107 protein-coding genes, 1 tRNA gene, 1 other RNA gene and 1 pseudogene (1 of these 110 only partly in view) are annotated in these 113,360 nt (G+C 66.9%); 56 read left to right on the top strand and 54 right to left on the bottom strand.

Annotation, left to right across the window (positions count from 1 at the left end; all coding sequences use genetic code 11):
* The 4 genes from OHA40_RS17505 to OHA40_RS17490 all read right to left on the bottom strand — a co-directional run.
* Positions 1-96, bottom strand: the beginning of a protein-coding gene (locus OHA40_RS17505) for a hypothetical protein (RefSeq protein WP_330228014.1). Its footprint begins 471 nt before the window's first position; only the first 96 of its 567 coding nucleotides appear in the window; the start codon lies at positions 94-96; the stop codon falls past the left edge of the window.
* 159 nt (positions 97-255) lie between these two features.
* Positions 256-462 (bottom strand): DUF397 domain-containing protein, encoded by a 207-nt coding sequence (locus OHA40_RS17500; RefSeq protein ID WP_330228013.1) that lies wholly within the window; start codon positions 460-462, stop codon positions 256-258.
* Between the two features lie 48 nt (positions 463-510).
* Entirely contained in the window at positions 511-717 is a 207-nt protein-coding gene (locus tag OHA40_RS17495; protein ID WP_330228012.1) for a DUF397 domain-containing protein, read from the bottom strand.
* Positions 707-1,852 carry a helix-turn-helix domain-containing protein gene (locus tag OHA40_RS17490; RefSeq protein ID WP_330228011.1) on the bottom strand — a complete coding sequence of 382 codons (1,146 nt, stop codon included), beginning with the start codon at positions 1,850-1,852 and terminating at the stop codon, positions 707-709. Before OHA40_RS17490 ends, OHA40_RS17495 begins: the two co-directional genes overlap by 11 nt.
* 500 nt (positions 1,853-2,352) lie before the next feature.
* On the opposite strand from OHA40_RS17490, the gene OHA40_RS17485 reads away from it, so the two are divergent.
* From OHA40_RS17485 to OHA40_RS17465, 5 genes are all read left to right on the top strand, one after another.
* Positions 2,353-2,631, top strand: a complete 279-nt coding sequence (locus OHA40_RS17485) for a hypothetical protein (RefSeq protein ID WP_330228010.1) — start codon at positions 2,353-2,355, stop codon at positions 2,629-2,631.
* Between the two features lie 305 nt (positions 2,632-2,936).
* On the top strand, positions 2,937-3,566 hold the full coding sequence (locus tag OHA40_RS17480; RefSeq protein WP_330228009.1) for a DUF3558 domain-containing protein: 630 nt from the start codon (positions 2,937-2,939) through the stop codon (positions 3,564-3,566).
* A 51-nt stretch (positions 3,567-3,617) separates the two neighbouring features.
* Positions 3,618-4,022, top strand: a complete 405-nt coding sequence (locus OHA40_RS17475) for a hypothetical protein (RefSeq protein ID WP_330228008.1) — start codon at positions 3,618-3,620, stop codon at positions 4,020-4,022.
* Positions 4,022-5,356: a hypothetical protein gene (locus OHA40_RS17470; RefSeq protein ID WP_330228007.1), complete on the top strand. Its 1,335-nt coding sequence runs from the start codon at positions 4,022-4,024 to the stop codon at positions 5,354-5,356. Before OHA40_RS17475 ends, OHA40_RS17470 begins: the two co-directional genes overlap by 1 nt.
* Positions 5,353-6,117: an ESX secretion-associated protein EspG gene (locus tag OHA40_RS17465; protein ID WP_330228006.1), complete on the top strand. Its 765-nt coding sequence runs from the start codon at positions 5,353-5,355 to the stop codon at positions 6,115-6,117. The genes OHA40_RS17470 and OHA40_RS17465 overlap by 4 nt, the downstream gene beginning before the upstream one ends.
* A gap of 77 nt (positions 6,118-6,194) precedes the next feature.
* Here the strand turns inward: OHA40_RS17465 and OHA40_RS17460 are convergent, their stop codons facing one another.
* Positions 6,195-6,620: a hypothetical protein gene (locus OHA40_RS17460; RefSeq protein ID WP_330228005.1), complete on the bottom strand. Its 426-nt coding sequence runs from the start codon at positions 6,618-6,620 to the stop codon at positions 6,195-6,197.
* 235 nt (positions 6,621-6,855) lie between these two features.
* Here OHA40_RS17460 and OHA40_RS17455 point away from each other — a divergent pair, with 235 nt between their 5' ends.
* The 3 genes from OHA40_RS17455 (at position 6,856) to OHA40_RS17445 (ending at position 9,886) form a co-directional block, all read left to right on the top strand.
* A complete protein-coding gene (locus OHA40_RS17455) occupies positions 6,856-8,097 on the top strand; it encodes an APC family permease (protein WP_330228004.1) in 1,242 nt (413 codons plus the stop codon).
* Between the two features lie 103 nt (positions 8,098-8,200).
* The gene (locus OHA40_RS17450) at positions 8,201-9,550 is read left to right on the top strand and encodes a serine hydrolase domain-containing protein (protein WP_330228003.1); all 1,350 of its coding nucleotides are present in this window, start codon (positions 8,201-8,203) and stop codon (positions 9,548-9,550) included.
* Between the two features lie 105 nt (positions 9,551-9,655).
* Positions 9,656-9,886: a hypothetical protein gene (locus OHA40_RS17445; RefSeq protein WP_330228002.1), complete on the top strand. Its 231-nt coding sequence runs from the start codon at positions 9,656-9,658 to the stop codon at positions 9,884-9,886.
* On the opposite strand, the gene OHA40_RS17440 is transcribed toward OHA40_RS17445, so the two are convergent.
* The 4 genes and pseudogenes from OHA40_RS17440 to OHA40_RS17425 all read right to left on the bottom strand — a co-directional run.
* Positions 9,883-10,800 (bottom strand): aminotransferase class IV, encoded by a 918-nt coding sequence (locus OHA40_RS17440; protein WP_330228001.1) that lies wholly within the window; start codon positions 10,798-10,800, stop codon positions 9,883-9,885. The two genes, OHA40_RS17445 and OHA40_RS17440, sit on opposite strands and share 4 nt — an antisense overlap.
* 157 nt (positions 10,801-10,957) lie before the next feature.
* On the bottom strand, positions 10,958-11,215 hold the full coding sequence (locus OHA40_RS17435) for a Txe/YoeB family addiction module toxin (protein ID WP_330228000.1): 258 nt from the start codon (positions 11,213-11,215) through the stop codon (positions 10,958-10,960).
* Positions 11,212-11,460 (bottom strand): type II toxin-antitoxin system Phd/YefM family antitoxin, encoded by a 249-nt coding sequence (locus tag OHA40_RS17430; protein ID WP_330227999.1) that lies wholly within the window; start codon positions 11,458-11,460, stop codon positions 11,212-11,214. Before OHA40_RS17430 ends, OHA40_RS17435 begins: the two co-directional genes overlap by 4 nt.
* A gap of 145 nt (positions 11,461-11,605) precedes the next feature.
* A pseudogene (locus OHA40_RS17425) lies at positions 11,606-12,037 on the bottom strand (aspartate-semialdehyde dehydrogenase); the annotation flags it as partial.
* A 19-nt stretch (positions 12,038-12,056) separates the two neighbouring features.
* Here OHA40_RS17425 and OHA40_RS17420 point away from each other — a divergent pair.
* Together OHA40_RS17420 and OHA40_RS17415 are read left to right on the top strand one after the other, a co-directional pair.
* The gene (locus OHA40_RS17420; RefSeq protein ID WP_330227998.1) at positions 12,057-13,100 is read left to right on the top strand and encodes a type IV toxin-antitoxin system AbiEi family antitoxin; all 1,044 of its coding nucleotides are present in this window, start codon (positions 12,057-12,059) and stop codon (positions 13,098-13,100) included.
* Positions 13,101-13,199: 99 nt separating this feature from the next.
* Entirely contained in the window at positions 13,200-13,799 is a 600-nt protein-coding gene (locus OHA40_RS17415) for a nucleotidyl transferase AbiEii/AbiGii toxin family protein (RefSeq protein ID WP_330234232.1), read from the top strand.
* 141 nt (positions 13,800-13,940) lie between these two features.
* On the opposite strand, the gene OHA40_RS17410 is transcribed toward OHA40_RS17415, so the two are convergent.
* Positions 13,941-14,975 carry an aspartate-semialdehyde dehydrogenase gene (locus OHA40_RS17410; protein ID WP_330227997.1) on the bottom strand — a complete coding sequence of 345 codons (1,035 nt, stop codon included), beginning with the start codon at positions 14,973-14,975 and terminating at the stop codon, positions 13,941-13,943.
* A 3-nt stretch (positions 14,976-14,978) separates the two neighbouring features.
* Positions 14,979-16,244, bottom strand: coding sequence for an aspartate kinase (locus OHA40_RS17405; protein WP_330227996.1), 1,266 nt, complete (start codon positions 16,242-16,244; stop codon positions 14,979-14,981).
* Positions 16,245-16,408: 164 nt separating this feature from the next.
* Between OHA40_RS17405 and OHA40_RS17400 the strand changes: the two genes are divergently transcribed.
* Entirely contained in the window at positions 16,409-16,822 is a 414-nt protein-coding gene (locus OHA40_RS17400; RefSeq protein ID WP_330227995.1) for a secondary thiamine-phosphate synthase enzyme YjbQ, read from the top strand.
* A gap of 40 nt (positions 16,823-16,862) precedes the next feature.
* On the opposite strand, the gene OHA40_RS17395 is transcribed toward OHA40_RS17400, so the two are convergent.
* Positions 16,863-17,438, bottom strand: a complete 576-nt coding sequence (locus OHA40_RS17395; RefSeq protein WP_330234231.1) for a dihydrofolate reductase family protein — start codon at positions 17,436-17,438, stop codon at positions 16,863-16,865.
* A gap of 74 nt (positions 17,439-17,512) precedes the next feature.
* On the opposite strand from OHA40_RS17395, the gene OHA40_RS17390 reads away from it, so the two are divergent.
* Complete coding sequence (locus tag OHA40_RS17390) at positions 17,513-18,106, top strand: TetR/AcrR family transcriptional regulator (protein WP_330227994.1); 594 nt, start codon at positions 17,513-17,515, stop codon at positions 18,104-18,106.
* A 48-nt stretch (positions 18,107-18,154) separates the two neighbouring features.
* A complete protein-coding gene (locus OHA40_RS17385) occupies positions 18,155-18,346 on the top strand; it encodes a DUF1918 domain-containing protein (RefSeq protein WP_330227993.1) in 192 nt (63 codons plus the stop codon).
* Positions 18,347-18,428: 82 nt separating this feature from the next.
* Here the strand turns inward: OHA40_RS17385 and OHA40_RS17380 are convergent, their stop codons facing one another.
* Positions 18,429-18,770 (bottom strand): spore germination protein GerW family protein, encoded by a 342-nt coding sequence (locus OHA40_RS17380; protein ID WP_330227992.1) that lies wholly within the window; start codon positions 18,768-18,770, stop codon positions 18,429-18,431.
* Positions 18,771-19,031: 261 nt separating this feature from the next.
* Between OHA40_RS17380 and OHA40_RS17375 the strand changes: the two genes are divergently transcribed.
* Together OHA40_RS17375 and OHA40_RS17370 are read left to right on the top strand one after the other, a co-directional pair.
* Positions 19,032-19,490, top strand: a complete 459-nt coding sequence (locus OHA40_RS17375) for an SRPBCC family protein (RefSeq protein WP_330227991.1) — start codon at positions 19,032-19,034, stop codon at positions 19,488-19,490.
* Between the two features lie 103 nt (positions 19,491-19,593).
* Positions 19,594-20,805 (top strand): low temperature requirement protein A, encoded by a 1,212-nt coding sequence (locus tag OHA40_RS17370; protein WP_330227990.1) that lies wholly within the window; start codon positions 19,594-19,596, stop codon positions 20,803-20,805.
* Here OHA40_RS17370 and OHA40_RS17365 read toward each other — a convergent pair.
* The 5 genes from OHA40_RS17365 to OHA40_RS17350 form a co-directional block, all read right to left on the bottom strand.
* Positions 20,783-21,556: an ion transporter gene (locus OHA40_RS17365; protein ID WP_442944059.1), complete on the bottom strand. Its 774-nt coding sequence runs from the start codon at positions 21,554-21,556 to the stop codon at positions 20,783-20,785. The two genes, OHA40_RS17370 and OHA40_RS17365, sit on opposite strands and share 23 nt — an antisense overlap.
* Positions 21,557-21,781: 225 nt before the next feature.
* Positions 21,782-23,398: a GMC oxidoreductase gene (locus OHA40_RS17360; RefSeq protein WP_330227988.1), complete on the bottom strand. Its 1,617-nt coding sequence runs from the start codon at positions 23,396-23,398 to the stop codon at positions 21,782-21,784.
* 76 nt (positions 23,399-23,474) lie between these two features.
* Entirely contained in the window at positions 23,475-25,085 is a 1,611-nt protein-coding gene (locus OHA40_RS17355; protein ID WP_330234230.1) for an alpha/beta hydrolase, read from the bottom strand.
* A gap of 90 nt (positions 25,086-25,175) precedes the next feature.
* The gene (locus tag OHA40_RS34740; RefSeq protein ID WP_442943740.1) at positions 25,176-25,274 is read right to left on the bottom strand and encodes a DUF1272 domain-containing protein; all 99 of its coding nucleotides are present in this window, start codon (positions 25,272-25,274) and stop codon (positions 25,176-25,178) included.
* A gap of 299 nt (positions 25,275-25,573) precedes the next feature.
* A complete protein-coding gene (locus tag OHA40_RS17350) occupies positions 25,574-26,341 on the bottom strand; it encodes a sulfite exporter TauE/SafE family protein (protein WP_330227987.1) in 768 nt (255 codons plus the stop codon).
* A 268-nt stretch (positions 26,342-26,609) separates the two neighbouring features.
* On the opposite strand from OHA40_RS17350, the gene leuA reads away from it, so the two are divergent.
* Both leuA and OHA40_RS17340 read left to right on the top strand, forming a co-directional pair.
* A complete protein-coding gene (gene leuA / locus OHA40_RS17345) occupies positions 26,610-28,403 on the top strand; it encodes a 2-isopropylmalate synthase (RefSeq protein ID WP_330227986.1) in 1,794 nt (597 codons plus the stop codon).
* A 333-nt stretch (positions 28,404-28,736) separates the two neighbouring features.
* Entirely contained in the window at positions 28,737-30,344 is a 1,608-nt protein-coding gene (locus OHA40_RS17340; protein ID WP_330227985.1) for a MinD/ParA family ATP-binding protein, read from the top strand.
* 120 nt (positions 30,345-30,464) lie between these two features.
* On the opposite strand, the gene OHA40_RS17335 is transcribed toward OHA40_RS17340, so the two are convergent.
* On the bottom strand, positions 30,465-31,379 hold the full coding sequence (locus tag OHA40_RS17335) for a LysR family transcriptional regulator (protein WP_330234229.1): 915 nt from the start codon (positions 31,377-31,379) through the stop codon (positions 30,465-30,467).
* Positions 31,380-31,490: 111 nt separating this feature from the next.
* Here OHA40_RS17335 and OHA40_RS17330 point away from each other — a divergent pair, with 111 nt between their 5' ends.
* The 5 genes from OHA40_RS17330 to OHA40_RS17310 all read left to right on the top strand — a co-directional run bounded on the left by OHA40_RS17330 (position 31,491) and on the right by OHA40_RS17310 (position 37,119).
* Positions 31,491-32,438, top strand: a complete 948-nt coding sequence (locus OHA40_RS17330) for an EamA family transporter (protein WP_330227984.1) — start codon at positions 31,491-31,493, stop codon at positions 32,436-32,438.
* A gap of 126 nt (positions 32,439-32,564) precedes the next feature.
* Positions 32,565-34,340 carry a hydroxysqualene dehydroxylase gene (locus OHA40_RS17325; RefSeq protein WP_330227983.1) on the top strand — a complete coding sequence of 592 codons (1,776 nt, stop codon included), beginning with the start codon at positions 32,565-32,567 and terminating at the stop codon, positions 34,338-34,340.
* A 79-nt stretch (positions 34,341-34,419) separates the two neighbouring features.
* Complete coding sequence (locus tag OHA40_RS17320; RefSeq protein WP_330227982.1) at positions 34,420-35,061, top strand: pyridoxamine 5'-phosphate oxidase family protein; 642 nt, start codon at positions 34,420-34,422, stop codon at positions 35,059-35,061.
* 65 nt (positions 35,062-35,126) lie between these two features.
* A complete protein-coding gene (locus OHA40_RS17315) occupies positions 35,127-36,365 on the top strand; it encodes a MurT ligase domain-containing protein (RefSeq protein WP_330227981.1) in 1,239 nt (412 codons plus the stop codon).
* A gap of 43 nt (positions 36,366-36,408) precedes the next feature.
* The gene (locus OHA40_RS17310; RefSeq protein WP_330227980.1) at positions 36,409-37,119 is read left to right on the top strand and encodes a type 1 glutamine amidotransferase; all 711 of its coding nucleotides are present in this window, start codon (positions 36,409-36,411) and stop codon (positions 37,117-37,119) included.
* A 226-nt stretch (positions 37,120-37,345) separates the two neighbouring features.
* Here OHA40_RS17310 and OHA40_RS17305 read toward each other — a convergent pair whose 3' ends face one another.
* The 3 genes from OHA40_RS17305 to OHA40_RS17295 all read right to left on the bottom strand — a co-directional run bounded on the left by OHA40_RS17305 (position 37,346) and on the right by OHA40_RS17295 (position 41,581).
* Positions 37,346-37,885: a hypothetical protein gene (locus OHA40_RS17305; protein ID WP_330227979.1), complete on the bottom strand. Its 540-nt coding sequence runs from the start codon at positions 37,883-37,885 to the stop codon at positions 37,346-37,348.
* Positions 37,886-38,093: 208 nt separating this feature from the next.
* Positions 38,094-39,017, bottom strand: a complete 924-nt coding sequence (locus OHA40_RS17300) for a transglutaminase family protein (RefSeq protein WP_330227978.1) — start codon at positions 39,015-39,017, stop codon at positions 38,094-38,096.
* Positions 39,014-41,581, bottom strand: a complete 2,568-nt coding sequence (locus OHA40_RS17295) for a circularly permuted type 2 ATP-grasp protein (RefSeq protein ID WP_442944058.1) — start codon at positions 41,579-41,581, stop codon at positions 39,014-39,016. The genes OHA40_RS17300 and OHA40_RS17295 overlap by 4 nt, the downstream gene beginning before the upstream one ends.
* 569 nt (positions 41,582-42,150) lie before the next feature.
* On the opposite strand from OHA40_RS17295, the gene OHA40_RS17285 reads away from it, so the two are divergent.
* Entirely contained in the window at positions 42,151-42,795 is a 645-nt protein-coding gene (locus OHA40_RS17285) for a hypothetical protein (RefSeq protein ID WP_330227975.1), read from the top strand.
* A gap of 60 nt (positions 42,796-42,855) precedes the next feature.
* On the opposite strand, the gene OHA40_RS17280 is transcribed toward OHA40_RS17285, so the two are convergent.
* From OHA40_RS17280 to OHA40_RS17270, 3 genes are all read right to left on the bottom strand, one after another.
* The gene (locus tag OHA40_RS17280; protein ID WP_330227974.1) at positions 42,856-43,473 is read right to left on the bottom strand and encodes a LysE family translocator; all 618 of its coding nucleotides are present in this window, start codon (positions 43,471-43,473) and stop codon (positions 42,856-42,858) included.
* 106 nt (positions 43,474-43,579) lie between these two features.
* Positions 43,580-44,188, bottom strand: a complete 609-nt coding sequence (gene recR / locus OHA40_RS17275) for a recombination mediator RecR (protein WP_330227973.1) — start codon at positions 44,186-44,188, stop codon at positions 43,580-43,582.
* A 13-nt stretch (positions 44,189-44,201) separates the two neighbouring features.
* Positions 44,202-44,534, bottom strand: coding sequence for a YbaB/EbfC family nucleoid-associated protein (locus tag OHA40_RS17270; protein WP_330227972.1), 333 nt, complete (start codon positions 44,532-44,534; stop codon positions 44,202-44,204).
* 193 nt (positions 44,535-44,727) lie between these two features.
* Between OHA40_RS17270 and OHA40_RS17265 the strand changes: the two genes are divergently transcribed.
* The 3 genes from OHA40_RS17265 (at position 44,728) to OHA40_RS17255 (ending at position 46,689) form a co-directional block, all read left to right on the top strand.
* Entirely contained in the window at positions 44,728-45,396 is a 669-nt protein-coding gene (locus tag OHA40_RS17265) for a hypothetical protein (protein ID WP_330227971.1), read from the top strand.
* A 115-nt stretch (positions 45,397-45,511) separates the two neighbouring features.
* On the top strand, positions 45,512-46,324 hold the full coding sequence (locus OHA40_RS17260; protein ID WP_330227970.1) for a MerR family transcriptional regulator: 813 nt from the start codon (positions 45,512-45,514) through the stop codon (positions 46,322-46,324).
* Positions 46,325-46,338: 14 nt separating this feature from the next.
* A complete protein-coding gene (locus OHA40_RS17255; protein WP_330227969.1) occupies positions 46,339-46,689 on the top strand; it encodes a VOC family protein in 351 nt (116 codons plus the stop codon).
* Positions 46,690-46,751: 62 nt separating this feature from the next.
* Here OHA40_RS17255 and OHA40_RS17250 read toward each other — a convergent pair whose 3' ends face one another.
* Positions 46,752-47,186, bottom strand: coding sequence for an SRPBCC family protein (locus OHA40_RS17250; RefSeq protein ID WP_330227968.1), 435 nt, complete (start codon positions 47,184-47,186; stop codon positions 46,752-46,754).
* Positions 47,187-47,392: 206 nt separating this feature from the next.
* Here OHA40_RS17250 and OHA40_RS17245 point away from each other — a divergent pair, with 206 nt between their 5' ends.
* On the top strand, positions 47,393-48,835 hold the full coding sequence (locus OHA40_RS17245) for an FAD-binding oxidoreductase (RefSeq protein ID WP_330234228.1): 1,443 nt from the start codon (positions 47,393-47,395) through the stop codon (positions 48,833-48,835).
* The gene (locus OHA40_RS17240) at positions 48,832-50,148 is read left to right on the top strand and encodes a class I SAM-dependent methyltransferase (protein WP_330227967.1); all 1,317 of its coding nucleotides are present in this window, start codon (positions 48,832-48,834) and stop codon (positions 50,146-50,148) included. Before OHA40_RS17245 ends, OHA40_RS17240 begins: the two co-directional genes overlap by 4 nt.
* Before the next feature lie 10 nt (positions 50,149-50,158).
* Here OHA40_RS17240 and OHA40_RS17235 read toward each other — a convergent pair whose 3' ends face one another.
* The 6 genes from OHA40_RS17235 to OHA40_RS17210 all read right to left on the bottom strand — a co-directional run bounded on the left by OHA40_RS17235 (position 50,159) and on the right by OHA40_RS17210 (position 62,000).
* On the bottom strand, positions 50,159-53,743 hold the full coding sequence (locus OHA40_RS17235; RefSeq protein ID WP_330227966.1) for a protein kinase domain-containing protein: 3,585 nt from the start codon (positions 53,741-53,743) through the stop codon (positions 50,159-50,161).
* A gap of 15 nt (positions 53,744-53,758) precedes the next feature.
* On the bottom strand, positions 53,759-54,007 hold the full coding sequence (locus OHA40_RS17230; RefSeq protein ID WP_330227965.1) for a hypothetical protein: 249 nt from the start codon (positions 54,005-54,007) through the stop codon (positions 53,759-53,761).
* Between the two features lie 333 nt (positions 54,008-54,340).
* Positions 54,341-55,438 carry an esterase-like activity of phytase family protein gene (locus OHA40_RS17225; RefSeq protein ID WP_330227964.1) on the bottom strand — a complete coding sequence of 366 codons (1,098 nt, stop codon included), beginning with the start codon at positions 55,436-55,438 and terminating at the stop codon, positions 54,341-54,343.
* 114 nt (positions 55,439-55,552) lie between these two features.
* Positions 55,553-57,703, bottom strand: coding sequence for a 3-hydroxyacyl-CoA dehydrogenase NAD-binding domain-containing protein (locus OHA40_RS17220; RefSeq protein WP_330227963.1), 2,151 nt, complete (start codon positions 57,701-57,703; stop codon positions 55,553-55,555).
* Between the two features lie 114 nt (positions 57,704-57,817).
* Complete coding sequence (locus OHA40_RS17215; protein WP_330227962.1) at positions 57,818-59,032, bottom strand: acetyl-CoA C-acetyltransferase; 1,215 nt, start codon at positions 59,030-59,032, stop codon at positions 57,818-57,820.
* Between the two features lie 292 nt (positions 59,033-59,324).
* Entirely contained in the window at positions 59,325-62,000 is a 2,676-nt protein-coding gene (locus tag OHA40_RS17210) for a DNA polymerase III subunit gamma and tau (RefSeq protein ID WP_330227961.1), read from the bottom strand.
* Between the two features lie 443 nt (positions 62,001-62,443).
* Between OHA40_RS17210 and OHA40_RS17205 the strand changes: the two genes are divergently transcribed.
* From OHA40_RS17205 to OHA40_RS17195, 3 genes are all read left to right on the top strand, one after another.
* Positions 62,444-63,265, top strand: a complete 822-nt coding sequence (locus tag OHA40_RS17205) for a hypothetical protein (protein ID WP_330227960.1) — start codon at positions 62,444-62,446, stop codon at positions 63,263-63,265.
* Positions 63,266-63,398: 133 nt separating this feature from the next.
* Entirely contained in the window at positions 63,399-65,591 is a 2,193-nt protein-coding gene (locus OHA40_RS17200) for an MMPL family transporter (protein ID WP_330227959.1), read from the top strand.
* A complete protein-coding gene (locus tag OHA40_RS17195; RefSeq protein ID WP_330227958.1) occupies positions 65,588-66,295 on the top strand; it encodes a TetR/AcrR family transcriptional regulator in 708 nt (235 codons plus the stop codon). Before OHA40_RS17200 ends, OHA40_RS17195 begins: the two co-directional genes overlap by 4 nt.
* A 33-nt stretch (positions 66,296-66,328) precedes the next feature.
* Here the strand turns inward: OHA40_RS17195 and OHA40_RS17190 are convergent, their stop codons facing one another.
* On the bottom strand, positions 66,329-67,249 hold the full coding sequence (locus OHA40_RS17190; RefSeq protein ID WP_330227957.1) for a neutral zinc metallopeptidase: 921 nt from the start codon (positions 67,247-67,249) through the stop codon (positions 66,329-66,331).
* 289 nt (positions 67,250-67,538) lie between these two features.
* Here OHA40_RS17190 and OHA40_RS17185 point away from each other — a divergent pair, with 289 nt between their 5' ends.
* Positions 67,539-69,170, top strand: a complete 1,632-nt coding sequence (locus OHA40_RS17185; RefSeq protein WP_330227956.1) for a DUF2207 family protein — start codon at positions 67,539-67,541, stop codon at positions 69,168-69,170.
* A gap of 63 nt (positions 69,171-69,233) precedes the next feature.
* Here OHA40_RS17185 and OHA40_RS17180 read toward each other — a convergent pair whose 3' ends face one another.
* The 3 genes from OHA40_RS17180 to OHA40_RS17170 form a co-directional block, all read right to left on the bottom strand.
* Positions 69,234-70,508, bottom strand: coding sequence for an ROK family transcriptional regulator (locus tag OHA40_RS17180; RefSeq protein WP_330227955.1), 1,275 nt, complete (start codon positions 70,506-70,508; stop codon positions 69,234-69,236).
* Positions 70,509-70,850: 342 nt separating this feature from the next.
* Entirely contained in the window at positions 70,851-71,564 is a 714-nt protein-coding gene (locus OHA40_RS17175) for a hypothetical protein (RefSeq protein WP_330227954.1), read from the bottom strand.
* A 125-nt stretch (positions 71,565-71,689) separates the two neighbouring features.
* Positions 71,690-72,265 carry an HhH-GPD-type base excision DNA repair protein gene (locus tag OHA40_RS17170; RefSeq protein WP_330227953.1) on the bottom strand — a complete coding sequence of 192 codons (576 nt, stop codon included), beginning with the start codon at positions 72,263-72,265 and terminating at the stop codon, positions 71,690-71,692.
* A 276-nt stretch (positions 72,266-72,541) separates the two neighbouring features.
* Here OHA40_RS17170 and OHA40_RS17165 point away from each other — a divergent pair, with 276 nt between their 5' ends.
* Positions 72,542-73,348 (top strand): methyltransferase domain-containing protein, encoded by an 807-nt coding sequence (locus OHA40_RS17165; protein ID WP_330234227.1) that lies wholly within the window; start codon positions 72,542-72,544, stop codon positions 73,346-73,348.
* A 9-nt stretch (positions 73,349-73,357) separates the two neighbouring features.
* The gene (locus OHA40_RS17160) at positions 73,358-73,798 is read left to right on the top strand and encodes an SRPBCC family protein (protein WP_330227952.1); all 441 of its coding nucleotides are present in this window, start codon (positions 73,358-73,360) and stop codon (positions 73,796-73,798) included.
* Between the two features lie 389 nt (positions 73,799-74,187).
* On the opposite strand, the gene OHA40_RS17155 is transcribed toward OHA40_RS17160, so the two are convergent.
* Together OHA40_RS17155 and ffs are read right to left on the bottom strand one after the other, a co-directional pair.
* Entirely contained in the window at positions 74,188-75,477 is a 1,290-nt protein-coding gene (locus OHA40_RS17155) for an aminotransferase class I/II-fold pyridoxal phosphate-dependent enzyme (RefSeq protein WP_330227951.1), read from the bottom strand.
* A 181-nt stretch (positions 75,478-75,658) separates the two neighbouring features.
* An RNA gene (ffs, locus tag OHA40_RS17150) (signal recognition particle sRNA small type) lies at positions 75,659-75,753 on the bottom strand.
* Positions 75,754-75,880: 127 nt separating this feature from the next.
* Here ffs and OHA40_RS17145 point away from each other — a divergent pair.
* From OHA40_RS17145 to OHA40_RS17125, 5 genes are all read left to right on the top strand, one after another.
* A tRNA-Ser gene (locus OHA40_RS17145) sits at positions 75,881-75,965 on the top strand.
* Between the two features lie 419 nt (positions 75,966-76,384).
* Complete coding sequence (locus OHA40_RS17140) at positions 76,385-77,170, top strand: phytanoyl-CoA dioxygenase family protein (RefSeq protein WP_330227950.1); 786 nt, start codon at positions 76,385-76,387, stop codon at positions 77,168-77,170.
* A gap of 120 nt (positions 77,171-77,290) precedes the next feature.
* Complete coding sequence (locus OHA40_RS17135) at positions 77,291-78,553, top strand: epoxide hydrolase family protein (RefSeq protein WP_330227949.1); 1,263 nt, start codon at positions 77,291-77,293, stop codon at positions 78,551-78,553.
* A gap of 1 nt (position 78,554) precedes the next feature.
* Positions 78,555-79,682: a winged helix DNA-binding domain-containing protein gene (locus OHA40_RS17130; protein WP_330227948.1), complete on the top strand. Its 1,128-nt coding sequence runs from the start codon at positions 78,555-78,557 to the stop codon at positions 79,680-79,682.
* 274 nt (positions 79,683-79,956) lie between these two features.
* Positions 79,957-81,525 carry an MFS transporter gene (locus OHA40_RS17125; protein ID WP_330234226.1) on the top strand — a complete coding sequence of 523 codons (1,569 nt, stop codon included), beginning with the start codon at positions 79,957-79,959 and terminating at the stop codon, positions 81,523-81,525.
* A gap of 306 nt (positions 81,526-81,831) precedes the next feature.
* On the opposite strand, the gene OHA40_RS17120 is transcribed toward OHA40_RS17125, so the two are convergent.
* Together OHA40_RS17120 and OHA40_RS17115 are read right to left on the bottom strand one after the other, a co-directional pair.
* Complete coding sequence (locus OHA40_RS17120) at positions 81,832-82,167, bottom strand: hypothetical protein (RefSeq protein ID WP_330227947.1); 336 nt, start codon at positions 82,165-82,167, stop codon at positions 81,832-81,834.
* 411 nt (positions 82,168-82,578) lie between these two features.
* The gene (locus tag OHA40_RS17115; RefSeq protein WP_330227946.1) at positions 82,579-82,914 is read right to left on the bottom strand and encodes a hypothetical protein; all 336 of its coding nucleotides are present in this window, start codon (positions 82,912-82,914) and stop codon (positions 82,579-82,581) included.
* A gap of 104 nt (positions 82,915-83,018) precedes the next feature.
* Between OHA40_RS17115 and OHA40_RS17110 the strand changes: the two genes are divergently transcribed.
* Entirely contained in the window at positions 83,019-83,441 is a 423-nt protein-coding gene (locus OHA40_RS17110) for a hypothetical protein (protein ID WP_330227945.1), read from the top strand.
* Here OHA40_RS17110 and OHA40_RS17105 read toward each other — a convergent pair.
* Positions 83,417-83,596, bottom strand: a complete 180-nt coding sequence (locus tag OHA40_RS17105; RefSeq protein WP_330227944.1) for a hypothetical protein — start codon at positions 83,594-83,596, stop codon at positions 83,417-83,419. The genes OHA40_RS17110 and OHA40_RS17105 overlap by 25 nt on opposite strands.
* Before the next feature lie 414 nt (positions 83,597-84,010).
* On the opposite strand from OHA40_RS17105, the gene OHA40_RS17100 reads away from it, so the two are divergent.
* Both OHA40_RS17100 and OHA40_RS17095 read left to right on the top strand, forming a co-directional pair.
* Positions 84,011-85,228: a hypothetical protein gene (locus tag OHA40_RS17100; protein WP_330227943.1), complete on the top strand. Its 1,218-nt coding sequence runs from the start codon at positions 84,011-84,013 to the stop codon at positions 85,226-85,228.
* Between the two features lie 13 nt (positions 85,229-85,241).
* Positions 85,242-85,718 (top strand): hypothetical protein, encoded by a 477-nt coding sequence (locus tag OHA40_RS17095; protein WP_330227942.1) that lies wholly within the window; start codon positions 85,242-85,244, stop codon positions 85,716-85,718.
* A 216-nt stretch (positions 85,719-85,934) separates the two neighbouring features.
* Here OHA40_RS17095 and OHA40_RS17090 read toward each other — a convergent pair whose 3' ends face one another.
* Entirely contained in the window at positions 85,935-86,327 is a 393-nt protein-coding gene (locus OHA40_RS17090; protein WP_330227941.1) for a MerR family transcriptional regulator, read from the bottom strand.
* A 58-nt stretch (positions 86,328-86,385) separates the two neighbouring features.
* Here OHA40_RS17090 and OHA40_RS17085 point away from each other — a divergent pair, with 58 nt between their 5' ends.
* On the top strand, positions 86,386-87,963 hold the full coding sequence (locus tag OHA40_RS17085; RefSeq protein ID WP_330227940.1) for an MFS transporter: 1,578 nt from the start codon (positions 86,386-86,388) through the stop codon (positions 87,961-87,963).
* Between the two features lie 21 nt (positions 87,964-87,984).
* Here OHA40_RS17085 and OHA40_RS17080 read toward each other — a convergent pair whose 3' ends face one another.
* Positions 87,985-88,668, bottom strand: coding sequence for a TetR/AcrR family transcriptional regulator (locus OHA40_RS17080; protein ID WP_330234010.1), 684 nt, complete (start codon positions 88,666-88,668; stop codon positions 87,985-87,987).
* A gap of 26 nt (positions 88,669-88,694) precedes the next feature.
* Between OHA40_RS17080 and OHA40_RS17075 the strand changes: the two genes are divergently transcribed.
* Both OHA40_RS17075 and OHA40_RS17070 read left to right on the top strand, forming a co-directional pair.
* Positions 88,695-89,585 carry an alpha/beta hydrolase gene (locus tag OHA40_RS17075; RefSeq protein ID WP_330234009.1) on the top strand — a complete coding sequence of 297 codons (891 nt, stop codon included), beginning with the start codon at positions 88,695-88,697 and terminating at the stop codon, positions 89,583-89,585.
* Between the two features lie 84 nt (positions 89,586-89,669).
* Entirely contained in the window at positions 89,670-90,308 is a 639-nt protein-coding gene (locus OHA40_RS17070) for a hypothetical protein (protein WP_330234008.1), read from the top strand.
* 69 nt (positions 90,309-90,377) lie between these two features.
* Here OHA40_RS17070 and OHA40_RS17065 read toward each other — a convergent pair whose 3' ends face one another.
* Positions 90,378-92,021 carry a wax ester/triacylglycerol synthase domain-containing protein gene (locus OHA40_RS17065; RefSeq protein ID WP_330234225.1) on the bottom strand — a complete coding sequence of 548 codons (1,644 nt, stop codon included), beginning with the start codon at positions 92,019-92,021 and terminating at the stop codon, positions 90,378-90,380.
* 177 nt (positions 92,022-92,198) lie between these two features.
* Between OHA40_RS17065 and qcrB the strand changes: the two genes are divergently transcribed.
* Positions 92,199-93,839: a cytochrome bc1 complex cytochrome b subunit gene (gene qcrB / locus OHA40_RS17060; protein ID WP_330234007.1), complete on the top strand. Its 1,641-nt coding sequence runs from the start codon at positions 92,199-92,201 to the stop codon at positions 93,837-93,839.
* A gap of 108 nt (positions 93,840-93,947) precedes the next feature.
* On the opposite strand, the gene OHA40_RS17055 is transcribed toward qcrB, so the two are convergent.
* Positions 93,948-94,091: a DUF397 domain-containing protein gene (locus tag OHA40_RS17055; protein WP_442944057.1), complete on the bottom strand. Its 144-nt coding sequence runs from the start codon at positions 94,089-94,091 to the stop codon at positions 93,948-93,950.
* 489 nt (positions 94,092-94,580) lie between these two features.
* On the opposite strand from OHA40_RS17055, the gene OHA40_RS17050 reads away from it, so the two are divergent.
* From OHA40_RS17050 to OHA40_RS17040, 3 genes are read left to right on the top strand one after another with little or no spacing between them, the layout of a single operon-like run.
* Positions 94,581-95,063: a DUF309 domain-containing protein gene (locus OHA40_RS17050; RefSeq protein WP_330234005.1), complete on the top strand. Its 483-nt coding sequence runs from the start codon at positions 94,581-94,583 to the stop codon at positions 95,061-95,063.
* A gap of 56 nt (positions 95,064-95,119) precedes the next feature.
* Entirely contained in the window at positions 95,120-96,037 is a 918-nt protein-coding gene (gene gluQRS / locus OHA40_RS17045; protein ID WP_330234004.1) for a tRNA glutamyl-Q(34) synthetase GluQRS, read from the top strand.
* A gap of 46 nt (positions 96,038-96,083) precedes the next feature.
* Entirely contained in the window at positions 96,084-96,764 is a 681-nt protein-coding gene (locus tag OHA40_RS17040; RefSeq protein ID WP_330234003.1) for an RDD family protein, read from the top strand.
* Positions 96,765-96,839: 75 nt separating this feature from the next.
* Here OHA40_RS17040 and OHA40_RS17035 read toward each other — a convergent pair whose 3' ends face one another.
* Entirely contained in the window at positions 96,840-97,361 is a 522-nt protein-coding gene (locus OHA40_RS17035; protein ID WP_330234002.1) for a DUF4190 domain-containing protein, read from the bottom strand.
* A gap of 32 nt (positions 97,362-97,393) precedes the next feature.
* Between OHA40_RS17035 and OHA40_RS17030 the strand changes: the two genes are divergently transcribed.
* Positions 97,394-98,170: a queuosine precursor transporter gene (locus OHA40_RS17030; protein ID WP_330234224.1), complete on the top strand. Its 777-nt coding sequence runs from the start codon at positions 97,394-97,396 to the stop codon at positions 98,168-98,170.
* A gap of 734 nt (positions 98,171-98,904) precedes the next feature.
* Here OHA40_RS17030 and tgt read toward each other — a convergent pair.
* The 5 genes from tgt to OHA40_RS17005 all read right to left on the bottom strand — a co-directional run bounded on the left by tgt (position 98,905) and on the right by OHA40_RS17005 (position 105,425).
* On the bottom strand, positions 98,905-100,143 hold the full coding sequence (gene tgt, locus OHA40_RS17025) for a tRNA guanosine(34) transglycosylase Tgt (RefSeq protein ID WP_330234001.1): 1,239 nt from the start codon (positions 100,141-100,143) through the stop codon (positions 98,905-98,907).
* Between the two features lie 505 nt (positions 100,144-100,648).
* On the bottom strand, positions 100,649-102,553 hold the full coding sequence (locus OHA40_RS17020; RefSeq protein WP_330234000.1) for an ABC transporter ATP-binding protein: 1,905 nt from the start codon (positions 102,551-102,553) through the stop codon (positions 100,649-100,651).
* A complete protein-coding gene (locus OHA40_RS17015; RefSeq protein ID WP_330233999.1) occupies positions 102,550-104,283 on the bottom strand; it encodes an ABC transporter ATP-binding protein in 1,734 nt (577 codons plus the stop codon). The genes OHA40_RS17020 and OHA40_RS17015 overlap by 4 nt, the downstream gene beginning before the upstream one ends.
* 79 nt (positions 104,284-104,362) lie before the next feature.
* Entirely contained in the window at positions 104,363-104,866 is a 504-nt protein-coding gene (locus OHA40_RS17010) for an RrF2 family transcriptional regulator (protein ID WP_330233998.1), read from the bottom strand.
* Between the two features lie 37 nt (positions 104,867-104,903).
* Positions 104,904-105,425, bottom strand: coding sequence for a TetR/AcrR family transcriptional regulator (locus OHA40_RS17005; RefSeq protein ID WP_330233997.1), 522 nt, complete (start codon positions 105,423-105,425; stop codon positions 104,904-104,906).
* Positions 105,426-105,700: 275 nt separating this feature from the next.
* On the opposite strand from OHA40_RS17005, the gene OHA40_RS17000 reads away from it, so the two are divergent.
* The gene (locus OHA40_RS17000; protein ID WP_330233996.1) at positions 105,701-107,995 is read left to right on the top strand and encodes an MMPL family transporter; all 2,295 of its coding nucleotides are present in this window, start codon (positions 105,701-105,703) and stop codon (positions 107,993-107,995) included.
* Positions 107,996-108,161: 166 nt separating this feature from the next.
* Here the strand turns inward: OHA40_RS17000 and OHA40_RS16995 are convergent, their stop codons facing one another.
* The gene (locus OHA40_RS16995; protein ID WP_330233995.1) at positions 108,162-108,410 is read right to left on the bottom strand and encodes a hypothetical protein; all 249 of its coding nucleotides are present in this window, start codon (positions 108,408-108,410) and stop codon (positions 108,162-108,164) included.
* A gap of 272 nt (positions 108,411-108,682) precedes the next feature.
* Entirely contained in the window at positions 108,683-108,883 is a 201-nt protein-coding gene (locus tag OHA40_RS16990) for a hypothetical protein (protein WP_330233994.1), read from the bottom strand.
* 168 nt (positions 108,884-109,051) lie between these two features.
* On the opposite strand from OHA40_RS16990, the gene OHA40_RS16985 reads away from it, so the two are divergent.
* The 5 genes from OHA40_RS16985 to OHA40_RS16965 all read left to right on the top strand — a co-directional run bounded on the left by OHA40_RS16985 (position 109,052) and on the right by OHA40_RS16965 (position 112,882).
* On the top strand, positions 109,052-109,339 hold the full coding sequence (locus OHA40_RS16985) for a DUF6191 domain-containing protein (protein WP_330233993.1): 288 nt from the start codon (positions 109,052-109,054) through the stop codon (positions 109,337-109,339).
* A gap of 190 nt (positions 109,340-109,529) precedes the next feature.
* Positions 109,530-109,841 (top strand): hypothetical protein, encoded by a 312-nt coding sequence (locus tag OHA40_RS16980; protein WP_330233992.1) that lies wholly within the window; start codon positions 109,530-109,532, stop codon positions 109,839-109,841.
* 1 nt (position 109,842) lies between these two features.
* Positions 109,843-110,460, top strand: a complete 618-nt coding sequence (locus OHA40_RS16975) for a carboxymuconolactone decarboxylase family protein (RefSeq protein WP_330233991.1) — start codon at positions 109,843-109,845, stop codon at positions 110,458-110,460.
* Between the two features lie 55 nt (positions 110,461-110,515).
* Complete coding sequence (locus OHA40_RS16970) at positions 110,516-111,919, top strand: amidohydrolase family protein (protein WP_330233990.1); 1,404 nt, start codon at positions 110,516-110,518, stop codon at positions 111,917-111,919.
* Positions 111,920-111,928: 9 nt separating this feature from the next.
* Positions 111,929-112,882 (top strand): antibiotic biosynthesis monooxygenase, encoded by a 954-nt coding sequence (locus OHA40_RS16965; RefSeq protein ID WP_330233989.1) that lies wholly within the window; start codon positions 111,929-111,931, stop codon positions 112,880-112,882.
* A 9-nt stretch (positions 112,883-112,891) separates the two neighbouring features.
* On the opposite strand, the gene OHA40_RS16960 is transcribed toward OHA40_RS16965, so the two are convergent.
* Complete coding sequence (locus OHA40_RS16960; protein ID WP_330233988.1) at positions 112,892-113,347, bottom strand: deaminase; 456 nt, start codon at positions 113,345-113,347, stop codon at positions 112,892-112,894.
* Positions 113,348-113,360 lie beyond the last annotated feature (13 nt).

Below are 113,360 nucleotides of genomic sequence, written 5' to 3'. Positions count from 1 at the left end.
GTGTTCGGCGCTGGCAGTGGCAGGCACAACCAAAGCCGCACCGGCGCATATGAATACGGTGACCGCAGAGCGCAAGAGTCCATGCTTGATACCCATACGCATGGATGCTAACGCCGGTCGAGCACCATCCGGCAGGTAATCGGGAATACCTCGCCGCTGGCGAAGTCACTGACGACGACCGGACCAATGTCTGGTCTGCGTATCGAAAGGTCCTGCCCTCGAAACCGCTGAGGGCAGGACCGTCTCGGCATGTTGCTACGTGCGGTTGAACTCACCGTCGATGACGCCTGCCGTGAAGGCATCCCACTCGCCGGGGGTGAACACCAAGTCCAGGCCGGTGGGGTTCTTGGAGTCGCGGACGCCGATCATGCCCGCGTCGAGAAACGCGACCTCCACGCACTGGGAACCGCTCTCGCTGTGCTTGCTCTTGAACCACGTCGGCTTTGCTACGTCAACGTCCACGTTCCATCTCCCGTGTTGCAATGAAGGAGGGCCTTTTTCGACTTCGTGCTACCTTCGGTCGAACTCGCCGCCGATCACGCCCGCAGTGAACGCGTCCCACTCACCAGGCGCGAAGACAAGAGCCGGGCCGCTGGGGTTCTTCGAGTCACGGACCCCGATCAAGTCTTCATCGAGGAACGCGACCTCGACGCACTCCTTTGTGGCATCGCTCCGGCTGCTCTTGAACCAGTTCGCCTTGGATAGGTCAACGTTCACGCTCAAACTCCCTCGCTACCTGCCGCAGCAGATTCCTGCTGCTCACGACGTCCAGCGCAGCTTGCTGGATTGCCTCATTCGCTTGATCGTACCGACGAACGTCTTGTTCCTTCTCCAAGTACATGTCTCCGACGAAGCTCGGGACGTACACGACCCTTGGCTCAGCTTCGCCGCCTTTCGAATCGTTACCGAAGCCGAGGATGATGAACGGCCCGGTGAGCTTGCCGCCCGGCACTCCGGCGGAGAACGGGAGTACCCGGATGGTGATGTTCGGCTTCGTGCTCAGGTCGGCAAGGTGTCGACACTGTGCTGCCATGACCCTGTTGTTGCCGATAACCCGACGCAGAACGGTTTCGTGCAGCACGATGTCGATAGTTGCGGGCCGCGCTTTCCGAGTGATGAGCACCTGCCGCTGCATTCGCATCCGGACTCGGCGTTCGTGGTCGTCGTCTGTCTCATCCGGCACGCCCATCCGGATGACGGCACGGGCATACTCGGCTGTCTGGAGCAGTCCAGGAACGAGTTCGACCTGGTACGAGGTCAGACTTCTCGCTGCTGCTTCGAGTCCCACGTACACGTCGAAGTTTTCCGGGATCAGATCGCCGAACTCATGGAACCACGACTTGACCTTGGCCTGCTTCGCCAAGCCGATGAGAGCGGCGGTCATGATCTCGTCAGCTCCGTAGATGCGGCACAGCGCCTCGACATCGTGGACACGGACCCGGTCGGCGGTGCCTTTCTCCAGCCGTTGGAGAGTGCTCGACCCTCGCTCGATCAGCTCGGCGGCTTCGGCGATCGTCATGCCGGACTGAAGCCTGAGTTCTCGCAGGTATCGACCGAGTTGCCGTCGGGCGACAGTGGATTCGATCTCGGACATCGCGGGCGCTCCATCTGGGTGTGAACCGGGCGAATTCTGAACTGCGGGTTGGCCGTGCTCTGGGCAAGTCTGCGGCAAGGCATGGGTCTTCCGCTGGGCTATTGGGCTTCTTTCTTTGAATCTCCCAGAATCCGTTGCCCATTGGCCGTATGCGCTGTCTCCTGACTGCAGGTTCGGCCCGAGCGCGTTGGTTCTGCCCAGGCTCTTGAGCTCAGCATTTACCAACGGCCGCAGGACGATCGGGCGAACTTGCCTCACCCACTCGACACAATCAGGGGCTTAACCGTTGGACCACATACCTTTTGGGGATACACCCGCGACTCGGTGTCACTTCTATCGACGGGTGTGCGACCTGCCCGCCGTGATCGACCCACCACAGCTGGGTCGCATCATCATGCCCGCCACACACGTGTGGGCCTTGATGATGCCCGCACATCTGGGCCAGGCCGTCAAGCTCGAAATGCAATGTCGGGCGGCGGAGCTCGGAGCGGTCCTCGCCCATCCCCGCTCTGCCAGGTGGACCTATCTAATCCGTCCGGACTTGCCGGATGAGGTCAGCCTCTTCGCAGAGCTGTTCCGCCTCAATGTCTCTGTCGTACGTGAAGGAGGCACCATCGCGCTTCCTTCGCCTGCAGATCAAGGCGCGTCGTTCAGGCGGTGGGTTGAGCCACCGCGTTGCCTATACCGTCCATCGGGTTTGGTCGTACTCGCGGCGATCCGGGCATGCGCCGGGCCAGGGCAGGGACGGGCGGTGGCGCATGCGTGACTGCGAGTGTGGGCCGTGGGTCATGTGGTCGCATTGCGGCTTCGGCAAATTCGATCCACTCACCAACACGCTGACCGAGGTCGCCTGCCCGTCGCGACACTGCGCGATCTGGGTTCCACTCGTTGACGGAAAGCTCGCCGCACACGAGCGAACCGATGGCGGACACTGCCCGTGGACCGGCGTCCGCGTGGAAGACGACCGCGCAGACCTGCTCCCCCTGCCGGACCGGATCATCGACTCCGAGGCAGTGCGATGGAGCGAGGAGCAGTGACCGCCGCGAACGCCTCTCCACTCCCTGAGGAACCAGACGTACACCTCAGCGTCTTCCTACACGGCGCCCGATTCGATTTCGCCGCCTGCCTCACGGCCGCACTCCTGTTCATCCAAGACCATCAGGCTCGCCACCACGCCGACGCAGTAGCCGTAATCGCAGGCGACACAACAGGTCTACCGCGCCTTCCGTGCGAAAGACTCTTCCTCCAGCCCTGACCCTCAGCACTCTCGCAAGGCTCGCGCACCTGCTCAGGTCCTGACCTATGCGGAATCAAGCAGGTGTGCGGCGAATGCCGGGGCGCGATGCCGAATCAGATGGAACCAAGGCGGGGCTCGCCGCGTCCTATAGTTGTGACGGGGAAATCCGACGCCGACGCTGGGAGAGCTATGCGCACCGCTGACGTCCTATGCACTGTGCTCGGTGGTGCCGCTGTATTGGCGCTCGCTACTGGCTGCGGGACGGTCACGGACGGCACCGCGACTACGACCAGCGCGGCGGCAGATAGCCCTCATATTTTCAACCCCTGTACACAACTCAGCGACGACGTATTACGCGCAAACAGGGTCGACCCCGCAACAAAGAGCGTGACGACAGATCCCGCAGAGGGTCCGTCGTCATGGCGAATCTGCAAGTGGTCTTCGATCGAGCTCCCGTACTTCCTGTCGGTAGCGTCTTCCAGCCACACAGTGCAGGAGACCCGAGCCAATGAGAGAGAAACCGGCTTTCGGGACGTAATGATCGGCCCGCGAACTGGGCTGATCCATCAGGACAAGATTGACACCCGAGGTGAGGTCTGTCGAGTAGCGATACCTGCGGCGCAGGGCATGTTCGTGATCAGTGCGGCCTGGCGCGCGTCCCAACCGATCACTCGTGACCGATGCGAACTTGCGGTCCAGCACGCGAAGGATCTTGAACCACACTTACCGAAGTGACCCACTGCGGGCTCGACGAGCACGGCTTCAGATCTGTGCGGGGAGAACAACATGGCGGACAACATGCAGAGTGAGTTGCAACGCTGGCAGCAACTCAAACAGCAGGCGGTAAGCGGCGAATTCAGGATGGAAGAGGGGATCGGTGATGCCCTGCGGCTTCGCTGCCAGACGTTGGTCGCGGCGCTCGAAGACATGAAGGAAGGCGCGCAGGCCCTCGCCTACCTCGCAGGTTACGGCGATCTCCCCTCCGCAAAGATCATCCAGTCGAAATTCGAGAAGAAGGCTGCTGGTGGCGACTCGCACGATCCCAACGACTCGGCCGTCGCCCGCCTGCAACAGCACATCGAGGTCGTCCAACTGATGCACGACACCTACGCCGCCGCGATCGGCAAGCTCGAGTCCACCGATGAGGCGGCGGGCAGCCGGATGAACACGCTGACACAGGAAGTGCGCTGATGGTCAACCCGCTCGACGTCGCCAAGGGCGTCATCAATGTCGTCGCCGGTCCCGGGGCGGGTATCGTCGTAGATGCGCACACCCAGTCGAATCAAAACAACGACCGGGATTCCAATCTCCGCAACGACGCCGATGATTACTGGAGATCCGATCGGCAGATCATCGAGAACGAGTGGGGCAAGCTCGATCCGCAGTACCATCAGCCGGCGCCGAACAAGGTCCTCTCGCCGGAGGCATTCGAAACTTGGTCGCACGAACAGATTTGGATCGCGCTGAACGGCCATGGCGTGACCAAGGGCGTCGAGCAGGGCGATATCAACGCGGGTGCCGACGGTTGGCGGCGACTCACCGAGCAAGCCACGAACGCGATCAACGCTTTCCGCGCGGGCGTCGACTACGACATCGAAACAATGTGGACCGGTAGAGCCGCCAACGCCGCGATGGAGGCCACCCGCACCTACTCGGACGAGTTCGAGAAGTTGACTGTCAGCTTCCAGATGGTCGCGAACGGCATCGACCTCATGCAGGGCTACCTCGATCAGGCCAAGCGCTCGGTCGCGCCGCCGGAGAATGTGAACACCCTCGGCGAGTTCATGGGCCATGTACCGGGCAACGGCGTGCTGAAGCTGTCGAAGCATCGCGCGAATGAGGCTGAGGCGCATGCCCAGGACGTGATGAGCACGATCTACCAGCCGGGTGTCTTGAAGGTCGACGGGCGAACGCCGCTGCTGCCGGAGGCGTACAACCCGGTCAGCAAGTCCGGCGAGCAGCCCAGCTACCCGTCCGGCCCAGTTCCTGATGGCAATCCCACGTCGAGCTATCCGTCCGGTGCCGATCCGGAGGGAGTCGATCCCACCGCCCAACAGCCCGGGGACCCCGACAGCACCACTGCGCAGAACACCAACGACCAGAACGCGAACCAGCCCGACACGAATCCGGCCAACACCAGCGCGCCGCAGACCGTTCCCCAGAGCTTCCTGGAGGACCCGGTCGGCCGCCCGAACACACCGAGCCCCGGCTCACCGCACCTCAACACAGCGAGCCCCGGTTCACCGGGCATCCCGGGTATGCCGACCAACACCCCTGGCCCGGGCAAGAGCGTTCCCGGCAAGCCGACCGGACCGACCGTCCCGAGTGCCACGCCAACCAGGACGGGCAATCCGCAGGCCGGGCGACCGGGCATGCCCGGATTCGGTATGCCCGCAGCCGCGCGCGGCAAGGGGGAAGACGACGAGGAGCACAAGACGCCCGACTACCTCGTCCAGGACCGCACCACCGAACTGCTCGGCGAGCAGCCACGCGTGCTGCCGCCGGGCGGCGTCATCGGCGGATGAGCGAAAACTGCTGGCAGCTGGATGGTTTCGCGTTCACTCTCGCCGTGTCCGCGATGGGACGGGACCGGCTGCCGTATCCATTGAGCTACCGCCCGGAGTTCATGGAACACCGCGACGACTACGAGCGGCTGCGCGCCCGCATGGCACAGCGGTTGCAACAAGTCTTCGACGAACGACTTCACCGCGCACTGACCACATTGCTGGAACCGCGGGTACGAATCGAGATCCACGGTTTCCACGGCCCGAAGCACGCACAGGTGGTGCGCATCCACGCAGGTCTCGCAGGTCAGGTCGCCACGATCGCGCAGCAGTTGCCCGGCCCAGATCGCGAGCACGGTCGCGACGTGGTCATCACCCAGTGCGGCGTGCACATGCTGGTCGCCCAGATCGCGGCGAAACTGCCACGCTGCCAAGGCGGAAGTCACTACCCCTTCACGGCGCGACGCTCCGACCTCGACCAGCCGGTGTACTCCCGCCACCCGACCCGGCTATCGCCCGTCGAAGAACTCAACCGGTTCCTCCGACGTCCCCGCGCCAGCACCGGCGAAATCACCGTCTACCCAGGCGCCGCCTACGACGCCCGCCCCACCACCGACGGCCACGCTTTCATTTGGCTCGACTACCCCACCGACGGCCGCTACCTGCTGTTCAACCACGACGACAACGATTTCAGCATCGCCCCCGGCCCCACCGACGAACTCATGCGCCAACTCCAATCCCGCATCGATACCGTCAACCGCGCCCGCACCGGGGCGTGGTAGCGATCTCTCCTTTTCGGCTTAGGCCTACAGGGCTACCACTTTCTGTGGCGTGGCGGTTCGAACGTCAGCCGGTGATTTCACGACTTGGGATACACGACCTCGAGATGGGTGTACTCGCAATGGCACGGAGGGTTGCAGCCGAGTTCATCGAATTCTTCGGTGAGGTGGACCGGCACGCGGGAGCCATGGGATCGGGTGAGGGTCCATAACCATGGCTGCGGCTCGTCGCCGAAGTTGCAGAGAATGTCGCTGCCGGTGTGTGCTGCGAGTTGGTCGATGAACTCGTGGGGGTCCATCGCATCCTGTTCGGATGGTGGCGCAGCGGAACTGATCGAGAACGTCGCAGCGAAATCTCCGCCGACGGGCCCGAATGTGCAGAAGACCGCGAAGGGGCCGTCCCGGTGAACATCGCGGAGTGCCTCGTCGACGAGGTTGTCGCTGCTGACGAAGATTTCCGACTCCGGGACGTCGAAGCATCTCCGCAGAAAGGTGCGAAGTTCCATCGCGTCGAGAGGGTCGGTGCACAGCCCGTCGCACGCAATCACTGGACGAACGTACTCGGCTGACGCTATTCAGTGCCAGCAGGTTGAGCCGGTTCGTCTGACCGAACCCGGTCCAGGCTTCGCCGAGTAGTACCGCCGATTCTCCTGTCCGTCCCGGCGTTTCTTCGGACATCGAGGTTGCGACGTCTGTTGCCCCGGCCTGCGTGGACGCAGGGAGTACGGGAGGATGCACCGCATGGCGTCGCAGGATGGGAGCTTGCACCGCAGGCTCGGGCTTACCGATTCGGTGATCATCGGGCTCGGGGCGATGATCGGAGCGGGTATCTTCGCGGCGCTGGCGCCGGCGGCGGCCTCAGCTGGGAGTTGGTTGCTGCTCGCGCTCGCGGTGGCGGCGCTGCTCGCGTACTGCAATGCGATGTCGTCGGCGCGGCTGGCGGCGCGGTATCCCGTTTCGGGCGGGGCATATGTGTATGGGCGGGAACGGCTCGGGCCGTTCTGGGGCTATCTCGCCGGGTGGGGATTCGTCGCGGGAAAGACGGCCTCCTGTGCGGCGATGGCGTTGACGGTCGGCAGTTATGCCTGGCCTGAGCAGGCGCATGCGGTGGCGGTTGGCGCGGTGGTTGCGATTACCGCGGTCAACTACACGGGGGTGCAGAAATCGGCGGTGGCCACTCGGGTGCTCGTCGCGGCGGTGCTCGCGGTGCTCGCGCTGGTGGTCGTGGCAGGGTTGTTCGGAACGCATTCGGCGGCAATGGCATTGCCCGATCGGATCGGTCCACGTGACGTTCTCACGGCGGCGGGGCTGCTGTTCTTCGCGTTCGCCGGATACGCGCGCATCGCCACCCTCGGCGAGGAGGTGCGAGAACCAGAGCGGACCATTCCCCGGGCCGTCCTGATCGCGCTCGGGCTCGCGCTCGCGGTCTACTTGCTGGTGGCCGTCGCGGCGCTGAGCGTGCTCGGCTCCGCCGGGCTGGCCCACGCAACCGACCCGTTGGCGAAAGTGGTCACCGCGGCGGGCGTCCCCGCGGCGGCCCCGGTGGTGCGGATCGGTGCGGTGCTCGCGGCGGCCGGATCGCTGCTCGCGCTGATTCTCGGTGTGTCCCGCACAGTGCTCGCGATGGCTCGGGATCGCTACCTACCGGGTGCGCTGGCTGCGGTGCATCCGCGGTTCGGGGTGCCGCATCGCGCGGAACTGGTGGTGGGCGCGGTCGTCGCGGTGGTCGCCGCGGTCTTCGATCTGCGTGCGGCGATCGGCTTCTCCTCGTTCACGGTGCTCGTCTACTACCTGATCGCGAATGTCTCCGCCGCGACTCTGACCGCCGAGGAAAACCGTCCACCGCGCTGGATTCCGGTCGTCGGCGCGGCGGGCTGCGTCATCGTCGGATTCTCGCTTCCGATCAGCTCCGTCCTCGCCGGACTCGGCACCCTCGCCGTTGGCGCCGTGCTGTACGCGCTGCGTACGCGACCACGTGGATAGGACTAACTCGCCGCGCCGCGGCCTCCCTGACTCGGCAAGTTCCGCGCCGCTTCATCCCGCCTGTTGACCGTACGATCACACCCGGGAGCGCTAGCCTTTGCGCATGGGGCGTTTCGGTGGATTCCTAGCGGGAATCGTGGCGGTCTCGCTGGTAGCGGGCAATCTACTCGCCGGGAGTGCGTACGCCGCGCCCGACGATGAGGTTCGGTGCGCGATTACCTCTGGCCGTGACCTGGAACGGGCGGCGCCGGAGCAGGTCGGATTGGATTCCGGGCGGCTGCACGAAGCGTTGCGGTTCGCGGCCTGGCGAAACCGGTTCAACGTGCAGGTGTTCCGGCACAACTGCCTGATCGGTGAGGGGCTGACGAACGATCAGACCGATCACGTCGCGTGGAACATCTGGAGCGCGACCAAGAGCGTCGTCTCCGTGCTCGCCGGAATCGCCTGGGACCAAGGCAAACTAGAACTCGACGCGCCGATCGACCGGTATCTGCCCGCCGAGCTCGGTGGACCTGCGCACCGGTCGATCACCGTGGAGAATCTGCTCACCGAGACGTCGGGCATGCGGGTCGGAGTGGTGACCGAGGGCATCACCGGCGTGATCCCGATCGACCCGAACAGCGCGGTGCAGGCGCTCGGCGTGCCGCTGGACAATCCGCCCGGCACCGTATTCACCTACAGCCAGCGGAATGTCGACCTGCTGGCTTACGTGCTCGAGCTCGCCGTCGGTGAACCAGTGCAACAATTCGCGCAGCGGGAATTGTTCGATCCGCTCGGCATTCAGCGCGGCGACTACTACTGGGCCCGCGACCGCTCCGGGCACACCTATGGTTACGCACACCTGATGATTCCGCCGAAGGGCTTCGCGAAGCTCGGCCTGCTGGCGAGCAACGAGGGACAGTGGGGTGACCAGCGCATCGTCTCCGCCGAGTATCTGCGGAAAGCGCGCACGCCCTCGCCGGCGAACCCGTGCTACGGGTACTTGTACTGGCTCGGGCCTGGTTGCGCCGAGACCGCGGACTTCCTGCCCGGCGACGTGTACTCGATGGCGGGGCTGGGGATGCAGAACGCCTTCATCATTCCGAGCCTGGACCTCACGGTGGTGTGGACCGGCGTCTTCGGCAATGTCAGCAGCCAGGGCGTGAGCGGGATCATTCAGAACACCCAGGAACTGCCCTACGAGTTCTTCCGCAAACTATTCGACGCGTTCGACGAGCGGCCGGTACCCGACCCCGGCCCCTACATCGAGCCGCCGCTGCGGCTGGACCCCCGCCGCTTCGTCGACAACGACATCCTGATCGCGGTCTTCGGCCTCGGGCCCGCCGCCTACCCGGGCTGCAACGTCTTCGCCTGCCTGAATCACCCGTTGAACCCGCCATTCGCGGACACCCCGCCGGGCTGCGCCATCCTGGCCTGCCTCGGGCCCGACCCACGCACCCCGGGCATCCGCTGATCCGGTATCACCCCTGGGCGTGTTGCACCTACCGTTCGCAGATACCTTGCTGGCCTGCGCAATCCCGGCGTACCTCGGCCCCGCCCGACGCACCAAGGGCGTCCTTTGAGCGATGCCACCCTGGGCGCGCCCGTTGACCTGCCGCTCGCGGACACCCCGCCGGGCTACGAAATCCCGGCCTACCTCGGCCCCGACGCGCGCACCAGCATCCCTGAGCGGTTCCCCCTCGAGTCACTGCCTGCGCACCTCGGGCCGATCGGCGCAGCCCGCGCGTTCGTTGCCCCTTGGCTGACCCGTTCTTCCCGCCGACCGGTTCGCACCGGACTGCTTGTCTAAGCGGACAGATTCGTGACCCATCCGTGCAGGTCGTCGGTGCGCAGCGCGGCGTAGTGGCGCTTGCGTAGCGCCTGCGAGACCGGCCCTGGTGTGCCATCGGCGATCAGGCGACCGTCGACCTCGACGACCGGGGCCGCCCCGGAGGAGGTTCCGGTGACGAAGACTTCGTCGGCGATGTACAGCTCGGTGAGGTCCACGGTGCGTTCGACCACCGGAATGCCGTCCTCGGCCGCCAAAGTGAGCACGGTCCTGCGGTTGATGCCGTCGAGGATGTCGCAGGACACGTCCGGGGTGATCAGCGTGCCGCCCCGGACGAGGAAGATATTCGCCGCACTGAGTTCGCAGACGTGCCCGTTGCCGTCGAGGAAGACGCAGTCGTCGTAGCCGCTGTCGATCGCGTCCTGCTTGGCCAGGACCGAATTCACGTACGCGCCATTGACTTTGGCGCGGGATGGGATGGCGTTGTCCGGAATGCGCCGCCACGGGCTTGACTTCAGCCGCATCCCGTCCTGCGGGACGATCGGCACCGCGTCGTAGACGAAAATGCTCACCTGGATCGCGCAGCCACGCACCCGAGTGCCCGGAATGGGTTCGACCACATGCACTGTCGCCCGCACGAAGACGTCCTCGTCCGGGGCGTTCGCCGCCACCAGTTCCACGACGGCAGCGCGAAACCTGGCGAAATCCCACTCAACGGCGAACCGATCGATCCCGATGATCTTGCACGACTCCTCGAGCCGCCGAAAATGGTCCTCCAGCCGAAACGCCGTCCGTGCTGCCCCGTCCACGTGCACCGGGAAGACGGTGTAGACGCTCAGTCCGTACAACACCGCCGACGACGCGACTCCGACCGTGGCTGCATCGGCCGCAACGATTCGGTCGCCGAGATACACGTGGGGATGAGGGTTAGCCATCGCCGCAGGCTAACAGCGCTGCGGCCACGCAGGCGAACATATTTCGCACCGGCCCGAGATGACGACTGACGTCGCCGCGCATCCAGACGATCGGCACGGGCGCGGCGAACAGCGCCCCTACCGCCGGGGTGACCAGCCGAAAAGTGCCTTCCGAGCGCTATTCGTAGTGCTTGCCGACCTTGGCGATCCAGATCGCATCATCCACCACTCGGTAGACGATGCGGTGTTCCTGCGTAATCCGACGTGACCAGTAACCCGCCAGGTCGTGCTTCAAGGGCTCGGGCTTGCCGATGCCCTCGAACGGATCGGTCAGGATGGCCTTGATCAGCACATTGACCTTCTTCAGCACAACGCGGTCGCGCTGAAGCCACGCCGAGTATTCCTCCCACGCGGATTCGGAAAAGACGACTCTCATTCGATGAGGTCGCGCTCAGCGCCGCCGCCGCTTTCGAGTTCCTGGATCGACCGCCGTAGGCGCGCCCCGTCGCGCCCACTCAACAACTCCACGGTCGTCATCAGCGAGTCGTAATCTTCCTTGGACATCAACACGGCATTCCCCCCTTTCGACACGATCTCTACCGTGTCGTGATCCTCATTGACCTGCTTGACCAGGGGAAATAGATTCTTGCGTGCTTCACTCACGGAAATCGCCGCAGCCATCGTTCCTCCCAGCCTGTCGTACGAAATATGGTACCACTGAGCTAGGAGTCGCGCGAGTGATTCAGCGGTTGCTGAGCAGGACCTCGGCGATCTGAATCGTGTTGAGGGCGGCGCCCTTCCGCAGATTGTCGCCCGAGATGAACAGGGCGAGACCGCTGCCGGACACCGCCTGGTAGCTGGACACGATCAGGCGGCGCAGACCCGCGATGTCGTGCAGCGGCTTGAGCACCGGCATGGCCGCCATGGTGGTGCAGTTCGGATTCGCGATGATGCCCTTGACCAGGTTGCGCGTCTGTTCCGGGTTCACCTCGCTGACCACCAGCGGGACTTCGGGATCCTTGCGCCAAGCCGACGAGTTGTCGATGACGGTGACACCGGCCGCCGCGAAACGCGGGGCCTGCACCCGGGACATGGTGGCTCCAGCGGAGAACAGCGCGACGTCCAAGCCGGACGGATCGGCGGTCTCGGTGTCCTCCACGACGATCTCGCGGCCGCGCCACGGCAGCGTCTTGCCCGCCGAACGCGCGGAGGCGAAGAACCGCACCTCGTCGGCGGGAAAGTTGCGCTCGTCCGCCATATATGTTCATAATTTCAGTATGTTCACTACCGATGAACATCAACATGAAGTGAACAAGCTCCTACATGAAGCGATGCCGGTACTTCAAGAGCACGGCATCGCTCTGCGGGTTGGCCAGCGACGGCTGGATAGCCCGGATAGCCACTACGACCTGGTCGCACGGCTCGACGCCGGGGCGCGTGGTCATCGCGATTACGCTGTCGAAGTTAGACCTCGCCTGTCGAGCGCGAATGCCAAAGCACTTCCGCCCACGAAGCTCCCACTACTACTTATTACGCCGTATGTATCCAGAGCAACTGCAGATGTACTAAGACGAAGCGAGGTCGACTTCGTAGACCTTGCCGGAAATCTGTCCATCCGTTGGCCTTCGCTGCTGATCAACATCGTCGGCAACCGCCCTCGTGAACCTCAGCCCAAACCGTCCCGGCGGGCACCCCGTGCCTTCAGCACCGCAGGCGCAAAGGTGCTGTTCACAGTATTGAGCTGGCCGGATACGCTCACGCTTCCCCTGCGGTCGATTGCGGATCGGAGCGGCGTATCTCTTGGAACCACCCAGATCGTGCTGAATGAGCTGGTCGCGAGTGGCTATATATACAGCGCCCACGGCCGGAAAACGTTGACCAACGGCCGAGAGCTACTGGACCGATGGGCCGAAGCGTTTACCACCTCGGTAAGCCATAAATTGGCTTTCGCCGAGTTTCGCGACAAGTCCGATCGGTGGTGGCAGGGCTCGCGAGAACTTTTGCTCGAAAGCGGAGTGCAGCTCGGAGGAGAGGCCGCCGGCAGCGTGCTCGATCCACATTTGATCCCAACGACAACTCTACTGTACTGTGACGCCTTCCCGCGGCCCGTCATCGCGCAGCGCCACTGGAGCCGAGCCGACCGCGATTCTAATGTCGTTCTTCGACAACGCTTCTGGTCGGCACCAGAACCTTTGGACCCGCTGGTACCGAGCACATTGATATACGCGGACATGTGGGGATCGGGGGACCCCCGTCAGCGGGAACACGCGGAAAGGATCCGGCAGCATGACAATAGACTTGTCCAACTCGACAGATCCTGAAATTGCCATGGCGACAACGGTTCTCGTCGAGATACTGCCGGTGATGAACGCGCTCGCCATCGACTTTCTCGTGGTCGGAGCAACGGCCCGCACGATTACATCCATCGGGTTCTTCAACAAAGCCCCGGAGCGCGCGACCCGCGACGTGGATATCGCGATCGCCGTAGCAAGCTGGCAGGAAGTCAGTCAGCTGCAGTCACGTATGAATACCGCACCGTCATGTTGCCCAACGACTTCAGCATGAACACGCTTGGGTTCCGAGAGGCTTTCCTAGCAGCACAAACCGTTACTCTTCCTGGGCCGCTCGCACTTCGCATTCCGTCGATGGCCGCACAGGCGCTCCTGAAGCTCGTCGCGTGGCATGACCGGCGTTGGGATAGTAAGAAAGACGCGATTGATCTGCACACGATGCTCGACTGGTACGACGACGACTCGCAACTCGACGCCCTCTATAGCGAAAATCTCGATCTGCTCGCCGCCTACGACTACGATTCGACACTCGCGAATGCCCACCGACTCGGTCGCGACATCGCACCTCTTCTCGACCCGGCAGCGGCGCAGAGAGTTCATCGCCTGCTTGTCGACCGGAGCGCTATGGAGCGCCTGGCGAACGACATGGGGAAGTCGTTCGATCGAAGTTACCAGAGGCTTTCCGCTATGTACGCAGGAATTGGGACCAAGGACACCGACGCGGGCTGAGTCGTCATCAGCGAGTCATAGCTTTCCTGGGACATCAGCCCATCCTCCCATTTGAGACCACAAGTCGCGCGCACAGCTCAACACCAGCTCTGCGGGCCGCCGCTCCTGCAGGTGCAGCCGCCCGCACGCTGGTCATGCCCCTCAGCGGTTGCTGAGCAGGACCTCGGCGATCTGAATCGTGTTGAGGGCGGCGCCCTTCCGCAGATTGTCGCCCGAGATGAACAGGGCGAGACCGCGACCGCCGGGGACGCCGGGGTCCTGGCGGATGCGGCCGACGAGCGAATCGTCGACACCGGCCGCGGCCAACGGAGTCGGCACGTCGACCAGCTTGACGCCGGGGGCCTTGGCCAGGATCTCCTTGGCATGCTCGACCGAGAGCGGCTCGGCGAACTCGGCGTTCACCGACAGCGAGTGGCCGGTGAAGACCGGGACGCGCACGCAGGTGCCGCTCACCGCGAGATCCGGGATGCCGAGGATCCTGCGACTCTCGTTGCGCAGCTTCTGATCCTCGTCGGTCTCGCCGGAGCCGTCGTCGACCAGCGAACCGGCTAGCGGAAGCACGTTGAACGCGATCGGCGCGACGTACTTGTTCGGCGCGGGGAAGTCGACGGCGCGGCCGTCGTGGGTCAGCTGCTCGGCGTCGCCGATCACCGCGCGCGCTTGGCTCACCAGCTCTTCGACACCGGCCAGACCGCTGCCGGACACTGCCTGGTAGCTGGACACGATCAGGCGGCGCAGACCCGCGATGTCGTGCAGCGGCTTGAGCACCGGCATGGCCGCCATGGTGGTGCAGTTCGGATTCGCGATGATGCCCTTGACCAGGTTGCGCGTCTGTTCCGGGTTCACCTCGCTGACCACCAGCGGGACTTCGGGATCCTTGCGCCAAGCCGACGAGTTGTCGATGACGGTGACACCGGCCGCCGCGAAACGCGGGGCCTGCACCCGGGACATGGTGGCTCCAGCGGAGAACAGCGCGACGTCCAAGCCGGACGGATCGGCGGTCTCGGTGTCCTCCACGACGATCTCGCGGCCGCGCCACGGCAGCGTCTTGCCCGCCGAACGCGCGGAGGCGAAGAACCGCACCTCGTCGGCGGGAAAGTTGCGCTCGTCCAGCAGTTTCCGCATGACGGCGCCGACCTGCCCGGTCGCGCCGACGACTCCTACGCGAATGCCCATGATCTATCGCCCCGTTCCCGCGTGGACCACCGCGACCTCGTCGCCGCCCAGGTCGAACGCCCTGTGCAGCACCTTGACCGCCTCGTCCAGTTCGGTGTCCCTGACCAGCACGGAGATCCGGATCTCCGAGGTGGAGATCAGATCGATGTTCACACCCGCGTTGGCCAGCGCCTCACAGAAGGTGGCGGTGACGCCGGGGTGGCTCTTCATGCCCGCGCCGACCAGCGACACCTTGCCGATGTGGTCGTCGTAGAGCACCTGGGAGAAACCGATGTCGGCCTGGCGCTTGGTCAGCATCTCGACCGCGCGGGCGCCCTCGGTCTTCGGCAGCGTGAAGGTGATGTCGGTCTTGCCGGTCTCGATCTTCGAGATGTTCTGCAGGACCATGTCGATGTTGATCTCGGCGTCGGCGACGGCGCGGAACACCTTGGCGGCGTAGCCCGGTTCGTCCGGCAGCCCGACCACGGTCACCTTGGCCTCGCTGCGGTCATGTGCGACGCCGGTGAGGATTGCTTGCTCCAAGGGGATGTCCTCCATCGATCCAGAAACGTAGGTGCCCCGCTTGTCGGTGTAGGACGAGCGCACATGCACGGGCACGTTGTAGCGGCGGGCGTATTCGACGCAGCGCAGCATCAGCACCTTGGCTCCGCAGGCCGCCAGTTCCAGCATCTCCTCGTAGGAGACCTGTTCGAGCTGCTGCGCGTCGGGCACGATCCGCGGGTCGGCGGTGAAGACGCCGTCCACGTCGGTGTAGATCTCGCAGACGTCGGCGTTCAGCGCGGCGGCCAGCGCGACCGCGGTGGTGTCCGAACCGCCGCGGCCCAACGTGGTGACGTCCCTGCTGTCCTGGCTGACGCCCTGGAAGCCCGCGACCAGCACCACGAGGCCCTCGTCGAGCGCGTCCCGGACACGGCCGGGGGTCACGTCGATGATCTTGGCGTTGCCGTGCGCGCCCGTGGTGATCACGCCCGCCTGTGAGCCGGTGAACGAACGGGCCTCGGCGCCGAGCGAGTGGATGGCCATGGCGACCAGCGCGTTGGAGATGCGCTCACCGGAGGTGAGCAGCATGTCCATCTCGCGCGCGGGCGGTGCAGGCGCCACCTGCTGGGCGAGATCGAGCAGCTCGTCGGTGGTGTCGCCCATGGCGGAGCAGACGACCACCACGTCGTGGCCCTGCTTCTTGGTCTCCACGATCCGTTCAGCGACGCGCCGGATGCGCTCGGCGGTCGCTACCGAGGATCCTCCGTACTTCTGAACAACGAGAGCCACGACAGGGTCCTCCAAGATCGACAACAAACTGGTAACAGTCACCCAGGGTACCGGCCGAGGGCCAGCGGTTTCGGCGATACCTACCTGGCTTGTGCAAAAGCCCACAGCCGCATCCCATCCCGGGCATGCCGCGCGGCCCGCAGACGATGAGGGACGATGTGCGTATGAAGAGCACGCTGCTCGAGGTGAGAACAGGCCACACCGAGGTGGTGCAGGACATCACACCGCAGTGCGCGACATTCGTCCGCGAAGCAGGCGGCGACGGGCTGCTGCACGTCTTCGTGCCGCACGCCACAGCGGGGATCGCGATCATGGAATTGGGGGCGCGCAGCGACGACGACCTGCTGGCCGCACTGCGCGATCTGCTGCCCGCCGACGACCGGTGGCGACACGCGCACGGCTCGCGCGGACACGGCCGCTCGCACGTGATGCCCGCCATGATCGCGCCGTACGCGACAGTGCCGGTGCTCGGCGGAAAGCTCGCCCTCGGCACCTGGCAGTCGATCGCGCTGGTCGACCTCAATATCGACAATCCGGACCGGCAGGTGCGGCTGTCATTCCTCGCCGACGCGAGCTGAGTCGACCCGGCCGGGTCCCTGCGGCTGGCGGCCGGGCACATCAGGCCCTGGTGAACCAAGTGACCTGCGCGCCATTGCCGAATTCCTTGCGCTGAGCGGGGGTGAACAGCGTCGGGCGGAACGTGCCGGAGAACGCGGACACGCCGCCACCCGCGACCACCGGGTAGCTCTTGATGATCATCTCGTCGATCTCGCCGAGCAGTTCGGCGGCGAGCTTGCCGCCGCCCGCGAGCCAGATGTCCGAACCGTCGGCCCGCTTCAGCCCGCGCACGAACTCGACAGGGTCGCGCTCGACCACCTCGACGGCCGGATCGTCGACCGGACCGAGCGTGCTGGACACCACGTACTGCTTCATGTGCGCGTACGGGCTGGTCACGCCGATGGACAACGCGGGCTCGTAGGTGCCCCGTCCCATCACCACGGTGTCACACCTCTTGTTCGCCTCATCCACCGCCATTCCGGCGTGCGGACGCACGTGGCTGGGTACGAATTCGGGGTATTCGGCGCTGATCCAGGCCGCCATCTCGGCATCGAAGGGGTAGAAGTCGTATTCCCCCGAGGGTCCCGCGATGTAGCCGTCGAGCGACACGCCCACGTAGTAGACAAGCTTTCGCATACCCATACCGCCTAACTCGTTGTACTCTGTACGCAGTGATTTGAAATGTAGTACTACGACTGGAGTGGTGTCAAGTGCGGACCAACCCGGAGCGGCGACAGGCGCTGGTGGACGCGGCGATCGAAGTTCTCGCGCGCGACGGCGCACGCGGACTGACCTTCCGCGCGGTGGACAAGGAGGCCCAGGTACCAGCAGGCACGGCGTCGAATTACTTCGCCAATCGTGACGACCTGTTGACCCAGGCCGGCGCCCGGTTCTACGAGCGGCTACAGCCGAGCGAAGCCACCATGGCCCAGCTCACCGAGGGGCCGAAGAACCGCGCGAACATCATCGAGCTGATGCGGGAGACGGTCGGGCGCGTCGAGGCCTTCCGCACCGGCTACCTCGCACTGCTCGAATTGCGCCTGGAGGCGACCCGGCGACCGGAATTGCGCGCGGTGCTGACCGAGCGGGTACGCCAGGACATCGAGTTCAACGTACGCAACCACCTCGAGTCCGGCCTGCCCGGCGACGAGAAATCGGTGCTGCTGCTCTACCTGGCGCTGAACTGGTTGATCGTCGACCGGCTCACCCTGCCCGAGGTGTTCACCGAGGAACAGAGCCAGGCATTGATCGAGGCCGCCGTGGAGCGGGTCATCAGCGGAGACGACCGACCCGGCTCGCCATAGCTTCACGGAATGGTTGTGACGCGCAGCACTCCGTTCGATAATGGGGCGATGATCGCACATGTAGGAGATCGACTCTGCGTACACGGACACGTGGTGGGAGAAGTGGATCACCTGGCCGAGATCATCGAGGTCCGCGGACCGGACGGGGCGCCGCCCTACGTGGTGCGCTACTCCGACGGTCACGAATCACTGGTGTATCCAGGGCCCGACGCGATCGTCGAGCCCGCCACGTCGGACTGAACGCCACTGGGGTCGAGCGCTAGGCGGCTGCCTCGCCTTCGCTCGGCCCGGCGCGGACTATCGACGGACTTCGCCCGACCGACTAGGCGCCTCGCTTACGGAGGCGCGTCAGCGCGAAGGCGAGGATTCCCGCGATCAGCACCTTGCCGACCGTCGCGACGATCTCATTGACGTCCACGGCCGGATGCCAGGTGAGTCGACCGTCGTGCAGCACGTAGGCACCGACGGGCTTGGCACCCACGCCGAACCCGGCCCCTTCACCCCCACTGTTGCCGTCGGCGTCGCTTCCGCCACCACCGCCACCGCCGCCTCCGACCGAGGCGGCGGGAATGATGACTGCTCCACCGGATTCGTATGGCTCCCCGTAAACCCGGCGCACCGTGATCGCGTCCCGAACCTGCTCCAACAGTTCGGCGTATTTCATGACAACCTCCCGGCCAGCCCGACGGCGTCGGACACCGACGCTCTTTCCGCTCCGATCGTAAGCGAGCGAGCTCCGCGCGAGCCCGTCCACCGCAAATCTTCCGCTCGGAAGTTGTTCGGCCAGTTGCCAATCGATGATCTCGACCAGATAACGACACGTTATCCGGTTAGCCACGAATCGGCGCCAACGGCCAGGTTGACGACGCAGACAAATGGCGGCGAGAATCGGCCGACTTGTCCACCCGGGGGTCGGAGGTATGCCATGCGCACCAAAACGGATATCCGATTCTTCGTCGACACCGATCCCGAACAGGTCATGGACGCCCTGATTGCTGTCGAATCGCTGCCGGAGTGGTCGTCCTCCTACAGCGACGTCCGGGTGGCGACGCGCGACCGGCGGCGCAGGCCACGGCGCGTCTTCGTCAGGGCGGAGCTACTCGGCAGTTCGGATCTACAAGTGCTGGAATACGATTGGACCGACGATCGAGCCTCCTGGATCGTCACCGACAGCACCCGCGGCGTCCGGGGCGGCGGCTGGTTCGAGGTGTCCTACAGCGGCGACGGCACGCACGTCCAGTACCACGTGGAGCTCTATCTGCCCATCCCGGTTCCCGGATTTCTGCTCAAACGCACCGTCCGCAAGGCCAACGAGGTAGTAGTGGAGTGCTTCATCGAATTCGCCGAGCGTTTCCCGGAATCGGAGACCTACCAACACATATAGCCAAGACGAATGATCGAAGGTGGCGCTGCGCTGTGCGCGAAATCGCCGCCCTCATGCCGCAGCCGACCGGCGCAGGACCGACCAGGGTGCGACGATATGCAGCATGATCGGTTCAAAACGAGTTCGGTTCCAGCCGGTGGCGGAGGGCGCATCGGTGACCCAGCTCGAGCTGTTCTTCGACCTGGTGCTCGTCTTCGCGTTCACCATGGTCACCGGCCTCGCCGCGGAGGAGACCAGCGCGAAGAACATACTGCGCGCGCTGCTGGTCCTCGCGGTGATGTGGTGGCTGTGGATCGCCTACTCCTGGCTCGGCAACCTGGTCCGCGCCGACGAGGGCATCGCACGGATCGCGACGTTCGCCGCCATGGGTGGCGCCTTCCTCGCCGCGCTCACCATTCCCGAGGCGTTCGACGACAAGGCAGGCGGCTGGTTCGGCCCACTGGTCTTCGCCATCGCCTATCTGATCGTGCGGTTGGTCCATGTCGGAATGTTCTGGCTGGCCAGCTCCGAGGACTCGCAACTGCGCAACCAAGTGCTGCGCTGGGCGCTCGGCTCGATCGGCATCGGCACCACACTGCTGGTCGTCGCCGCCATGACGTCCGGCGTCGCGCAGATCGCACTGTGGATCGCCGCCATCGCGGGCGACTACCTCTGGACGCTGTTCGCGGGCACCGATTGGCGGTTGAATTCGGCCAACCATTTCGTCGAGCGATATGGGCTCATCATCATCGTCGCGCTCGGTGAATCCATCGTCTCGATCGGCATCGGGGTGGCGGGGCTGCCGATCTCCTGGCCGATCGCACTCGGCTCGATACTGGGTCTGGCCGTTTCCGGTCTGCTGTGGTGGGCGTATTTCGACGTGGCCGCCCTGTCGGTGGAACACGAACTCGTGCGCGCCGAAGGCACCCGGCAGATCAAGATCGCGCAAGGTTCCTACACCTTTTGGCATTTTCCGATGATCGTCGGGATCATCGCGATATCGCTCGGACTGAAGAAGGTTCTCTACTACGTCGGCGACTCCTCGCACCACACCCTGAAGGACGCGCTCTACGGGATTCCGCTGTACTCCCTGTACGGCGGCGTCGTCCTGTATTTGATCGCGCTGGTCGGGTTCAAGCACTACGCCACGGGCGTCGTCACGGTGCCCCGGGTGGTCGCCGCGGCGGTGCTGCTCGCGCTCATCCCGCTGGCGTGTGCGCTGCCCGCGCTGGCGTCGCTGTCCCTGTTGTTCGTCGTCCTGATCGGCCTGATCGCGTGGGAGACCGTCCGTTTCGCGCAGCCGAGGAACGAGATCAGGCACGCTTCAGCTGACTGAGCTGGTGTCGCACGCCGTTCTCGGCGGTCGTCGGTCCGTACGCGGACGGCGGCACCCGGACACCGTCACGGACCGCGTCCCGGATCTGATCGATGTTCTCGCGCAACATATCCGAGACGAGTTCGTCGGTGCGCGGGTCCTCCAGCACCTGGAACACGATGCGGAACGTGGTGTCGGCGATCAGCCGGATGATCTCGTCGTGGAACGGGATGTAGCGCACCCGGCCCGCCTGCGGGTCCTTCTTGATCAGTTCGAGGATCATCTCGTCCAGTTCGGCGCGATTCTCCTCCAGGGCCGCGGCGATATTGCGCGTGTAGTGGCCGGTGCGCAGTACGTGCGCCACCTCGTCCATCACCGCGATCGTCATCGGACGGCGGATGGTGTCCACGATAGTCGCCACGAAGTGATTCACTACCGCGGCCGTCACGCGATCGCCGAAGACGCGGTCGGCCACCCTGGCGAGGCGGACGGCGATCACCACGATGCGCAGCAGCCGGAAGCCGCGGAAGAACGGGCTGGTCACCGGGATCATGCCGAGGATTTCGTACCAGTAGACGAGTGGGTAGGTCCACGGCCAGCCCGCGCGGCGCCAGCGCCACAGGAACTCGGCGGCGAACACCGCGCACAGCGACCAGTCCACGACCACGATCACGCGGTAGGTGTGCCCGGAGACCGGGAAGACGGTGATCCAGACGACCAGCGCCACCGAGACGATGGCCAGGGCCAGCATCACGAAATCGGTCCAGAGCATCGGCGGCTTGCGCGGATAGTCCTGCGGCTGCGGCGCTTCCCGCAGACCGTATCGCTCGATAGCCGAGCCATCGCTGTGCGAGCTGGGGGTGGGAGCGGACACTGCGGATCCCTTCGACGCCGAACGGTGCCGCCGACAGTAGTACGCGGAGTGCACGCTCGGCACGGTTGACAACACCTGCCGGAAAGCGGTCCCGAGCGGGCACGCCGCCCGGCACCGATGCGATCAGCGACCGGCGCGGACGATCGCCGCGATATTGCGTTCGGCCAGCGCGGCGATGGTGAGCGACGGGTTGACCGTTCCGGTGCTGCCCGGCACCGCGGCGCCGTCCATCACGTAGAGGCCGGGGTGGCCGTGCACACGCCCGTAATTGTCGGTGGCCCGTCCCAGTACCGCGCCGCCGAGCGGATGCGCGGTGAACAACGCGTTCGCGTCGTAACCGAGCGCGCTGTACTCGACGAGCGCGCCCGCGCGTTCGGCGATTCGATGGTCGACCGCGCGCGCCGCGGCCACGATGTCGCTCCGGTTCTTCGCCGACCAACTGAGCCCGACCCCGTTCGTGGCCTGGTTGTAGCCGAGCCGGGTGCGGGTGGGATCGAGCACCATGCCGAGCGAGGCCAGCGCACCGGTCTCGAACGGGATACCGGGGATGTACCAGCTCTCCAAGGTCAGCGGCACACCGGATTCGTCGAAGATCCGGCTCGCGCTGGGCACACCTTGTCCGTGCCCGGCCAGCGCGCTCGCGCCACGGGCGAGCACCACATCGCCGTTGGTGCCCCAGCCGTCGCCGATGTGCTCGTTCAGGCGGGGCAGCGCACCGGTGGCCTGGGCGCGGACCAGCAGTTCGGAGGTGCCGATCGAACCCGCGCCGAGGAAGAGCCGATCGCAGGTGAGGGTTCGGGTGGCGAGCACGTCCCCGGTGGGCGACAGCTTCGTCACGGTGACCGCATACCGGTCGCCCTCCTGCGCGATGGCGTCGACGCGGTGGCCGGGGAAGATCGCGGAGCGGCCGGTGTTCTGCGCGTACCGCAAGTAGTTCTGGTTCAGATCGAATTTGGCGCCGTTGGAGTTACCGAGGTTGCTCCGTGCCGCGGTGGCCGAGGGCCGTGCGGCTCCGGCTAGTTCGGCGCGCAGGATGTCCCAGTTGAAGATCGAGTCGTTCGCCTGGGGGTGGTAACCCGCCTTGCGCACCTGCTCGTCCCAGGCGCGAGAATGCGTGAAGGGCGAGGAGTTGTAGATGTCCGCGGGCATCGTGTTCAGCCGCAGCATCTCCCGCACCCGCGGGTAGTGGACGCGCTCCATCTCGCCGTAGTCGACGGTGCCGCCGAAGACGTGGTCGAAGAAGCGGCGTTCCGGCGCGATCATGGCTCCGCTGAAGATCACCGAGCCGCCGCCGACCGCCGCCGCCCGCCAGACATCGATGCCCGGGTACTCGGTGCAGTCCAGCACGCCGCCGAAACTGGCGAAGCGCATCGGCACCTTGGTGACGCCGGTGAAGTGGGTTCGATGCCAGAAGCCGCGCCCGTCGGGCAGGTCGTCGCCGGTGAAGACCTCCCGCCACGGGTCGTTCGGCCAGCGTGACCCGCGTTCCAGAACGGTGTTGGCGATCCCGGCCTCGGCCAGGCGCAACGCGGTGACCGCGGCGCCGAAGCCGGAGCCGATGACTATCGCGGGCGAGTGCTGGGGCGGATCGGGAAGCGGTGCAAAGATTTCCGGAACCCAGCCGCGGAACAAAGCCTCCCAGGCCGGATCCGTGGACGCCGCGCTCGTACCCGACACCGTTCCCACAGCACCTAGCAGCGCGGCCGTGCCCGCCGCCTTGAACAAGGCACGTCTGCGCACCAGTCACCTTCCATCGTCACGCCTAGCGTGCGCAGACTACCGTTATTCCCGTTTTGTGAACATATATCCGGTTTTGCTATCGACCGAACGGTGTCTCGTCGGCGCGGCAGGTCGCCCCGGGAGCGGGCAGCTGCAAGTCGATGAGGTAGCGCTCCTGCAACTTCCGGGTGCAGTCGTTGAGCGGCGTGTGCCCGTATCCCCCGTCTACGACGACCAGCCTGGCGTTCACCAATTCCTGCTGTGCGCGCCGTGCGGCGGTCAGCGGGGTGACCGGATCGAATCGGTTGTTGACCAGCAGGGCAGGGGTGTCCGATCGGAGAATCCACGGCCCGGTGTAGCGCTGGGCATAGCCTTCGGGAGGCGACGGCCAGGATGCGCAGGCTTGGCGCAGATACAGCCAGAACGCGCCGTAGGTAGGGCTGACGACGGCGAGATCGCCTGCCAGCGCGGGCCATTGGTCAGGATCACGTGGAAAGGTGTTGTCCGCGCAGGAAATCGCGGTGAAGGAGTCGAGGAAGTCGTTCCGCCCCGTCGTTGCCGCCAGGATCTGGCCGACGACGTCCGGGTTGCCCGACGGACCGCGCTCCAACTCGGCGAGCAACTCGGCCAGGGACGGCCAGCCCTCTTTCGGGTCGTACAGCAGCAGCGCGTGCGATGACAGGGCCTCGGAGTAGCTGACGCTGCGCGCCCGCTCGCCCGTGCCGACCACGATCGGTGCCTCCCGAAGACGTTGCAGCACAGCGTCATTGCGGGAGCGCAGGTCGGGTTTGCCGGTGCTGTCCTGCGCTACGGGGCCGTTCGGGCCGCCCTCGGCCGCGAAGGCGCAACGCGGTCGTCCCGCCGCCGCGCACAGTCGCAGGAACTCGCTCAGCACCTCCTCGGTGCCGGCCGCGGTGCTCTCGATCATGCTTCGGGTGTCGTTGGTGTACACGTTCGGGTCCATCATCGAAACCAGGTGCAGCGCGCGTACCCGGTCGCCGAACAGCGCGCCGTACACCTCGCCCACGTAGCTCGCGTAGGAACCGCCTGTGTACGTCAGCTGCGGGTCGCCGACCGCGCGGCGCAGCAGGTCGAGATCGCGCGCGACGTCGACGGTGGTCAGATGCCCGAGCAGCGGGCCGCCGTGCTCGGCGCAGCCCGCCGCCAGCTCGCGGCTCGCCGCCGAGGCGGCGCGCTCCTGCTCCGGATTCGTCGGCGGCATCCACGTGCCGGACCAGAACCGTTGCTGCTGTTCGGCATTTGCGAAACAGCGCACCTGTCCGCTGCGGCCGATGCCGCGCTGGTCGAAGGTGATCACGTCGAACCGGCGCGCGATCTCGCCGCCGAACAACTCGCCTTCGGCAGCCCACTGCAATCCCGAACCGCCCGGACCGCCGACAGCGGTGAACAGCGTGCCGATCCGCCGCTCCTGGTCGGTGGCCTGCTGACGCACGACCGCGAGTGGAAGGGTCGGGCCGTCGGGATGCGCGTAGTCCACCGGGACGGCCGCCGTCGCGCATTGGAACCCGCTCAGGCGCGGTTCCGCGCACGGCGCCCAGTCCAGCCGCGGTGTCGGCGCCGCATCGGCCTCGGCGACCAGATTCGCGACGGCCGACTCCTGTCGGCTCGGCGTTCCGGTACACCCGCTCAGCGCCGGTAGTACTACGGCGAGGGCGACAACGACCATCTTCCAGCTACGCACGCTCATCATCCTGTGCCCCGGCACGGGAGGGCGTCGTCCTCCTCAGGGCTGACATCGGACCCTGAGATTTCCCGGCCGCACTACTGGGGATCCGCACTACGCCGACGCCCTGCTCGGCCTCCGGACCAGTTCGCCACCGCAATTCGGGCAGATGCCCTGCAACGCAGCCGGACGAAGTCCGTCTTCAGCCCGCACCGGACCGAGCGGAGGCGAGGCAGCCGCAGAAAAGACACAGCCGAACGAAGTCCGTCTATAGCCCGCACCGGACCGAGCGAAGACGAGGCAGCCGCAGAAAAGACACAGCCGAACGAAGTCCGTCTATAGCCCGCACCGGACCGAGCGAAGACGAGGCAGCCGCAGAAAAGACACAGCCGAACGAAGTCCGTCTATAGCCCGCACCGGACCGAGCGGAGGCGAGGCAGCCGCAGAAAAGACACAGCCGGACGAAGTCCGTCTTCAGCCCGCGCCGGGCCGAGCGGAGGCGAGGCAGCCGCCTATGACGTGACCAGTCGGATCACCGCGATGAGGCCGACCACGACGATCACCGCGCGCAGCACCGTCGGCGGCATCCGCCTGCCTACCTTGGCGCCGAGTTGGCCGCCGATGATCGACCCCAGCGCGATCAACGCCGCCGCCCGCCAGTCCACGTCGGCGACCACGACGAAGATCAGGGCGGACACGCCGTTCACGATCAGCGCGAGCGCGTTCTTCGTCCCGTTGAGGCGCTGGATGTCGTCGTGCACGAAGACGCCGAGCAACCCGATCAGCAGCACGCCCTGGGCGGCGCCGAAGTATCCGCCATAGACACCGGCGGCGAAGACCGCGGCGAAAAGGATCGGGCCGCCGTGCGCCGGAACCGGGGCGCCGTCGTTCTCCCGTCGGCGTTTCACCCAGCTCGCCAGCCGTGGCTGCACCACCACCAGGACCAACGCCAAGGTGATGAGCACGGGCACGATCGCCTTGAACGCTGCGGGCGGAAGCACGAGCAGCAGCACCGCCCCGGTGATGCCGCCGAGTAGCGACGCGGTGCCCAGCCGCAGCAGCCGGTCCCGCTGCCCGGCGAGTTCGCGGCGGTAGCCGTGCACGCCGCTGAGCGAACCGGGGACCAAGCCTATGGTGTTGGACACATTCGCGGTGACCGGCGGCAAGCCGAAGGCGAGCAGAACGGGAAAAGTGATGAGGGTGCCCGAACCGACGATCGTGTTGATGCCGCCCGCCGCGATACCCGCACCGAAGACGGCCAGTTGCTCCAGCCAGGTCATAGCTATCCTTCGACGTCCCGTCGGACCCCGGGCCCGTACAAGCGTGGTCCACTACCGACCGAACGGTAGCGGGATCGTCGGATCACCCGACGACGGGCCACCCTTTCCGGAGGTATGGCGGCACGGTAAACTCGCGGACATCATGCAGCGGGCACTTCTTCTCGACCGCCGCGACGGGGTCTGATCGGACCGGCTCCCGTCGCGGGGTTCAGCCGCGCCGGTCGACCCAGCCCTTTGGGAAAAAACACACCCCACGGAGAGACTCCAGATGTCCCCTGCTGACGCGTTCGTTTCCGGTGCCAAGACCACCACGGCGCCGAGCAAACCCGCTCCCGCCGACCAGCCGGCCTGGAACAAGCAGAAGAACTCCTCGCTGCCTGCGTTCCGCTATCGGCCGTTCGCCGAGGAGGTCGAGCCGATCACCTTGCCCGACCGCACCTGGCCGGAGAAAGTCATCGACCGGGCGCCTGGCTGGTGCGCGGTCGATCTGCGCGACGGTAACCAGGCGCTGATCGACCCGATGAGCCCGGCCCGCAAACGGCGCATGTTCGACCTGCTGGTGCGGATGGGCTTCAAGGAGATCGAGGTCGGCTTCCCTTCGGCGAGCCAGACCGACTTCGACTTCGTCCGCGAGATCATCGAGGACGGCGCGATCCCCGACGACGTGGCCATTCAGGTGCTGACCCAGTGTCGCCCCGAGCTGATCGAACGCACCTTCGAGGCCTGCGCGGGTGCGCAGAACGTGATCGTGCACTTCTACAACTCCACCTCGATCCTGCAACGGAAAGTGGTGTTCCGCGCCGATCGCGCCGCGGTCAAGAAGATCGCTACCGACGCCGCCGCGCTGTGCCGGGAGACCGAGCAGCGCTACCCGGACACCACCTGGCGCTACGAGTACAGCCCGGAGTCCTACACCGGCACCGAGCTGGAGTACGCCAAGGAGGTCTGCGACGCGGTCTCGGAGATCATCGCGCCGACGCCGGACAAGCCGCTGATCATCAACCTGCCCGCCACCGTGGAGATGGCGACCCCGAACGTCTACGCCGACTCGATCGAGTGGATGAGCCGCAACCTCGCCCGTCGCGACGCGATCGTGCTGTCGCTGCACCCGCACAACGATCGCGGCACCGCCGTGGCCGCCGCCGAGCTGGGCTTCCAGGCCGGCGCCGACCGGATCGAGGGTTGTCTGTTCGGCAACGGCGAGCGCACCGGCAATGTCTGCCTGGTCACGCTGGGGATGAACCTGTTCTCCCGCGGCATCGACCCGCAGATCAACTTCTCCGACATCGATGAGATCCGCCGCACTGTCGAGTACTGCAACCAGCTGCCCGTACACGAGCGCCACCCGTACGGCGGCGACCTGGTCTACACCGCGTTCTCCGGCAGCCACCAGGACGCGATCAACAAGGGCCTGGACGCGATGAAGGCCACGGCCGACGCCGCCGGAGCGGATGTCGCCGACATCGTCTGGGAGGTGCCCTACCTGCCGATCGACCCGAAGGACGTCGGCCGCACCTACGAGGCGGTCATCCGGGTCAACTCGCAGTCCGGCAAGGGCGGCGTCGCCTACATCATGAAGACCGATCACGGGCTGGCGCTGCCGCGGCGCCTGCAGATCGAGTTCTCCCAGGCGATCCAGAAGATCACCGACGGCGAGGGTGGCGAGGTGACGCCCAAGGAGATGTGGGACGTCTTCCACGAGGAGTACCTGAGCCCGATCCGTCCGTTGGAGCGGATGCGCCAGCGGGTCACCGCGTCGGAGACCGACGGCGGGGTCGACTCGATCGTGGCGGTGGTGAAGGTAGACGGCGTCGAGCAGGAGATCACCGGCAAGGGCAACGGACCGCTCGCCGCGTTCGTCGACGCGATCGCAGGCGTCGGCTTCGACGTCGAGGTCTTGGACTACTCCGAGCACGCGATGTCCGCGGGCGACGACGCGCAGGCCGCTGCGTACGTGGAGTGCGCGATCGGCGACAAAGTCGTGTGGGGCGTCGGCATCGCCACCTCGATCACCACCGCGTCGCTGCGCGCGGTGGTGTCCGCGGTCAACCGAGCGCACTGATCGCATAATGGGCGCAGTCGGACGTAGTCCGACTCAACCCGCGCACGGCCGGGGCGGAGGCGGAGGTACGCCTGTCCCGGAACACGTTCGGCGAGGGCGCCGCGGCGGTTCGTCCGCGCGGCGCCCGATCTCGCTGTCGCAGACCATTTGTCGATGGCGTGTCGCTCGGCGCGTCTGCCCTACCTACCGCGACGCGGCGTAGCGAACCCCGTGCTAGCGTGGGATTCGCACTCCAAGCGCCGAGCTCTCTGCTCGAATTCCCGAGCAGATGGGGGAACCGTGACAACAAACGACCACAATCCGACCTCTCCGCCCTGGCTGCAGAGTCATTCCGTGGACACGGCCGAAGTCACCGAGGCGGAGTCATCGGCCACCGGCCCGTCGACCGAGCAGGGCGGCGTGGAAGCGAGGGAAACCGACGTGGCGGATGGGCTGGATCAGCCGGACGCACCGCCCGAACAACCGGAGCCGCAAGGCTCGACAGAGCAGACCACGGTTTACCCGCATGCTGCCGGGTTCGCGCAGTCCTACGGTCCTCCGCCGTCCGGGCCCCCCGAGTCGTACGGCGCGTACGCTCCTCCGGGCGCCGGTGCGTACCCGCCGCCGACGCCGTTTCCCGGGGAGCCGTTCCCTACCGGCGCATTTCAACCGCCGCCGAGCCACAGCGGTAGCCACCCGATACCCATGCACGCGCCCGATCCCGGCTACGGCGAGTACCGCCAGGAGATCGGCGACGAGGCGCGGCGCGGACCTATGGACTCCGCACCACCGGAACCCGCTGCGCCACAACCCGATCCCAGCGGACCGATCTACAGCTGGGCACCGCCGCCTCCGCCGGTAACGCATCAGCCGCCTCCACCGGCCTACCAACCGCCGCCCCCACCACCGGTCGGGCAACCGCAGGTGCCGAGCTGGCAGGGCGGGCCGCCGCCGCATCATGGCGCCCAGCCGTTCCAGCCGCAGCACGTGCCGCAACCCGGCCAGCCGGGGCACTCGGTGAACGATCTGAATCTGCTCAGGCGGGCCCGCAGGGCGCCGCGCAGCGGGTGGCGCCGTGCCGTGCACAAGGCCTCCGGCGGCATGATCAACCCGGGTGAGTCGGCCGCCGACGTCGTCTACCAGGATCTCGTCGATCGGGTGAATCAGCCGGTGCGCGGCGACTATCGGATCGCGATCCTCTCGCTGAAAGGTGGCGTCGGCAAGACCACCACCACCGTCGGCCTCGGCTCCACCTTCGCGTCGCAGCGCGGGGACCGGGTCATCGCGATCGACGCCAATCCCGACCTCGGCACGCTGGCGCACCGGGTGCCGCGGCAGACCAGGTCCACCGTGCGCAACCTGCTCGAGGACCAGCACATCACCAGGTACTCGGACGTGCGGGCGCATACCTCGCAGGCGCCGAGCCGCCTGGAAGTGCTCGCCAGTGAACAGGATCCGGCGGTCTCCGAGGCGTTCAGCGAGGCGGACTACCGCAAGGCGATCAGCATCCTGCAGTCGTTCTACAACATCATCCTGACCGACTGCGGCACCGGCTTGATGCACTCCGCGATGGCGGGCGTTCTGGACATGGCCAGTTCGCTGGTGCTGGTCACCTCCCCCGCCATCGACGGCGCGCGCAGCGCGTCGGCCACACTGGACTGGCTCGACCACCACGGCTACGGCAAGCTGGTGGAGCGAACGGTCGTGGTGGTGAACGCTTCCCGGCGCGGCGCGTCGACCGTCGATCTCGACCAGCTGCGCAAGTTGTTCCTCGACCGCACCCGCGCGGTGCAGGTGGTGCCGTTCGACGACCACCTCGCCGAGGGTGCGGAGATCGATCTGGAACTGGTGGGCAAGCCGACGCGGCGGGCGCTGCTGGAGTTGGCGGCGATGGTGGCCGACGACTTCGGCTACGTCGGCTCCCAGCACCCCTACCGTTACCCCGGGCCGCCCGGAATGTGACCGGTCGCCGGGCAGTGCGCGGTATTCCCTCTGCCGCGTCGGCGGCCCGCCGCCAGTCCACACCGCTGCTCGGTGATGTCGTTGCGGCTCGGCATGAGCGACCGCGGCGAAGACCCAGTCTTATCCGCCCGTCGTCGCGGTGTCGGCGGTCGCCAGCGCGGCGGCCGATTCGAAGGCCGCGAGCACGGCGGCGATGGCCGGGCGGGCATCAGCGCGCGGCCGGGTGGCCAGTTCGTACATCCGGGCGGCGCGTACGCCGGACAAGCGCAGCACCGCGAGCGTGGGATTGCCCACCGCGTAGCGTGGCATGAGCGCGACGCCGTAACCGGTGGCGACCAGCGTCTCGATGACGCGGAAATCGTTGAGGCGCTGCGCTATTCGCGGTTGCACGCCGGTCACTGTGGCGATGGAGCGCAACACGTCGTCGACGGGGAAGCCGCCGCGCACACTCAGCCAGGTTTCGTCGGCCAGTTCTTCCGGCGCGACGGCCGAGCGACCCGCGAGCCGATGCGTCGGAGCCGCGACGACGTCGATCGGTTCGCGCATGAGCACCCTGGTCGCGACGCGCGGATCGGCGATCGGTGCAGCACGTTCGTCGCGATGGGTCAGCACCACGTCATAGTCGGCGAGTAGTCGAGCCACCTCGGAGGGGGGTACGTCCTCGTCCCGCGCGACCACGTCCACACCGCTGTCCGCCATGCCGGACAGCACATGCGGCAGCAGTAGCGCGCCACCGGAAGGAAACACCGCGACACGGACCCGGCCGCGCGGGGAGCCGCGATAGTGCGCCATCTCGGCGACCGCGCGATCCATCGCCGCGAGCACCTCATCGGCGCGCACCACCAACGCGCGGCCTGCGTCGGTGAGCCGGACTCGTCGCCCGTCGGGTTCGAGCAGGGCCACGCCCGCTTCCCTGGCCAGCACCTTGAGCTGCTGTGAGACCGCGGACGGCGTCATCGACAACGCGGCGGCGACGGCGGCGACGGTGCCGCGGTCGGCGAGTTCGCGCAGCACACGCAGCCGCTCCAAGGCCATGGGCGGGCCGTGCACGGCCTTTTCCATACCCGATATCATTAAGTAAACCTACATTATTAGTCCATATTAATTCGATTGTCCTGATGGTTAGCCGACCGCACGATGAAAGGCGTGACCAACCGCGATCGCCTGCTCGGCTGCACCGTCGTCCTGCTCTGGGGACTGAACTTCCTCGCCATCCGAGTGGGGCTCGACCACTTCCCGCCGTTCTTCTTCGCGGCGCTGCGTTTCGCCGTGCTGGCGATTCCCGCGCTGCTGTTCATTCCGCGCCCACCAGTGCGAATGCGCTGGATCCTGTTGTACGGCACCGGTTTCGGGATCTTGCAGTTCGCCTTCCTGTTCACGGCCATGCGGGTGGGCATGCCGACCGGGCTCGCCTCGCTGGTGTTGCAATCCTCCGCACCGTTCACCGTGCTGCTCGGTGCGCTGATGCTGGGCGAGCGGATTCGGCGGGTGCAGCTCGCCGGCATCGGCGTCGCGGTGACGGGTATGGCGGTGATCGGCTGGGACCGGCTGGAACACGCCACATTGCTTCCGGTGCTGCTGACGCTGGCAGGTGGGCTCGGCTGGGCATTCGGCAATATCGGGGGCCGCTCGGCCGGTACCGAGACTCCCGGTGTCAACCCGCTGCACCTGATGCTGTGGACCACGGCTATTCCGCCGTTGCCCCTTTTCGCGTTGTCCGCGGTCGCCGAAGGGCCAACGACAGGTCTCCGTGCCCTGGCCGACGCGTTCGCACCGTCGGGATGGTCCGCCTTGGTCGCGCTGGCTTATATCGCCATCCTCGCCACCGTCGTGGGCACCGGACTGTGGACCTACCTGCTCGGCCGCTACCCGGCGGGCCTGGTCGCGCCGTTCTCCCTGCTCGTGCCGGTTGTCGGCATCGCAGCCGCATGGACATTCCTCGGCGAGACGCCGACCCCGCTGTCCCTGGTGGGTGGGGTCATCGTGCTGGCGGGCGCCTTCGCGGCCACATCGAGCAAGCCGCGCGCGGTCGAGGTGGACGCTACCGCGCCGAGACCGGTCGCTCTACCGAGCGCGGCCGCTCGGTCTGAGTAGGCGCCTTCCGCCGGTCGCACCTACCACTTCGCGGGGTCGACGCGACTCGATGGACCTGCCGCCTTACAGTAGTGCCGGCGTGGAAGTCGGAGTTGGTCACAAGGCTAGGCAACAGAGCAGCAGCGCATGGCAGAACATCAGTGGACCGTATCGCGAAGAGCATTGCTCCGTAACACGGTCGCGGCGGGGGTGGCTACGGCGGGGGCACTGACGGCGGGTGCGCTGAGACCGGCGCCGGTAGCGGCGAGTCCGGGCGGCCCACGGGTCGCGGTGCTCGGTGGCGGTGTCGCCGGTCTGACCGCGGCGCATGAGCTCGTCGAACGCGGATTCCAGGTCACTGTGTACGAAAGACGGGCGTGGGGCGGCAAAGCCCGCAGCGTCGGCGTGCCGGGCACGGGGACAGGGGGGCGGCCGGAACTACCCGGGGAGCACGGCTTTCGCTTCTTCCCCGGTTTCTATCAACACGTGCCGGACACTATGCGGCGGATCCCGTTCCCGGGCAACCCGAATGGCGTCTGGGACAACCTCGTCGCGGTGCCGGAGGCGCGATTCGCCCGGCGCGGCGGCGACGACTTCCGCGTCCCGCTCGGTGCGCGTGCCCGCGCCGGGTTCACCCCGGACGTCTTTCGGGAGACTCTCGGCGCGGCCGTGGCCACCTCGCTGAAAATGCCCCCCGCGGAGGGGATCTACTTCGCCGAACGCCTGCTGGTCTTCAACTCCAGCTGCGACGCCCGCCGCCTCGGTCAATGGGAGCAGACCTCGTGGCACGACTTCGTCGGCGGCCATGCGCGCTCGCACGAGTTCCGTGCACTGCTGTCCCGCACACTGACCAGCATCATGGTCGCCGCGAAGGAGAACGTGGCGAGTGTCCGCACTATCGGCACCATGGGCGAGCAGTTCCTCGGCAATCCCTTCGAGATCGGCAACGACGGCGGGCTGGACCGTGTGCTGAGCGGCCCGACCAACGCGGCCTGGATCGATCCGTGGATGCGGCGAATCCGCGAGTTGGGCGCGGAATTCGTGCTCGGCACCGAGGTGCGCGGACTCCAGGTGCGAGACGGCAGGATCACCGCTGCCAGCGCGGTGGACGATACCGGCGCCCAGCACACGATCGAGGCCGATTACTTCGTCGTCGCGCTGCCCGCCGAGCAGGCCCGCACGCTGTGGTCGCCGCAGGTGCTGGCGGTCCAGCCGGAATTGGCCGCGATGGACCGGCTCGTCACCGACTGGATGAACGGCATCCAGTTCTATTTGCGCAGGCCGGCCGACATCTCCCGCGGCCATACCGCCTACATCGACGCCCCGTGGTCGCTCACCTCGATCAGCCAGAATCAGTTGTGGCGCACCAAGCTCACCGAATTCGGCGACGGCAGCGTGCAGGACTGCCTTTCGGTGGACATCTCCGACTGGAACACCCCGGGCATGGTCTTCGGCAAACCTGCCAAGGAGTGCACCCACGAGGAGATCGCTCGCGAGGCATGGGCCCAGATCAAGGCCCACCTCGACGATCGCGGCGAGGTGCTGCGCGATGCCGACCTGCACTCTTGGTTCCTCGACCCGGGCATCACCTGGCAGGAGAGACAGCGGCGCAACGCCAACGCCGACCCACTGCTGATCAACACCGCCGGTTCGTGGGAATATCGGCCGCAACCGCACGGTGCGCTGGAAAACCTGTTCCTGGCGGGCGATTACGTGCGCACGAACGTCGACCTGGCCACCATGGAGGGTGCCAACGAGTCCGCGCGCGCCGCGGTGAACGCGTTGCTGGACGTGGCCGGTTCGAACGCGGAGCGCTGCCGGATGTTCACGCTGTACCGCGCGCCGGAACTGGAACCGCTGCGCAGGATGGACGCCGACCGCTACGCGGCCGGACACCGGAACATGTTCGACGTCCCGGTCTGATCCACGCCACCGATCGATCTCCGCCCACCAGAATGGAATTCGATCGCCACGCACGGCCGGGCAATGCTTGAATCGAGGTATGCGCGAGAGCACCGCCCCGAACGAGATCACCGGCCCGGCGGACCTGCGGCAGTTGCTCGGCGAAGTCATGCCCCGAGCCGCCACCAAGGAGCGGGTCGCCCTGCACGCGCGGGACCGGGAATGGATCGCGAACTCCCCGTTTCTGGTGCTGAGCACCAGCGACGCGGACGGCAACTGCGACGCCTCGCCCAAGGGCGATCCGGCCGGGTTCGTGCGCGTGCTCGACGACACCACTCTCGCCATCCCCGAGCGCCCCGGCAACCGGCGCGCCGACGGCTACCTCAATATCCTGGCCAACCCGCACGTCGGCCTGCTGTTCCTGATTCCGGGCCGCCGCGAGACGCTGCGGATCAACGGACGCGCCCGGCTGGTGCGCGACGCGACCTACTTCGACGACATGGTGGTGCGCGGCCATCGGCCGATCCTCGCCGTCGAGGTGGATATCGAGCAGATCTTCTTCCACTGCGCCAAGGCGTTCATCCGCAGCCATCTCTGGGAGCCGCAGCAGTGGCCGGCCGACACCCTGCCGAGCCAGGCCTGCCTGGTCAAAGAGGTGCAGACGAACATCACCGAGACGGTCGAGCAGCTGGAGTGGTACTACGCGCCGGAGAACTACGACGCGAAGCTCTACCGCGACTGAGCCGGGTGGCCCACGCCACCCCACCGCGACGCGCCGGGACCGCGGGGCGAACATAGACTCGCGACGTGGCAGACATATCGGTGCGCGGACGGCTCGCGCTCGCGGCGGCGGCCGCTGCGTCCTGGGCCTCGCAGAAGGCGGGTCGCGGCAAGGGCTCCATGATCGGCGGCCTGATCGCGTTGAAGATCGACCCGACGGTGATGGACCAGCTCGGACGGCAGCGACGCACCGTGCTGGTGACAGGCACGAATGGCAAGTCCACCACCACCAGGATGACCACCGCCGCACTCAACACGCTCGGCCAGGTCGCGACCCAGGCCGACGGGGCCAATATGGACGCGGGCATCGTCGCCGCGCTGAACGCGCACCGGCGCGCGCCGCTGGCCGCGATCGAGGTGGACGAACTGCACTTGCCGCACGTCACCGACTCGCTCAACCCCTCGGCGGTGGTCCTGCTGAACCTCAGCCGTGACCAGCTCGACCGGGTCGGCGAGATCAACATGATCGAGCGCAAACTGCGCGCCGGACTGGCGAAGCACCCGGCCACCGTGGTGATCGCGAACTGCGACGACGTGCTGGTCACCTCGATCGCCTATGACCATCCGAACGTGGTGTGGGTAGCCGCGGGCAGCGGCTGGGCGATGGACGCGACCAGCTGCCCGCGCAGCGGTGAGCCGATCATCTGGGAGGGCGCCCACTGGCGCAGCACCGGCGCGGATTTCCAACGCCCCGAACCGGATTGGTGGCTGGACGGAGACGATCTGGTCGGTCCGGACGGCGTGCATTTCCCGTTGCGGCTCGCGCTGCCGGGGCGGGCCAATCGCGGGAACGCCGCACAGGCGGTGGCCGCGGCGGTCGCGCTGGGCGCCGACACCGCGCAGGCGGTCGCCGCGGCGGGCACGGTGCGCGAGATCGCGGGCCGCTACCGCACCGTGCAGGTCGGCGAGCACGACGCGCGTCTGCTGCTGGCGAAGAACCCGGCCGGATGGCAGGAGGCGCTGTCGATGATCGAGCCGACTTCGGCGGGCCTGGTGATCGCCGTGAACGGCCAGGTGCCCGACGGCGAGGACCTCTCCTGGCTGTGGGACGTGCGGTTCGAGCACTTCGAAGGCGTGCAGGTGGTGGCGGCGGGCGAACGCGCCACCGACCTCGCCGTGCGGCTGACCTACGCGGGCGTGGCGCACACCACGGTGCCGGACCCGGTACGCGCCATCGCGTCCTGCCCGGCGGGCCACGTCGAGGTGCTGGCGAACTACACCGCGTTCCGTGATCTCAACCGCGACCTCGAGGAGCGGACGGCATGAGGGTGACCACGGAGGGCTCCGCGCATGCTGGAAAGGACACAGTATGAGTGAATCGACCATTCGCATCGGCCTGGTGCTGCCGGACGTGATGGGCACCTACGGCGACGGCGGCAACGCGCTCGTGCTGCGTCAGCGGCTGCGCATGCGCGGCTACGACGCCGAGATCGTCGATATCACGCTGCCCGACCCGGTGCCCGATTCGCTGGACATCTACACCCTGGGCGGCGCGGAGGATTCCGCGCAGCGGCTGGCCACCCGGCACCTGCAGCGCTACCCCGGCTTGCAGCGAGCGTCCGCGAAAGGCGCCCCGGTGCTGGCGATCTGCGCGGCCATCCAGGTGCTCGGCCAGTGGTACGAGACCTCGGCGGGCGAGCGTGTGGACGGCGTCGGCCTGATCGATGTGACCACGTCACCGCAGCACAAGCGCGCAATCGGCGAGGTGACGACCACACCGCTGCTCGACGGGCTCACCGCGGCGCTCACCGGCTTCGAAAACCACCGTGGCGGAACCAAACTCGGCGGCGACGCGACCGGTCTGGCCCGGGTGACCCGTGGCGTCGGCAACGGTGTCGGCGACGGTTCGGAGGGCGTCGTCCAGGCTTCGGTGATCGGCACCTACATGCACGGCCCGGTGCTGGCCCGCAACCCCGAACTCGCCGATCTACTGCTGATGCGCGCCCTGGGTGTCAGCGAACTGGCACCCCTCGATCTCCCCGAGGTCGACCAGCTCCGCCGCGAGCGCCTGCGCGCCTGAACCACGGCTCGGTGTGCTCGGGGGTCCGGCCACCTCGACGGCACGGCTGGGCGGGGTTGGCCTCGGCCATCCGGCGACGCTGCGGCTGGGATCCCGCGTCTCGGCGTTGTGGCGTTGCGTCTTCCCTCGCCATTGCTATGCGTGGGTCGGCACCGAGTGCGCGGCGTCCAAGTGAAACGGTCGTCGGTCAGCACGATGGGCGGACCTTCAGCAACAACGGCGAGTCTCAGTTGGCGGTCCGCCACAAGATCCACTCGGGGTTCACCGACCAATACCCCAGTCGTCCGCCGAGGGTCTGGCCGACGTCGCTCATGGTGTCGTCGTCGATCTTTCCGAGCGCGGACACCGATACCACTTGCAGCTGCCAGCGGTTCCCGTGCCCGGCCGGACCGAGGTTGACGCAGACCGATGGACGCATGTCAGCCGCTTCCAGCTTGTCCCAGGCCCGGCCCAGTTCGTCGATGGTCGGACGGCTGTTCACCCACTCGACCGACGCGAGGCCACCGATCAGCGAATGCCATCGCACGGGCGCGTTGAGCTCACAGACCCAGGGGCTGTTCCCGTCCTCGGGCACATCGATGCCGTACACCTCCGGGTGCCACCGCCGTGGTTCGGCAGTCCAGGGCCGGAGGATCAGCCACAGCGCATCCGGGATCCCTTCCGCCCGGATCTGCTCCACCAGCATGCGCAGGTGCTCACGTGATAGGTCCGGCCGGAATCCGAGCTCGTCTTCTGCCCACGTGCCGGTCATGTGCTTGCTGTTCATTCGTTCCCTTGTTCCGGCGTCGGTTCCCCGAAACCCCGGCTGGTACCGCGGCGCCGCCGGACAGTCGACTACGGGCCACCTACGATGCTTCCACAGTTCACGCTCCCCGCACGCCGAGAGCACCGGGCTTGTGACCGGCCGGACAGAAGGCCGAGGCCGCCTCGGTCGACTCTGTGATCGCCACGTCGACCTCAGCGGGTCGCTGGGCCTAGTGCGCACGATGGTCACCGTCGACCTCGGAGACGTCCACCGAGACGGTAATGGCGCTGTCTTTCGCGTCGGTGTAGATGATGCCGCGCAGCGGAGGGACATCGGCGTAGTCCCGGCCCCACGCGACGGTGATGTAGCGCTCGTCGCCGAACTGGTCGTTGGTGGGGTCGAAGTCGATCCAGTGGCCCGCGCGGTCGTGTTCGCCGGAGCCGGGCAGCCACACGGCAGCCCAGGCGTGCGTGGCGTCGGCGCCGACCATCCGCTCCTTTCCCGGCGGCGGATCGGTGGCCAGATAGCCGGACACGTACCTGGCGGCGAGACCGTGCGACCGCAGGCAGGTGACGGCCAGGCGCGCGAAATCCTGGCAGACGCCCGCGCGGGCGGCGAACACATCGGCCATCTTGGTCGACACCGTCGTGGCGCCGGACATGTAGGTGAAATCGGTGTAGACCCGGGTGTTCAACTCGGCTACGGCGTCCAGCAGCGGCCTGCCCGGGGTGAGGGACTCGGCCGCGTACGCGGCGATCTGGGGCGTGATCTCGGGCGGGTGCAAGTCGAGGGCGAACTCCGCGACGAGCGGTCCGTTCGCGCCGGTCGGACGCGCTGTCTCCCATGGCCGCGCGGCGCCTGCCTGCCCGCGAACCGGGGCGTCGACCTCGACCAGCGATGCACCGGTGACGGCGAGGACGCGATGCGCGGTGGTGATGTGGAAGAAGGAGGTGATGTTGCCGTACACATCCGCGCCGACCGACCGGTCCGACGGCACCGGATCGATGTGGATGTCGTGTGCCAGCAGCCGTTGGCCAGGCACGTCACGCGGCGTCAGATACGAGCGTCCATATGAGCTGGTCACCTCCCCGGAATACGCGTATGTAGTGCGGTGCTCCACCCGATAGCGCCGGACCGCGCCGTCGACGGTCATCCGACCACCTGCGCACTGCCCCACAGCGGCTGGATGCCGACGGGCAGCGACAGCGTGGTGGCCTCGAACGATTCGGACACCTTGCGCAGCCGCGAGTGCACCCCCTCCAGAAGCTCGGCCAATTCGGCGTGCTGGTCGTCCGCGTCGGTGACTTCGAGGTCGTCGGGGTCCGAGCGGCGCAGCATGCGTTGCGCGTCCGCGAGGAGCCGCCGCGGGCGCGACGATCGCGAGGCGCCGGGCAGCGCGCGGAAATCGGCGTCGATGCGGTCCAGCTGATAAGCCAGTGACCGTGGGTTGCCTGCGTCGAACAGCAGCAGCCCGGCGACGGCGGAGATCCGTATCGAATCCCGATGCCTGCGGCGGTAACTCACCGACGACTCCGCGACACGCAGCACCCATTCGGTGACCTCCCGCTCGGTCTCCTCCGGATACTCCTGGATGAGCGCGGTCGACAGCAGCGCGGTCAGGGCCAGGCCGCGCTCGATTCGCTTCCCGATGTCCATGACGTACCAGCCGGGTTCACGCACGAGTGACTCCGCGTCGATACCGGACAGCGCGAGCAGACCGGCCAGGGTCAGCGAATGCACCTCCGAGAGCTCCGCCTCCTGGTCGCCCGCCGTTCCGCGATAGTCGGACAGGGCTCGGTCGACCGCGCTGAGAATCATCCAGGTTTCCACCGACAGCTGGTCACGCACGGCTCGCGCCGCGATGCCGTACCGGTCGATCGCGAAGGCCAGCGATCCGGGCAACTTCCGGTCGATCGTCAGGGAGACGAGGTAGTCGTGGCCTTCGAACAGCCCCTCGGCCGGCGCCGCGGTGGCGGTGGTCCGGCCGACGGCGTCCAGGAGGATCGGCAGCGCGTCCGCACCTTCCAGCCAGGGACGGTAGCGGAACTCCTGGTAGCGCTCATGGGTGGCGATCAGCAGGCGCGCGGTGGCCTCGGCGCGCTCGCCGTAGCGGCCCATCCAGAACAGGTCGTTGAGGACGCGCGGCGAGCTGATCGCTTCCACCACCGGGATGGTGGGCCGTTCGCGTTCGGCACGCGGCGGCTCGGTGCTGACCGCGGCGGCGGTCGTCGGCGCGGCCCGCACCCAGATGTCCTTGGCGGCCACCTCGAGCGCGGCGCGGTCGGGCACGATGCGCTGACGCACCTGGCCGAGACCACCGGGCATCACGGTGTAGCCGCCGCGCCGGGCCAGTGCGAACAGCCGCATGCCGACCGGAGCCGAGGCGAGCCCACCGTGCTCCCGCACGGCGGGCGCGACGGAGAACTGCGCCGGTTCCTGGCCGACCCACTGCCATCCGCGCGCGTCGATCCTGGCCGCCACGTCGGCGCGCTGATCCCGGCTCAGTTCGGGTCCGAGCAGCGTGGCGCCGTCGACCGTCGAGCGGATGACGAGCTTGTCCAGATTCGCGAGCAGGTGCGCGCGCTCCCGGTCGTCGCCACCCCAATACGACGGCGCGCTCTCCAGCAGCAGGTCCTCGCCGAGCAGCGAGCGCGCGACCGCGGGCAGGAAACGAGCCAGCGCCGGATTCTCCAGCAGCCCGCTGCCCAACGTGTTCACCACGGTCACTGCCCCGCGCCGCAACACCTCGATCAGCCCCACCACGCCGAGCCGGGAATCCGGGCGCAGATCCAGCGGATCGGAGAACTCGGCGTGCACCCGCCGCAACACCACGTCCACCCGCTTCAGCGTGCCCAGCGACCGCATCCACAGCGACCCGTCGCGCACCACCAGATCCGCGCTCTCCACCAGCGGAAAGCCCAGCGTCGAAGCGAGATACGCCTGATCGAACGCGGTTTCGGACCGCACGCCCGGACTGAGCACCACGACCACGGGCTCCTCGTCGTCGGCCTGCGCCGACTCGATCAGCATCGACCGCATGGCCCTGGCGAAGGGCGTCAGCGGACGCGGATTGGCATGCTCGAACGACTCCGGGATCGCGGTCGCCACCACCCTGCGGTCGGCCAACGCGTATCCGGCGCCGGACGGCGCCTGCGCCCAGTCGGCGATCACTCGGAACCGGCCGTCGCTCCAGCGGCTGAGGTCGCAGGCGTGCAGGAACAGCTGATGCCGCCCCGGCACGGTGATCCCATGCGCGGCTCGCACGTAACCGTGGTTACCGAACACCACCTCCGGCGCGAGCAGACCGGAGCTGAGCGTCCTTCGCGGGCCGTAGATGTCGGTGAGTACCTCGTCGAGGACGCGGGAACGCTGTTCCAGTCCGGCTTCCAGCCCGGTCCAGTCGTCCGCGGACACCAGCAGGGGGATCGGATCGAGACGCCACGGGCTCGGCGTCGTGGTTTCGGCCGGCGCGCCTGCCTCGAGATAGGTGATGCCGTCGTCATCGACGAGTCTGCGAACCCGGCTGTCCAGCCGATCGAGCTCGTCACTTCCGAGCTCGACGAAATCCGCGGACAACTCCCGCCACATCGGCCGCACCTTGCCGTCGGCGTCGACCAATTCGTCGTAGTAACTTGCCGTGGGGTAACCACATTCGTCGTAGGCGGCCGTTTCGGCGCCGTCGGCGCGGTAGCGTTCGAACTGCTCGCGCGCATTCATGCCGACCGCCGTTTCTCGCGAATCATCGCGCAATGTCACCGCGCCGACCTCACTTCCGACACCCTGGATGCCCAGCGGTCGCCGGTATCTGTCAAACGCTTCCCTCCGCGCGAATCAGGCGCGCCTGGTGCACCGGCGCCGCTGGGCTGTTCAGATATTTTCGCACGTAGAGGCTCTTGGCCCAGATGGAGCGGCGACATCTCCGGAACAACACAGCAAAGTTGCTAGATAGTTGCTATTTTATTTAAATAAGGGCGACACACGGTACTGGCGTCCCGCTTCACCCGCCACGGCGGTGCTATCACCGAATGCGACGACTCCGATATCACCGGGAGGTCACATGCGTACAACAGATTGTTCGTCCTGCGATTCGGCGTTCGACCACTGCCACGGAACCCTTATCGTGCATGCGAGCCGGTTCGACGAATGCACCGAAGAGTGGTGCATTGATCCCGCCCATGCCAGGCACGCCTTTGTCATCGATTGCGGAGATCTGGCGGGCGGCTGCAAGTGCACGGAGGACGACGCGATCCGGCGGCGCGTCCTAGCGGTTCCGTACCCTGGCCCGGGTGAGCTATGACCACGTGTTGCTGCCGTCCGGTGTCGCATCGTCGATCGCTGAGGTCGACGCCTACCTGAGCACCCAGCAGGGCGTCCCCGAGTCGGGGGCGGTCGCGCAGATCGCGGCCGAGCTGAACAGACGCAACGCGGAGCTGCCCGAAGAGGACAGCTTTCTCAGCACCGCCCCGGTGGGCGGTGCCGCCACCGGCGCGGCACTGTACGTGCCGTGCCCGTACGACGCGATCGGCTTCGTCCGCCACCTGCTGTTCGAACTCGCGACACCGCTGAACTACGCCGTCTACGACCCGCAGCTGGCCTGGCTGATCGATCCGGCCGGGCGCATTCCGGCCACCATCACCCACGGCGGCGCGGGCGAGTTCCCGTACCTGACCAAAGCGCTTGCCGAGCAGTGGGTTCCGGAGTTGAGCCCGCCGAACCCGTACCTGGTCATCGAGCGCGGCGAACAGTTCTACATCCAGACCTACCGCGAGAACACCGGCGTCTACACCCTCGAATACCGAGACGGCTCCCCCGACAAGCACTTCGGCACCACCGTCGCCGATCCCGCCACCGTGGCCGCCCTCATCTGGGACTGGGCCACTGACGACCGGACTCGCTTCCCCGGCCTCCCCTGGTCCCGCGTCGAACTCTGAACCTCCTACAGCTGCGCGAACGCCCGGACTCCGGGCTGGAGTCGAGCGATGGCGAAATGCTCATTGGTTCTGGGTGGCGAGGCGGCCCGCGAGGGCGAGAAACGAAGCGCCGAAGGCTCGGCGCATCCAGGTCACCACGGCGGGGCGGGAGATGACCTGGTTGCGCACCGCGGCCGCGCAAGCACCGTAGATCGCGAACACCACGAACGTGGCGAACATGAAGATGCCGCTCAGTTCCAGCATGCGCGCCAACGCGTTCGGCGCGCCGCTGGGCACGAATTGGGGCAGGAACGCGAAGAAGAAGATGGTCAGCTTCGGATTGAGGATGTTGAGCAGCACGGCGGAGGTGATCACCGTGCGCGCCGAGGGTGCGGCGTGCCCGGTCTGCTCCGGGACGGCGAGCGCGCCCTTGTCCCGGAACGTGCTCCACGCCATGTACAGCAGGTAGGCGACGCCGAGGTACTTCAGTGTCTGGAACGCGACCGCGCTGGCGTTGAGCACCGCGGCCAAGCCGGTGATCGCCGCGACCATGTGTGGAACGATGCCGAGCGTGCAGCCGAAGGCCGCGATCACGCTGGCCCGGGCGCCTCGCGACAAACCGGCCGCGAGGGTGAACAGCACGCCGGTACCGGGAGTGGCGACGATGACGAGCGTCGTCAGCACGAATTCGATGCTCATCCCCGACACAGTAACCCACGCTCGGCGCGGCGCAATCCCCTTGCAAGGGAAGCCGACGGACCCGCCGTGATCGCATCGAGCATGCGGCGGCGCGGGCCGGGAGCGGCTACAGCGCGCGCCGCCCGGACAGCGCGCGACCGAGGGTCAGCTCGTCGGCGAACTCCAGATCGCCGCCCATCGGCAGGCCCGAAGCCAGTCTGGTCACGCTCAAGCCGGGGAAATCGCGCAGCATCCGGACCAGGTAGGTGGCGGTGGCCTCGCCCTCGGTGTTCGGATCGGTCGCGATGATCACCTCGGTGACATCGACACCGTCCTCCTGATTCGCGATGCGCGCCAACAATTCTCGGATCCGCAGCTGATCGGGGCCGACGCCACTGAGCGGATCGAGCGCGCCGCCGAGCACGTGGTAGCGGCCGCGGAACTCCCTGGTGCGCTCGATCGCCTGCACGTCCTTGGGCTCTTCGACCACGCAGATCATGGTGCGGTCGCGACGCGGGTCGGCGCAGATGCGACACAGCTCGCCATCGGAGACCGTCCCGCAGACCACGCAGAACCGGACACCGTCGCGCACCTTCTGCAGGGCGGCCTGCAACCGATCGATCTCCGGCGACTCCACCTGGAGCAGATGAAAGGCGATGCGCTGCGCGCTCTTCGGACCGACGCCGGGCAGCTTGCCCAACTCGTCGATCAGATCCTGGACCGGACCCTCGTACAACTGCTACCTCGGCTCAGAAACCGGGCAGCGAACCGCCGCCGAGACCGCCGGACAACGGCCCGAGCCGTTCCGCGGCGAGGTGCTGCGCGTTCGCCATCGCATCGTTGATCGCACCGATCACCAGGTCCTGCAAGGTCTCGACGTCCTCGGGGTCGACGGCCTTCGGGTCGATGGTCAGCGACACCACCTCGCCGGTCGCCTTGATGGTGACCTGGACCAGCCCGCCACCCGCGGCGCCCTCCACCTCGCTCGCCGCGATCTCGGCTTGAGCTTCCATCACCGCCTGCTGCATCTGCTGCGCCTGGGCGAGTAACTGTTGCATATCGAACTGACCACCTGGCTGCACGGGAGGGTCCTCTCTGGGGAAGGTGTCATCGGTCAGCCTAGTCCTGCCGCACCGGAGGTCCGGCGCGGCCCGATCGTCCCGAGGTGTTCGAAGCAGTGCCGGTAACAGGTTGGGTAGTTCCCACGGTGAGACGTCGAACTCGCCCTACCATCGAATTGGGTCGGCGACCGGCGCGGCGAATCTGGAGACAGCGATGAGGGCATACGGTTTCGCGGGCAGTGTGCTGCTCGCGCTGAGTCTCCCCAGCATCTTTCTCGGCGTCGCCGGCCCTGCGGCGTTCGCCGATGCCGGCCCAGCGTCCTCAGCCGACGCCAACCCCGCCGCGTCCGCCGACGCAAGCCCCGCGGCCTCCGCCGAGGCCGATGCCGATGCCGTCGACCCGGAAGTAATCCCGGCTGTCGCCGATTACGGCGGCGGCTGCGTTCTCTACCCGGGAGACAAGGCGGCGACCCTGGATTCGCTGCGGTTCCGTTGCTCGCCGGACCAGCAGGACGTGATCTTCCGCGACGCGCCCCTCGGCGCGATCCCGACGGGTGTGCAGGCGGGCTGGGTGACCCGCCCGCCGATCATGCAGTCTCTGGCGCCCGCGTTCTGGATCGGCAAGACCTTCTACACCGGACCGGATGGCGGTTACCTGATGAACCGTCTCACCGGCGCAGGCATCGAAGGCTGGCGTGCCGACGTCTACGCCGCGCCCGCCCTGCTCGACGGCGGCCCCACCTGGGCGCTCGACTACACGCCGTCGCCGACGCCGCAGGTCTACGACGAAATCCGCGAGGTCACTCCGGGTGTCTGGTTCGGCTACTCCTGGTGGCGCGGCGCGTTCCAGACCACACTGCTGCTGACCTTCGCCCTCGCATAGCAGGCGCAGCCGGACGAGGCCCGTACACGGGCCGCTCCGGGTCGAACGGAGGCCACAGGCAGTCGTCTCCGGGTGCCGTTGACCCTCCCGTCGCTGGAGGGTGTTGGCTGGTGCCATGACGGCCACTGTCCCGATCGGGGAGTTCTCCAGGCTGAGCCACCTCAGCGTGAAGACGCTGCGCTACTACCATGAGATCGACCTGCTCACTCCGGCCGACATCGACGCGAGTTCGGGCTATCGGCGGTATTCGACCGCACAGGTGGAGCAGGCGCAGCTGATCCGGCGGCTCCGCGCATTGGACATGCCGCTTCCGGAGATCCGCGCCGTGCTCGCCGCGCCGGACGAGGACACCCGCGACGCCGCGCTGCGCACACACCTGATGCGCATGGAGGAGGAGCTGACCCGCACCCGCGCGGTCGTTGCGTCCTTGCGTTCGCTGCTGATGCCCGCGGCGCCGATCGCGGTGGAGTATCGCACGGTCCCGGCCTTTCCGGCCGCCGCCATCAGCGCGGTGGTAGCGCGGGACCACATCGGCCAGTGGTGCGGATCGACGTTCCAGGCGCTGTACGAAGCACTGGCCGCGGCCGACATCGCGCCCGCGGGTATCAGCGGCGCCACGTATGGCACCGAGTTCTTCGAAGACGACGAGGGCGAGGTCGTCGCATTCGTCCCGATCACCGATACCGGCATCGCGCTGCCGCAAGGGCTTTCGGCCATCGAATTGCCCGAGCGCCGTTTCGCCGTCGCCGTGCACGACGGTCCGTTCGACGATTTCGATCGCACCTACGGCGCGTTGGGCAGTCATGTCGCCGAACACGACGTCGCCTTGCCCGAGCCGATCCGGGAGATGTACCTGTTCGGCCCCGACCGAGCCGACGATCCCACCACCTACCGGACGGAAGTGTGCTGGCCCATCACCCAGCCGTGAACAAGGAGATATCCATGGCACTCTCGCTCGCCCACGTGACCATCGATTGCGCGGACGCCGGTGCGCTCGCCGCATTCTGGGCGCGACTGCTCGACCTGCCGGTCGACCCCGATGCCGGCGCGGAGTTCGCCACCGTCGGCCGGACCGCGGGCGCCACGCCGGTGCTGATGTTCATCCAGGTGCCGGACAAGAATCCGGGCAAGAACGTGATCCACCTGGACCTGCACGCATCCGATCGGCACGAGCAGGTGCAACGCGCGATCGGCCTCGGCGCCGAGCACAGAGGCGATTTCGACATGTACGGCACGAAGTGGACGACACTGGCCGACCCGGAAGGCAACCTCTTCGACATCGGCGGCGAGTAAACCCCCGTGAGACGGACGACGGCCCGGCGCCGAAACGGGCGCCGGGCCGTCGTCGTAGCCGATCAGGCCAGTTCGCGCTGCAGGTTCCCCAGCACCTCGGCCTGGATCTTCTTCAGACCCAGCGGCGCGAAGATCCCCTCGAAGATGCCCGCGATACCGCCCGCGCCCTTCCAAGTGGTGCGCAGCGTGACCCGCGCGCCGGAGCCCTCCGGGGTGACGGTCCAGGTGTTCACCAGCGTGGAATTCGAATCACGCTCGGTGACAATGGAATCCGATACCGATACGACCGCGTGCACATTGCGCGCCCGCTTCTCGGTGGCCTGCAGCGTCCACTCTGCGACGGTGCCCGCTCCCTTGCCGCCCTCGACCACCTTGTAGTCGCGGTAATGCGAGGAGAGAATGCGCGGACGCACCGTGTCGTAGTCGGCGATTGCCTCGAGTGCGCGCTGCGGATCCGCCGCCACGACGATCGAACTGCTGGCGCTGACCTGTCCCACAATGAGCTCCTTGTCCGGGTGCGGTGTCTCGACAGGTCTCCATCCTGCCCTGTCCAGATCGAAGGAAAGCGGGTAGGGCCGACCGTATGGCGAACCACTCCGGACAATTCGGTATTCCCTTTCGCAACATGTGCGTGACATTTCTCCACCACCGTGCCGTCACGGTGGCCCAGTCGAATCGTCCGTACTAGCGTCGAGGGGTGGCAGTGAGTCTGTTGGGGAAGGCCGGACACGCACCGGCCACACGCGAATCAGGATTTGCCGCGCATCGAGCGGGCGTGGACCGCCTATTGGCGAGTTACCGCGCGATACCCGAGCATGCCAACGTCCGGTTGGCCAAGAAAACCTCGAACCTTTTCCGCGCCAGGGCCGAGAACACCGCGCCCGGTTTGGACGTCTCCGGCCTGACCAAGGTCATCGCGGTGGACCCGGTCGCCAGGACCGCCGACGTCGCGGGCATGACCACCTACGAGGAGCTGGTGGCCGCCACCCTCCCGTACGGGCTGGCGCCGCTGATCGTTCCGCAGCTCAAGACGATCACGCTGGGCGGAGCGGTCACCGGGCTCGGCATCGAGTCCACCTCGTTCCGCAACGGCTTGCCGCACGAGTCGGTGCTGGAGATGGACGTGCTGACCGGCGCGGGTGAGATCCTCACCGCGACGCCGCACAACGAGCACGCCGATCTGTTCCGCGGCTTTCCGAACTCCTACGGCACCTTGGGTTACACCGTCCGGCTGAAGATCGAACTGGAACAGGTGCAGCCGTACGTCGCCCTGCGGCACCTGCGCTTTCACGGTCTACGCGAGCTGGAGGCGACCCTTGCGACGATCGTGACGGACCGGACCTTCGACGGCGAGCGGGTCGACTACCTCGACGGCGTCGTGTTCTCCGCCGAAGAGAGCTACCTGACGCTCGGCCGCCGAACCGACGAGCCCGGTCCGACCAGCGACTACACCGGCATGGACAGCTACTACCGGTCCATCCAGCACGACAGGAGCGCACCCAAGCGCGACCGTCTCACCATCCACGACTACCTGTGGCGCTGGGACACCGACTGGTTCTGGTGCTCTCGCGCGTTCGGCGCGCAGAACCCGAAGATCCGCCGGTTCTGGCCGAAACGCTATCGCCGCAGCAGCTTCTACTGGAAGCTGGTGGCGCTGGACCGGAAATACCACGTCGGCGACAAGCTGGAGGCCCGCAAAGGCAATCCGCCGCGCGAACGGGTGGTGCAGGACATCGAGGTACCGGTGGAGCGCACCGCCGACTTCGTGGGATGGTTTCTGCGGGAGATTCCGATCGAGCCGATCTGGCTGTGCCCGCTGCGTTTGCGCCCGACCGACGAGGAAGACCGGGCGGGCGACCGTGCATGGCCGCTGTACCCCTTGGAGCCGAACCGAACCTACGTGAATGTCGGATTCTGGTCGGCCGTCCCCACGGTCCCCGGGCAGCAAGAAGGAGCGGCCAACCGCGCCATCGAACGCACGGTGACCGAGTTCGACGGACATAAGTCGCTGTACTCGGATTCCTTCTACGACAAGGATGAGTTCGCCGCGCTCTACGGCGGAAACACCTACACCGAACTGAAGAAACGCTACGACCCAGACCAGCGCTTGCTGGATTTGTATTCGAAGGCGGTGCAACGCAAATGACGACATTCCGGGACCGTTCCGATGTCTTCGCTGACCTCGGAACCAAGCTCAGCATTGCCGAGGTCTTCGAGACCCTCCTCGATGGCGACGTGCCGATCCGCCTGACGGCCTACGACGGCAGCGCGGCCGGACCGGAGGATTCGGAGTTCGCGCTGGACATCAAGACGCCGCGCGGCATCAACTATCTGGCCACCGCACCCGGCGACCTGGGCATGGCCCGCGCCTACATCGCAGGCGACATGACCGCCAGCGGCGTGCACCCCGGCGATCCCTACGAAATCCTGAGGGCGATGGACGGGCTGAAGTTTCATCGGCCGTCCGCGCTGGCCCTGGTGACCATAGCGCGCTCACTCGGCTGGGAGCGGCTCAAGCCGGTCCCCCCGCCGCCGCAGGAAACCCTGCCACGCTGGCGCCGCATCGCCTTCGAGGGCCTGCGTCACTCCAAGGCCAGAGACGCCGATGCCATCCACCACCACTACGACGTCTCGAATACCTTCTACGAGCACGTGCTCGGCCCGTCCATGACCTACACCTGCGCGGTCTACGGTGACGAGGACTGGTCGCTGGAACAGGCCCAGGAGAACAAATACCGCCTGGTGTTCGAGAAGCTGCGGTTGAAGGAAGGCGACCGGCTGCTCGACATCGGCTGCGGGTGGGGCGGCATGGTGCGCTACGCCGCCAAGCGCGGCGTCAAGGTCATCGGCGCGACGCTGTCGGCCGAGCAGGCGGCGTGGGCGCAGAAGAAGATCGCCGAGGACGGCCTGGCCGACCTGGCCGAGGTGCGCCATTCCGACTACCGCGACGTGCCGGAGGGCGAATTCGACGCGGTGTCCTCGATCGGTCTCACCGAGCACATCGGCGTGCACAACTACCCGTTCTACTTCGACTTCATCAAGAGCAAACTGCGCGATGGCGGTCTGTTCCTGAACCACTGCATCACGCGCCCGGACAACACTCGCACCACCAAAGCGGGCGATTTCATCGACCGCTACGTGTTCCCGGACGGCGAGCTGATCGGTTCCGGCCGGATCATCTCCGAGATCCAGAACATCGGACTCGAGGTGCTGCACGAGGAGAACCTGCGCGAGCACTACGCGCTGACCCTGCGCGAATGGTGCAGGAACCTGGTCGCCAACTGGGACGCCTGCGTCGCGGAGGTCGGCGCGGGCACCGCGAAGGTGTGGGGCCTGTACATGGCGGGCTGCCGGCTCGGTTTCCAGCGCAACGTCATTCAGCTGCACCAGGTGCTCGGCGTCAAACTGCCCGCCGACGGCGACTGGACCGTGCCGCTGCGTCCATGGTGGCAGCCGTAATCCGGCGCCTTCAAAACGCCTGACTGCCCGCCTCGTCCAGGAGTTCGTCCAGGAAGAGGGCGGGCAGTTCGGTGTCGCCGACCTGGCCCGACGGGGGCAGATCGGCGCGCAGCACGCGCATGATGCCGACCACGCCGGGGCCCGCGTCCAGCAGCGGTCTGGTCCAGCCGAGGGCGGCGCAGGTCCCGACGGAGGGCAGCAGCAGGTTGGTGGCCTCGCCGACCCAACCGGAAGCGGCCAGGCATTCCGCGAGCAGCAGCGCGGCGTCCAATTGTGCTCGTGGACGGCGCTTTTCGAGCGTGTGGCCGTACAGCGCGCGGGCGCGGCGCACTGCCCGGTCATCGGAGCCGAACCGGTGTTCGGCGAGCAGCGCGCGGATCGCGGCCAGTTCCTCGGCCTCGGCGGCGAGCAAAGCTGCGCCGGTCAGCCGGTGACCCGCCTGCAGCGGCGTGGACTCGGCGATATCGGTGTACCTACGGTCCGCGGGGTCCATCGGCAGGCCGAGCCGCAGCCGTTCGGCGCGGATATGCGCGCTCAGTCTGGCGAGCCGATTGTCGGCCGCGATGCGGGCGCCCTCGTCCAGCCGGGCAGCCGCGGTGTACAGGTCGCCCCGGACCGCCTTGACTCTGGCGCCGACGACGAACGTCGAGATCAGGAAGTCCACCGGGCCGACCCGGGTGACCAGTTCGTGGCTCTCGTCGAGCAGCGGGTCGGCGGTGCCGAGCTCGCCCCGGCGGTAACTCAATTCGCCGAGGAGCGCGGCGGCGACGCGCACCGCGTGCGAGCGAGGACCCGAGCGCTCCCGCGCGAACTCCCATGCCTGCTGGAAGCACCGGGTGGCGGTCGCGATGTCGAGTTCCTCGTAGGCGGCAGCGCCCTGGCCGCAGCGGCCGAAGACCATGCCGAGCGGGTCCTTCGAACGCTCGTGGTATTCCTCGGCCCATTCCTGGACCTCCCTGGCGCCCTCGAAATCGAACTCGCACAGGCGCACGAAGGTGGTCAGGTTCGCCGCGGTCGAGACTGTCCACGGCGGCAGTTCGTCCGGGTGCCCGAGGCAGTCGGCGACCCGATCCAGCACGCCTTCGGTGTGGTCACGCGCGATCTGGTCGGCCGCGGCGAGTACCACGGCCTGGCAGCGCTGCACGCGCACGTCGTCGTCGCTGGAGGACCCGCGAGCCAGGATGTTCGACAGCCTGCCCAGCGCGTTGCGCGCCGCGCCGGACTGCTGCAGATTGACATTGGCCCTGGCCACCGCCATCAGCAGCTTGGAGCGCGAAGCCACCTGCTGCATCGGCAGTTTCGATACGCTGCCAAGCAGCGTGGCCAGGCGGGAACCGTCGATCAGGTCCATGCCGCCGCTCTCCAGCAGGTCCAGCGCCATTTTCAGATCGGTCGCAGCCAGCGCGTGATCGACCGACTTGCGCAGCAGCTGGTGCTCGGCGTACCAGCGCGAAGCCTTGCGATGCAATGTCTTCGACTTCCCCGGGTGGACACGGTCGAGCCGGGTCCGCAGATGCTCGGCGAACAGCGGCTGCATGCGGAACCACTCCGGGTCGTGGTCGATGCGCCGCAGGAACAGCTCGCGCTGCTCGGCCTGCTCGAGCAGCTGCTCGGCGTCCGCATCGCCGGACAGCGCCGCGGCGAGCGAGCCGCTCACGCGCTCGATCACCGCGATCGACATCAGGAACTCGAGCATCCTCGGTTCCAGTGTGTCCAGCACGTTCTCGGCGAGGTACTCGCGGATGCCGTGGTCGCCCTCGGAGAGCGTGGCGATCAGCTGTGCCGGGTCGGTATTGCCGCGCAACGACAGCCCGACCAGCTGAATGGCGGCCGGCCAGCCGTCGGTGGCCGTATGAATCGCGGTGACCTGCTCGGGAGTGAGCGCGAACCCATTGCGTTCCACCAGGATCTGCCTGGTCTCCGCCTCGGTCAGGCGCAACGCGGCCGAGCCGATCTCGACCAGTTCGTCGTGCACCCGCATCCGGCTGGTCGGCAGTCCGGACTGCTCCCGGCTGGTCACCACGAATCGCAGGTGGTGACATCCGTTGTCCAGCAGCGCCTCCATCGCTCGAAGCGCGCCCGCGTCGGTGATCCGATGCCAGTCCTCGACGATCACTACGATCGTCTGGCCCGCGGCATGGATCTCGTCGATGAGCGTGGGTATCACGAACGCGGCGGCGTCGGCGGGCCGTTCCTCTAGCACCTGCTCCAGACCGCTGCCGACATCCGGGCGCACGCGGCGGATCGCCTGGATCAGATGCGCCAGCAACCAGATCTCGTTGTCGTCGTCGCGGTCGATACCGATCCAGGCGACCGCGGTGTCACCCTCGGCGAGTTCGGCGCGCCACTGCGCGGCCAGCGTGCTCTTGCCGAACCCCGCGGGGCCGTGGATCACCGCCAGCCTGCGCCGCCCGCCCGCCCGCAGGATGTCCAGCAAACGCGGCCGCGGCACCGGAGCGCGCGTCGGTGTCGGCGGACGAAACTTGGTCGCGGCCGTTGGCGGCATCGTGATCGCCCCCGTCGTACCGGGGTGCTGCGAGACGGCCGGCCGCAACGTCAACGGCCAGCTGCGTCGCGCGGTGACCGCGGGATGGGAACCGGTCCACGCCACCGTCGGCTCGCCGACGGTCGATGCCGTCGACTCGGATTCGGGCGTGGTGTCCAGCAGCGCCATCTCGTCGGGCAACTGATCGTGGTCACGCTGCACCGTTCGCAGCATTTCGCCGAATTCGTACGCGCTGTCCGGACGATCGCGCGGGTTCGGGGACATGGCATGTTCGATGGCGGCGGACACGTCCGGCGGAATGTCCTGTTCCCGCAAGTCGGGTACGGGCTGCGTGGTGATCCGCAGGAACTGGGCGACCACCCGCTCGCCCGCCTGGCGCTCGAAGGCAGCGTGCCCGGTGAGCAGCGCGAACAATGTCGAGCCGAGGCCATAGACGTCGGAGCGGATGGTCGGCTCGTCGCCCTTGAGCACCTCGGGCGCGGTGAACGCGGGCGAGCCGGTGATCAAGCTGCTCGACGTGCGGAACCCGCCCGGAATGCGGGCGATGCCGAAGTCGGTCAGCTGCGGTTCGCCGTAGCCGCTGAGCAGGACGTTGGCCGGTTTCACGTCCCGGTGCAGGATGTGGGCACGGTGCGCGCTCTCGATCGCGCCCGCCAGCTTCACCCCGGCTCGCAGCGAGTCCGACCAGGTCAGCGGGCCGTGATCTCGAATGAGCCGTTCCAGCGACCCACGCGTGCAGAACGGCATGACGATCAGCGGCATACCGGTGGCGGTGACGTCCACCTGGAGGATGTCGACGATATTGGGATGACCGGACAGCCTGCCCATGGCTTGTTCCTCGCGCAGGAAGCGCTCCCGGCTCTCCTGATCGATCTCCGAGGAGAGCACTTTCACCGCGACCACCCGGTCCAACGCGGTCTGGATGCAGCGATAGACCACCCCGAACCCGCCGCGGCCGATCTCCACCGCGCCGGACAGACCCATCGCCTCGAGTTCGTCGGTGATGTCGATGGGCGCCTGACGCTGCGTATGCGATTCGGCCGCAGTCGATTCGGGATCCACCCGAGCCGAGCGCGGTTGTGGATTCATGTGATCACCTCGATCTCACATCGAATCGGCGTCACCGGCGGCCAACTCCGCGCCGAAGCCGGACACCACGATGTCCGATATGTCTGCGCATACTCCAACGTAGCGCGGTGTGCGATCACGCGGGAGATGTTTCGGAACAGGAGGGAGCGTGTCGCGGGTCCGGGCGTTTCGCGCTACGCCACGCCCGGCCACGGGCTCGGTGTCCGGCGCGAACAGGATGGAGATGCCTTCCAACACGTTCTGCCGCTTGATGTTCTGAAACACGGCGATTCGCCGGCAATCCTCTGCGGGCCGCAGTTGGGTTGAACCCTGGACAATTCCTCGCGAGTCGTCGCGCCCACCGTTCATCGGTGTCGCCTGACCGCGGCCGTGTCCGGCCCGTAGACACGCATACCCAGGTGGAGGTCGACCAATCGGAGCCCAAGCGAGAATCCGCCGACCGGTCCAGTGCCCGCCATTCTTTTGTTGAAGAAGCAATAAGAAGTGGAGCCCCGTCTGAGTGCGGTCGCGCTGCCTCGACAAGCCCGGGCACGACCGCCGACCTCGGCGCCCCGACCATCCTCGGCCGGGCGGATGACGCGACCGATGCCGCGCCGACTAACCGACGGCCAGTGCGATGACCTGGGTGAGCTTACCATCGTCGAAATTGTTGTCGCTGACCAGCACCAGGGTTCGTTCGCCCGAGGGCAGGCGCGGGCCCCAGGTCATGCCCTCGACATTATCGATCGCGGAGAGTCCGACATGGTCGAGGTCGACGACCAGCCGCTTGGCCACCGGACGCGCGGCGCCGATCGGCGCGTCGAGGATATTGGTCGCGGCGGCCAGATCGGCCTCGTAGACGCGGATCTTGTTGCCCACACCGAAGGCGAAGGAGCGTTCCAGCACAAGGAGTTTCGTCGGATCCAGCGGATCGGCGGCCAGGATGGAGGCGATCCCGTTCCCACCGCGGCCGGGTTCGGGGCGCGACTCAGCGAAGACCGGCTCTATCGGATATGCGAACTGGGCGAGCAGCGGTCCGGAACGCGCCTGGACGGTGATCCGCGCGATCGCGCCACCGGTCGTGGTCGCCGAAGGCCCGTCCTGGAGTAGCGGCCCCTCCGTCGAGGTCATGAACAACGCGCCTCCAGCGGCGAACGTCGCGCCTTCCAGCCCTTCGTTCTGCCTCGGGCCCGTGCCGGGGCGCATGCGCTCGTCGTCCGGGATCGGCAGCTCACCCGCATACGAGCCGTCGGGGTGCGCGATCCGCACCGACGGGTCCGCGAGGACGGCGCCGAGCCGTTCACCCTCCTGCGTCCAGTAGTAGTCGCCGGTCCACGGATCGACCCGGATCTCCTCCGGATCCACCGAATTCGGCGGGTAGGCGGCGCCCGTCGCGGTCGAGAACGGGCGTGTGCCGGTGATGGTCACCGGACCGACCCCGCGCTCATCGACCCCGATGCGTGCGGTGTAGTACCGCGCCGGATCCTTGTTCGACCGGTCGTCGCTGATCAGCACGTACTCGCCGGTGCGTGCCAGATAGTCGATCCCGGACAGCCCGCCTACGGTGGTGCCCGCGAAGTCCAGGTCATGCGCGATCACCTGTTCGCCGAGCAGCCGCACCGACGCGCCCGCCGCAGGATCGGCGGCGGCGACCGGCGCGGACGCGAGCGCGAGGGCACAACTGGCGATCAGGATGCGGTGGCTACGTCTCGGCATGGCTTGCAACTTATCCGCTCGAACGTACGCGAGGGTGAACGGCACAGAAAAACGGCGAAAGCCCGCCACCGTGAAAAACGGTGGCGGGCTTCGCCGTTGCCGTCGGTGCGGAGACTACTTGCGCAGCGAGGCCGGGACCTCGAAGCGCTCGCCGTAGGTCTTGGCGAGGTAGTCGGCGCGGGCCACGAAGCCCTCCTGGCCACCCGGGTAACCGACGATGTACTGGTGCACACCACCGGTCCAGGCCGGGAAGCCGATGCCGAAGATCGAGCCGATGTTGGCGTCGGCGGTCGAGGTCAGCACGCCCTCGTCGAAACACTTCTGGGTCTCGATCGCCTCCGCGAACAGCATGCGGTCGATCAGATCCTGCAGCGGGACGGTGAAGTCCGCCGTGGTCTCGAAGTGCTCGCGCAGGCCCGGCCACAGACCGGTGCGCTTGCCGTTCTCGTCGTACTCGTAGAAGCCCGCCTTCTCCAGGCGGCCCGGTCGACCCTCGGACACCATGTAGTCGATGACGTCCTGTGCCGGGTGCCGCTTGCCGCCCATGGTGGTGTCGCCCGACTCGGCGGCCTCCTGGGTCTCCTTGGCGATCTTCTGCATGAGCTTCATGTTCAGCTCGTCCGACAGCTGCAGCGGCGCGGCCGGGTAGCCCGCCTGCAGGCCGGCCTGCTCGATGGTGGCGGGCTCGACGCCCTCCTTGAGCATGGCGATCGCCTCGTTGACGTAGGTGCCGATCACGCGCGAGGTGAAGAAGCCGCGGCTGTCGTTGACTACGATCGGCGTCTTGCGGATAGCGAGTGTGTAGTCGAACACCCGGGCCAGCGCCTCGTCCGAGGTCTTCTCACCCTTGATGATCTCCACCAGCGGCATCTTGTCGACCGGCGAGAAGAAGTGGATACCGATGAAGTCCTCTTGGCGCTTCACGCCGGCCGCGAGACCGGTGATCGGCAGGGTGGAGGTGTTCGAGCCGAGCAGCGCGTCGGGGGCGACGACGTCCTCGATCTCCTGGAACACCTTGTGCTTCAGCTCGGTGTTCTCGAAGACGGCCTCGACGACGAAGTCGACACCGGCGAAGTCGGCCGCGTCGGCGGTCGGCTTGATCCGGTCCAGCAGCGCCTTGGACTTCTCCTCGGTGGTCTTGCCGCGGGAGAGCGCCTTGGCCTCGATCTTCTCGGAGTAGTTCTTGCCGCGCTCGGCCGCCTCGATCGAGACGTCCTTCAGCACGACCTCGTAGCCCGCCTTGGCCGAGACGTAGGCGATGCCCGCGCCCATCATGCCCGCGCCGAGCACGCCGATCTTCTTGATCTCCTGCTTCGGCACGTCCTTCGGACGCGAACCGCCGTTGTTGATCGTCTGCAGGTCGAAGAAGAACGCCTGGATCATGTTCTTCGCGACCGGGCCGGTGAGCAGGTGCACGAAGTAGCGGGACTCGATCAGCGACGCGTTGTCGATGTCGACCTGGGAACCCTCCACCGCGGCCGACATGATGGCACGCGGCGCGGGCATGTTCGCGCCCTTGATCTGCTTGCGCAGGTTGGCCGGGAAGGCGGGCAGGTTCGCCGCGAACGCGGGCGAGGACGGCGTACCGCCCGGGATCTTGAAGCCCTTCTTGTCCCACGGCTGGACGCCGCCCTCGGGGTTGGCCTTGATCCACGCCTTGGCCGCCGGGATCAGCTCCTCGACCGAACCGACGAGCTCGTCGATCAGGCCGATCTCCTTGGCCTTGGCCGGCTTGTTGCGCTGGCCCTGCAGCAGCACCTGCATCAGCGCGTTCTGCAGGCCGAGCATGCGCACGGTGCGGATGACGCCGCCGCCCGCGGGCAGCAGGCCGAGGGTGGCCTCCGGCAGGCCGATCTGCGAACCCGGCACGTCCGCCGCGATGCGGTGGTGGGTGGCCAGCGCGATCTCCAGGCCGCCGCCGAGCGCGGCGCCGTTGATGGCCGCGACGACCGGCTTGCCCAGCTGCTCCAGGCGCCGCAGCGCGCCCTTCATCTCGCCGAGCTCGTCCATCAGGACCTGGGCATCGTCCGGACCGACCTTCATCATGTTCTTCAGGTCGCCGCCGGCGAAGAAGGTCTTCTTCGCGGAGGTCAGGACGACACCGGTGATGCTGTCCTTCTCCGCCTCCAGCCGATCGACCGTCGCGCTCATCGACGTCTTGTACAGCTCGTTCATCGTGTTGGCGCCCTGGTTCGGGTCGTCCATCGTCAGCACGACGATGCCGTCCGAATCCTGCTCCCAACCGATCATGTTGGTTTCGCTCACAGCTCTGTGTCTCCTGTGTCTAATTGCGGCGCTCGCGGGCCTGCGTGGTTACGCAAGCTGCCTCCTCCGGGCCTGACGCTCACGCCGCGTGAATTCTCAGCTGCCGGTTGGGAATCAGACCCGCTCGATGATGGTGGCCACGCCCATGCCGCCGCCGATGCACAGGGTGACCAGCGCGTAGCGGCCGTTGCGGCGCTCCAGCTCGTCGACCATGGTGCCGGTGATCATCGCGCCGGTCGCACCCAGCGGGTGGCCCATCGCGATCGCGCCACCGTTGACGTTCAGCTTCTCGTCCGGGATGTTCAGGTCCTTCTGGAACTTCAGCACCACGGAGGCGAACGCCTCGTTGATCTCGACCAGGTCGATGTCGTCGAGGGTCAGACCCGCCTTGGCCAGCACCTTCTTGGCGGCCGGGGTGGGACCGGTGAGCATGATGGTGGAGTCGGCGCCGCTGGTGGCGGTCGCGACGACGCGCGCACGCGGGGTGAGGCCGGACGCCTTGCCCGCCTCCTCCGAACCGATCAGCACGATCGCGGCGCCGTCGACGATGCCGGAGCTGTTGCCGCCGTGGTGCACGTGGTTGATCTTCTCGACGAAGTAGAACTTCTGCAGCGCCACCGCGTCGAAGCCGCCCATCTCACCGATCACGGCGAACGACGGCTGCAGCTTGCCCAGGTCCGCGGCGGTGGTGCCGGGACGCATGTGCTCGTCGCTGTCCAGCACGACGAGGCCGTTCTGGTCCTTGACCGGGACGATCGACTTGGCGAAGTAGCCGCCGGTGGTGGCCTTGGCAGCCAGTTCCTGCGAGCGCACCGCGTAGGCGTCCACGTCGTCGCGGGTGAAGCCCTCGATGGTGGCGATCAGGTCGGCGGACACGCCCTGCGGGACGAAGTAGGTGTCGTAGTTGGTGGCCGGGTCCATCGCCCAGGCGCCACCGTCGGAACCCATCGGCACGCGCGACATGGACTCGACACCACCGGCCAGGACCAGGTCGTCGAATCCGGAGCGGACCTTCTGGGCGGCCAGGTTGACGGCCTCGAGGCCGGAGGCGCAGAAGCGGTTGAGCTGGAAGCCGCCGACGGTATCGGGCAGACCGGCCGCGGTGACCGCGGTGCGGGCGATGTCGGCGCCCTGGTCGCCGACCGGCATGACCACGCCGAGGATCAGGTCGGAGATCCGGTCCTCGTCGAGGTTCGGGAAGCGGCCGCGCAGCTCCTTGATCAGACCAACAGTCAGGTCGATCGGCTTGACCGAGTGCAGCGAGCCGTTCTTCTTGCCGCGGCCGCGCGGAGTGCGGATGGCCTCGTAAATGTAGGCCTCTGTGGTCATATCGGAGTGTTCCTTCCTTACGGTGCGGCGGCCGGACCTTCGTCCGTCCGAGCGCTGGTGTGCGGCGACACCGCGTCTGCGGCGTGGCTGCGGCTGACCTCGCCGACCGGCCCTGCGGCCGACCGTTCCTAACGCTGTACAAAACCAGGTACGCAACAGCGGACGCACGTTCCGGTCGCCCGTGCGCCTGGGCATACCATAGAACGTCGTCGTCCCGAAGCTCACGGCTACCCGCTCATACTACCGGGGTGTGCGAACTCCGGTTAACTTAACGTCGTCGGAACAGTGGTTGTCAACCATCCAACCGTGTGGCACCCAGCTCACTCTTCAGCAATTCCAGAGCGACCTCGTCCGGGTCGCGCCGGTCGCCGGGGGCGACCGGATCGGCCGCGGCGGCCATCATCTCCTGCTCCTCCTCCGGCGTCGAGGCGGGGACGACTCCGTCGTTGTGCCAGCCCTTGCTGGTCACGGCATCGTTTCCGCTCGGCTCGGCGTCGTAGGACGGAGAGTCGGCCGGGCCGGGATCGTCGGGTAGGTCGGGGAAGTCGGGCGGCGGAATGTCGTCGTCCGCGGGATAGGGACGCGGGTTCGCGCCTGCCGAGCGCGAACGGCCCGCATTGGACGGCTTCTCCGCGCCCGCGTTCTTGGCCCGGCTCGGGCGCGAAAACCGCGGTTGCGCCCCCGCGTCCGAAGCCCGTCCGGTCGCGTTGCCGGATTCACGTCCCGCGGTCTGGTTGCCCGAGGTGCGCGCGCGGTTCGGCGATCCGCCGGAACGGGGCGTGGCGGGTCGCGACGGCGCGCCGCCGACTTCCCAGCGCACCTCATGATCGCGCCCGAGCACCGCACGCACCGCCGACCGGACCGCCTCCAGATTCCGCGGATCGGACAACCGCTGCGTCAGCGGCGCGTGCTGATGCGCGAACACAATGACGTCGCCCTCGACCCGCGCGACCGAGGCGCCGGCGAGCATCGCCTGCACCGCCGCGCCGAACTCCCGCACCTTGGTCCGTATTTCCGGCCAGGAAGCTTCCACCTCGCGCAGCAAGTCACCTTCGGTGGCCGCCGGATCGACCGTCTCGGCACCGCGTGCGGAATCCGAGTCGGCGGGGACCTCCTCCCTCGCGCCATGCGCAGGCGCGCCATGCCCTGATCCGGACCTGCCACCCGACGTGGCTGACGCGGAACTGGTCGGATCGCCCTCCATGCCATGCGGAGCGCCCGGGACATCCGGCTCTGCGGCCGGGTTCGACCCGCCTGCCGCTGGGACGGCCGACACGCGATCGGACACGGCAGTCGGTCCCGGTTCGGCCGCCGACGGGATCCGGTCCGCCGCACTATCCGCGCCCGTGGTCGACGCCCGGGATTCCGCACCGCCGGGCGACCCGTCACTCCTCGGAGCCGCCGCGTCACCGGCGGGCGCTGGGCGAGCGGAGGCCGTGTCCTCGGCACGTACGTCACCACTGGGCGCCGACGCGGTGGAACCGGTCGCACCCCCTACCGGCACCGAGCGAGCGGCGCCGCCGGTATCGGCCGCCGTACTCCCAGCAGGCACGACATCCCCGGCTTCCGCAGCACCGCCGGTCTGCGCCGGAATACCAGCGGATGGCGCACCACCGGCTTCCGCGGCACCCGTCGAGCTGGGCTCCGAACCTGTATCGGAGCGACCACCCCCACGACTGTCCCGACGGATGGCGGCCAGTGCCTCCGCACCCCGGCGGCGCGGCGGGTCCGACGGCGACGCAACCGCGGGCGCGGGCTGGGACGGCGCCGCGGCCGGTGCCGAGGACGAAGCAGGCGCGGCAGCCGACGAGCCACTCGCCAATCCCCGCTCCAGCCGCTCCAAACGCTGCAGCGTCGCGGATTCGGCGTCGGACACCGAGGGCAGCAGCATGCGGGCGCAGACGACCTCGAGCAGCAGTCGTGGCGCCGTGGCACCGCGCATCTCGCCGAGCCCTTCGTGCAGCAGTTCGGCGTAACGGGTCAGGGTGGCCGAGCCGAGTCGCTCGGCTTGATCGCGCATCCGGTCGAGCACGTCGCCGGGACCGGTGACCAGACCGCGCTCGGTGGCGTCGGGTACCGCGCGCAGCAGGATCAGGTCACGGAAACGGTCGAGCAGGTCGACGGCGAAGCGACGCGGGTCGTGGCCCGCCTCCATCACCCGGTCGATCGTGTCGAACAGCGCGGCTCCATCGTCGGCGGCCAGCGCCTCGACGGCGTCGTCGATCAGCGCCACGTCGGTGACGCCGAGCAGCGAGACGGCTCGGGTGTAGGTGACGCCCTCGGGGCCCGCACCGGCCAGCAGCTGGTCGAGCACGCTCAGGCTGTCGCGCGGAGAACCGCCACCCGCGCGAATCACCAGGGGGTACACCGCTTCGTCGACCGGCACGTGCTCCTGCTCGCAGATCCGGCCGAGCAGGCCGCGCATGGTGGCGGGCGGCAGCAGGCGGAACGGATAGTGGTGCGTGCGCGAGCGGATGGTTGGCAGCACCTTGTCCGGCTCGGTGGTCGCGAAGATGAAGATCAGATGGGCCGGCGGCTCCTCGACGATCTTCAGCAGCGCGTTGAAACCCGCGGTGGTCACCATGTGCGCCTCGTCGATGATGAACACCCGGTACCTGGACTCGGCGGGCGCGTAGAAGGCGCGATCACGCAGTTCACGGGTGTCGTCGACACCGCCGTGGCTCGCGGCGTCGAGTTCGATCACGTCCAGGTTGCCCGGACCGCCCGGGCCGAGCGCCACACAGGACGGGCAGACGCCACACGGCGTAGAGGTGGGGCCCTGGACGCAGTTCAGCGATCTGGCGAGAATGCGCGCCGAGGAGGTCTTGCCGCAGCCGCGTGGACCGGAGAACAGGTAGGCATGACTGATCCGCCCGGTGTCGAGCGCGATACTCAGCGGGTCGGTGACGTGCTCCTGACCCACCACCTCAGCGAACGTTGCCGGTCGGTACTTCCGGTACAGAGCCACGGCCAGAGGTTACCGGCGGCGACCGACAAACAACATGCCCGCCCGGCGCGGCGGACTCTGGGCTGAAATGTGATCCAAGTCACAACATGCCGATCGCCTTCTTCGGCCGCCAACCCCGACGTCCGAGATGGCAATGATCTAGCAATCACACATGCCCTCCGGGCGAATTCGGAACTCGGACGCCGAATCACTCCTAATAACGGGAAAAATGTGGACGCATACCCCGGTTGACGCCGACTTTTCGGAGATAACGAAACCGTCACCATGAGTGACACAACGCAATCCGCTGGCTAACGTGGCTGTCGGCAACTTCGGTAGCCAAACCTTCATCAGGTTGGTGGCCCCGGCCGGTCCCTCATCCCGACCGGGGCACAACCGAACCAAGCTCGGCCCACGGGGTGACCAGCGCCAATTCCCACACTTCCACCGGAGGAACTTCCACCGTGCCGTCGTGTGACGACATCGCCGCCGCCTGGCTGTCCAGTACCGATTTCGCCGGCGATCACTCTGCCGTGACTCTGTTGAGCCGCGCGATCAGCCCGCAGGATTTCGCGATCAAGCGCGACTCGCTGCCGGTGACCGCGGCGGCCGACCCGGCCACCTCCGCCGCCATCCTCGAACTGCTCGAACGCGGCCAGGTGCCGACGATGGCCGCGATCCGCACCTTGACGGCGCAGAACGAGATGCGCCGCGAGGCCGAGCGCATCGAACGTCTCGGCCGCCGCGCGCAACGCAGCATCGACGACTTCGGCCGGGTGCTCGCCAAACTCGCCGACGCGCACTGGACCACGTACGGATACGGACCCACCCGCCGTGACGTGCTGTGCAGCGAGCAGATCATGACGCTGATCCGCACCCGCGTCGGCAATATCGCACCCTCGGCGGTCAAGCATCTCTGGCTGATCGAGCGTGCGCAGCGAGCCGGCTGGATCGCCTCCAATGCGAACCCACGATCGTTGTGCGCCGCACGGCGCTTCTACGCCGCCCAGTACGGCAATCGGGTATCGCTGCGGCCGGTGAACACCATCGGCACCGCCATCGCGACCTACCTCGCCGACTATCTGGACGAGCATGGCCGCCCGCCGCGCTGGTCGGTGGTCGCACAGGAATTGCGCGACGACCGCGGCCGCCGGATCTTCCACAACACCGCCGACGCACGCGTCCAGCAACTCTGGTTGACCACCGCGGAGTGGGTGGAAATGCGCGACGATCTACCCATCCCCGGCCGCAGAGGGCTGCGAGCGATCCGCAAGTCCCGCGGCTGATCTCGGGCTCGTCGAGCGGGCTCGACACGGTGGGTTAACAGCGTTACTCTAACGCCGTTACCTATCGAGCGGAGCCGCGATGCTGACCCGGATAGCCCGATTCGCAACCCGAGCACCCCGCGTTGTGCTCGCAATGTCCTTCGCCGTCGCCGTGCTGTTCGGCGTTTTCGGCGCGACCGCGGCCACACATTTGAAGTCCGGCGGCTTCATCTCCGACGACGCCGAATCCGCCCGGGTGGATGAACTCATCGCCGACAACTTCGACGGAGCGGCGCCCAACTTCGTCCTGCTGGTCAGCTCGGAGGCGGGCGCCGACGATCCGGCCACCAAGGCGACCGGCGCCGGACTGGCGGACGCGCTGAAATCACGCTCCGATGTGCAGGGCGTCCAGTCCTACTGGACCGCACCGCCGCCCTTGGCGAGCGCGTTGCGCAGTACCGACGGCAAGAGTGCCCTGGTCGTCGCCTACCTCGAGGGCGACGAAACCCAGGTTCAGCAGATCGCGGGCGAGTTGGAGGAACAGTTCGCCGGAGCCTCCGACGGCGTCACGGTCCGCCAGGGCGGCATCGCGGCGATCTACCGCGACGTGACCGAGCAGACCACCCGAGATCTCGCGCTGGCCGAGGCGGTCGCGGTGCCGCTGTCGATGTTCGTGCTGATCCTGGTGTTCGGCAGCCTGGTCGCCGCCGCTCTGCCGCTGGCCATCGGCGTGTTCGCCATCCTGGCCACGCTGGCGATCCTGCGGCTGTTCACGCTGTTCACCGACGTCTCGATCTATGCACTGAACATGACGACGGCGATGGGCCTCGCACTCGCCATCGACTACAGCCTGTTCATCGTCAGCCGTTTCCGGGAAGAGATCGGCAACGGCCTCGACCCCACCGCGGCGACCATCCGGTCGGTGCAGACCGCGGGACGGACCGTGTTGTTCTCCGCGCTGACCGTGGCTCTCTCGATGGCCGTGCTGAGCGTGTTCGACCTGTACTTCCTGAAGTCGTTCGCGTACGCGGGCGTCGCGGTCGTCGTCGCGGCGGCGGCTGCCTCGATCGTGACCCTGCCCGCCGCGCTCGTGTTGCTCGGCACCCGAGTGAATGCCCTCGATCTGCGGGTTCCGCTGCGGCGCCTGTTCCGTCGCGGCGCGCCCGCCGCCGGCCCGCAGGCCCCGGAGGACACCGGCTGGTACCGAATGGTCCGGTGGGTGATGCGGCACGCGGCACCGGTCGCGATCGTCATTATCGCGGTGCTACTCGCGCTCGGCTCCCCGTTCCTCTCGGTGAAGTTCGGCTATCCCGACGATCGGGTGCTACCGACCAGCGCCACCAGTCGTCAGGTCGGCGACGCGATGCGCACCGAGTTCCCGCAGGCCGACCCGGTCGCCAGTACCACGATCGTGCTGGACGGCTACCGCGGCGATACCGCGGCCATCGGCACTTACGCCGCCGAACTGTCCCGAGTAAAGGGCGTCCCGGCGGTGCTGTCCAGCGCCGGGATCTACGTGTCCGGGGCGCGTTTCGCCCCGCCGCCACCCGGCATGGCCAACGAAACCGGGACATATCTGAGCATCGCGACCAAACTCGACCCCTTCTCCCCCGCCGGCGACCAGCAGCTACAAGAGATCCGGGCGATCCAGGCGCCGGGCCCGGCGCTCTACGGCGGCGCCGCGGCGGCCAACGCCGACTCGCTGCAGGCGCTGGCCGCCCGGCTGCCGCTCGCCGCGGCGCTGATCGCGCTGACCACGTTCATCGTGCTGTTCCTGTTCACCGGAAGCGTGGTGCTGCCGATCAAAGCGCTTGTGCTGAATACGCTTTCGCTGGCCGCGGCGTTCGGCGCGATGGTGTGGGTGTTCCAGGAGGGCCACTTGTCCGGGCTGCTCGGCTTCACCCCGGTCGGCTATCTGGTGCCGACCATGCCGATCCTGATGTTCTGCCTGGCCTTCGGCCTGTCGATGGACTACGAGGTGTTCCTGCTGTCGCGGGTGCGCGAGGAATGGCTGGCCACGCACGACAACACCCGAGCGGTCGCGGTCGGCGTGGCCCGCACGGGCCGGATCTTCACCGCGGCCGCCGTGCTGATGGCGATCGTGCTCGGCGCCCTGGTGACCTCCAAGGTGTCGTTCATGCAGTTGCTCGGCCTCGGCTTGACGCTGACCGTGCTCGTCGACGCCACGATCATCCGCGGCTTGCTCGCACCCGCGCTCATGCGGCTGCTCGGCAAGGCGAACTGGTGGGCGCCCGAACCGTTGACACGGCTGCACGCCAAGATCGGACTGACCGAAGGCGAGGACGCCACCCCGCCCCGCACGCTGGAAACCGCAGGGCGAGCATGATCGGCGGCCGACGTCCGCGATCGCCACGTGGTTCGGGAGCTCAGCTGCGCGAGGAGATCCTGCGCGCCACCGCCGAACTGCTCAGCCGGACCGGCCATGCCGACGCCGTCTCGATCCGGGCGGTGAGCGAGCTGGTCGGAGTGAGCGCGCCGTCCATCTATCGGCACTTCGCGGACAAGGACGAGCTCATCGAGGCCGTGGTCGCCCAGGCCTTCGAGGATTTGTCCGACGCGTTGCGCGCAGCGATCGACCCGAGTACCTCTCCGATGACCCGGCTGCGCGACCAGGGCATGGCCTATATCCGCTTCGCTCTGCAACATCCGGAGCAATACCGGCTGGCCACCGCGCCGACGACGAGTCGAGGGGCGGTCGACCAGGTGCTCAGCAGCGGCGCGTTCCAACTCTTCGCGGGGACGGTGCGCGAATGCATGGACGAGGGCACGATCGTCGCGGGCGACCCGCTGCCTGTCGTGCTCCAGATGTGGGCGGTCGCTCACGGCATCGCTTCGTTGCTGATCGCCAAGCCTTATCTGCCCTGGGGCGAGGCCGAGGCGACCGCCGACCGGGTGATGAGCGCCGCCTGTGTCGGCCACGCCGTGCTCGATCTGATCGGCGGCGATCCGACCCCCGACGAGGTCACCGGCTGGATCGGTCGGCTGCGCGAGAACAGTCCTGCGCCCCTGACGAAGGGGCTGGCTCAGTAGTCCGGCCGCGACGCCCACTTGTGCTTCATCGCCTCAGCTCACCGAACCCGCCGACGCGGTGAACGTATTGCACTGAGCCGCACGGTTGTTGTCCAATCCCGTCTCGAACCACTGCCCGCCGTTCTCGGACGAACCGTGGTCGCGCATGTCCCCTGCCTGGTCGCCACGGCCGTAGGCATCCTTGCGGGCCAGGGTGAGCTGGGGATCGGTCAGGGCGCCGCCCCGCGACGAGGACGAGAGGTACATGCCGTCGAAGCAGTTGGCCTGCAACTCGACTCGGCGTGACAATTCCAGCCCCTTCGCGCTGCGCGGACCCACGTCGGCCCGCTCACTGTTGGCCCTGCGCAGGATTCCGGACATCGCCTGCACGTGATGTCCGTACTCGTGTGCGAAAACCGACAGGTAGACCACCCAGTTGTCCTTGAAGTAGTCGGTCTGCAATTGGCTGATCGGCATGTAGATGGTCTTGTTCGCCGGGCAGTAGAACGCGGCGAAATTGCTCGTCGAGCCGGTGCACGGCGTGGTGATCCCGGACGTGGTCGCGCTGATGTTCAGCGCGGGCGGCTGAAACGGCAGATTCGCCTTGCGCAGCACCGGTTTCCACGCATCCTCCAAGCACGACGCGGCGCTTTCGAAGAACTTGCGCGCGGCGTCCACCTGAGTTCCCCATGGGGAGTAGTCGCATCGCGCCGCGAGCAGCGTCGCGCTCGGGTCGGTCAACAGCGGATTGTTGCCGGTCTCCGAGGGGCCGGACGAGCCATCCGGCTCGGGGCCGAAGGTCAAGGTGGGCTGCGGGCCGGACGCGTCACTGGCGTCGCGGCCGACGGAGATCGCATTGCGAACCAGTCCTGCCGTGACCAGGAAAACGACCACCACCAGCAGCACCACCCAGCCGCCACCACCGCGTTTGCGCGGCGGTGGATAGGGCGGACGACCAGGCGGGCCATAAGGCATCGGGGGCGGAACCGGCGGCCGGTAACCCGGCGGCGTACCGAAGGTGGGCGGGGGTCCATACCCGGGAGGCGGGCCGTATCCGGGCGGAGCGCCGTAGCCAGGAGGCGGGCCGTAGCCCGGGCGCGGGCCGATGGGGCCACCGTAACGGGTCGGCGGCGGAACCGGGCGCCCGCCATGCGGAACGGGCCCGTGTCCGTACGGTGGTGGTTGTGTCACGCCCCCGTATCCCCTCATCTCAGTCGCCGACAGCCGCTGACGCAGAATAGCAAGCTGTCTAGAGTAAGCAGCCATGCTGACTTTTCGGGGGGCCGCCGCAGGCGTGTTGCTTCTCGCCTCCGCGGGAATGCTCGCGACGGCCCCGGTCGCCCACACCGAACCCGCACCGAACGGTGTGACCATCACCGCCGATCTGAAGCTGAACCCCGAGGGCGTGCTCGAGGTGGTCGAACAGGTGGCGGTGCCGCCGGACGGCTCGTTCCGGATGTCGCTTCCACTGCGGCTGAAGGTGAGCGACGACGCCGAGCGCGTCTTCCAGGTCACCGACGTGGACACCGAAGGCGCCGGCACCGCGACGGTGGCGAACGACCAGTTCACCATCGAGGCGAAGCCCGGCGAATCCACCTTCGAGTACTCCGTGCGCAACACCGTCAGCGACGCGCCGGGCACCCAGGTGTTCCGCTGGCTCGGCGTGCTCAACGCCGACATCGCCGCGATCAGCGCCACGCTGATCAGCCCGAGCTTCGAAATGGGCATCGTCGACTGCAAACTCGGACCGCCCGGCAATACCCGGCCATGTGCCGACGTCAAGGTGGAAGCGGACGGAGTGCTCTTCCTGGAGCAAACCGACCTGCACAAGGGCGATGCGATCGATCTGACCTTGCAACTGCCGCCGGGCACCGTTCCGAGCAACGCCGACGTGCGCGACAGCGGCGACGCGGGCCCCTTCGCGATCACCGCTCCGGTACTCGTCGCGTTGGGCGTTCTAGTGCTCACTTCGGCTGGCATGGCCGCGTTCGTGCTGCGCGCCCGTCGGCAGGACGCGGCCGCAGGCGGCGGTTCGGAGACGATCGATCCGCTGCTGCGCGAGGGCGACCGCGTGCAGTTCACTTCACCCGACGGCGTGTTGCCCGGCGAGGCGGGCCTGCTGCTGGACGGGCATGTCGATCCCGTCGACATCGCCGCCACCGTGGTGGATCTCGCGGTGCGCCGCTACCTCCGGCTCGCTCCGCTCAGCGACCGTGACTGGCGGATCACCCGGGTGAACGCACCCGACGACCAGCTGCGCGACTACGAGAAAGCCGTCTACCACGCGCTACTGCCCGCGGGCACCGACGCGGTGACGCTCGCCGAGCTGCGCGAGCCGGGTCGCGTCGCCGCCGGTCCGGTACGCACCGCTCTGCTCGCCGACGCCGTCGCTCGCGGCAACTTGCTCGATCGCCGCCGCCCGGGCCTCGCGTTGTGGCTGGGTGGTGCGCTGATGCTCGCGGGTATCGCCGCGACCGTCACACTCGCGCTCACCTCCGGGCACGCACTGGTCGGCGTCGCCATCGCCCTCGGTGGCGTCGCGACCTTGCTGCTGCCGAAGTACCTGCCGGCCCGGACGGCTCGCGGGCTGGAGCTCGCCCGGCAGATCCGTGCGCTGCAGCGCGGGCTGGAAGCGACGCGGCGCGAACAGATCCCGCCGATCGACCAGGAGACGGTGTTCTCCCGGGCCCTGCCGTTCACGGTCATCGGCGGGCGCGCCGACAACTGGATCCGCGCCTTCCGCGACGTCGATCCGTCGGCCGACGCACAACCCGGCCTCTACTGGTTCGCCGGCTTCGAGCGCGAACGTAACCTTCAGCGCTTCGCAAGCCACTTCCCGTTCTTCATCACCGCGCTGGAAGGGCTGTTCGCGACCGCGGGCGATCCGCACCGGTAGCGCTTGCGAGCCCGCACGAGAAGGGCGACCAGCCGACCCTGCCGGTCGCCCTTCTCGTATCGCTCAGTCGCTCAACGCGGTTCGCCGAACGGCGGCGAGCGGATCCGCGTACAGGACGCTCAGCGAGGTCACCACCGCGGCGAATTCCTGCACCTTCCCGCCGAAGCCGCTGATCCGGATGTCGGTCGGCGGCAGGGTGGAGCCCTCGTTGAACGCGCGCGCCACATGGGCGACCGCGGGCCGGTAGCCGGTGAAGGCTTGGCCGCCGAGGATCACCCGATCAGGGTTGAGCATGTCGCGCACCATGGCCACGGTGTGCCCGAGGATGGTGGCCCGCTCGGCCAGCAGATCACGGGCAGGTTCCGAACCCGCCTCCGCGGCCCGGTACAGATCGGCGATGGTGGAGCCCGCCGTTCCGTTGTGCGCCGGGATGATGCCGCGACCAACCGCCCTGGAGTGCAGCGACCGATCACCGACGGTCACCTCCAAGCAGCCGCGTCGTCCGCAGGTGCATTCGACGTTCGAGCCGGTGGGCAAGTGCGCGATCGAACCGGGGCCGTTGCTCGGAGTGTGCACGCGGCCGTCCAAAGTCACCGCCACACCGGCAGTTTCGCGCACATAGAAATACAGGCTGCTGCCCCGCTCGACGCGGGCTTGGTCCTTCGGTTCGCCGGTGGGCAGCAGTAGTTCGGAGGCGGCCATCGCCTCGACGTGCGGAGCCACCGAAACCGGCAGCTCCAGCACCTCACCGAGCACCGAACCAATCTGTGCGCCACGCCATTCCAGCTTCGGATGATCGACGACGCCGGTGAGCGGGTCGACCCGGCCACCGATCGCGACGCCGGCCCACAGAGCCCTGCGCCGATGCCAGCGTTGCAGGAACGCCTTCGCGCTGCGGGCGACGGTGGTGGTGGCGAACTCCTGCCCGGTCTGTGGGGTGGCAATGGCCAGCCCGCCGAGAATGCGCCCGCGCAGATCGGCGGCCACGATCTTGGTGACCGCGGCGCCGATGTGGATGCCGATGGTCAAGTACGCGTCGTGATCGATTTCGAACGGGACGCGGGGACGCCCGACCGCGCCCGAGGCCGTCAGGTCGGGACGCTCGCGCAGCAGGCCGGCCGCGAGCAGCGCGGAAACCTGACGGTTGACCGTCGCGATGCTCAAACCCGTTGTGCGCGCGGCATTGTCGCGGGAAACGGGGCCGCCGGTCGCGGCGCGCAGAACCGCGGCCGCCGGATTGTCGCCGATACGTAGTTCGGGGGCGACCACAGGTCGCTGAACACGGGCACGACCGTTGGCAACCCTGGCGACGGATCGTTCAAGGGTGGGAAGGGACATTGCGCAGATCCTTGCTGAAGTCCCGTTATCGAACGGGACGTGCCTACATGGGCGGCGAGGCAGCAAATGAGCGGGAAAAGAGGCTCAGCTGCAGCAAGAGAGGCGACACAGTTCGCGCGTCAATGGCAGCCGAAGACCCAGCGCTGCGGTCACGTAAGTGACGCGCTGGAGGTTCCATCGGCCAGCAGACATGTCATTGAAATTAACACCGATATCCGCGACGCACCAACCCCCGACTCGCCGTTGTGCGCACCCACACATTGTTTCCCCAGGTCGTGAGCGCACGAAAAAGACCCCGATCTCTCGAGAGCGTCTCGGGGTGGGGTCTTTTCGCGCGACGGACTACTTCGCGGGCGCGCCGAACGGCTGATTGATCGTCGTGACGTACTGGATCACGGCGCCGATCGCCACCGGAGCAGTGACCAGCAGCTGGCCCGCGAGAGTGCCGAGCGCGCCGACCGCGATGATGCCGCCGAGGCAGCCGATGGCCGCCGCCGGGATGAACGGGCCGAACAGGCCGACGATGGTCGCCGAGGCGACTGTCGCGCCCGCGATGCCGCCGAGCACGCAGCCGACGGCCCCGCCGGCCAGGCCACCGACGAGCGTCCCGATGGTGGCGCCCGCGCTGATCGTGCTGGTCAGGCGGGTCCAGGCGGCGACCTCACGGTCGTACTCGGTCTTCCACGGCGCCTTGTCCTCGTACGGCAGTGCGACCGGCTGGTAGACCGCGTGCTCCCGGTCGAAGATCGGGGTCAGCGTCGCGGTGCGGCCGGAAATCTGTGCGGCGATCGGGAATTCGAAATCGTCGAGCTGAAACCGCAGCGGCGTGGCCGCCACGACGGTACCGTTGGATGCCTTCACCTTGAACACCTCGTCCTCGACGACCAGCGAACCCGCGTCGGTTTCGATGATCGACTGGGTATCGGTCGCATGCGCGGTGAAATTGATCGGGCTCTCGGGACTTTCCTCGGTCGGCGCGGCACCTGCCGTACCCGCGGCCACTCCGGTCGCCACGGTCACCAGCGCCGCGAGCACGGCGAGCTTCCTCATCCTCATGTCCTGCAATCCCTCATCTCAGCTGGAGCTGTTCCAGCCGAAAGCATCGGGCACAAACTCCGGAAGAACGAGGAAAAAACGCAGGAAGATTTCAAATAGGCAACCTGCGAGTTACGGCTGCCGCACTACGTCGATTTGGCGGCCGCTTTCGCCTGCTTCTTGAATTCCCGTACCTGCGCGAGGGATTCGGCGTCCGTCACGTCGGCAACCGAGCGGCGCGAGCCCTCCTCGCCGTACGCGCCCGCCGCCGCGCGCCACCCCTCCGGCCGCACGCCACGCTGCTTGCCGAGCAGGGCCAGAAAGATCTTCGCCTTCTGCTCGCCGTAGCCGGGCAGGTCCTTCAGGCGGCGCAGCACTTCTTTGCCGTCCGGGTCGCCCGCGGTCCAGATGTTCTCGGCCTTGCCGTCGTAGTTCTCGATGACGTAGCGAGCCAGTTCCTGGGCGCGCCGGGCCATCGAACGCCCGTAGCGGTGGATGGCGGGCGGCGTCGCCGCGAGGTCTTCGAACTCCTGCGGGTCTGCCTCGGCGATGCGATGGATGTCGAAGCCGCCCATGCGGTCGGCGATCTTCTTCGGGCCGCGGAAGGCATGCTCCATCGGGTACTGCTGGTCCAGGAGCATCCCGAGCAGCGTGGCGAAGTGGTCCTCGGTCAGAAGCTCGTCCGCCGCGGCGTCCTGCGCCAGGCACAGCGTGCGACTCACTGTCCCGCCTCTCCGCGTATTCAGGCTGCACTAGTAGGTGCCGCAGGATCCGCGCTCAGGTCCTGCGTTTGGTGCCACTTCTGTTTTGGGCGTGCCCGACGAGTTACCCATGTACTCACTGAAGCGCCCAGTTCATCGACAATACACATGCATGATGACCCACCTCACATGGCTTACGCGCGGGTAGACGACACGCCGCGTAGGCTCCAGGCCATGCCTCAGATGACGGCGACACCGACCAACACGACGGCAACGGCCAGGGATGGACACAGGCCCATGAACACCTCCGGATTGCGTCCAGATCGGTTCGACCGAGCAGGCCGGGACCAGCTCGTCGACGTGCGCGACCTCCAGGCCGCGCTGCCCGGTATCCGCCGCTTGCGCACCTGGGCGCACGAAGCGCTCGCGCTGCGACCCGGAGAGCACGCCGTGGACATCGGCTCCGGCACCGGCACGGAGGTCATCGCCTTCGCCGAAACGGTGGGCCCGAACGGCAGCGCCGTCGGCGTCGAGCCCGATCCACACCTGCTCGCCTCCGCCGAACGCCGAGCCGCCGAGGCCGGCTCCACGGCCAAGTTCCATTCCGGCGACGCCTACGGCGTGCCGTTCGGCGCGGACAGCTTCGACGCCGTGCTGTGCGAGCGCGTCTTCCAGCACCTGACCGCCCCCGCCCGCGCGGCGAACCAGATCGCACGCGTGCTGCGGCCCGGCGGCCGCGTCGTGGTGGTGGACAGCGACTGGGGCACGGCGATCATGCACCCCGGCGACCGGCGGGTCGTGCGCGAGGTGATCGACACGCTCGTGTCCGCGACCACCAACCCGCTGGCCGGCCGCCGCCTCCCCGGCGTGCTCACCAAGGCCGGGCTGGTGGTCGACGACATCGGCTCGCAAGCCCTGGTGCAGGACCGCAGCGTCGGCGCCGGTTCGCTGGTCACCAGGATCTCGGCGATGGCGGTCGCGCGCGGCGCGATCACCGAGGCGGAGCGCGATCGACTGCTCACCGACCTCGAGGCGGGCGCGGCAAGCGGCGACATCCACCTCTCGGTCACCATGTTCGCCGTCCTCGCACACAAACCACGCTGAATCGGCCCGATGGCCGTCGACGTGCTGACCGAAGTCGAGATCGACCGCTCGCGTGAGCTGGTCGCGGCCTTCGCCGGAGACCCGACTCACGCTCCCGCCTGGTATCGGCGCATCCGCAGCGTCATCTGGGAGACGGATCCGCCGCTGCGGGTCGGCTCGCGGATGGCGTTCGTCGCCCACTTCCTGGGGCGTCGGCTGGCCTACATCTATGAGGTCGTCGACTTCGTGCCGGGCGAGCGGTTGGTGATGCGCACGGCGGACGGCCCGTTTCCGATGGAAACGACCTACACCTGGGCCGACACCCCAGAGGGCGGCACCCGCATGACGCTGCGCAACCGCGGCGAGCCCAGCGGGTTCGGAAAACTCGCCGCACCGCTGATCGAGGCGGCGGTTCGACGGGCGAACCGTGCCGACCTCGCGCAACTCAAGAGCCTGTTGGAGACCGGCTAGGCGGCTACCTCGCCTTCGCTCGGTCCGGCGCTCCTGCGGCTACCTCAGCCTTCGCTCGGTCCGGCGCTCCAGCCGCTACCTCAGCCTTCGCTCGGTCCGGCGCTCCAGCGGCAACCTCAGCCTTCGCTCGGTCCGGCGCTCCAGCGGCAACCTCAGCCTTCGCTCGGTCCGGCGCTCCAGCGGCTACCTCAGCGCCTTCGCTCGGTCCGGCGCTCCAGCGGCAACCTCAGCCTTCGCTCGGTCCGGCACTCCAGCGGCAACCTCAGCCTTCGCTCGGCAGCTGGCTCCGCCCAGGGCGACTGGAACGGACGTCTTCGGGCCTGCGCCTCATGAGGCGAACGCCCGGCACGAAGTCCGTGCCGGGCGCCGCTGGTGTGATCTGTCCCCGACTACTTGCCGAGCAGTTTCTCGGTGGCCGCGAGCAGCACGCAGGTGGCCAAGCCGTCCATCGCCTTCTCCAGCTCCGGAAGCTTCGGGAAGCTCGGCGCGATGCGAATGTTCTTGTCCTCCGAGTCGTTCCGGCATGGGAAGGCGGAGCCCGCCGCGGTCAGCGCGATGCCCGCGTCCTTGGCGAGCGCGATCACCCGCGCCGCGGTGCCCTCGAGCACGTCCAGGCTGATGAAGTAGCCGCCCTTCGGCTCGGTCCAGGACGCCACCTTGGACGCGCCGAGACGGTCCTCCAGGATCTTCAGCACCAGCGCGAACTTCGGCTCCAGAATGGCGCGGTGCTTCTGCATGTGCGCGCGCACGCCGTCGGCGTCCTTGAAGAAGCGCAGGTGGCGCAACTGGTTGATCTTGTCCGGGCCGATGCTCTTCTTCGACGCATGGCTCAGGTACCAGTCCAGATCGGCCGTCGAAGCGCCGATGAAGCTCACGCCCGCGCCGGCGAAGGTGATCTTCGAGGTGGAGGCGAACACCAATGGACGGTTCGGGTTTCCGGCCGCGGCGGCCATGCCGAGCACGTCGAATACCGGGGCCGCGGTATCGGTGAGCGGGTGCACCGCGTAGGCGTTGTCCCAGAACAGCCGGAAGTCCGGTGCCGCGGCGGGCATCGAAACCAATTCGCGGACAACCTCTTCGGAAAACGTGACACCCGTCGGGTTGGCGTAGTTCGGCACCGCCCACAGACCCTTGATCTGCGGGTCGTTCGCCAGCAGTTCGGCGATGGCGTGGACGTCCGGGCCGTCGTGGCGCATCGGGATCGGAATCATCTCGAAGCCGAGCGCCTCGGTGATGGCGAAGTGCCGGTCGTAGCCGGGGGCGGGACACAGGAACTTCAGTGTGTCCTCGGCGGCCCAGCGACGCTCGGAGTCGTTGGTGCCGTACAGCATCGCGTAAGTGATCACGTCGTGCATCAGCTCGAGGCTGGCGTTGTTGCCCGCGAGCAGGTTGTCCACCGGGATGTTCAGCAGTTCACCGAAGATCGCGCGCAGCTCCGGGAGACCGTGCAGGCCACCGTAGTTGCGGCAATCGGTGCCGGTCCCGTCGCGGAAATCCCCCTCGCCGGGCAGTTCGAGCAGCGCGGCGGACAGGTCGAGTTGTTCCGGCGAAGGTTTCCCGCGGGTCAGGTCCAGCGTGAGCTTCTCGGTCTGGAGCGTCGCATAGTTCGCGGTCTGGGTATCGTGCTCGAGCACGAGTTCCTCTTGGCTCATCAAACCGATCTGCGTTTGCCGGGGCATCCTGGGCAGCCTTTCAAGCAGCGAAGGGACGATGGGTTGGCCGGACCGATGTGCGGCGGCGGCCGAACATGTATCCGTACAGACGCACGTGCATCCGCGGACGGTGTTCACGTTACCCGTGTGCTGCTCGGAATTGGAGGCGTTATCCGACGGCGGATCACCCGTCCGCGCGAGCCCTAATGAAAGGGGACCCCGCGCACCCGGCAGAGCCCGTTGACCCTTGCTGCCTTCCGGCCCTGGGGGGATTCACAGGATGCGCGCCGCGCGGGATCCGTTGGCCAGTGTAGCGGCTCCGGCGCCCAACCCCATCCCCCGGGTCCGCCACGTCGCCTCACCAGGCACTTCACCCCCTCCCCGGGCCCTATTTGGCGACCGACCGGGGGCTACCGGTATGCTGCTGCACGGAGGATTCGCCTAGTGGCCTATGGCGCTCGCCTGGAACGCGGGTTGGGTTAACGCCCTCAGGGGTTCAAATCCCCTATCCTCCGCCGAAACAGCAGGTCAGGGCAGGTTTTAATTGCCCTGACCTGCTGTCTTTTGTTGCCCCTTCATCAGCCGGTGGCGGGCGCGCCGACCGGTGCTCGTGCAATCCTGGATGGCGCCGCCGCTGATGACAGCATCGAGGGCGTGGCCCGATCCAGCGGGCGCGGCGGTGGCTGATCAGCTCGGCGACACGGCGTCCTCATCGGTACGCACCGGTTGCTGTACACGCTGATCGACACGCGGCAATCGCTCCCGGTGTGGCGCGTTGGCCGCACACCACTCGCCGACGTCAACACCGGACTGTCATCGCCGCGCCCGAGCCGACTCCACGGGCCGCACGGCGCCCGATGTGCACGATTCGGGGCGATCCCGATCCGGCGAACTTAGGAACGGTCTCGTCCTAAGTGGTTCCTACCATGAGCTCATGACTGAAATGACGAATATCGTTATACCTGAAGGACTTTCGTCCGATCTAGTGGAACGCTACCGCAGCCAGGGCTTTGTGCACATCCCGCGGGTGCTCAGTGCCGACGAGGTGCGGGAGTTCCTCGCCGATGCGCGGGAACTGCTCGATCTACACGAGAAGGCATCCTGGGACGAGGAAGGCAACGGCAATGTGATGGATTGGGTTGCCGCACCGGAGGTCAAGAGCGCGGTTATGCGCAGGCTCGCGCTGCATCCCGGCATCACCGGCATCGCGGAAAAGTTGGCCGGACAACCACTTCGGTTGTTCAAGAGCGAGTTGCTGCGTAAGCGAACCATCGGAGCGACGAGGACACCGCTGCACATCGACAATCCGGCGTTCCCGATCGCCGGGGCCGATGTGACGCTGACCGCGTGGGTTGCGCTGGTCGATGTGCCGGCGGAGCGCGGCTGCATGACCTTCATCCCTGGCTCACATGTCTGGCCCGAGGGCAGTGGCGCGTCATCCGCCGAACCGTTCGACGCTCGCCCGGAGTTGCGATGGTGGCCGCAGGCCACCGTTCCGCTGCGCGCGGGCGACTGCACCTTCCATCATTCCTGGACTGTGCATATGGCCGGAACCAACGAAACCGACACCGCTCGAATAAGTTTGGCGACCGTGTATATGGACGCCGCGGCGACCTACCACCCCACACCGGAAGAGACCTATCAGGACGAGGTGGTCGGTATCGAGCCGGGACGACCGCTCGATACTCCGCGCTACCCACGCGTCGGTCTGACCAGCTGACAGTTCCGCTCACCGGACGCCGTCCTTGTGCACTCGAGCCGGGGCGGCGTTCGGCTCGATAGCAGCAGCCGTTCGCTCTTAGGAACGAAGTTGTCCTAAGGCTTCCATACCGTTGGATTCATGACAAACACCCCGCAGAGCATCCGTCCCTTCCGCATCGAGATCCCGCAGGCCCAGCTCGATGACCTGCACGCGCGGTTGGTCAACACCCGCTGGCCGGATGAGCTGCCCGGTGTCGGCTGGAGCCGTGGTGTGCCCGTCGACTACCTGAAAGACCTTGCCGTGCAGTGGCGCACCCGCTTCGATTGGAGGGCGCAGGAAGCGCTGCTCAACGAGCTTCCGCACTTCGTCACCGACGTCGACGGGCAGAATATCCACTTCCTCCACGTACGCTCGCCGGAAGCGGACGCCACACCACTGTTGCTGCTGCACGGCTGGCCCGGCGGGTTCACCGATTTCCTCGACGTGATCGGTCCGCTGTCGGATCCCCGTTCGCACGGCGGTGCTCCGGCCGACGCGTTTCACCTGGTGATCGCATCCTTGCCCGGTTTCGGGTTCTCCACGCCGTTGGCCGGGCCCGGCATGAGCGCCGCCAAGATGGCGGCGGCGTTCACACAGATAATGGCTCGGCTCGGGTACGACAACTACGGTGTGCACGGCTACGACACCGGTTCGTGGGTCGCCCCGCAGGTGGGCAAGCAGGATCCGGACCGGGTGGTCGGGGTTCACGTCAACGGCATGATCACCTTCCCGATCGGCATCGAGGGGGAGATGGATGGGCTCAGCGAGGTCGAGCAGCAGCGCTGGCAGCGGATGCAGAATTTCAATGATGCCTACTTGCAATGCAATTCGAAGCGGCCACAGACGGTCGCCTTCGGGCTGCACGATTCGCCGGTCGGCCAGCTCGCCTGGATCGTGGAGAAGTTCAAGGAGCTGACCATGCCCGAGGACGGGCTGCCGGAGGACAGCATCGACCGTGATCGCATGCTGCTCGATGTGTCGCTGTACTGGTTTACCGGAACGGCGGGCTCAGCGGCACAGGTCTACTACGAGGAGATCTCCGCGAACGACTGGAGCGCCGCCGAGTGGTCCGGCGACGAGGCCGCCGGACCGGACGGCGACTGGGGTGCCGAGCAATCAGGTGCCGAGCATTCGGACGGCGACTCGGGCGACGGCGGCGCTGAATGGACGACCACAACACGCGGAACGGTACCGACCGGCGTCCTGGTCTCGGCCCACGACGTGACCGTTCGCCGGTGGGCCGAACGTGACCATCACATCGTGCGGTGGACCGAGCTGGGCCGCGGCGGGCACTTCCTGGCCATGGAAGAACCGCAGGCGGTGGCGGACGACCTGCGCACGTTCTTCCGAAAGCTGGGCTGATATGGGTGCCCGCGGGCCCGCACGTCGCCCGCACTCCGGCGTGCTGAGCTCGCGGGCGCTCAACCGTGCGCTGCTGGAGCGACAACTGCTGCTGCGTCCTGCGGACCTGCCAGTCGTCACCGCGGTGGAACAGCTACTCGGGCTCAATGCGCAGGACCCGAACCTGCCGTATTTGGCGCTGTGGAATCGGCTGGAGCGCTTCACCATTCGTGATCTGACCGAGGCGATCGAGGACCGGACGCTGGTGCGCTCGACGATGATGCGAGCCACCCAGCACCTGATGTCGATGCCGGACTTCCGGCTTGTCCGCCCTGTGCTCGCGCCGTTGCTGCGGCGGGTGCAGCACAACGCCTTCGGGCGCCGGACCGTTGGTGTCGACCTCGATGCGTTGGTCGCCGAGGCCAGGGAGTTGGTGGCCGACGGGCGAGTTTTGACCCGGCCCGAGCTGGGCAAGCTGCTCGCTCGGCGACGGCCGGGCGCGGACCCGACCGCGCTGGGCTGGACGGTGCAGTATCTGACACCGTTCGTGCACCCGGCGCCGAGTGGCACCTGGAACGTCCGAGGTGCGACGCCGTTCGCCGGTACCGAATGGATCGGCATGCGAATGGAGGCCACGGACGAGGACCGGCGTCAATTGATCCGTCGGTACCTGGCGGCGTTCGGGCCCGCCACCGTCGCCGACGCCAGGGCCTGGTCCGGGGTGAGCGGCCTGCGGGCGGTGTTCGAGCAGTTGCGCACCGAACTGCGGTTATACGCCGATGAATTCGGCAGGGAGCTGTTCGACTTGCCGGACGCGCCGCGGCCGTCGGCGGATATCCCCGCGCCGGTGCGGTTCCTGCCAGAGTTCGACGCGGCGCTGCTCGGACACACCGACCGGACCAGGATCATGACCGACGACGTGCGTGCACAGGTTTGTGTCGGAGCGGCCATTGCCGCAACGGTGCTGGTCGACGGCACGGTCGCCGCGACGTGGACCCGTTCGCGGACCGACGATGCCGAGCTGCTGAAGGTATGTCCGCTGCGTCCGCTGTCTGCTGCGGACCGCGCCGAGGTCGAGGCCGAAGCCCATCGATTGCTGGCTTTCACTCTGCCTGAGAACACTCGAGGCGATGTCTGGCTGCTGCGGTGACGAGGCCGATAGGAGTCGGCGTCGGCGCGATGGCGACGCACAACCGTCCCTCGCCATCGAGGCTGAGCCAATCGCGCTCCAGCAAGACCTCCGACTCGACCTTCAGGTCGTCTTCTGGCCTGAGATAGGAGCTCATGGCCTGCTTCAATTCGGGAACGGGCATACCGCGCCCATCGGGTGAGATGTCGTCCTTCGCCAGGTTTCGCAGGAGCGAGTCGCGACCTTTGCCGTGCCGAAGTATGCCCGCGGCCACTAGCCTGTGCCGGTGGGGACGATGGACAACGCACCGCGCACATCAACGCGACCGGGCATCGCACTGGCGGCGGTCACTGCCGTAGTGTTCGTAACCTTCCTCGACACCACGGTCGTCAGTGTCGCGCTCGGCGATATCCGGCACGAACTGAGTGCCGACGTGACGTTGCTGCAGTGGGTGGTCAACGCCTACACCCTGGTCTTCGCCGGCCTCATGCTGGCGGGCGGATCACTCGGTGACCGCTGGGGTCGCAAGCGGGTCATGATCGTTGGATTGGTCATCTTCTGTGCCGGATCGGTGATTGCGGCGCTCGCGGCCAGTGTGCCGGTGCTCATCGCCGGTCGCGCGATCATGGGCTTGGGAGCAGCCGCCTCGGAACCGGGCACCCTGTCGGTATTGCGACACATCTTCCCGGATGAACGGGCTCGCGCCAGGGCGCTCGGCGTGTGGGCGGCGGTGTCCGGACTGGCGCTGGCTGCCGGACCGGTACTGGGCGGAGTGCTGGTCCACGCGTATGGGTGGCGCTCGATCTTCTGGTTCAACCTGGTGATCGGGGCGGTGGCGCTCGCTGCCGCGCTGTGGTCCGTCCCGGAAAGCGCCGACCCACGCCCGGGGCCCGTCGACTGGGCCGGATTCCTGCTCGGCGCAGCCTTTCTCGGGGCGGTGATCTACGCCGCGACCACCGGCGCGGATCGGGGCTACACCGCGCCTTCGGTGATCGCGTTGTTCGTGCTCGGCGGTATCGCGTTCGTCGGTTTCGTCGCCGTCGAAGCACGGGCCCGCGCTCCGATGCTCGACTTTCGATATCTGCGCCTGCCTGCGGTGCGCAGTGCGCTGGTAGTCGCCTTCGCCGTCTACTTCGGCGTCTTCTCGATCTTCTTCTTCACCGCACTGTATCTGCAAGTGATGCAGTCGTATTCGGGTGCACGCACGGCCACGGTCTTCGCACCGATGGCCGCAGCGATCATCATCGGATCGCTGGCCGCGGGCTTCTGGGTGGCGCGTCGTGGTGCGCGCACTCCCATGATCATCGGTTGCGCGATCGGCGCCGGCGGGATCCTGTTGACCCGCCATGCTCTCGCCGGCCCACTGCACGACCTTCCTCTAGCAGGTGCGATGGCGGTGGCGGGGTTCGGATTCGGGATCGCTGTAGTGCCGTTGACGTCGGCCGTGCTGTCCGGGGTGCCGGCGGAGCACTCGGGCATGGCCGCCGGGGTGACCAACACGATGCGCCAGGTCGGTTCGGCGTTCGGTGTCGCTGTGCTCGGGGCACTGGTGAATTCGTTCCTCACCTCGGATCTGAAGGCGCGGATGAATGAACTGGGTTTGCCGACGGCGCTGCAGCCCAGCGCCATCGACGCCGTCGAACGCGGCCGCATACCCGAGGGCGTAGACATCACCCCGTACCTTCAATATTTGTCGAAGGTATCCGAGGTGCTCAATACCGGAAAGACGGCATTCCACCACGGACTCGATGTGGCATTGCTGGTTTCGGCGGTATTGATCCTGACCGCGGCGGCGTTCACCGCGCTTGATACGGGGCGACCGAGCAGAGGGTCGGCGTTGTCAGGCCAAGAGGGCTCCGCCTGAAAAGGCAGGTCAGGACACATTTTACGATGTCCTGACCTGCCGTTGTTCGTTGTCACGCGAGCTGGCGGATCGCTCGCGGTCGATGCTCTACGACACGGTCGGGCCAGTGCTGGAACCCGACCAGTTCCAGTCCAGGCTCCACCTGAGAGCCCGCTCCCTGCGGCCGGTTCGCTCGGGCCGGCGCACCAGCCGGGGCCGGATCGCGCACCGAGACGGGAACATCCTGCACCTGGAAGCTGCTCCAGCCGACCCGGACGGGATTGTGATCGCCACTGCCCGCGTGACCCCGCTCGGCATCTGCGCCCGCTATGCGGTTTTTTCGAAGCGCACGGAAAGTGCCTGCACGCCTGCCGGGGCCTTCCAAATGAGATCGACTTGCTCGACTTCATATCCTCCACTGCACGAGGAATCGCTGAACAGGAAGGCCGTGTCGGAGGTGCCGTTCTCGAACCTCACCGCGCCATCCTGAAGCTGCAGACAGGTGCCGCTCGCCGGGCGGTCCACGTGGAGGAGCTGTCCGGCTGCGGTGACATACGAGAACCTGCCGATTGCCGCTTGCGCACTGCCGGGCATCAACGCAACCAACGCAAGCGTCGCCGCGCCCGCAAAGACAGCTTTCCTGAGCCCACTCGAGAATCCCATGATCTTCCCTCTCCCCGGCCACCCGGCCGAAGTCGACAATTTCCTCGCTCCCAGCAGAGTCGTCCAGCACGCCGCATTTCAGATCAGCCTTTTGCGCGAAGGACTACTCGATCAAGCGAACCTCGGCATGGTGGGATGTGGGTCGCCGAACGCGGCACGGGCGACCAGCAACACGAGACAAACCTGTTGGGAGACAACGGCAGTCAACAGTAGAGTCGGCGCCTGCGTCAAGCAGGACATTTGCTCACGGCAATCCCACACTCTCAGCCAGAGAAAGGCCGGGTCAGGGACTATTTTTAGTCTCAGGAGAAACCGGCGCCGCGTCGGCGACCCCCATTCCGCCGCCGAGCAGTGCTGCGGTGACCGCGATTGCGCAAACCGCGAGCTGAGCGCGACAGGCATTGGCAAACATCACGGTTTCCTTCTTCGGTGGGCGTGCCGACCACCTCGCCGGGTCGGTTCCAAGCATGAGTCCGGTGTTGCGTCGATGTCCGGCGTGGCGCCCGCCGCGCGGAGCGTGTGCAAGATCGCCTGCTTGCGCGAGCAGTAGCCGAGTCGGCATCCCAGATGTCGCGGCCACTGCTGGTTGGCCTGCTCGACCGTCAGCGGTCGTATCGGGGCCTCATGGCTGAGCCGCTCGTCGATCTCGCTCACGCGCGGCCCGGTCGCCGGTACACCGGTCAACAGCCAGGCGATGAGGAAGACGACAGCGACGATGGCCCCCAGCACCGCAGCGAGGACGATCATCGGTGGCCCGGTGTCCGGTGGGGTGCACTTGGCTGTCCATCGATCACCTCCGCGACGAGGTCTGCCCACCGCGTAGCGAGGTAGCCCACCCTCGACCACGCGGCATGCATCGTTTCTTCGGGCACTTCGATGCGTGCGAGGAGCAGCAGTTCGGCGGCGACGTAGGCTGCGGCGAGAGCGTCCGCAGTTCGGCCGACGTGTTCGACGCTGCTGCTGGTCGACTGGATGTGAATGCTGACCCAGCTGTTGATCAACGTCACGAGATCGGCTCGGCGGTTATCGATTTCGGTGGCTCGTCCTGGGTTGATGTGGCGGGTGCGGTGCAGGTGCGCGAGGTTTTGCGCCCATCGGGTGATCAGGTGGTCGCCCGGGCTGTGGCCGACCGCACCGCGGAATGCGGCACAGAGCTGGTGCCAGTCAGGTATCCCCTGAAGCCTCGTTCTACGTTCGGCATGCGCTCCGCTGTGCCGAGATTGATTGGCCGCGTCCATGATCGGATCCGTTATTCCTGGGATCCGAAGGAGTAGGCCATCGCCGCGAGGTATTGCAGGCATCGGCCGCCGTGGGCGGCATGATCGGCGAGGATGAATCGGGCACGGTCCAGATCGAGATCAGTGGGCTCGGCCCCGCAATCGCGGTACTGCGCGGCCCACCAGACCTGAATGTCTTGCGAAATTTGCATGGCAACTCCCCTGGCAGACGTTTGAGGGCACACCGGCGCCGGATCGGGCCCGAATCCGTTTCGACCTCCTGGCGGCCGGTTCACGTATCCGAGTCGAGGTGAGGAATCGCCTGCGGCCCGGCGCCGGTGTGCTCTCGAACCATCGCGCGCAATCGCCACTGCTGGAAGGACATTGGGGTCTACCCTGGTCCAATTCGCGGTCTACTCCGGTCTACTTCGGGATAATTTGCGAGGTCAGGGGGCTCACAGTTGGGTATGCAGGTTGCATGGACCGGCGCGCACGCAACAGCTCTGCGCGATGCTCTGGGCCTCACGCAGCGACGGTTCGCGGAGAAAACGGGTATAGGGCTTTCCACGGTGAAGATGTGGAGCGCACGCGGGGACACCGTGCTCAATCAGAGGTCCGTTGAGATCATGGAAACGTTGGTCGATCGGGCGACCGCAGTGCAGCGCGAACGGTTCGCCGAGGCCGTCACCCCGAGCAACGGGGTAGATACGGTGGGTGCGCAGTGGCCTCCCGATTCGTGGACGGCCGCTACGACGGCCGTCGCTGCCGATCTGACCCGGGAGGACCTGATGATCGATCGCCGCAAGATCAGCCGTGCGCTACTCGGTGTGGTGGCCGGTGCGCCGCTGCTCGAACCGTTGGAGCGGTGGCTGCGTAGCACACCCGCGACCCTGATGGTGCCAGGGCGGGCACGCCTCGGCATCGGGCTGCAAGAGGTCGAGGAGCTGCGCAACGCGGCCAGAGTGTTCCGGGCGTGGGATGACCAGCACGGCGGGGGGCTGCGCCGTAAGGCGGTGGTAGGACAGCTGGCCGAGGTGAACGAGCTGTTGAGCGAGGCGCACCCGCCGGAGATTCGGTGGCAGCTCGCAAGCACGATGGCGCAGCTGGCCGAGACAGCGGCGATGATGTCCTGGGATTCTGGGCATCAGCACTTGGCTCAGCGGTATTACGCGTTGGCAGTGCGCGCCGCCGGAGAAGCCAACGACCGTGCGTTCGCCGCAGTGGTGCTCGCCGGAATGGCGCGCCAGCTGCTGTCGCTGAAGCAGCCCCGCGACGCACTCGAGCTGGTGCGGCTGGCCCAGGACTACGCCGCCGGACACCTAACCCCCACCACCGAGGCGATGCTGTACACGCGGGAGGCGTGGGCCTATGGGCAGCTCGACCGGCCGACAGCGTTCCGCCACACCTGCGACAAGGCGTACGCCGCGTTCGCGGGGTCGGATCCCAAAGCGGACCCGTATTGGATCCAGTACTTCGACGACGCGGAACTTACGGGCACGATCGGCGGGCGGCTGCTGGACATCGCGCGCCGCGACGGCGACCGCGCGACCGCTGGCGAAGCCGCCGACTACATAGGCCGCGCAATCACGATGCGACGGCCGGGGCGGCGGCGCAGCGCGGCGCTGGACCATCTCGGAATGGTTGAAGCGAGGCTGATCGAGGGCGAGATCGAGGAGGCGTGCCGGGTCGGGCATGCGGCGGTAGAGGTGGCCGCGCAGACCGCATCGGACCGTGTCAGCAAGAAAGTGGCGAGGGTGTATACCCGCACTGGACAATTCACCTCAGTGCACGCGGTCGCCGACCTCCGAGAGCGGATGCGGCCCCTCGTTGCCGCGACGGCGTAGGAGCAGACTCACCATGCGAATCGGTGTCACCGGGCACATGAACATCACCGAGGCGACAGTGCCGCTGGTCTACAAAGCGGTGCGCGCGCTGCTCGACGAGCACGACCCGCGCACCCTGGTCGGGGTGAGTTGCATTGCCCGCGGGGCGGATTCGGTGTTCGCGCAAGCGGTGCTGGACGCAGGTGGGCAGCTCGAGGTGGTGCTGCCCGCACGGAACTACCGCGCAGCGAAGGTGAAGCCGGACCATGCCGAGGCCTTCGACGACCTGATCAGCCACGCGGCGCAGGTGCGGGTTATGGACTTCGACGACGCAGGCCGCGAAGCGTACGAGGCTGCGAACGATGCTGTGGTGGGGTCGGTGGATCGGCTGGTCGCAGTGTGGGATGGCGACACCGGACAGAACGCCGGCACGGGGACGGTGGTGGAACTCGCGCGTGAACGTGGCGTGCAGGTCGATGTCGTTTGGCCCGAAGGCGCCGCACGGGGCTGACACCTCGTTGACGAGTCCCGACATAGGATGAGCCGGTCAGGGTGAACGACAGACAGGGCGTGCTGCTTGCCCCCGGCCTAGTTCATCTCAACTATGTCGCCGACAACCGGCGGGCAGCGTGCGTACCAGAGTTCGATGTGGCAGCTCCGAGCGATGGTCGGCGCGCCCGATCACCGGGGAAGTCCGCCGTCGTTCGTCGACCGAACGTCGGCGGCCTCAGCCGACTGCGTATACGTCCGCGGCTTCTCGTGCGATCTCGGGTGGCGCGGTCGCGATGACAACGTCGAGGGCGCCGCGGGCGGCCTGCAGCTCACGGATGGTGGAGCTGATGCGTTCGCGTTCGCGGTACAGGTCGATCAGCAGTTCCGGGCAGTCGGCGATGAGCCGTCCGCCCTCGGAACCCATGCAGGGCAGCAGATCGGCGATGGTGGTCGTGGACAGACCGGCGGCGAGGAGATTGCGAATGTGCAGCACGGTCGCGACATCCGATTCGCGGTACTCGCGATAACCCGAGGCCTGTCGACTCGGTTGAAGAAGGCCCTGTTCCTCGTAGTAGCGCAGCAGCCGCTGGCTGACCCCGGTTCGTCGTTGCAGCACTCCGATTCGCATCGAAACCTCCCGAGCGCACTTGACCCTCACATAGATGTGAGACTTTAGCGTAACCGGCATGACCGATCGAGAGCCGTTGCACGAAGCACGGATTCAGTCCCTGTCCGCCGGTCCACGCCAATGGATCGGTCTCGCTGTACTCGCCCTGCCCACTTTGCTGCTGGCCATGGACGTCACCGTGCTCTATCTGGCCGTGCCGCATCTGACCGCGGACCTGCGGCCCACCGGCATCGAGCAGCTGTGGATCGCCGACATCTACGGGTTCATGATCGCCGGATTCCTGATCACGATGGGCACCGTCGGTGACCGTATCGGCAGGCGCAAACTGCTGATGCTGGGTGCGACGGCGTTCGGCGCCGCCTCCGTGCTCGCCGCGTTCGCGACCAGTCCCCTCCTGCTGATCGCCGCACGCGCGGTTCTCGGCATCGCGGGCGCCACCCTGATGCCCTCGACCCTGGCGCTGATCAGCAACATGTTCCCTGACGCCAGGCAGCGCGGGATGGCGATCGGCGTGTGGGCTACCTGCATGTCCGCCGGGATGGCTGCCGGTCCGATAGTCGGTGGCTTGATGCTCGAGTCGTTCTGGTGGGGTTCGGTCTTCCTGCTCGGCGTGCCCGTGATGGCGCTGCTGCTGATAACCGCTCCAGCGCTGCTGCCGGAATACCGGGACAGTGCGGCGGGCAATGTCGACCTACCGAGCGTGGTGCTGTCGCTGTGCGCCATCCTGCCCGTTGTCTACGGCATCAAGAAGCTCTCGGAAGCCGGTCCGTCGGCCGTGCCTCTCGCGGCGATCGTGACCGGCGGCGTATTCGGCTGGATCTTCGGCCGCAGGCAACGAGCCCTCACCGACCCACTCCTGGACTTGCGCATGTTCCGCGACCGGTCGTTCTGCGCGGCGCTGCTGATTTTGCTCCTCAGCCTGGGCCTGGTCGGCGGAATCTATCTGTTCATCACGCAGTACCTGCAATTGGTCCGGGGGCTGTCTCCGCTGGGAGCCGGACTCTGGCTGTTGCCCTCGGCATTCGCATTGATCGTCATGTCGATCCTGACGCCGATCATTGCCCGCAAGATCGAGCCCGGATACCTCGTCGGCGCTGCCCTGGGCATCGCGACGATCGGCTACCTGACACTCGCCTTCGTCGAAAGCACTGGGGGCCTGCCGATGCTGGTAGCGGGTTTCGTTCTGGTCTATGTCGGCACCAGCCCGCTGATGGTGCTCGGCACCGACCTGGTCATCGGGGCCGCCCCGCCGGAGAAGGCAGGCTCGGCAGCGGCGATGTCGGAGGCCAGCATGGAGTTCGGTGTAGCCGTTGGCGTCGCCGTCCTCGGCGTCCTGGGCACCACGATCTACCGCACCGATATCGCCCGTACCGGTCCGGCTGGGGTTCCGATCACCGCTGACGACGTGGCCGGAAATTCTCTCGCCGGTGCCAGCGCCGCCGCCGCAGACCTTCCCGAGCAGCTCGGCGACGCGCTGCTCGCCTCGGCCCGCGAAGCGTTCACGAATGGCCTCAACACCGCTGCCCTCAGCTGTGCCGCAGTCGCCGCTCTGCTCACCGTGACGGCCGTCGGATTGCTCCGGCACACGCGCCGTGCGGATGACCAATCCGAAGACTCGGAACCAGCGCTATCGTGATCAAGCCTTGCGGGGCATTCGTCAGGCTTTCAGCCCTGTCACGATGATGCGCAGGCCGGCGCGGAACTCGTCCTCCGGGTCGCTATCCATGGCGGCGTTGGCGATCTCGATCATCTTTGCGAAGTTTTCAGGTGGCAGCGAGACGATACGTTCGGCGATGGCCGCAGGGTCTTGCCCGCGAGCCACGGACAGCGGGCCGGCCAGTTCGCCTTGCGCGAATCCGGTGATGAACCCGGACACCGCACGGAACGCGACCAGCAGTTCGGCGCCGGATCTGCCGCTGCGGGCAAGGGCCCGGAGCAGCGCTTCGGCCGTGGCCAGTGTGGGCTGATCCAGGCTGCGGCGCGTGAGGATCAGCGGGATGACGTGCGGGTGGGCACGAATAGCGCGCCACATACCCTCCGCCACCGCGAAGACCTCATCGGTCCAGTCGCCGGATGATTCGGTTGTCCAGCGCGCCTGGGCCGCCACTGCCCCGGTGACCAGTTGCTCGAGGCCCTCGCGCCCGTTGACGTAGTTGTAGATCGTCATGGGGCCGGTGCCGAGGGCCGAGGCGAGGCTGCGCATGGTCAATCCGGCCAGCCCCTGCTCATCGACCAGGGCAAGTGCGGCGGCCTGGAGCTGCTCGGTCGTGAACTTCTTGGGCGCGGGCATGAACCCCCCTTGTTTAAGTACGTCGTACGTGATTAACTCTTGTTCGTTCACGTACAACGTACCTAAATCGAGGTGTCATGACTATCCGGACCAGCTTTCCTTCCGGCGGCGACGAGTGCGCGGCATGGCTGACCCTGCCGACCGGCCCGGGTCCGCACCCGGTGGTCGTGCTCGTGCACGGCGGCGGCGCGACCCACGAGATGATGCTCGCTCAATACGAGAAATGGTTCTCCGAAGCAGGTTTGGCCGTGGTGGCCTTCGACTTCCGCCACCTCGGCGAATCTGGTGGCCTGCCGCGTCAGTTGATGAGCACGCGCCGCTATGCCACCGACGTCGACGCCGCGCTCACGTTCGTCCGCTCACGTCCCGAACTCGACTCCGGACGGGTCGCACTCTGGGGCACCTCCTTCGGGGCAAGCCACGTGATCGCCGCGGCGGCTCGCCATCCCGAGATCAGCGCGGCTGTGGTGCAGTGCCCGGTACTGAGTGGCCGTGCGGTCGTCGCCCGGGCGGGAGTGCGCCATCTTCTCCGGTTCACCAGGCCGATAATCTCTGATCTGCTGCGCTCGGTCTTGGGCCTGCCCCGGCGGTATGTGCCGCTGGTCGGCCGTCCGGACGAACTGGCTTTCGTCAACCAAGCCGGCGCCCTCGAGGGTTGGCAATCGGTCACCCCGCCCGGGTACGAGTTCGATAACCGCGTCACCGCAAGCTCAGGGCTGGGCATGCTGTTCTACAACGCCGCGGCTCGAGCGTCGAGCGTGCGCTGCCCGCTGCTGTTGTGTGCCTGCGACCGAGAGAACCTCATCGCTCCCACGGTCCTGGAGAAGGCCGCGGCCGCCGCACCCCAAGCCGTCCTGGAGCACTACGACGCCGATCACTTCACCGTCTACCACCCGCCGATCGTGGAGCACGTCGTCGCCGATCAGATTGCCTTCCTGACCGAACACCTTGCGCCGAAAGCTGCGTGAGGCTCCTGGTCGTCCAGCACACTCGAGCTGACCGTCGGGTGATCGCGACTGTGCGAGTGGCGATTACGATGCGATGATCTCCCCGTGACTCAGTGGCTTCCACTCCTCGGTTCCCTCATCGTCGCCATTGCGGCATTGGTCGGCGTGCTGGTCGGCAACCGCACGAATCGTGCGGCGGTCACCGCCGCGGACGAGCGGAACCGGGTCACACTCGATGCCGCGCAGCGCAATGTGGAGCTGACGAACACGGCGGCGGAACGCCGTGAACACGACAAGTGGCGGCGGGAATCCGTGCTGAACGCGGTCTCTTCCGTGCTGGCGATATCCAGCGAGGTCCGTCAGCAGTTGATGCAGTGCGACCGCTGGACCGACGACGAGCTGGACCGGGTGGGTGAGGAACTTCGCCGAACCATCGCCGGGTCACTGGGATTCGTCAGCAGCCTGCGCGTCGTGGCGCACCGCAAGCTCCCCAATCGCTGTGCGGATCTGATGCGCACGCTCACCGCGGCGCTGAACATCACCCTGCAGCGGCGTGGGATCGAACTCGACGGCGAGGCCACCGGCGAGGAGATCTCGGAAATCCAAGCGCTGTGGTCGCGAGCGATCGAGAACACCGTGGAGGAAGAACGCTCCGTGATCAGCGCGACGCGGATCGAACTCGAGATCAAGGTCTCCAGCGAACTCGCGCAGGCCACACCCCCACCGGCCCTCGTCCGAGCTTGATCCCGCGGGCCTGGATCGGCTTGTCGCCCCGGATCATGACCCGGGGCGGAATCTGGTGTGCCGAGGGGTTCACAGCGCGTCGGTGACTTCTTTCATGGCGACGCGGAGCAGGCCCGCGTAGGCATCGACGTCAGGCACGACCGCAGAGTCCGCGTGCAGGGAGACAGTGACCGCGGCGCCGAGGCCGTGCACGCCATGGGTGAGGTGCATGACGGAGCCGAGCGCAGGGAAACCGGCGGTGAACCGTACGGGGCCGCCGCCGAAGACGAGGTCGGCGGGGCCACGGTCGACGCTGGAGACGACCGTGTGGCCCGCGATCGAGTCGGGGACCGCGTCGAGGGGATAGTGGTCGACGTCGCGGCGCAGCAACGGGGCGGGGACGGTCGCGGTGACCCGGTCCTGCGCGGACAAGAGCGGATGCTTGGCGCGCAGGCGTCGCTCGGCGAGCTCGGCGGCGATCTTGTCGGCGCGCAGGCGCAGGTCCGGCTCGTCGGCGAACAGGTCGACGCCGAGACTGCGGTAGTTGTTGCGTGGGCGGGTGTCATCCCCGGTGGGCGGCTCCGGCAAGGCCATCGGCACCTGCGCGCCGAGGCGCTGCACAGGTTCGCCCCGGTTGGCCAGATAGCGAGCGAGCGCCACCGACACTGCTGTCAGGACCACAACGGTGACGGTGCGATCAGGTACCCGCAGGTCTTCGGCCGGGAACACGAGCATCCGAACGTCATGTCGCGATATTCCTTCGGCCACAGAGCGATTCACCAGGGTGGGCGGAAAACCCGGCCCGGGTGGCGGCAATTGGCCTGCCTCGGTCAACTGTGCCAATTGCCGCTGCGCCTGAAAGGCTTGGTAACCCCGCACCGCGGTCGAGGCCAGCCCGACCGGCAAGCGCAGCAATCCCAGCGCCGAATCGAACAGCAGCCCAGCGGATATCTCGCGCCCCCGTCCCGACACCGCGGAACGGATTCCCAGTGCACCGGCCAGCGCCGAGCCGGTCTGCCGCCCTCGAGTGAACAGGTTGGACGACCGCGTGGATGCCCCCGAGTTCACCCCTCCCGTCGACCTGGTCGCACCACCATCGACAGCGGCCACGTGGTCGCCTGCGGCTGGCCTTCGCTTCGCAGGTGCGCCACGTCCGCCACTCGCGATCGCACTCACGTCCCCAGCCTGCCCACCATCGACCCCGGCATTGCTTCCCCGCACCACCGATCCCGATCGCCGACTGTCCCCGGAGGGGACACCCTCGTCCACCACGGACCCGCTGAACAGCGCCCGCGCGATCGCCGAGGCCCGCCGTCCATCGGCAAGCGCATGCGACATCTGCAGCACGGCCACCAGGGCGGCCCCATTCCCTGCCCCTGGTGCGTCGACGATCCCGCGGAACACATGCAATCGCCACGGGCGCGCGGCGGCGTCGACCGCGGTGCCGAGCACGTTGCCGAGCGCATCCAGCAGGTGCGTCCAACTAGGCTCCGGCAGTTGATGTTCGATGAATTGCTCGGTGGCGAATTCGCAGGGCGTCCAGGACGGGTAATCGATGTCCGCGGGCAGTTCGCGCAGCCGGACCCGGAGGTCGGCAATCCGTTCGCTACGTTCGGCGATGGCGGCGCGCAGTTCTTCGGTCGACCGTCCAGAATCCGCGAAGCAATTCAGCAGAAACAGATCGTTGCGCGTGCGTTTGGACAACCAGTACATCGTCGCGTCCTGCGGTGCCATCGCGCTCACCAGTTGAACGATATCGACTCGGATTCGACCACTCCCGGCGAGCCCGAGAAATGTGAATGATCTTGTTCCACAAATGGGCCGGAAAATCCCCATCGATTCCGCGGCCAAGCTCTGCTACCGTCTGTAGTAGGAACGGATACCACTCTCACCCAGGGCGGGGTGTCGGCCATGGCGATAGATCTAGCTCGCACAAGCGCTAAGCAAGCCCATGAGGCGGACGAGCGGTATCGTGCCGCGGCGTTCATGAAGCGGTCGATCAACAAGGTCTTCCCGACCCACTGGTCGTTCCTGCTCGGCGAGATCGCGCTCTACAGCTTCATCATCCTGCTGCTGTCGGGCGTATACCTGACCTTGTTCTTCGACCCCTCCATGGCGGAGGTCGTCTACAACGGCTCCTACCAGCCGCTACGCGGTGTGACGATGTCGCGGGCGTATGAGACCGCGCTGGACATCTCCTTCGAGGTGCGCGGCGGTCTGTTCGTCCGCCAGGTGCACCACTGGGCGGCGTTGCTGTTCGCCGCGTCGATCATCGTGCACTTGTTCCGGATCTTCTTCACCGGCGCGTTCCGCAAGCCGCGGGAGGCGAACTGGGTGATGGGTTCGCTGCTGCTGATCCTGGCGATGTTCGAAGGGTTCTTCGGCTACTCGCTGCCCGATGACCTGCTCTCGGGCACCGGCCTGCGGGCAGCGTTCTCGGGGATCACGATGTCCATCCCGATCATCGGCACCTGGATGCACTGGCTGATGTTCGGCGGCGACTTCCCCGGCGACATCATCATCCCGCGCCTGTACATCGCGCACGTGCTGCTGTTCCCTGGCATCATCCTGGCGCTGATCGCGGCACATATCGCGTTGGTGTGGTACCAGAAGCACACCCAGTTCCCCGGACCGGGCCGCACCGAGCACAACGTGGTCGGCGCGCGGATCGTGCCGGTGTTCGCCGCTGATCAGGGCGCGTTCTTCGCCTTCACCCTCGGCATCGTGGGCATCATGGGTGGGTTGTTGCAGATCAACCCGATCTGGAATCTCGGCCCCTACAACCCGTCACAGGTGTCGGCGGGTTCGCAGCCGGACTTCTACATGATGTGGACCGACGGCATGGCCCGGTTGATGCCGCCGTGGGAGCTGTATATCGGTAACTACACCGTGCCCGCGGTGTTCTGGGTGGCGGTGATCATGACGGTAGTGTTCGCCCTGCTCATCGCCTATCCGTGGATCGAGAAGCGGCTCACCGGCGACACGGCCGCACACCACAACCTGCTGCAGCGCCCGCGTGACGTTCCGGTCCGCACGGCGATCGGCGCGATGGCGATCGCATTCTACGTGGTCTTGACCCTGTCCTGCGTCAACGACATCATCGCCTACAAGTTCGACATCTCGCTGAACGCAACGACCTGGGTGGGCCGGATCGGGCTTCTGCTCGCGCCGCCGTTGGCCTACTTCATCGCCTACCGTGTCTGCCTCGGCCTGCAGCGCGGCGACCGCGCGGTGCTGGAGCACGGCGTGGAAACCGGTGTGATCAAGCGCTTGCCGCACGGCGAGTACATCGAGATCCATCAGCCGCTCGGACCGGTGGACGAGCACGGTCACCCGATTCCGCTGGAGTACCAGGGCGCACCGGTCCCGAAGAAGATGAGCAAGCTGGGAGCGGCGGGCAAGCCGGGCACCGGCAGCTTCCTGCGCGCGGACCCGCGCCGCGAGAGCGAGCAGCACTTCGAGAGCGAGCACGAAGAGGAACGCAAGCAGCTCGCCGTGCTGCGCAAGGTCCAGGAGCGGGCGAACGGCAGCGGAAACGGTTCCGCCCATTGACGATTCGACAGCATAGGAAGCTGTCCAAAACTGTCGGAAAACCGCGAAGGCCCCGAGTCCACGCGACCCGGGGCCCGCTTTGCCTGGCTCAGGCGGCTCCCGTGCGGTTCATCCTCGCCGGAACTCGCCCGCCGAGACCCCCGCTAGGAACGCATCCCACTCGCCCGGTACGAAGGCCAAGACGGGGCCACGTCCGTTGTCCTTGGTGTCACGAACCGCTACGTTGCCGTCCCCCAGAAAAGCGACTTCCACGCAGTTCCCATCCGGACCACTGTATGTGCTCTTGCGCCACACAGCGCCCGCCCAATCAACTTTCACGGCACTAGCTCCTTTGCTGCGTCGAGAGCGAGATTTCTCCTGACATCGTTCCGACTAGCCTCGGCACCCGGCTGGATAGCCGAATCCCGCAGTGCGCCACTTGCCAGCGCGCACTTTCTCGGTGCGTTGATATCGCACATCGAGTTCGAGAGGAAATTAACCTCGCGCGGGGCTTGTCCCCGCGCGGTAACACTAGCAGGTCCATCGAAAGTTTGCTCGTCTCTTGCCTATTCAATCAGCGGAGCCGCACATGTTTGTGAAGGAAGGGAGTTGCGGAAACATTGCCAGCCGATGTGATCCATTCTTCGCACTGGCGTACCACAATCTTTTTAGCGGATGTGATTGCTCTGTTATCGGTCGACAATTCTCCGACGGCCACGGCCCGCGTCGACCACGTCGCCGCAGCCGTGCATCATGGAACCTATGGTCGAACGCGATCGCGACGATGCAGGTCGCGCCCGTAGTGCCCGTCCGCGCGATCGCCTCGGGCGTCCACTGCCGCCGGGCAGCACCGGAGTTGCCCGAATTCCGGATGATCTCGATCTGCCACCCCAGCAAACCTTGACCTTCGCCCAGCAACTGCTGGACAAAGGACTAGCTTTCAATGCACATGAGGTTTTAGAGGCCGCATGGAAGAACGGTCCGTTCGCCGAGCGGATGCTGTGGCAGGCGCTCGCACAGTTCGCTGTCGGTCTCACCCACATACAGCGAGGAAATCCCAAAGGGGCGCGTACACTCCTGGCCCGCGCGGTGTCCCGGCTGACCGCCTATCACCCGGAGAAAGATAAAGTGCCCTATGGTATCGACCGCGCCGGACTGGTCGCCCACGCGGAATCTCTGCTCGCCGCACTGGAGACGGGCGAAGAACTGTCGGAGGCCGACCTGAGGCCGCGTCTGCGCGGCTGATCGCCTCGCTCCTACCATGGCAGGAGTGCGCATCTCCTCGTTCACCAGCCGAGCCCGTGGCTGAGCCGGGCGCGGGCCGGTACGCGCCGAGCCCGTCCGGGGACCTGCACCTGGGCAATCTCCGCACGGCGCTGCTCGCCTGGGCCTTCGCCCGCTCCACCGGTCGGAACTTCGTGCTCAGGATCGATGACCTGGATCGGGTGCGCCTCGGCGCCGAGCGGCGGCAGTTGGACGACCTCGCCGCTATCGGCGTGGACTGGGACGGCCCCGTGGTGCGTCAGTCCGAACAGCTGCCGTATTACGAGGCGGCCATCGAACGCCTCACCACCGCCGGTCTCACCTATGAATGCTATTGCACCCGAAAGGAAATCCAGAAGGCAGCGACAGCGCCGCACGGCCCGATAGGCGCCTATCCCGGCACCTGTCGCGCACTGAGCGAGTCGGAACGCGCCCGGCTGCGCGCTGCGGGCCGCCCCGCCGCGCTGCGCCTGCGCGCGACGGCCACCGAGTTCGAGGTGAACGACAATCTGCACGGCCGCTACCGCGGCCCGGTCGACGACGTGGTGCTGCGCCGCGGTGACGGCGTCCCGGCCTACAACCTCGCGGTGGTCGTGGACGACGCGGCACAGGGTGTCGACCAAGTGGTGCGCGGCGACGACCTGCTGCCGTCGACCCCACGACAGGCGTACCTCGCCACACTGCTCGGCCTTCCAGTGCCGCACTATGCGCACGTGCCGCTGGTGCTCAACCCGGAGGGGCGGCGGCTGGCGAAACGGGATGGGGCGGTGACGCTCAGCGACCGGCGAGCGCTCGGCAACACGCCCGAGGAAGTCGTCACGGCGCTCGCCGCTTCGCTCGGCTACACCGCGACATCGTCGTCCGAGCTACTCGCGCATTTCGACGCCCGGCGACTGCCCTGCGAACCGTGGATACTCGACGTGAATGGGTTGTTGCAAAGCAGCCGATGTCCGTAACGTACGCATCGTCCAACTACTGATCAATCGACGAGGACAAACAACTATGACAAGCGGTGGGTACGACCCCAACCAGTATCCGCAGGGCGGGCAGCCGTATGGGCAGCCGTACCCGCAAGGCGGCGACCAGTACGGTCAGCAGCCCCAGTACGGTCAGCAGCCGCAGTACGGCCAGCAGCCGCCGCAGTACGGGCAGCAGCCCCAGTACGGGCAGCAGCAGCCGCAGTACGGTCAGCAGCCCCAGTACGGGCAGGACCCCTACGGTCAGTACCCGCAGCAGCCCGGGTTCAACAACAACTACGGCGGCCAGCCGGGCGACCTCGGGACCCGCATCGGCGCCCGCGTCATCGACGCGATCATCCTGATGATCCCCTACTTCATCCTGTACGCCCTGGTCAGCGACTCTCTTGCGCTGACCATCGGGCTCGGCCTGGTCTGGACCCTGGTGCAGCTCGGCTACTTCGTCGGCCTGGAGACCTCGCAGGGCACCACGCTCGGCAAGAAGATCCTCGGCCTGAAGGTGCTTCCCCCGGGTGGCGCCGCCAAGATCGACCCGGTCACCTCGCTGAAGCGCAACCTGTTCGTCGCCGCGAACATCATTCCGTGCATCGGCGGCCTGGTCTCGCTCGGCCTGGCGATCTACATCATGATCACCATCTCCCAGGACCCGAACAAGCAGGGCTGGCACGACAAGTTCGCCGGCGGCACCCAGGTCGTCAAGGCCTGACCCGCGAGAGCGGCACGAAACGCGCAGGGGCGCACCCGATCGGGTGCGCCCCTGGTGCTTTCCCGGGCTGTGCCGCTACGCGCTCGTAACGCCCGCGATGATCACGACGACCAACCACAGGGCGCCGAGCACGAACGCGCCGACACCGATCCAGATGCCCGCGAGCGCCATGCCCCGCCCATCCTGGCCGGACTGCTTGATCTGATTCAGCGCGACCACCCCGAGGATGATGCCGACGATGGAGCCGAGCCCACAGGTGACGAATCCGACCAGCGACGAGATCAGCGCGCCGATCGCCATGCCGTTGGTGCCCTGCACCGGAGCGCCATAGGGCTGGTAGGGACTCTGGTAGCCGTAGCTCGGCTGCTGCTGCGGATACGGCTGCGCAGGCTGCTGGTAGGACGGGTACTGCGGCTGCGGAGGCGGCGTCATCGGCTGCGACGGCGGCTGCACCGGGTACTGCGGCGCCGACGGATAACCCGACGGCTGCTCGGCGCTCGGGTACTGCGGCACCGAACTCTGCCCACCGGATTCCGGCGACACGCCTTGGCCGCCGTACTGCTTCCACCACTCGTCGGAATCGCCGGGATTCGTCATTGCTACAGCGTATTCCACAACCTGGTTGGATGATGCGGGTGAGTGAGTCGAAAACCACCGAAGAACACGGGCCTGGGCGCCCCGCGTCGAACCATGCGGCATTTGCCCAGGTAGCGCGGGGGTACTACGCACCGATCGTGGCCCTGTTCACCGCGACCCTGATCATTTCCAATATCTGTGCCACCAAGGGGGTGGAGTTCCTCGGCGATCGCTCGGTGTCGCTGGGGCCGCTGCAAATCCTGCCCATCGCCACCGACGGAGCCTTCTTCCTCTTCCCGCTGGCCTACATCCTCGGCGATGTGCTGAGCGAGGTGTATGGCTTCCGCGCCACCCGGCGTGCTATCTACTACGGCTTCGCCGCGCTGCTGCTGACGGTCGTGTGCTTCGCCATCGCGATCCGGCTGCCCGCCGCGAGCTTCTACGAGAACCAGGAGGCGTTCCACACTGTCCTCGGGACCACGCCCCGGCTCGTCATCGCAGGCTTGGCCGGATACTTCGTCGGACAACTACTGAATTCCGCGACCTTGGTACTGATCAAGGAGCGAACCAAGGAAAAGTATCTGTGGGCCAGGCTGATCGGATCGACTATTGTCGGCGAGTTCGCGGACACACTGATCTTCTGCTCGATCGCCGCGGGCGCCATCGGCATCGACACCTGGCAGCAGTTCGTGAACTACGTGATCGTCGGCTTCCTCTGGAAAACCCTCGTCGAAGTACTGGTGCTGCCGATCACCTATCGAGTGATCGCATTCCTGAAGAAGCACGAAACAACCTACGCCCCAACGGAAGTCGCTCCGCTGCAAGCCTGAGCTCTGTCTTTTTGCCGCGCCTGCGGCGCGGCGTGTTCGCGGCCCCCTTATGGCTCGCGTCCGAGCGACCGCCGCTGGCGACTTCGTCGCGGACGCGTCGGCCGCTCGGACGCGAGCCGGGCCGCGAACGGAGAATGCTCGGTCTCGCTTCGCTCGAAAGAGAACGCTGGGCCAGCGTGGTTGCGTAACAGCGCCAGCGCGGCATCTGCATGTACGCGGTTGCCTGTGACCCGCTGATCACACGCACACGAGCTAGGCCACTGGCGGTCTCGCTATCGCTCGAAAGAGGACACTTGGCCAGCATGGTTGCGTAGCAGCGCCAGCACGGCATCTGCACGTACGCGGTTGCCTGTCGCTGATCACTCGAACACGAGCCGGATCGCCGGTCGGTCTCGGGTCGCTGATCACACGCACGCGAGCTAGGGCCACTGGGCGGTCTCGCTATCGCTCGAAAGAGGACACTTGGCCAGCATGGTTGCGTAACAGCGCCAACGCGGCATCTGGATGCACGCGGTTGCCTGTCACTGGTCACACGAACACGAGCCGGGTCGCCGGTCGGTCTCGGTTCGCTCGATAGCGGGGTTGGGCCAGTGTGGTTGCGTTGAGGCTTCGTGGGGAAGACCTCGGCGAGCGCTGGCGCTGGGGATCGAGGCGGCGACCTCAGGGCTCCCGCAGCGTCGTTTTGCCACGGTAGCGGTGCGAGGCTCGCGACCACCATTCGCAGGAGGTGCGGATCAACCACCATTCCCGCGCCAGCGGCCCAATGTTTCAGCCTTGTGCTCGTCGAAGTTGCCGCCCTCGATGCTCTGCCGGATGCGATCCACAAGACGCACCGTGAACCGCTCGTTGTGGATTGTGCACAGTGTGGCCGCGAGCATCTCTTTGGCCTTGAAAAGATGATGGATGTAGGCGCGGGTGTAGTTGGCGCAGGTGTAGCAGTCGCAGGACTCGTCGATCGGGGTGAAGTCGCGGCGGAAGCGGCTGGTGTTGATGTTGAACCGGCCGGTGTCGATGTAGATCGCCGCGTTGCGAGCGACCCGTGACGGGTTCACGCAGTCGAAGGTGTCCGCGCCGTTCTCGATGGCGGTGAAGACGTCCTCCGGCTCGCTGATGCCGAGCATGTGTCGCGGCTTGTCCTCGGGCAGCTCGTCACAGCACCAGCCGACGATGGCGCCCAGGTTGTGCTTCTCCAGCGCGCCGCCGATTCCGTAGCCGTCGAAATCCGTTCCCGCAGTTCCGCGAATCGATTCGAGTCCGCGACAGGCCTTGCGGCGCAAGTCCTCGTATTGCGCGCCCTGGATGACGGCGAACAGCGCCTGGTACGGGCGGTGCGTGCGTGCGGCGGTCAAGCGCTCGTGCTCGTCGATACAGCGCTGCGCCCACTCGTGCGTGCGCTGCACCGACCGCTCCTGATAGGCACGCGTGTTGAGCAGCGTGGTGAGCTCGTCGAAGGCGAACATGATGTCGGCGCCCAGCTGGTGCTGAATGCCCATCGATACCTCGGGGGTGAACCGGTGTGCGGAGCCGTCCAGGTGCGAGCGGAAGGTGACGCCGTCGTCGTCCACGGTGGCCAGCCGTTCCTTGCCCGGGGCGATCACATCGTCGCTGCGGACGTCGACGGCCTCCATCGCCAGCACCTTCTTGAACCCGACGCCCAGCGACATCACCTGGAACCCGCCGCTGTCGGTGAAGGTCGGTCCCGGCCAGTTCATGAACGCGCCGAGCCCGCCCGCTTCGTCCACGATGTCGGCGCCCGGTTGCAGGTAGAGGTGGTAGGCGTTGGCCAGCAACGCTTGGGCACCGAGCTCTCGCATCGTCTCCGGCAGCACCGCCTTGACGGTCGCCTTGGTGCCCACCGGGATGAACGCGGGCGTGGCGATCGGACCGTGCGGCGTACCGATCACACCGGACCGGCCGTGCCGCCCATCCAGACGGGTACCAACGGTGAAGGAGAAGGATTCGGGACCGAGCACCCCGCTATCCTCGCAGTTCCCCGCACGCCGACCACACCAGGCCACCGATCACCGCCCGGGGCGCGCGTCTGCATCATCAGCTAGTACAGCCGCCCACGCGGTGCCGCACCGAAGCAGCTGCCCCCACGCACACCCGGACGGCGAGCATCCGGGTTCTGCGCTAGCCCTCCCACTCAACCACACGGGCCGAACACCCGGTTTCGAGCGAAGCGAGACCGAGCATCGCCCGTTCGCGGCCCGACTCGCGTCCGAGCGGCCGCGACAGGCAACCGCGTACATGCAGATGCCGCGCTGGCGCTGCTACGCAACCATGCTGGCCCAGCGTCCTCATTCGAGCGATAGCGAGACCGCCAGTGGCCTAGCTTGCGTGCGTGGGATCAGCGACAGGCAACCGCGTACATGCAGATGCCGCGCTGGCGCTGTTATGCAACCACACTGGCCCAGCGTTCTCTTTCGAGCGAAGCGAGACCGAGCATTCCCCGTTCGCGCCGCAGGCGCGGCAAAACTACACAGCCGCGGCGAACTGGGCGTTGTAGAGGCGGTAGTACGCTCCGCGCTCCTCGAGTAGGCGTTCGTGCGCGCCGTGTTCCACGATCCGGCCCGATTCCATGACGACGATCAAGTCGGCGTCGCGGATGGTGGACAGGCGATGGGCGATGACGAAGCTGGTGCGGTCCCGGCGCAGCGCCGCGGTGGCATGCTGCACCAGCAGTTCGGTGCGGGTGTCCACCGAACTGGTGGCCTCGTCCAAGATGAGGATGGACGGGTTGGCCAGGAAGGCGCGCGCGATGGTGATCAGCTGTTTCTCGCCCGCGCTGACGCCGGAGCCCTCCTCATCGATGATCGTGTCGTAGCCATCGGGCAGCGCGTGCACGAATCGGTCCACGTAGGCGGCGCGCGCCGCGGCGAGGATGTCCTGCTCGCCTGCGTTCGGGTTGCCATAGGCGATGTTCTCGCGGATGGTTCCGCGGAACAGCCAGGTGTCCTGCAACACCATGCCGATGCGCGAGCGCAGGTGGTCGCGGGTGATCTGGGTGATGTCGACCTCATCGACGGTGATGGTGCCCGCGTCCAGTTCGTAGAACCGCATGAGCAGATTCACCAGCGTGGTCTTGCCCGCGCCGGTCGGGCCGACGATGGCCACCACGTGCCCGGGCTCGGCCACCAGCGAGAGACGCTCGATCACCGGCTTCTCCGGTTCGTAGCGGAACGAGACGGCCTCGAACTCCACCCGGCCGCGATCGACCGGACGGGCATTGCCCATCACCGGGTCCGGGGTCTGCTCCTCCGCGTCGAGGATCTCGAAGATCCGCTCGGCCGAGGCGACGCCGGATTGCAACAGGTTGGCCATCGCGCCGAGCTGGGTCAACGGCTGGCTGAACTGCCGGGAGTACTGGATGAACGCCTGCACTTCGCCGAGCGAGAGGCTGCCCGTCGCCACCTTGAGGCCGCCGACCAGCGCGACCAGCACGAAATTCACGTTCCCGAGGAACATGATCGCGGGCATGATCAGCCCGGAGATGAACTGGGCTTTGAAACTGGCCTGGTAGAGCTCTTCGTTGCGCTTGTCGAATTCCTTGCCGACCTCGCGGTTGCGCCCGAACGCGGTGACCACCTCGTGCCCGGTGTATGCCTCCTCGACCTGCGCGTTCACCAGGCCGGTGTATTTCCACTGGTTGACGAAGTGCGGCTTGGAGCGTTTCGCGATCTGTGCGGTGACCACGATGGCGGCCGGAACGGTGAGCAACGCGATCACCGCGAGCACCCACGAGATCCAGAACATCATCACCAGGATGCCGAGCACCGAGAACACCGAGATCAACAGCTGGCTCATGGTCTGCTGGAGACTCTGCGACACGTTGTCCACGTCGTTGGTCACCCGGCTGAGCACGTCACCACGCGGCGCGGAATCGAAGTAGCGCAACGGAAGCCGGTGGATCTTGTCCTCGACGTCGCTGCGCAGCCGCTTCACCGTCCGGTTGATCACGATGTTGAGCAGGTACCCCTGCAGCCAGCCGAACACGGCGGCGCCGACGTAGAGCACCAGCACCAGCACGAGTACCCAGGCGACCGCGTGGAAGTCCACACCCACGCCGGGCACCACATCCATGGCGCTGAGCATGTCGGCGAAAGTGTCGTCGCCCTTGGCCCGCAGCGCTTCGATCGCCTGATCCTTGCTGACGTCCGACGGCAGCTGCTTGCCGACCACGCCGTCGAAGACCAGGTTGGTCGCCTTGCCCAGGATGTAGGGCCCGAGCGTGTTCAGCACCACCGAGGCGACGACGAGCGCCACGATCAGCCCGACGTAGAACCGCTCCGGCGCGAGTCTGCGCAGCAGACGTTTCAGGGAGGGGCCGAACGATTTCGCCTTGGCGTCCGGCGCACCGGGGCTGGGCATTCCCGGTCTCATCGCGCCTCCTCCGCGCTCAGTTGCGATTCGACGATCTCTCGGTACTCCGAGCAGTCCCGCATCAGTTGCTCATGGGTGCCTACGCCCGCCATCGCGCCGTCCTCGAGCACCACGATCTGATCGGCGTCGCGGATGGTGGCGATGCGCTGGGCCACGATGATCACCGAGGCGTCGGCGGTCTCCGGCTTCAGCGCCTCCCGCAGTCTGGCGTCGGTAGCGACGTCGAGTGCGGAGAACGAGTCGTCGAACAGGTACACCTTCGGCTTCTTCACCAGCGCTCGCGCGATGGCGAGCCGCTGACGCTGGCCACCCGAGACGGTCGTGCCGCCTTGCGCGACCGGGGCCTGCAACCCTTCCGGCATCTCCTGGACGAAATCGGCGGCCTGAGCGATCTCCAATGCGCGCCATAGTTCTTCGTCGGTGGCGTCGGGATTGCCGTAACGCAGATTGCTCGCGATCGTTCCCGAGAACAGGTACGCCTTCTGCGGTACGAGTCCGATCTGCGAGCGCAACAGCTCCAAGTCGATGTGGCGGACGTCGGTGCCGCCGACGTAGACCGCGCCGTCGGTGGCGTCCATCAGCCGGGGGACGAGGTTGACCAAGGTGGTCTTGCCCGCACCGGTAGACCCGACGATCGCGGTGGTTGTGCCCGGCCTCACCTGGAACCGAATGGCTTTCAACACCGGCTTCTCCGCGCCGGGGAAGGCGAATTCGGCGAACCCGAAGTCCACGATGGCCGGGTCGTCGGTGAACGGCTGCGGCAGCCGCGGCGGATGGACCGAGGATTCGGTGTCGAGCACTTCGCCGATCCGGTCGGCGGAAACGGCGGCGCGCGGCGCCATCATGGCCAGGAACGAGGCCATCATCACGGCCATCAGGATCTGCATGATGTAGGACAGCATCGCGGTGAGCGAGCCGATCTGCATGTGCCCGGCGTCGATCGCGCGTCCGCCGAACCAGATCACCGCGACGGCTGTGACATTGCTGATCAGCATGACCGCCGGGAACATCAGCGCCATCAACCGGCCGACGCGCAGCGCGGTGTCGGTCAGCTCGGTGTTGGCCAGGCCGAATCGCCAGGTCTCCTGCCGCTCCCGCACGAAGGCCCGGACCACGCGGATACCGGTGATCTGCTCACGCAGCACCCGATTCACCTCGTCGATCCTGGCCTGCATGTCGCGGAAGCCTGGCACCATTCTGGAGATCAGCACGGCCATGGACAGACCCAACGCGGGCACCGCGATCAGCAACAGCCAGGACAGGCCGAGATCCTCGCGCAACGCCATGATGATGCCGCCGACGCACATGATGGGCGCCATCACCAGGATGGTCGCCGACATCGCGATGAGCAGCTGAACCTGCTGAATATCGTTCGTATTGCGGGTGATCAGCGAGGGCGCGCCGAACATCCCCACTTCGCGCGCGGAGAACGTGCCGACGCGGTGCAGCACCGCGCCGCGCAGATCCCGGCCCGCGCCCATCGCCGCCTGCGCGCCGAAATAGACCGAGGCGGCCGAGGCGACGATCTGCACGCCGGTGACGGCGAGCATCCACAGACCGGTGGTCCAGATGTAGCCGAGATCGCCCTTGGTGACGCCGTTGTCGATCAGATCCGCGTTCAGGCTCGGCAGGTACAGCATCGCGATGACGGAAACCAGCTGCAGCGCAACGACCCCCGCCAACTGGGCGCGGTAGGGGTACAGATGCGTCCGGAGCAGTCTGATCAGCATGATGAATCGCAGGCTACCGGCAATTGCCGCGATGCGTCGCTGGGATTTCTGACCAGCAAGTATGCCATCGGCGCCTGCACTATCTTCGCGCCCAGGCGCCGGGGTCCTCGGTAAGCGCCTCCACGAATCCGGGCAGCCGGTTGCGGGCGATGTCGTCGATGGACACGTTCTCCAGCACCGCACGGATATTGACCCGCAGGGCGATCCACACCCGTTGCAACGACTCGGCCGAGCCGGGGTAGCGCACGTCCTCCGGCCGCGCACCGCGCACCGACGCGAGCGGGCCCTCGAGCGCGCGGATCACGTCGGCGATGGAAATCTCGGCGGCGGGCCTGGCCAGCCAGTAGCCGCCGTCCGGGCCGCGTCTGCTGATCACCAGATCGGCGCGGCGCAGCTCGCCGAGCACGGACTCGAGCACTTTGGGCGGAATTCGTTGGGCGGTGGCGATGGCCTCGGCCTTGACCACCGGGGCGGCCTGCACCAGGGGTGCGCCATGTCCGACCACGGACCGGTTCAACGGCGGCGCACTGGCGATCTCGAGCAGCGTCCGCACCGCGTAATCGACCTTCGCGGTGATGTGCACAGCGGTGACTCCTGGCATCGGCGGTGGTAGCTCGAATCTACGCGGCCCCACCGACAGTGAGCACGCAGGTCGCCGCATCCAGCAGCGAGGACTCGACCAGGGAGTCGTCCGCGCCCGGCACCAGTTCCTTGGAGACCAGCGCGACGCCGATCACCTCGAGCGCCGCGCAGGCGCGCAGCCGCGTCAGATCGGTGGCGTCCGGCCCGGCCAGCCAGGTACGCAGCACCTGGCTGGCGTCCATCAAGTCCGGATAGCGGTCGGCCATCGCATTGATGATCGCCACTGTGTCGCGCACGACCAGCGCTCCGGCGTCGCGGTGATGGATCAGGCCGCGCAGGTAGGTCCGCAGAATATGGCGGATGCCATCCGGGTCGTGCTGCACGTGATCGAGTTCGTCGACGATCGACCGCATGTGATCGACGATCGGATCGATGATCGCCAGGAGCAGATCGAGCTTCGAAGCGTAGTGATAGTAGAGCGACGCCTTTGTGATTCCTACCGCATCCGCGACCTCACGCAGGCTGGTCTGCTCGAATCCTTTGGCCCCGAATAGCTTCACCGCAGCGTCGCGAATCGCAGCTTTAGTACCTCCACCAGGGGAAACAGCGCCGGGTGTGTCACGGACAACCATTCGACGATCCTCTCATCACTCGCGCGCCTGGCGAACGCCACCTGCAATATAGAGGTTGTACCTCCACTTACTTCCTGGGTAGTCTACCTACCGCACGGTAGGCAGAAAGCGTCAGTGGAGGCGGGGACATGCAGGGCGCCCCGCGAGTGCTGTCTACAGGCAGAACCAGCACGTGTCCCAGTCATCGCTAGGAGAAACCACTCGTGTCCGTTTACCTGTACAGATGGGGAAAGTTCGCTTTCCGCCGGAAATGGATAGTCCTTCCCGTCTGGCTCGTGTTGTTCGTGCTCCTCGGTGGCCTGGGCGCACAGCTCAGCAAGCCGATGACCAACGACTTCAGCATGCCGGACCTGCCATCCGCCCGTGCCAATGACATCCTCGACAAGCACTTCCCCGGCGCGTCCGACGCGTTCAAGTTCGACGCGGTCACCGGCACCTATGTCTTCGCCGCGCCCGAGGGGCAGAAGCTGACCGACCCGGCGAACCGCGCGGCACTGGAAGCGTTCATCGTCAAGCTCGGCCAGCTCGACATCGTCGACCACGACAAGCCGATCACCAACCCGGTCGGAGCGGCCGAGGAGATGGGCTGCTTGACCAGCCCCGACCCCGCGCAGTGCAGCGGCGCACCGCTGAACGTGCTCAGCAAGACCGCGCCGGAGACCGTGGCGGTGATGAACGTCCCGTTCACGATCGAGAAGTTCACCGACGTCACCGACAAGGAACGTGGCGCGGCGTACGACGTGGCCGCCGACGCCCGCAATGCCGGGCTCACGGTCGAGATGAGCGGCTCGATCGCGCAGAAGCAGGAGGCCCCCAGCGGTAAGTCGGAACTCATCGGCATGGCCGTCGCGCTGGTCGTGATGATCGTGGCGTTCGGGGCCATCGTCGCCGCGTTCGTGCCGATCGCCACCGCGATCGTCGGTCTCGGCGCCGCCACCTCGGTGATCATGCTCGGCACCGCGGTGATCGAAGTCCCCAGCTTCACCACGTTCCTCGCCTCGATGATCGGCATCGCGCTGTCCATCGACTACGCGCTGTTCATCGTGTCCAGGTACAAGCACGAACTGGCGGTGCAGGATTCGCCGGAAGAGGCCGCGGGCACCGCGCTCGGCACGGCCGGTTCCGCCGTGGTGTTCGCCGGCCTGACAGTCATCATCGCGCTGGCGGGCCTCGGCATCGTCGGTGTCGAGTTCATGACCTTCATGGGCCTGGGTGGCGCGATCGCCGCCGGCTTCGCGGTGCTCACCGCGATCACGCTGATGCCCGCGCTGCTCGGCGCGTTCGGCCGCTTCCTGTTCAAGCCGAAGCTGCCGGTGGTGGCCCAGCACGATCCCGAGGACGACACCTCGGTCACCAATGGCATGCGCTTCGGCAGGCTGATCGGCCGGGCGCCCTGGGTCGCGCTGATCCTGAGCGTCGTGGTGCTCGGCGCGCTCGCCGCTCCCGCCGCAGGCCTGAACCTCGGCCTGCCCGGCGACGACAGCATGCCGAAGACCTCCACCATCCGTAAGGCCTACGAGCTGCGCACCGAAGGTTTCGGCGAGGGCAGCAACGGCGTGCTGAACGTGGCCGCGGACCTCAGCGGCGTGCCCGCCGACAACCGCGAGGCGGCGGTCAAGGCGCTGCGCGACAAGCTCACGTCCTACCCCGACATGGATTACGTGACCGAGCCGCAGTGGAGTCAGGACCAAGAGGGTGTGCTGCTGGACGGCGTGCCCAAGTCCGGGCCGAACAACCAGGCGACCAAGGACCTGGTGCGCGACGCCAGGGAGGCCGAAGGCCAGCTGAACGCCGAGTTCGGCATCGAATACGGCATCACCGGCACTACGGCGATCTACGCCGACGTGGACCACGTGCTGCTCAGCAAGATCGTGCCCTACCTGGCGATCGTGGCGGGCGCGGCGTTCGTCCTGCTGATCCTGGTGTTCCGGTCGATCCTGGTGCCGCTCACCGCGGCGCTCGGGTTCCTGCTCTCGATGGGCGCGACCTTCGGTGCGACCGTGCTGATCTTCCAGGAAGGCAAGCTCGGCCTGATCGAGGATCCGCATCCGCTGGTCAGCTTCCTGCCGATCATGCTGATCGGACTGGTGTTCGGCCTTGCGATGGACTACCAGGTCTTCCTGGTGACCCGGATGCGCGAGGAGTTCGTGCGCGGCAAGTCGGCCAAGGAAGCGGTGGTCTCCGGCTACCACCACGGCGCGCGCGTGGTCACCTCGGCGGCGATCATCATGATCTCGGTGTTCGGTTCGTTCCTGATGGAAAGCGACGTCACGGCGAAGTCGTTCGGCTTCGCGCTCGCGGCGGGCGTGCTGCTGGACGCGTTCATCGTCCGCATGGTGCTGATCCCGTCGCTGCTGGTGCTGATGGGCAAGTGGTCGTGGTGGATGCCGAAGTGGCTCGACCGGATCCTGCCCGACATCGACGTCGAAGGCGCGAAGCTGCGTGAGCTGCAGCGACGTTCGGCCGAGACGGCCAAGGTGCCGGTCGGCGTCAGCTGATCCGACGACTGTTCGCTCGGCCCCGCACCCCGGACCTCGGGGAGCGGGGCCGAGTTCGTTCCCGGTCCAAGTCCGCAGGTCGACCACAGGCGGAATACGGGCCGACGTCGCCTGGAGCCGATGCGTCCGATCTGATCGGTGGGGTCAACGCGGCGAGCCGTGGCGACTACCGGCTCGGCTCCGGAAGCTCGCAGGCGCCGACCCTTGGATTCACACCGACGTAATTGAGCGGTCCGGCCAGTGCCGTTACGGCGATCGTGCCCCATCCGGCACAGTCGACTGGGGGCCCGCTGTCGAAATTGTGCCGCTGAGCGGCTGCGAGCAACCCGACGGCCAGCCAGATCAGCAGCAGGAACCCGAGAAGTCGGGAGCCTGTTCCGCGCCTGGCCTGCGTTCGACGTTCCTGGTCACGCATCTCATCGGTTCCTTCCGTGCTCCCCGAGAGGGGATACCCGGAATATCCGACAGCTATCGTTCCAAACTAATGGCCAGAAGCCATTTGCACATATCTAGCAAATATTCAGTTCACATTCACTCGCGGCACGTCTTCAACCGCGTTGCCCCGGCATGTCGTGACGACGCCGCGCCGAATAGCGGAATCGAGGCCGAGCCTCGACGGCTTCCACGACCGAGCGCTCGATGGCCGGGCGGGCATCCTCCCGTGCCAACATTCGTCACCCGGCTGAACTACGGGCTGGGTTGCGGCACATTGCAATCCTCGATCTTCGGGTTCACGCCCATGTAGTTGAGCGGACCGGCGATGACCGTGACGGCGATGGTGCCGAAACCAGCGCAATTCACTGGGCCACTGTCGAAATAGTTGCGTTGTGCCGCGGCGACCACGCCGATCAGCAACCAGACCAAGACGATGACACTTCCGATTCTCATGGTTCTCTCGCGCATCATTCCCACGCGGACTGTCCGACGGCGCATGTGGCGTCACGTCCTTCCCGCACTTCCGTATCCGGCGTATACCCCCGATCGCACCGAATATCCGTCCCGAGCCGAGATTCCGGCACCCGACACCCCGCAGGCCCGCTGGTACCGTCGGCATACATGGCATCGGTGTTGCAGTGGTCGATTCCCGGCTGGGTGATCCTCCTCGTGCTCGTGGCGGTCTACGAACTGACCGTGAACAAACGCCGCAGGGGCCGCCGCACCCCCCTCTCCGGCACATTCACCGACGAGTTCACCGCACTGTTCTACGCCACCAAGCGCATGGAACTCGACCACCGCGAATCGGTGTCCATGCTGCGTGACGAGCGAGACCAAGGCGCTCCGCCGCTGGTCGGCGTCGACCTCGACCGCCACACCGTCGTCCTGCGGAAGAACGACCACCGATAGCGAGTTACGTTGCCCGCCTGCGGTAACGGGTGCAGGGCGGAGTCCAGAGCGAAGGCAGAGGCAGCCGCAGAAAAAGACGCCGCCGGACGAAGTCCGTCTGCAGCCCGCGCCGGGCCGAGCGAAGGCAGAGGCAGCCGCCGATCGCGCGAACACGCCACCGATCGGCCAGAATGGTTCCATGGGAGGCCCGATGAGTGAGAAGTGGCGGCGTTTCGGCGAGCACATCGAGTCCGCGCCGGGGCGGCTGTCAAGCGAGGTCCGCGGGGTGCTGCGGGCCAATGCCGCGGGCACGGCAGTGTCGGCCGAAGCCGCCGCGCCGGAGCTCACCGCCTTCGCCGAACTGGTGGCGAACCGGTCCTACCGGGTCACCGAGCAGGACGTCACGGCGCTGAAGGCGGCCGGGCACAGCGACGACGAGATCTTCGAGGCCGCCGCGGCCGCCGCCTACGGCGCGGCCGATCGCCGCTACCGCGCGGCTCGGCAGGCATGGGAGGGACGCTGAAATGTGGCTGGAGGCAGTGAAATCCGGGCACGACCGGCCGACCAAGTTCGTGCTGTGGACGATGCGGCGATTCAGCGGGGTCGAGGTGCCCGCGGTGCTGAAGGTGCTGTTCTACCGGCATCGGTTCTTCGGTTCGCCGCTGTCGGATCTGATCCAGGACGCGATGCGCGGACCGTCGTACTGGACCGTCGCCGAACGCGAGATCTTCGCGACGCAGACCTCACAGGCCAACGAGTGCCCGTTCTGTGCGACCTCGCATGAGGCCATCGCCGGCGCGTACGTCGATGCCGCCGTAGTGACCCTCGCCTTGGCCGACGGCCCCGAGTCCCCGATACGCCCCGAAGCGCGCGCCATGCTCGCCTTCCTCAGGAAAATGGCCCGCGACCCGGACGGGCTGACGCCCGAGGACGCCGCGCTGGTTCGTCTGGCGGGGGTCTCGGCGGAGGCGTTCGAGGAGGCGGTCTGGGTGGGAACCTGCTTCAACGTGATCAACCGGATGATGAACACCGTCGGAGCGGGTCCCCTGGAAGAGAAGCAGCGCGGGCTGAGCGCTCGATTCATCAAGCTAGCCGGCTATCGCATGCCACCGCCGGTGACGTTGTTCTCCCGCGGCGTCTGACTACATTTCGTTCGATCCGCTGCCATGCCGGGTTGGTTTGTGTTCTCCTCGATGGGTGAGCCAAGTCCACTTGGGGCACATTTTCCACATCGCCGGTAGTCCTGCTATCGGCGATGTGAACGACGCGCTGGTCGCCGTGCCGGACGGAGCACTGGTAATCGACGACGGCGGTCGCATCGCGTACTGCGGAAGCAGAGCCGATATTCCGGCCGACTACCACGCCGAAAAAGTGTTCGACCACCGCCCTGGATTCCTTCTTCCAGGATTCGTCGACACCCACATTCATTTTCCACAGACCTTCGCGGGCGACGCGTACGGTGGCGGTCAACTGCTGGAATGGCTCGAGCTGTGCATGTACCCCGCGGAATCTCGTTACGCCGAACCGGAATTCGCACAATCGGCCGCCGTCGAATTCTGCGAGCGACGCATCGCGGCGGGCACCACGGCAGCGATGGTCTTCGGATCGGCCTTTCCGCACGCGCAGGACGCGCTGTTCGCCGAGACCCAGCGGCGCGGTCTACGAATGGTCGGCGGCCGCGGTATCCAAACGACCGGGGAACAACCGGCGGCACCGCTGATCACCACCGAGGACGACGCCATCCGGCTGACGAGCGAGGAAATCGACAAATGGCATGCCGCCGACACCGGCGATGTCGACACGGCACTTCTGCATGTGGCGGTCGTCCCGCGCTTCTCGCTGGCGGTCACTCGCGAGACGCTGAAAAACCTTGGTGAACTATACGATTCGGTGCGCAATCGCGGTGTGTACTTCCACAGCCATCTCAACGAGAACAACCGTGCGGGAACCGGGGAAGTGGACACCACCAAGCAGGCATACGACGTGGCCACCTACCTGGACACCTACGACGGGAAGTTCCTGCCCGGGTCGGCCGAGGGCGGCAAGAGCATGCTCGGCAGACGCAGCATCCTCGCCCACTGTGTGCACTGCCAGGACGTCGAACTGCGGCGGATGGCCGAGACCGGCACGTCGATCGCGCACTGCCCGGTTTCTCAGCAGTTCCTCGGCTCCGGCACGATGCCGTGGAAACGGACGATCGCCTCGGGCGTCACCGTGGCCGCGGGCACGGATTTCGGCGGCGGCGACGAATGGCTGATTCCGCAGGTACTGTCGGCCGCGTTCAAGGTGCACATCTCCGAACCGGGTGGGGACGCGGTGTCGATGCACCCGGCGGAAATGCTGTTCACCGGCACGCTGGCGGGCGCCCGGGCGCTGGACATGGAAAGTCGATTCGGCAATTTCGACCTCGGCAAGGAAGCCGATTTCGTCGTTGTCGAACCGGCTCGGGTTCCGGCGCTGGAAAGCGCTCTGGCCCACGGAATCCGGTCCGAAGAGCCCGCATTGGCACGGGAGCAGACATTGTTCGCGCTGCTGATGGGTCTCCGCGAGCCTGCGATCGCCGAGGTTTACGTGCGGGGTCGTCGCATCGATCTCCACTAGGAGCCGTCGATGAACGCCGCCGCGACCGCGGTTACTCTCTTCCACCGCCCCGCCGACGACGCGGATTTTCGAGCCTGGCTGGCGCGGATGACCGAAATCGCCGAAACTGCTGAAGGATTCGTGGGCGCCGCCGTCGCGGTGAGCGAAGACCCACAACTGGAGCCGGGTTTCAGCATTACATTTCGATCCGAACAACTGCTGCACCATTTCCTGGACTCCTCCGAGCGAGCGCGCTCGCTCAGTGAAGGCGAGTCCCTCGGGTTTCGCCGCAAGAGTTCGGATCTGATCATCGTCGAAGGAGGATTGCCGCCACCAGGAACCGGTATATTCCGGCACAGCGTCGCCCGCGGCAAAGAAACCGAATTCGCGGCGACCGAAGCGCGACTTGTCGCGGCGAGTTCCACGTTTCCGGGATTCGAGGGCGCCGCCCTCTTCCCCTCCGGCGAGGGCGGGCGCTGGTTCTCGGTGCTCCGGTTCCGAACGGGAAGCCAGCTGACGGACTGGATGCGCTCGGACGATCGCGCCGCCGCCTTGCCGGAGTTGCGCTCGAAACTGACCGAGGACTTCACCGTGGACGCGCACACCACACCGTTCGGGTCCACGATGCGGACGATCGACGGCCAGACCAAAATGACGCCGACGTGGAAGATCGCCATGTTGGTGCTGCTTGTGCTGTATCCGACCGTGATGACATTGTCCCGATTCCTCGGCCCGGTACTGGACCGGGCCGGAGCGGCGCCCTGGCTGGCGATGTGGCTGAGCCAGATCGTCAGCGTCGGGCTGATGAGCTATGTCCTGTCACCCGCGGTGGCGGCACGTTTCCGGCGCTGGCTCGATCCGATCGACGGTGCGGGCCTGCGCATCAGCGCCGCCGGAGCCGCGGTGATCGTCGTGCTCTACGCGCTGACGCTGCTGCTGTTCGCGTCGGTGACATGGCTGCAGTACTGGGATTACAACGAATGAGCCGAGCCGCTAGGACAGATCGAGATGCCGGTTCATCGACATCGCCGCGGCCGCCAGTTCGGGGAGCTCGATTACCGTGACGCCTGCCTGCTGGAGCTTTTCCACACCGACGCAATTCACGACGAACGTCGACGGCTCCCGCCATGCGATCACCACGACCGGGATACCGGCCCGCAGTATCCGGTCGGTGCACGGCAGGCGGGTCTTCGTCGCTCGCTCCGAGCACGGTTCCAGCGTGCTGTAGAGCGTGGCGCGCACCAACCGGGGGTCGGCCGCGTCGAGCTTGCCCAGCGCGGCCTCCTCGGCGTGCTCTTTCGGGTCGGACTCACGGGAGTAGCCGGTCGAGATCTCCGCGCCGTCGGCGACGATCACCGCGCCCACCGAGAACGCGCCCTCCACCACCGGACACAGGCGCGCGAGCTCGATGGCCCGGTTCATCCAGTAGTGATGGTCGAGTTCGGTCACCGCGTGCCTCCTT

This window comes from Nocardia sp. NBC_00508 (assembly GCF_036346875.1).
Lineage (GTDB): Bacteria > Actinomycetota > Actinomycetes > Mycobacteriales > Mycobacteriaceae > Nocardia.
This window is presented reverse-complemented; position numbering and strand designations above follow the sequence as displayed.

What these genes read in the sequence shown, in the direction of transcription:
- OHA40_RS17455 (WP_330228004.1), top strand. Translation starts at nt 6,856, where the DNA reads ATGGCGTCGCAGGATGGGAGCTTGCACCGCAGGCTCGGGCTTACCGAT.
- OHA40_RS17200 (WP_330227959.1), top strand. Translation starts at nt 63,399, where the DNA reads ATGTCCTTCGCCGTCGCCGTGCTGTTCGGCGTTTTCGGCGCGACCGCG.
- OHA40_RS17040 (WP_330234003.1), top strand. Translation starts at nt 96,084, where the DNA reads ATGACAAGCGGTGGGTACGACCCCAACCAGTATCCGCAGGGCGGGCAG.
- OHA40_RS17470 (WP_330228007.1), top strand. Translation starts at nt 4,022, where the DNA reads ATGGTCAACCCGCTCGACGTCGCCAAGGGCGTCATCAATGTCGTCGCC.
- OHA40_RS17310 (WP_330227980.1), top strand. Translation starts at nt 36,409, where the DNA reads ATGAGTGAATCGACCATTCGCATCGGCCTGGTGCTGCCGGACGTGATG.
- OHA40_RS17460 (WP_330228005.1), bottom strand. Translation starts at nt 6,620, where the DNA reads ATGGAACTTCGCACCTTTCTGCGGAGATGCTTCGACGTCCCGGAGTCG.
- OHA40_RS17355 (WP_330234230.1), bottom strand. Translation starts at nt 25,085, where the DNA reads ATGAGCGTGCGTAGCTGGAAGATGGTCGTTGTCGCCCTCGCCGTAGTA.
- OHA40_RS16985 (WP_330233993.1), top strand. Translation starts at nt 109,052, where the DNA reads ATGGCATCGGTGTTGCAGTGGTCGATTCCCGGCTGGGTGATCCTCCTC.
- OHA40_RS17135 (WP_330227949.1), top strand. Translation starts at nt 77,291, where the DNA reads ATGACAAACACCCCGCAGAGCATCCGTCCCTTCCGCATCGAGATCCCG.
- qcrB (WP_330234007.1), top strand. Translation starts at nt 92,199, where the DNA reads ATGGCGATAGATCTAGCTCGCACAAGCGCTAAGCAAGCCCATGAGGCG.
- OHA40_RS17190 (WP_330227957.1), bottom strand. Translation starts at nt 67,249, where the DNA reads ATGCCTTATGGCCCGCCTGGTCGTCCGCCCTATCCACCGCCGCGCAAA.
- OHA40_RS17215 (WP_330227962.1), bottom strand. Translation starts at nt 59,032, where the DNA reads ATGACCACAGAGGCCTACATTTACGAGGCCATCCGCACTCCGCGCGGC.
- OHA40_RS17120 (WP_330227947.1), bottom strand. Translation starts at nt 82,167, where the DNA reads ATGGGATTCTCGAGTGGGCTCAGGAAAGCTGTCTTTGCGGGCGCGGCG.
- OHA40_RS17400 (WP_330227995.1), top strand. Translation starts at nt 16,409, where the DNA reads ATGAAGAGCACGCTGCTCGAGGTGAGAACAGGCCACACCGAGGTGGTG.
- OHA40_RS17300 (WP_330227978.1), bottom strand. Translation starts at nt 39,017, where the DNA reads ATGACCGTCGACGGCGCGGTCCGGCGCTATCGGGTGGAGCACCGCACT.
- OHA40_RS17015 (WP_330233999.1), bottom strand. Translation starts at nt 104,283, where the DNA reads ATGCTGATCAGACTGCTCCGGACGCATCTGTACCCCTACCGCGCCCAG.
- OHA40_RS17480 (WP_330228009.1), top strand. Translation starts at nt 2,937, where the DNA reads ATGCCGAATCAGATGGAACCAAGGCGGGGCTCGCCGCGTCCTATAGTT.
- OHA40_RS17440 (WP_330228001.1), bottom strand. Translation starts at nt 10,800, where the DNA reads ATGGCTAACCCTCATCCCCACGTGTATCTCGGCGACCGAATCGTTGCG.
- OHA40_RS16995 (WP_330233995.1), bottom strand. Translation starts at nt 108,410, where the DNA reads ATGCGTGACCAGGAACGTCGAACGCAGGCCAGGCGCGGAACAGGCTCC.
- OHA40_RS17095 (WP_330227942.1), top strand. Translation starts at nt 85,242, where the DNA reads ATGCGAATCGGTGTCACCGGGCACATGAACATCACCGAGGCGACAGTG.
- OHA40_RS17185 (WP_330227956.1), top strand. Translation starts at nt 67,539, where the DNA reads ATGCTGACTTTTCGGGGGGCCGCCGCAGGCGTGTTGCTTCTCGCCTCC.
- OHA40_RS17325 (WP_330227983.1), top strand. Translation starts at nt 32,565, where the DNA reads ATGGCAGAACATCAGTGGACCGTATCGCGAAGAGCATTGCTCCGTAAC.
- OHA40_RS17130 (WP_330227948.1), top strand. Translation starts at nt 78,555, where the DNA reads ATGGGTGCCCGCGGGCCCGCACGTCGCCCGCACTCCGGCGTGCTGAGC.
- OHA40_RS16990 (WP_330233994.1), bottom strand. Translation starts at nt 108,883, where the DNA reads ATGAGAATCGGAAGTGTCATCGTCTTGGTCTGGTTGCTGATCGGCGTG.
- OHA40_RS17020 (WP_330234000.1), bottom strand. Translation starts at nt 102,553, where the DNA reads ATGAGACCGGGAATGCCCAGCCCCGGTGCGCCGGACGCCAAGGCGAAA.
- OHA40_RS17030 (WP_330234224.1), top strand. Translation starts at nt 97,394, where the DNA reads ATGCGGGTGAGTGAGTCGAAAACCACCGAAGAACACGGGCCTGGGCGC.
- OHA40_RS17375 (WP_330227991.1), top strand. Translation starts at nt 19,032, where the DNA reads ATGCGCACCAAAACGGATATCCGATTCTTCGTCGACACCGATCCCGAA.
- OHA40_RS17115 (WP_330227946.1), bottom strand. Translation starts at nt 82,914, where the DNA reads ATGATCGTCCTCGCTGCGGTGCTGGGGGCCATCGTCGCTGTCGTCTTC.
- OHA40_RS17265 (WP_330227971.1), top strand. Translation starts at nt 44,728, where the DNA reads ATGAGGGCATACGGTTTCGCGGGCAGTGTGCTGCTCGCGCTGAGTCTC.
- OHA40_RS17395 (WP_330234231.1), bottom strand. Translation starts at nt 17,438, where the DNA reads ATGCGAAAGCTTGTCTACTACGTGGGCGTGTCGCTCGACGGCTACATC.
- OHA40_RS17450 (WP_330228003.1), top strand. Translation starts at nt 8,201, where the DNA reads ATGGGGCGTTTCGGTGGATTCCTAGCGGGAATCGTGGCGGTCTCGCTG.
- OHA40_RS17035 (WP_330234002.1), bottom strand. Translation starts at nt 97,361, where the DNA reads ATGACGAATCCCGGCGATTCCGACGAGTGGTGGAAGCAGTACGGCGGC.
- OHA40_RS17110 (WP_330227945.1), top strand. Translation starts at nt 83,019, where the DNA reads ATGCATCGTTTCTTCGGGCACTTCGATGCGTGCGAGGAGCAGCAGTTC.
- OHA40_RS17255 (WP_330227969.1), top strand. Translation starts at nt 46,339, where the DNA reads ATGGCACTCTCGCTCGCCCACGTGACCATCGATTGCGCGGACGCCGGT.
- OHA40_RS17160 (WP_330227952.1), top strand. Translation starts at nt 73,358, where the DNA reads ATGGCCGTCGACGTGCTGACCGAAGTCGAGATCGACCGCTCGCGTGAG.
- OHA40_RS17335 (WP_330234229.1), bottom strand. Translation starts at nt 31,379, where the DNA reads ATGGCCTTGGAGCGGCTGCGTGTGCTGCGCGAACTCGCCGACCGCGGC.
- OHA40_RS17075 (WP_330234009.1), top strand. Translation starts at nt 88,695, where the DNA reads ATGACTATCCGGACCAGCTTTCCTTCCGGCGGCGACGAGTGCGCGGCA.
- OHA40_RS17365 (WP_442944059.1), bottom strand. Translation starts at nt 21,556, where the DNA reads ATGCTCTGGACCGATTTCGTGATGCTGGCCCTGGCCATCGTCTCGGTG.
- OHA40_RS17125 (WP_330234226.1), top strand. Translation starts at nt 79,957, where the DNA reads ATGGACAACGCACCGCGCACATCAACGCGACCGGGCATCGCACTGGCG.
- OHA40_RS17385 (WP_330227993.1), top strand. Translation starts at nt 18,155, where the DNA reads ATGATCGCACATGTAGGAGATCGACTCTGCGTACACGGACACGTGGTG.
- OHA40_RS17165 (WP_330234227.1), top strand. Translation starts at nt 72,542, where the DNA reads ATGAACACCTCCGGATTGCGTCCAGATCGGTTCGACCGAGCAGGCCGG.
- OHA40_RS17305 (WP_330227979.1), bottom strand. Translation starts at nt 37,885, where the DNA reads ATGAACAGCAAGCACATGACCGGCACGTGGGCAGAAGACGAGCTCGGA.
- OHA40_RS17085 (WP_330227940.1), top strand. Translation starts at nt 86,386, where the DNA reads ATGACCGATCGAGAGCCGTTGCACGAAGCACGGATTCAGTCCCTGTCC.
- OHA40_RS17475 (WP_330228008.1), top strand. Translation starts at nt 3,618, where the DNA reads ATGGCGGACAACATGCAGAGTGAGTTGCAACGCTGGCAGCAACTCAAA.
- OHA40_RS16975 (WP_330233991.1), top strand. Translation starts at nt 109,843, where the DNA reads ATGTGGCTGGAGGCAGTGAAATCCGGGCACGACCGGCCGACCAAGTTC.
- OHA40_RS17090 (WP_330227941.1), bottom strand. Translation starts at nt 86,327, where the DNA reads ATGCGAATCGGAGTGCTGCAACGACGAACCGGGGTCAGCCAGCGGCTG.
- OHA40_RS17180 (WP_330227955.1), bottom strand. Translation starts at nt 70,508, where the DNA reads ATGTCCCTTCCCACCCTTGAACGATCCGTCGCCAGGGTTGCCAACGGT.
- OHA40_RS16980 (WP_330233992.1), top strand. Translation starts at nt 109,530, where the DNA reads ATGAGTGAGAAGTGGCGGCGTTTCGGCGAGCACATCGAGTCCGCGCCG.
- OHA40_RS17140 (WP_330227950.1), top strand. Translation starts at nt 76,385, where the DNA reads ATGACTGAAATGACGAATATCGTTATACCTGAAGGACTTTCGTCCGAT.
- OHA40_RS17105 (WP_330227944.1), bottom strand. Translation starts at nt 83,596, where the DNA reads ATGCAAATTTCGCAAGACATTCAGGTCTGGTGGGCCGCGCAGTACCGC.
- OHA40_RS17320 (WP_330227982.1), top strand. Translation starts at nt 34,420, where the DNA reads ATGCGCGAGAGCACCGCCCCGAACGAGATCACCGGCCCGGCGGACCTG.
- OHA40_RS17380 (WP_330227992.1), bottom strand. Translation starts at nt 18,770, where the DNA reads ATGAAATACGCCGAACTGTTGGAGCAGGTTCGGGACGCGATCACGGTG.
- OHA40_RS17430 (WP_330227999.1), bottom strand. Translation starts at nt 11,460, where the DNA reads ATGGCTGCGGCGATTTCCGTGAGTGAAGCACGCAAGAATCTATTTCCC.
- OHA40_RS17485 (WP_330228010.1), top strand. Translation starts at nt 2,353, where the DNA reads ATGCGTGACTGCGAGTGTGGGCCGTGGGTCATGTGGTCGCATTGCGGC.
- OHA40_RS17260 (WP_330227970.1), top strand. Translation starts at nt 45,512, where the DNA reads ATGACGGCCACTGTCCCGATCGGGGAGTTCTCCAGGCTGAGCCACCTC.
- OHA40_RS17350 (WP_330227987.1), bottom strand. Translation starts at nt 26,341, where the DNA reads ATGACCTGGCTGGAGCAACTGGCCGTCTTCGGTGCGGGTATCGCGGCG.
- OHA40_RS17175 (WP_330227954.1), bottom strand. Translation starts at nt 71,564, where the DNA reads ATGAGGATGAGGAAGCTCGCCGTGCTCGCGGCGCTGGTGACCGTGGCG.
- OHA40_RS17295 (WP_442944058.1), bottom strand. Translation starts at nt 41,581, where the DNA reads ATGAATGCGCGCGAGCAGTTCGAACGCTACCGCGCCGACGGCGCCGAA.
- OHA40_RS17465 (WP_330228006.1), top strand. Translation starts at nt 5,353, where the DNA reads ATGAGCGAAAACTGCTGGCAGCTGGATGGTTTCGCGTTCACTCTCGCC.
- OHA40_RS17410 (WP_330227997.1), bottom strand. Translation starts at nt 14,975, where the DNA reads ATGGGCATTCGCGTAGGAGTCGTCGGCGCGACCGGGCAGGTCGGCGCC.
- leuA (WP_330227986.1), top strand. Translation starts at nt 26,610, where the DNA reads ATGTCCCCTGCTGACGCGTTCGTTTCCGGTGCCAAGACCACCACGGCG.
- OHA40_RS17225 (WP_330227964.1), bottom strand. Translation starts at nt 55,438, where the DNA reads ATGCCGAGACGTAGCCACCGCATCCTGATCGCCAGTTGTGCCCTCGCG.
- OHA40_RS17435 (WP_330228000.1), bottom strand. Translation starts at nt 11,215, where the DNA reads ATGAGAGTCGTCTTTTCCGAATCCGCGTGGGAGGAATACTCGGCGTGG.
- OHA40_RS17370 (WP_330227990.1), top strand. Translation starts at nt 19,594, where the DNA reads ATGATCGGTTCAAAACGAGTTCGGTTCCAGCCGGTGGCGGAGGGCGCA.
- OHA40_RS16965 (WP_330233989.1), top strand. Translation starts at nt 111,929, where the DNA reads ATGAACGCCGCCGCGACCGCGGTTACTCTCTTCCACCGCCCCGCCGAC.
- OHA40_RS17100 (WP_330227943.1), top strand. Translation starts at nt 84,011, where the DNA reads ATGGAAACGTTGGTCGATCGGGCGACCGCAGTGCAGCGCGAACGGTTC.
- OHA40_RS17050 (WP_330234005.1), top strand. Translation starts at nt 94,581, where the DNA reads ATGGTCGAACGCGATCGCGACGATGCAGGTCGCGCCCGTAGTGCCCGT.
- OHA40_RS17280 (WP_330227974.1), bottom strand. Translation starts at nt 43,473, where the DNA reads ATGAGCATCGAATTCGTGCTGACGACGCTCGTCATCGTCGCCACTCCC.
- OHA40_RS17065 (WP_330234225.1), bottom strand. Translation starts at nt 92,021, where the DNA reads ATGGCACCGCAGGACGCGACGATGTACTGGTTGTCCAAACGCACGCGC.
- OHA40_RS17195 (WP_330227958.1), top strand. Translation starts at nt 65,588, where the DNA reads ATGATCGGCGGCCGACGTCCGCGATCGCCACGTGGTTCGGGAGCTCAG.
- OHA40_RS17240 (WP_330227967.1), top strand. Translation starts at nt 48,832, where the DNA reads ATGACGACATTCCGGGACCGTTCCGATGTCTTCGCTGACCTCGGAACC.
- OHA40_RS17155 (WP_330227951.1), bottom strand. Translation starts at nt 75,477, where the DNA reads ATGCCCCGGCAAACGCAGATCGGTTTGATGAGCCAAGAGGAACTCGTG.
- OHA40_RS17235 (WP_330227966.1), bottom strand. Translation starts at nt 53,743, where the DNA reads ATGAATCCACAACCGCGCTCGGCTCGGGTGGATCCCGAATCGACTGCG.
- OHA40_RS17420 (WP_330227998.1), top strand. Translation starts at nt 12,057, where the DNA reads ATGTTCACTACCGATGAACATCAACATGAAGTGAACAAGCTCCTACAT.